Consider the following 113,627-nt stretch of genomic DNA (forward strand, 5'->3'; position numbering starts at 1 on the left):
ACGTGGCCCGCGCCCTGCCGCTGGACTTCTCGGGAACCGTGGCCACGTGCTCCCTCCTGGTCGCCGCCGAACTCTCCGAGCGGCCCGGTGTCGAGTCACGGGCCGATCCGCTGCGAGACCAGCCGGTGTCTACTCCGGCGCGCTCGCGTCGCAGCCCTGATATTGCCGTGACACACGCCGTTCGGTGGCGTCGATGTAGTCGTTGAGGGCCCGGCGGGAGTGGGTGAGCGTGTCGATGTGCTCGTCCAGCCCGTGCAGGCGTGCTCGCAGGGTGACCATAAGCTCCGGGCAGGGCTCGAAGTCGGGGGTCGTGCCGGTGGCGCAGGGCAGCATGAACCCGATTTCCTGGGTCGACAGTCCGGCTTCGAGCAGCCTCCTGATCTGCGTCACGGTCAGGAGGGCGTCGTCGGTGTACTCGCGGTAGCCGTTGGCGCCGCGGCCGGGCTCGAGCAAGCCCTGGGCCTCGTAGTAACGCAGCTGATGCGCATGAACTCCGGTCCGCCGGCTCAGCTCCCCGATCAGCACGCTCGCTCCCCCTTGACCTTCATATCGGTGTGAACGTTGAGGATTCTGCCATGACCAGCAACCCATCTCGAGGGAGCACATGATGCGGAATCACGATGCCGACCACACTCCCGTGACGGTCATCGGCCTGGGTCTGATGGGCCAGGCGCTGGCCGGGGCGTTCCTGCGTGACGGGTACCCCACGACCGTGTGGAACCGTACGGCGGCGAAGGCCGGACAACTCGTCGCCCAGGGCGCCAGGCTCGCCGACTCAGTCGGCGACGCCATCACGGCCAGCCCACTCGTGGTCGTCTGCGTCTCGGACTACGAGGCTGTGCACGAGTTCCTTGATCCGCTGGGCGAGGACCTCGACGGCCGAGTCCTGGTGAATCTGACCTCGGGCACGTCCCGGGCGGCCCGTGAGACCGCCGAGTGGGCGGCGCAGCGGGGCGGCACCTACCTCGACGGTGCGATCATGGCCACCCCTCCGGCCGTTGGAGCAGACGCCGTCATCCTCTACAGCGGTCCGCGGTCGGCCTTCGACCTGCACGAGCCGGCCCTGAGGAGCCTGGGCGCGGGAACGACGTATCTCGGCGACGACCACGGCCTGTCGTCGCTGTACGACGTGGCTTCGCTGAGCCTGATGTGGAACATCCTGAACGGTTTCCTCCAGGGCGCCGCCTTGCTCGGCGCGGCGGGTGTGGACGCCACAACGTTCGCCCCGATCGCGAGCAAGGGAATCGAAACCGTGAACGGCTGGCTGTCGGCCTACGCGCAACAGATCGACGACGGCACGTATCCGGCCTTCGACTCCACCATCGACACTCACCTGGCCGCGATGAGGCACCTCATCCACGAGAGCGAGTCCCTCGGTGTCAACGCCGAGCTTCCGAAGTTCTTCAAGGCCCTGACCGACCAGGCGGTGGCCGACGGGCACGGCGGCAACGGCTACGCGGCGATGATCGAGCAGTTCCGCAAGCCCTCTGGGGGACGACCGTGACCAGCCGTCGCCCCTGTATCGTCAGAACAGCCAGTATCCGGCCGCGAGGTGGTTCCTGATATGACCGCCACACCGTTCAACCCGCACACGCTGCTCGCGGAGAGCCGACTTGGTGTCCTCGCGACGATCAAGTCGGACGGCCGCCCCCAGCTTTCCCCCATCATGCCCTTCTACGACCGGGAGGCCGGGGTCATCTACGTTTCGATGACCGAGGGACGAGCCAAGACAGCGAATCTGCGTCGAGACCCACGGGCCACGCTGGAAGTCACCAGCCCCGACGGCTGGGCGTGGGCCACCGCCGAGGGCACCGCGACACTCACCGGGCCGGGAACCGACCCCCACGGCCTCGAGGTCGAGGCACTGGTGGACTACTACCGCCTCGCCGCCGGCGAGCACCCGGACTGGGACGAGTACCGGTCGGTGATGGTGTCCGACCGTAGGGTGCTCATGGTGATGACGGTCGACCACCTGTACGGCGCCAAGATCCGCTGACAGCACCCCGAAGAAGCACCGTATATCCAGGTTCGCGCCGACAACGGTGAGCAGGCCGTGCGGCAGACTTCTCCTCCACCGTGTCGCGACGATCTACGGCACCGGGTCGCGACGATCTCTCCCACCGTCTCTCCCACCGTGTCGCGACGATCTACGGCACCGGTACGGCGAGCGGTGAAGCGGGCGCGGCGGCACACCCCCCAGCACGCCGCCGCGCCGCCCCGTGCGGCCCGGATCCGGGGACGGGAGCCCGGACCGCACTCATGGCACCTCCGAAGAGGTCATCTGGTGACCGTGACGGCGTTGGCGATCCTGCGCAGTTCCAGCACGATCACGGTCTCGCCGAACTCAGTGCCTCCGGCGTCCCTGCTGAGCTTGGCAACGTATTCGGCGCTCAGCTGGACCCGGACCACCAGGCCGGAGCTCGGTGCGTAGAGGATGGTCGAGGCGCCGTCGGCATCGTTGGTTGCGACCGCGTATCGCGCTCCAGCGACGGCCTCGATCCGCTTGGCCGCCTCCCCCTGGTAGACCATCACCCAGACGCTGTAGCTGGAGGAGGGGAGGCCTTTCTCACGCCAGAAGGCGTTGACGGTCTCGCCGGGGACCACCTTGGTCATGGACTTCATCCAGATCAGGTTCTTCGGCAGGTAGCCGAACCTCACCCCGCCGAACTCGCGGCGATCCTCCGGCTCCTTGGACGTGGATCTGGTTCCCTTCTCCGTGGGGACCGAGCTCGGTGACGGGCCGAGCTCCGCGGCCAGGGTGAGCGAGACCGTGGTGCCCGTGGGAGCCGGTTGCCCGCCGTCGGGTACCTGCCCCGTCACCCGGCTGTAGCGCGAGCCCTCCGGCACGACGACCTTGAGCCCCGCCGCCTCCAGAACGGCCTTGGCCCTCTCCCCGGTCAGACTGATGACCGAGGGAACCTCCACCTTTCCGGACGTGTTCACCCACGCGGGGGCGGCAACCGGGCCGGCCTCGATGTCGACCGCCGGGCCGGACCTCATCGGCAGGCAGGCAGGTATCACCACCGCCACGGTGACGGTCGCCAGCACGACTCCCGCCGTACGGACGCGCATCTTACGGACGCGGTGGCGGTGGCGGACCATGGCTCCCATCGCGGAGGGGGCGCGCACTCCCTCGACCTGCGCCCGCATCGCCTCGGCCAGCTCCTCCTCGAGCCTCACCCCCCTACTCCTTCCAACGTGCCCATGCGCTCGCGAATCCTGGCCAGCCCCCGTGCGGCCTGGCTCTTCACGGTTCCGACCGAGCAGCCCATCAACATGGCGGTCTCGGCTTCCGACAGGTCCTCCCAGTAGCGCAGCACCAGCACCGCGCGCATCCGCACGGGCAACCTGCGCAGTTCCCCCAGGAGTGCGTCGCGCAACTCGAGGTTCGGGGAGTGGACCAAGGTGTCCGGCGGCCTGGCGAAGGTGATCTCCTGGATCACCCTGCGGCGCCGGTAGAGGTTGATCGCGAGGTTCACCACGACCTTGCGGGCATAGGCCTCCGGGTTGTCGTGCTGGATCCGTCCCCAGTGCCGGTAGATTCTCTCTAGCGCGTTCTGCACCAGATCCTCGGCATCGTGCCGGGAGGCGCCGCAGACCAATGCGGCAGTGCGCAGCAGCGCGGTGCTCCGCGCGGCCACGAACTCGTCGAAGGTTGCCTCATCCTCGTCGGTCACTTGTCTTCATCCGTCACTCGCGGGCCCCCTTTCACCTCTCCTAACAAACAGGCCCCTCATCAAGTTGAGAGAAATGTAAAATTTGCCGAAATGGCGAGGTGGGAGCGGCCGCGGCGAACATGATCATTGTCAAGTTCGGGTCTGACAAGCGGGAGTCAGGGGCAGGCGAGGCCCCGCCAGTGGAGGCGGCGGCGGGCGCGGCCCCTCAGGCGGGGGCGGGGGACGGGTCGGGCGCCACCCCCGGGCCGGGCAGCACGTCGACGTCGGCGGCACGCATCGGCCGGCCGCATCCCGCGCAGCTCAGCTCGACGTGGCTGATCTCGCCGCAGGAGTGGTGCCGGTAGAGCACCGGAGGGCCCGCCTCTCCCGCCGCCCAGCGGTCACCCCAGCCCACCATCACCAGCAGCAGGTCGCACAGCTCCATGCCCTTGGCGGTGAGCACGTACTCGTGGCGCGGCGGCCGGCTCGAATACTCCCGCCGCTCCAGAACGTCGTTCTCGGTCAGCCACTTGAGCCGCTCGGTGAGCACCTTGCGCGAGATGCCCAGATCTTGCTGGATCTGCTCGAAGCGGGTCATGCCGACGTAGATGTCACGCAGGATCAGCGGCGACCACGGTTCGCCGATGACGTCCAGCGTGCGGGCGATCGAGCAGGCCATGTCGCCGAACCGGGTGCGCTGCATGGGGACAGTCTAGGCGAGTGGGTTCTCTTAGGGAACGGTCTCTGCTACGGTCACCCCTATAAGTTCCCTAAGGGAACTGACAAGGGATCGCGGTCCGGTCATGAACCGCGAAGACAGCGAGGAGACCCGTGATGACCACAGCCGCACCCGTGGCCGAGCTTCTGTTCGGCGAGGCCGACGCGACGCCGATCAGCACGGACGAGGCGACGGTGAAGCCCTGGGACCAGGCGCGAGCGTGTCTGGAGTCCACGCCGAAGGGCTGGCTCTCGACGGTGCGGCCCGACGGCCGCGCGCACGCCATGCCGCTGATGCTGGTCTGGGCCGACGACGCGCCCTGCTTCACGAGCCGCCCGGGGTCCCGCAAGAGCAGGAACCTCGTCGGCAACCCCCATTGCGTCATCACCGTCGCGGGCGAGACCCTCGACCTCGTGGTCGAGGGCGAGGCCTCCCGAATCCAGGACGAGGCCGGGCTGCGAGGGGTGGCCGCCGCCTTCGAGGCGAAGTACGGCTGGGAGCTCGCGGTACGCGACGGCTCCGTTTACGAGGACAACCTTCCCGGCTCACCCGAGTACGGGTTCTACCGGGTCACTCCCACGCGCGCCTTCGGCTACGGCTCGGACGGCCTGACGGCGACGCGCTGGCGGTTCGAGTGAACGGACCGGCGCACCGTCGGCCCCGTGTCGGCGCGAGCACGGCCGTCGGCGGGGTGCGGGCCGTCCGGCATAGGTAGGGTGCTGGTGTGTCCGATGTCGTAACCGGCGAGGCCGTCGTCGTCGAAGTCCGGGTCGCCCAGCTTCCCAGCAGAGCCGTGGCGCTGCTGATCGACATGCTGGTCCAGATCGTGACGCTGTTCGGAGCGTCCCTGCTGATCGGCATCGTGGCGTGGGACCTCGACGGGGCACTGGCGACGATGATCTACATCTCCTTCACGGTGCTCGTGCTCGTCGGCTATCCCGTGATCTTCGAGACCCTCTCGCGAGGCCGTAGCCTGGGCAAGCTCGCCCTCGGGCTCCGGGTCGTCAGCGACGACGGCGGCCCCGAGCGGTTCCGGCAGGCCCTGTTCCGCGGGCTGGCCGGAATGCTGGAGTTCTGGATGCTCGGCGGCGCCCCCGCGCTGATCAGCTCGCTCATCTCGGAGAAGGGCAAACGGCTCGGCGACATCTTCGCGGGCACCATCGTGATCTCCGAACGCGGCCCCAGGCAGTACGGCCCGCCACTGGAGATGCCCCCGCAGCTCGCCGGGTGGGCCGCGACGCTGGAGTTGTCCCAGTTGCCGGACGGGGTCGCCGCGACCGCGAGGCAGTACCTCATGCGCTGGCACGACCTGGCGCCCGCCGTACAGCACGAGATGGGCGTGCGCATCGCCACCGAGATGTCGGCCTTCGTCTCGCCCGCGCCGCCGCCGGGGGTGCCGCCGTTCGCATACCTGACCGCCGTTCTGGCCGAGCGCCGCAGGCGTGACCAGGTACGGCTGGCCCAGCGGGCCGAGGCGCGGCGGTCGGCCCAGGAGTGGCCCGGCCAGGCGACCGGGGGGTGGCCCGGTCAGCAGTCCCCGTACGGCCCCCAGTCCTACCAACCTGCCCCGGCCCCGTACGGCCCGCCGACGCACCACTCGCAGGCGCCCGCGCCGCATCCCCAGCAGCAGCCCGCTTACCAGCCCCAGTGGCAGACGCCCGCCCAGCCGCCTCACCTCCGGACACCTGAGACGGTGGCGCCCGACGTCACTCCCGGTGGTTTCGTTCCTCCCGCCTGAACCCGCCGCCTGAGTCTGTCGCCCGAACCCACCCGCCGCACACCGGGCCGCGCGCCGTACCAGCGGAGCGGACAGGCCAGCCAGGGCGCCCGGCACGCAAGGGCGTGGAAGGCCGTGTCAGAACGTGAAGAAAGGGCGGCGGAACGGATCCGCCGCCCTTCCTCACCCGGTCTCACCGAACTTCGGCGGGCCTCACAGAGCTTCGGGACCTCACAGAACGCCCGCGACCCTGGTGGAGTTCAGTGGTCTCACGGGGTTTCCGCGGGCGTGGCAGAGGACGGAACGCCCTCCTCCTCCGCCAGGCCGTGCCGCCCTCCGTACGAGGCCTGGGTCTGCACGTTCAGCTGGTCGAGGTGAACCTTCCTGGCCGGGTCGGTACGACGGTCGCTGATCTTGACGATGTCGAATCCGAAGTTGAAGTCACTGCCGTAGATGTAGCCGTTGTAGTAGTACGCCGACCAGATGCCGCCGCTGCCGCCGCTGGGGTCGGGGCCGCGCTCGAAGAAGCCGATCTCCTTCGGGTTGGCCGAGTCGGTGAAGTCGACGACCGAGACACCGCCCTGGTACCAGGCCTGGACCAGGATGTCGCGACCCTTGACCGGCACCAGCGAGCCGTTGTGCGCGACGCAGTTCTCGGTCGGGCCCTGGTAGCGGGGGATCTTGTAGTAGCTCTTGAACACGAGCCTGCCGTGCCTGATGTCGTAGATGGCGTCGGCGCCGCGGTTCGGGCCCGTCGCCTCGTTGCAGGTGAACCCGACGCCGCCGCCGAGCTCGTCGGTGAAGATGACCTTGGTGCCCTCGTTGTTGAACGTCGCCGAGTGCCAGAAGGCGAAGTTCGGGTCGGTGACACGGGTCTTGACCACCGGGTTCTCCCGGTCGGAGATGTCGAACAGCACACCGTCACCCATGCAGGCCCCGGCCGCGAGGTCCTTCTCCGCGTAGACGGTGATGTCGTGGCAGCCGCTGGTGGGCAGCAGCAGACCGGGCTGGGTCTCGTTGCCGCCGTCGGGGAAGACGACCGGGGTGCTGACGACCGCCGCGTCCGTCGGGGTGCGCAGCGGCACCTTGATGATCGAGATCTTGTCGTGCGGCGGCTGGCAGTCCGGGAACGTCGCGTTCGGGTTGTAGGAGGAGACGTACAGGTAGACGTTCTTCCAGCGGTCCTTGCCCTTGCCGGGGACCTGGGTCAGGGTGTGGGAGCCGCAATTGGTCTCGACCGACTTGATGTACTTGGGGTTGGCCTTGTCGGTGATGTCGAAGATCCGGACGCCCTCCCACGACTCCTTGATCGACGCGCTCTGCGCGGTGCTGCTGCAGGAGTCGTTGTTACGTGAGGAGTCGACCGCGGTGAACAGCAGGTTGTCGTGGACCGTGACGTCCATCTGCGAACCGGGGCACACGACGCTGCTGACGACCTTGGTGTTCTTCGGGTCACTGATGTCGTAGATCGAAAAACCGCCATAGTTGCCGACATAGGCGTAATCACCCTGGAAGGCGATGTCGGTGTTAATCGTGTTCTCCAGCCCGGCCGGCTTGGGCACGTTGGCCACGTGCGCCACGTTGGGGCTGGTGACGACCTGACCGGGCGCCGGGATGTCGACGGCCTGGGCGGGCACGGCGGCCAGGGCCATCGCCGCCGCGGCTGCCGCCGTGATCAGGAACCGGCCACCAAGGCCTTTCCTGAGGGGGGATAACACTTGTGAGCCTCCTTGCCACATGTGCCGTAAAGGTCCCATAAATGACTAAATCGTTTATCTGAACGATCGGCTCTACAAGCCTTCACTGTGTCAGTAAGTTCTTCCGACTTGCGGCCTTTACTCGCCTCGCCGGTGAAGTTAGGGTCTTTGCTCGGGAGATCTTGAAGAAGGAGACCTGGTGCGCGTTGCGCTGGTGCTTGTGACCCTCGTCGTCCTGTCCCTCAGCGCGTGCAGTGCCGGCCAGAGGCCGCCCGTGGCGCTGTCGACCGCCCCCGTCATCGCGCCCGGCAGACCGGGCGAGGCCCCCAGAACACTCAGCGCGAGCGAGGCCGCGACCGCGGTGCCGACCCCCACGGCGAACGCCGCCGACGTGAGATACGTGCAGGACATGATCGCCCACCATCGGCAGGCCCTCGAGATGGCGACCCTGGCTCCGTCGCGCGCCGCAAGCGAGAGGGTTCGAAGCCTGGCCTCCCGCATCAAGGACTCCCAGTGGCCGGAGATCCAGGTCATGTCACTGTGGCTGACACAGCAGGGCCTGCAGCCTCCGGACCACCACGCGAACCACCACGCCGCCATGCCGGGCATGGCCACCCCCGAGCAGCTGAAGGCTCTGGCCGCGGCCTCGGGCCAGGACTTCGACCGGCTGTTCCTCCAGCTGATGATCGCCCACCACCGAGGCGCGATCACGATGTCCGAGCAGGTCCTGACCAACGGCTCGCATCTGAGGGTCGAGGAGATGGCCAACGAGATCGCCACGACCCAGGCCGGTGAGATCCGCAGAATGTTCCAGATCCAGACCACCTCTTGAAGCCGCGGCGCACCCGCCGCCCGGCCCTTCCCGCCAAGGAGCCCGTACGGCCACAGCGGCGCGGGCTCCCGGCACGGGGCTTCACGACCCCAGGCGCCAGGAGTGGAGGTAGCTCTCCTGGTCGGAGGTCAGGTGGTCGACCTCGATGCCCGCAGCCGCGAGCTTGAGCCGCGCCACCTCCACGTCGACCTCTCCCGGCACGTCGTAGACGCCCGGCTCCAGCCGTACGCGTTCACGGGCCAGCCAGGCGACCGCGAGGGCCTGCGCGGAGAAGGACATGTCCATGACCGCGGCCGGGTGCCCCTCGGCGGCCGTGAGGTTCACCAGGCGCCCCTCGGCGAGCAGCAGGAGCCTGCGCCCGTCCGCCAGGACGTACTCGTCGGTGTTGGGGCGCACCCCGGGATGCACGGCGTGTGCCAGTTCCTCAAGGGCCCTGACGTCGATCTCGACGTCGAAGTGGCCCGCGTTGGCCAGGATCGCGCCGTCCTTCATCACCGCCAGGTGCTCGCCCCTGATGACGTCGCGGTTGCCGGTGACGGTGACGAACACGTCCCCCGTGGTCGCGGCCCTGCCCATGGGCTGCACCTCGTAGCCCTGCAGCGAGGCGTCGAGCGCCTTGACGGGGTCGATCTCGGTGACGACCACCCGGGCGCCCAGGCCCCTGGCCCGCTCAGCCACGCCCCGGCCGCAGAAGCCGAACCCCGCGACCACCACGACCTTGCCCGCGAGCAGGGTGTTGGTGGCGCGCATGATGCCGTCCATGGTGGACTGGCCGGTGCCGTACCGGTTGTCGAACATCCGCTTGGTCCGGGTGTCGTTGACCGCGACGACGGGGAACCTGAGCGCCCGCTCCGCGGCCATCTGCCGGAGCCTGATGATCCCGGTCGTGGTCTCCTCGCAGCCCCCGGAGACCGTCTCCAGCAGCTCGGTCCGCTCGGTGTGCAGGATGTTGACCAGGTCACAGCCGTCGTCGAGGACCAGGTCGGGAATGATGTCGAGCGCCTGGTGGATGTGGTCGTAGTAGGTCTTCCTGTCCACCCCGGCCCTGGCGTGCACGCGGACGCCGTAGGCGCCGAGCGCCTCGGCGACGTCGTCCTGGGTGGACAGCGGGTTGGAGGCGGCCAGCGCGATCTCGGCCCCGCCCGCCCTCAGGGCACCCATGAGGACCGCGGTCTCCGCGGTCACGTGCAGGCAGGCGGCGACCCTCAGTCCTTCGAGGGGCTTCTCGGCCGCGAACCGCTCCCCGATCGCGGTGAGCACCGGCATCGCCCGCGCCGCCCACCCGATCCGCCGTTCCCCCGCGGCGGTCAGCGCGCTGTCCACGTTTCTCCCCAGATGGCCCGAAGGCCCCCGCGGAACTCGCGGGGGCCGGGTTGAACGATCGGATCGGTGTCCGACCGTGTTCGATCAGTACGCTAACCGATCAGTAGCGGTAGTGGTCGGCCTTGTAGGGGCCCTCGACGTCCACGCCGATGTACTCCGCCTGGGCCTTGGTGAGCTTGGTGAGCTTCACACCGAGGGCGTCGAGGTGGAGACGGGCGACCTTCTCGTCCAGGTGCTTGGGCAGCACGTAGACGCCGATCGGGTACTGCTCGGTCTTGGCGAACAGCTCGATCTGGGCGATCACCTGGTTGGTGAACGAGTTGGACATGACGAACGAGGGGTGGCCGGTGGCGCAGCCCAGGTTCATCAGGCGGCCCTCGGCAAGCACCAGGATCTGGTTGCCGTTGGGGAAGGTCCAGGTGTGGACCTGCGGCTTGATCTCGGTCTTGACGATGCCCGGGATCTTCGCCAGCCCGGCCATGTCGATCTCGTTGTCGAAGTGGCCGATGTTGGACACGATGGCGTTGTGCTTCATCTTCGACATGTGGTCGGCGGTGATGATGTCGAAGTTGCCGGTCGTGGTGACGAAGATGTCCGCGATGCCGACGACGTCCTCGAGCGTGGTGACCTGGAAGCCGTCCATGGCCGCCTGGAGGGCGCAGATCGGGTCGATCTCGGTGACGATGACGCGGGCGCCCTGGCCCCTGAGCGCGTCGGCGCAGCCCTTGCCGACGTCACCGTAGCCGGCGACGACCGCGACCTTGCCGCCGATGAGCACGTCGGTGGCGCGGTTGAGGCCGTCGATGACCGAGTGGCGGCAGCCGTACTTGTTGTCGAACTTCGACTTGGTGACCGAGTCGTTGACGTTGATCGCCGGGAAGAGCAGCGAGCCCGCCTTGAACATCTCGTAGAGGCGGTGGACGCCGGTGGTGGTCTCCTCGGTGACGCCCTTGATACGCGAGGCGATCTCGGTCCACTTCTTCTCCGGGCCGACCGTACGGCGGAGCAGATCGAGGATGATCTTCCACTCCTCCGCGTCGTCCTCACCGGCGCTGGGGACGGCACCGGCCTTCTCGTACTCGACGCCCTTGTGGACGAGCAGGGTGGCGTCGCCGCCGTCGTCGAGGATCATGTTGGGGCCGTCACCGCCGGGCCACACGAGCGCCTGCTCGGTGCACCACCAGTACTCCTCCAGGGTCTCGCCCTTCCAGGCGAAGACCGGGACGCCCTGCGGGTCGTCGACGGTGCCGTTGGGGCCGACGACGACGGCCGCCGCGGCGTGGTCCTGGGTGGAGAAGATGTTGCAGCTCACCCAGCGGACCTCGGCGCCGAGCGCGACCAGCGTCTCGATGAGCACGGCGGTCTGGATGGTCATGTGCAGCGAGCCCATGATCTTCGCCCCGGCCAGCGGCTGGGCGTCGGCGTACTCCTTGCGCACGGTCATCAGGCCCGGCATCTCGTGCTCGGCGAGCTGGATCTCCTTGCGCCCGAAGTCCGCAAGGGAAAGGTCGGCGACCTTGAAGTCCATGAATTAACCCCTCTGGTTGATGGTCTCGCGCGCCTCATGCCCTCGCCGGACCCGCTGGTCTCGCCGACGTGCTGTCTCGCGGTCCCGGGCACGGCTCGCCGCTCCACCGGAAAGTCGACGATGTGAGTTTAGGCGGCCGGTACGGCTCCGCGCACCTCGAGAGGCGCTAACCTTACACAAGAATGTAAGTTTTCCCGGAACGGACCCGGCAAAGGGGCGGAGAATGCGGATCACCGAGGCCGCAAGGCGGCTGGGCATGTCCCCCAGGATGCTCCGCTACCGGGAGGCCCTCGGGCTGCTCCCGCCCGTCAGGAACCAGGGGGCGCACCGGCGGTTCGGCCCCGAGGAGCTCGCGGCCGTCGCCCAGGGCGTCGAGCTGGAGAAGCGGTTCGACATCTCCCCCGCCGAGCTGTCGTTCGCGCTGCGGGTGCTGAGCGAGCCCGCGGTGGCGCAGGCCGTACGGGATCTGGGGCTGCGCATCGGTCGGGTCCAGGCCCCGCGCAGGGCGCTGGACTTCGAGAAGGAGAAGGCCCTGCGCCTACTCCAGGGCCGCCCGTAGGCACGCGCCTCCCCGTTCGCGGGATCTCGCCTCCGGGCCTCAAGGTCGCTCCCAGGAGTGACGACGCCGAACCCCCGAGTCAGAAGAATTCACCCCATGAATCACCCATCCACCATGCCGTCCTCCCTGAAGCAGGTCGTGGCGGCCCTGAGATCCCCCCTTTCCAGCCCACAGCTCCTCGGCGACATCCTGGTGGCCTCGACCCTGGCCCTCCTCGCGGTCATGGAGCTCTCCTCCATGGGCACCAGGCCGGTCGAGGTCGCCGCGGTCCTCCTGGCGACCGCGCCGCACGCGGTCCGCCGCATCGTGCCGTGGCAGGCGGTCACACTCACCGTCATCGGCGCCGCGGGCCTCGTCGCCAGCGGGTTCCTCGTCAGCCGGATGCCTCTCGCCGTCCTCGCCTCAGGAGTGCTGTCCTTCTACACGATCCTGCGCGGGGTGCGCCGGCGCGTCGCCTGGCTGCTGACCGGCTGCGTGATGGCCGGCATGGTGCTCGTCGTCATGCTGTTCTTCGCGCGGAGCGGCCTGGGCGGCCTGGGTGGCCTGCCGTCCCTGCTCCTGCACAACGCACGCGTTGGCCTCTGGATCGTCGGCGCGTTCGCCGCGGTCGTCGGGCCGGCCTTCCTCGCGGACGTACGGCGCAGCCGGGGCGAGATCAGGGAGGTGCGCGCGGACAACCTGGAGAACCTCAGGCAGCAGGCCGCGATGGCCGAGCGGGCCAGGATCGCCAGGGAGATGCACGACCTCGTGGCCCACTCGGTCTCGATGATCGCCGTGCAGGCCGAGACCGCGCCCTACACACTCGACAACCTGGACGACCGGGCGAAGCAGGAGTTCGCCGAGATCGCGACCTCGGCCCGGACCACGCTCACCGAGATGCGCCGCCTGCTCGGCGTGCTGCGCGCCGACATCACCACGACCATGGAGACCGCGCCACAACCGGGGCTGGCGCGGCTTCCCGAGCTGATCGAGCAGCATGATGGCGAGGTCGACCTCGACATCGTCGGAGAGCGGGTGCCGGTGCCGCAGGCCGTGGACGTCTCGGCCTACCGGATCGTCCAAGAGGCGCTGACCAACGCCCGCGTGCACGCGCCGGGCGCCCGCGTCTCGATCGAGCTCGCCTACCGTCCCGGCCTGCTGGCGCTGCGGATCGCCGACAACGGCCCCGGTCCCTCGGGGAAGACGGAGAGCGGCCACGGCCTGGTCGGCATGCGCGAGCGCGCCCTGGCCCTCGGCGGCTGGTTCGAAGCAGGTCCTGGGCCCACGGGGGGCTTCCTCATCCAGGCGGGCCTCCCGCTGGAATGACCTCCCCCGGCCACCCCATCCCCTCCTCAGAAGCGACCTCTCCGGACGGCCGGGGAACCCCACGTCCCGGCCTCCCAGCGGGCACCCCTGGAACGACACCTCCAGGAACGACCCCACCGGACACCCCCGGGACGACGCCGCAGGACGGCCGGATCCGGGTGATGGTCGCCGACGACCAGCCGGTCGTGCTCCGCGGGTTCGCCGCCGTGCTCGGCGCGCAGCCCGACCTCGTCGTCGTCGGCACCGCCTCGGACGGCGCGCGGGCCGTACGGCTGGCCGCGGAGACCCACCCCGACGTCGCGCTCCTCGACATCCGGATGCCGGAGATGAACGGCATCGAGGCCGCCCGCCGGATCCTGGAGAACGAGACGACCAGGATCATCATGATCACCACGTTCGACCTGGACGACTACGTGTACGACGCGCTCACCGCGGGGGCGAGCGGGTTCCTGCTCAAGGACGTCAGGGCGAACGACCTGGCCGAGGCGGTCAGGACGGTCGCGCGCGGCGACGCGCTGCTCGCCCCGAAGATCACCAGGCGTCTGATCGCCGAGTTCTCCCGGCAGCGGCGCCCGGCAAGGCCCGGCGGCCCGCTGACCCCACGCGAGGTCGAGGTGCTGCGGCTGATCGCCAGGGGTCTGTCGAACGCCGAGATCGCGGCCCACCTCGTGGTCACCGAGCACACCATCAAGACCCACGTGGCCCGACTGCTGGCCAAACTGGGCCTGCGCGACCGCACCCAGGCGGTCATCCACGCCTACGAGTCAGGCCTGGTCGTCCCGAACGCCTGACCCCGGGATCGGCTGGAGACAGCCCGGCGACACGGAGAGCCCCTGGGCGAGTACTCGCCCAGGGGCTCTCCGAGTTGCCTGGTCTTCCGTACCGGGCACGACCGGTCCGTGACCGGTTTACGCGCGTCAGGCCCTGCCGTTGGCCGAGTGCGTTCCGGGGGCGACCCCGCCGGCCCCACCGACCCCGCCGACCTTCGCCCTGTCGAGGTCGGGCTCCAGATAGATGACGCGGGCCATCGGGACGGCGTCGCGGATGCGCCGCTCCGCCTCGTCGATGCCCCTGGCCACCTGGGCGGCCGTGTCATCATGGTCCACCGCGATCTTCGCGGCGACCAGGATCTCCTCGGGGCCCAGGTGGAGCGTCCGCATGTGGATGACCCTGGCCACCTCGGGGGCGCTCTCCAGTGCGGTGATGATCTGCTTCTCGACCTCGGGGCCCGCGCTCTCGCCGATCAGCAGCGACTTCGTCTCGATCGCCAGGATGACGGCGATGACGGCGAGCAGGACACCGATCGCCATCGTGCCGACGCCGTCCCAGACGCCGTTGCCGGTGACCACCGCGAGCGTCACGCCCACCAGTGCGAGAACCAGTCCGACCAGGGCGCCCAGGTCCTCCAGCACGATGACCGGAAGCTCGGGCGACTTGGAGCGGCGGATGAACTGCAGCCAGGTCTGCTTGCCGCGGAGCGGATTCGACTCCTTGATCGCGGTGCGGAAGGAGAACCCCTCGGCGATGATCGCGAAGATCAGCACCCCGAAGGCCACGATCGGCGTCTCCACCGGATGCGGATCGCTGATCTTGTGCCAGCCCTCGTAGAGGGAGAAGAGCGCGCCGATCGTGAACAACACGACCGCGACCACGAAGGCGTAGAAGTAGCGTTCCCTGCCGTAGCCGAACGGATGCTCCGGGGTCCGCTTCCGTTCGGCCCGCTTCCCACCGACCAGCAGCAACACCTGGTTGCCCGAGTCGGCGAGCGAGTGGATCGACTCGGCAAGCATGGACGACGAGGTCGTGACCAGGAATGCGACGAACTTGGCCGCCGCGATCGCAACGTTCGCGCTCAATGCCGCGATGATCGCCTTTGTACCGCCGCCCGCGCTCACGACAGCCTCCACTCATTTATTCCGAAAAAGACGATAAGGATCCTATTGGGAAATTCTCGCCTTAAGCTCTGTGATGGCCGACACAGGGGTCGGGTCGATCCCGTACCCCAGAGCGAGGTATGTAGTCGCGTAGTCGCCCAGCTCGATCAGCGTCGCGAGCCGTTCCAGCGGGTGCAGGCCCTCCGCGACGATCTGGGTGACCGGGACGCCCCTGTCCTCCGCCATCCGCACCGACGCCTCGCGCCGCCGCGCCACCTGCGGATGCTCCTCGACGTCGCGCAGCATGAAGAGCCGCAGCGACCGGCCCGCCTCGTCGGAGAAGATGTCGCGCTGGGCCAGCGGGCCGTCGAAGGCGACCACCTGGTTGTGGTTGACCTCCGGGATCTCCCCCCAGACCGCTGGATACTTGCCGTTCTCGTTGAGCTGGCTGGCCCATCGGTAGGCGGCGACGGCGGCCGGCGGCGAGGTTCCCCAGATCATCGGCACCGTCTCCGCCAGCTCCATGGCCAGCGACTTGCCGGGGTTGATGAACGACTCACTGGTCGGGCGGCATTGGTGGGCGACGTCCTCGAGGCGTTTCGCGACGGTCTCGAAGACCTCGTCGTCCGCCTGGACCAGGCCGAGCTCGGCGGCGGCGACCACCAGCGGGATCGACAGCGCCCAGACGGCCGCGCGCGGCTGCCCCCCGGTGTTCACGGGCACGAACGGCGCGCCCGCCTGCCGGGCGACCGCGTGCAGCGGCGAGTCCGCCGCGGCCAGCACGAGCAGGCGGCACCCCCTGCGGACGGCCTCCATGGCCACCGCGAGCGTCTCCTCGGTCTTCCCCGAGCACGAGACCGCGACCACCAGGTCGGTCGCGCCAACCCAGCCCGGCAGTTGGTAGGACCGGACGGTCACGATCGGCAGCGGGACGCCGTGACCGCACACCGCGTTGAGGATGTCACCGGCGATGCCCGAACCGCCCATGCCCGCGACCACGATGGCCCGGGGCCTGCCGTCCCGGGTCACCTGGGCGAGATCCGCCTCACGGGCCCCCCGGTAGGAGGCGCGGACCTGCGCCGCCGAGGCGGCGACCGCACGCAACATTCCCGAGGGGTCGCCGTCGGTGAGCTTCCTCTGATCGTCGAGCCGATCTGGCTCCCAGCTCACGACTTCCGAGCCTCGTCGACCAGCAGGACCGGGATGTCGTCACGGACCGGATAGACCAGCCCGCACGAGGCGGAGGTGCACGAGAGCTCGTCCACCTCAGGCTCCGCGCGCAGCGGAGACTTGCAGTTGGGGCAGGCCAGGATCTCCAGCAACCATTCGTCGATCTTCACTCGCTCAGCTCCTCACGGCAGCGAGGACTTCGTCCCTGATCGCTGCCATCTGAATCTCGTCGGCCGCCTCGGCGTTCAGCCTGAGCAGCGGCTCGGTGTTGGACGGACGAAGATTGAACCACCATCCGGGGCCGGAGACGGTCATGCCGTCCAGCTCGTCGAAGGTGACGCCGTCACGACTCTCGAAGATCTCCCTGACCCGCGCCGTCGCGGCCCGCTGGTCGGCGACCGTACTGTTGATCTCTCCGGAGGCGGTGTAGCGGGTGTAGCTCGCGAGGATCTCCGACAGCGGCCTGTCCTGCTCGCCCAGCGCGGCCAGCACGTGCAGCGCGGCCAGCATGCCGGTGTCGGCGAACCAGAAGTCCTTGAAGTAGTAGTGCGCGGAGTGCTCTCCGCCGAACACGGCACCGGTCCTGGCCATCTCGGCCTTGATGAACGAGTGCCCGACGCGGGTCCTGACCGGAAGCCCGCCGTGCTCGGTGACGATCTCGGGAACGCCCTGCGAGGTGATCAGGTTGTGGATGATCGTGGCGCCCGGATGCTTGGCCAGCTCGCGGGCCGCGACCAGCGCGGTGATCGTGGAAGGGGAGACTGACTCGCCGCGCTCGTCGACGACCCAGCAGCGGTCGGCGTCGCCGTCGAAGGCCAGGCCGATGTCGGCGCCGACGTCGAGCACGGCCTTCTGCAGGTCGCGCAGATTCTCCGGCTCGATCGGGTTGGCCTCGTGGTTGGGGAAGGTGCCGTCCAGCTCGAAGTAGAGCGCGGTCAGGTCGAGGGGAAGCCCGTCGAAGACCACCGGCACCGTGTGCCCCGCCATCCCGTTGCCCGCGTCGACCACGACCCTCAGCGGCCGGACGCCGGACAGGTCGACCAGCGTGCGCAGGTGGTCGGCGTAGTCCCGCAGCAGGTCCCGCTCGGAAACCGTGCCGCCGCCCTCGCCGCCGATCCCCGAGGCGAGCAGTTCGGCGGCCCGGTCGCGGATCTCGGTGAGCCCGCTCTCGCCGCCGATCGGCACGGCGCCCGCCCTGCACATCTTCATGCCGTTGTAACGGGCCGGGTTGTGGCTGGCGGTGAACATCACACCGGCCATGCCGAGGCTGCCACTGGCGTAGTAGAGCATGTCCGTCGAACCGAGGCCGGTGTTGACCACGTCGGCCCCGCGCGAGGTCACCCCGCGGGCGAAAGCGGACGCCAGCGGCCCGGAAGAGGCACGCATGTCATGCGCGACCACCACGGCCGCGGCACCGGTCACCTCCGCGAAGGCCGCCCCGACCGCCTCCGCGGTCTCTTCGTCCAGCTCGTCCGGCACGACGCCGCGCACGTCGTACGCCTTGAAGATCCCGGCGAGGTCGCCCACTCCAGCTCCGCCCCTTTATCTCGTCTCTGCCGCCCCCAGCCTAGGGCGTGTTTATTCGCGATGCCTACGGCACCTATGACGACGCCTACGGCGCGCTCAAGCCACAACCGGTCCCCATTGCGACATTGGCTGCGACCTGATCCGGGAACACACCTCAGGCCCTGTGCCCGGATCCTTCGCCTACCCGGGAACAAGGACGAGCGGGGTCAGCGGTCGCGCTGAGGCTGGGCGGAGCGCAGCACCCTCAGGTGACCACGGCGCCCGACCTCGACTCCCTGCCCGACGGGCTCTGTGCCGTTCGTCGGAGCGGGCCTGGCCGCCTCGCGGACGGCGTTGGCGAGCGCTTCGAGATCGTCGGTACTCGGCGGCGCACCGTCGGTCGGGAGACGGACGACCTCCCAGCCACGGGGCGCGGTGAGCCGCTCCGCATGCTCGGCGCACAGGTCGTAACAGTGCGGCTCGGCGTACGTCGCCAAGGGCCCGAGAACGGCGGTCGAGTCGGCGTAGACGTACGTGAGCGTGAATACGGCAGGCTGACTGCACGCGGTGCGGGAACAGCGGCGGACGGGGCTCACGGTGGGACCGTATCCGGTAAGCGTCCAAGGCGCCACTATCTGAGCGCTCTTAACAAGCGTGTCGCCACAATTCGGACACGTGTCCCGGCTTTCACCCCCCTGTACAGCTTGCACACCCTCCAAACAACCCCTTCCCACCCTCGTACCAGGCCCGTCTAAGCTTGGCCCGTGAGCTCGGCACCCGGTAGACCTCGTCCTCCCCGAAGGCGCGACCGGCACGGTCGCGGTATGCGGGGCCCACTGGCGCCCTCCCACGTGCCGATCGCCAAGTCACGCAGCGAACGCTTCGACGATCTCGTCCTGGACGCTGTCGACCGCCTCAAGCCCCGCTGGAGCAGCCAGCTCGCGGCCGTCGAATTCGCGGTCGAGGAGGTGCCACCGATCACCGAGCTGGGCGACGGCCCCGGCCTGCTCTCCGGCGAGCCGATCCCGTTCGGCCGCTCCGAGCCCGCCGTGGGCAAGCGCCCCGCCGTCGTGGTCATCTACCGGCGCCCCCTTGAGGCGAGGGCCCGCGACCGCGACCAGCTCGGCGCGATGGTGCACGACACCGTGGTCGAGCAGGTCGCCGGCCTCCTGGGCCTGTCCCCCGAGTCAGTCGACCCGGGCTACGACGAGGACTGAGTCGACGGCGGCGCCGCCAGGCGCCGCAATCAACTCGGTTTGGGCGCGCCGGTGTCTGGACTGAGGAGAGAGGGAGCGAAGCGACCGAACGACGAGGGAAGACACCGGCGCTGGGGCGCCCAAACCCGCGGTGCCGCCAGGCGCCGCAATCAGCACAGTGGCGGACTCGGTGATCGGCGGGACCAGCGCCCACACGCGGGCCGCGGCCAGCGGCTGGACGGTCAGCGCCAGCCCCTTCTTGATCCGCTCGTCCATCACCCGCCCGCCGTACACCGGCCCGGACCCCTGCACCGGCAGCACCAGCACCCCGAAGGCGCCGTCGACCTTGGGCAGGCTGACCTGCTTGGTGCGCGCGGCGGGGATGTCCACCTCGAACGGCTCTGGCGCCTGTCCCTCACGCGGCAGCACCCGCACGCTCACCTTCCCCGCCGCCTCGGGCGCGCTCAGCACCAGCCTGGAGCTCTTCTCGCCGCCCGTGCGGTTGTCCGCGACCACGCTGCCCAGGTCGATCGGGGCCGCCCCCGCGGTGAAGGCCACATCGCTCTTCTTGCCCGTCCCAGTGACGACCAGCCCCGCCACGATGGGAGTCTCCGAGGTGAGCACGAGCGCGGACGGCTGTCCCGCGATGCCGCTCGACAGATCCAAGGTGGCGACGGATTCGGCGGGAACCTCGAGTAGTTCCCTGCCTTTCAGGGCATAGGTCCCGTCGGGGGTGAGCGCCTTGATCTCGACCAGGGTGTCGGTCTCAGCGATGGAGGCGACCAGCAGTTGGCGTCCGCCACCGCCGCCGGGGATACCGGGGATCACGACGCGGGTCGCGGGGGGCGCGGAGGCGGGCAGCCAGTCGACGCCCCGCCCGTCGTGCATGATCGCCCGAGCCGCCGCGGTGACCCTGCCCGAGCTGGTGCGTACCTCGACCGCCATGACCAGCGGCGAGGGCGCCACGTCCTTGAGATCGATCGCCCGGCTCTCGCCAGGCGCCAGGACGAACACGCCGCCGGAGTCGCCGATCACCGGCCCCTCTCCGGCGTAGATCATGATCTCCACGATGGCCTGGGCGAGGTCGGGGTTGGCGAGGTGGAGCACGACGTCGGCCGCCGCGGGGCCGGGGCCGACCAGCCAGGTGCTCGACGTGGGCTCGACGCACCGCACCCCGGCCAGTCCCCTGTGCCTGCCCGAGGTCTCCCTGCGGGTCTGCGACGCCTCAAGGCCCGCCGCCATGCTTCCCGTCGCGGCCACGACGAGCGGTCCCGACCCCGCCGGGATCTTCTCGTGCCAGAGGGTGCCGGGGGTTCGCAGGGTCTCGAGGGTCTTGCCGCCGGTGACGAGCGTCGTAGTGCCCGGCCCCTGGCCGCCCGGCGGGGTGACCACTCCGGCGTCGGTGTCTCCGGGGTCGGGGCAGACGGCCGTCACCGAGGCGACGGGGACTCTCCTGAGGCCCTGCGCGGGTTCGGCGAGGAGCCTCGGCTGGGTCGCGGAGGCGACTCCGTACAGGGCGAGCAGGGCCACCAGGACCAGGGCGAGGAGGCTGAACCTGTTCTCGATCAGGGACTTCATCGGCTGGACGGCTCCCTGCCTGGCTCGGACATGTCATGCGCGGCCTGGCCGTCCCCGGCCCGTGAGCCGGGCGCGGCCAGCATCAAGACGACCAGCACCATCACGGCCTGCGCCCAGAGCCAGCGGCCGTGCCAGGGATCGCCCTGCGGGGCGGGGGGCACCGCGACCGGCTGGGTCAGCCGCCACATGCCGAGCGTGCGCGACAGGCTCATCCTGGCCAGGGCGGGCTGGGAGTCGAGCGCGTGGCTGATCTCCTCGGTCACCGGCGGGCTGACCACGACGAACCGCACGCCGTAGGCGGCCAGCACCCCGGCGTCGTCGCCGCCCCTGCCGGAGACCAGCCCCGCCGCCGCGACGGCGACCTGTTCCCTCGGCCCCCGCGGCGTGGGGATGTCGGCCTCGCCGACCAGCGGGGTACGGCCCCGCAGCACGGTGAAGGTCAGGGCGCCCTCCCTCTCCCGCAGGAGCAGGGTCCGCTCGCCGCCGCCCGAGTTGAGCGCGGCCAGCGCGGGCAGCACATCGCGCACGTTCCCGTTGATCGGGCCACCGGCGCCCCTGGCGATCCACATGCCCGCCGCGAGGATCGGTGTCGAGAAGGCGACGACCACGACGGCGAGCGCGGCGACCCTGCGCGGCCCGCCCGCCGCCCAGAACTCGGCGATCCGGTCGGCGGTGAGCGCGGCGACCACGAGCATGCCGGTCGCGGCGAAGGCCAGCGGCACGGCAGGCCACGCGGGGGCCTGCGCGTCGGCGTTCAGCGAGGTGACCGGGGTCCTGCTGACCAGGATCGCGACCAGCACGCCGAAGAGCGCGACGCCCCACCCGATGGCGATGACCATCCGGTTGCGGCGCATCAGCAGCGCGGCCAGGCAGGCGGCGATAAGGCCGCCCGTCACCCACAGCGGCGGCATTCCCGGACCGCCGGGGCTGAGCAGCAGCAGCGAGGAGGCCGGCAGCGAGGGATCGACCAGGCCCGGCTGGTGCAGCCCGGCCTCCAACAGGAGCTGTCCCGGGTTCCCCACCACCTGGGCCAGCCAGGGGAACAACAGGGCCACCGGAACACCGAAGGCGATGACGACCGAGACGGTGATGCCCCTGCGGGGGAAGGCGAGGGCGGCCAGCGCGCCCAGGACCAGCATGAGCGGGTAGACGATCGGGGCGAAGGCCGTACCGACCGCGAGGAGGAGACCGAGCCCCCAGGCCGCGCGGCGCGCCCTGCGGCCGTCTCCGGCCAGCAACGTGGTTGCCAGCGCCGCGTAGACGGGCAACAGCACGAAGACCACGGCGGTGCCGAGCCTGCCGCCCGCGATGGCGCCGGTCGCGACGGGCAGGAGGGCGTAGGAGGAGCCAAGCCAGACGCGGGTCCAGCGCCCCGGGATCATCGACCTGGTCGCCGCGTACGCCGACAGTCCAGCCAGCGGGACGCAGCCGAGCAGCAGCACGGAGACCGCGAGCCAGGGCTTGCCGAGCAGCACCGTGGACAGCGCGGCGAGCACCGCGACGTACGGCGGCGCCCACGCGTCACTGCCGAGGCCCGCCTGATGGTAGCCCTCGACGTAGAGGTTCCACAGGTCGGAGGAGCCACCGATCACCGGGACGAGCGCGCCGCCGCCCAGCCTGTCGCCGCCGATCAGGCCGCGCTCGGCGACCAGCGTGACGGCGGCCAGGACCAGGAAGAGCGTCGTCCCCGGATTGCCGAAGAACCGCCGCGTCGCTCCCACGTCGTCGGTGAGCAGCTCCTCGCCGTCCTCCTGCGTGGGGGTCGCGGCGTGGTGGTGGCGTCCCGCGGACTCAACGAAGCCGGTCCCCGCCAGATAGCTCTGGAACCGGTCGGCGAGCCGCCGGTAGCCCGCGCCCGGCGGGGTGAGCAGCAGGGCGGTCGCGGCGCCGTTGCGCCTCCTGCCCGCAGCACGGGCGCGGCGGGCCCTGAGAATCCTGCCCGGGTGTCTCAGGATCGAGCCGAGCGCGAGCGCCTCGTCCAGCGCGTTCGCCGGTTGCTTGGCCAGCAGGAACAGCAGTGTGTGGAACAGCGAGCCCACTATGTTGCGGACCAGCGCCCACGGCAGCGACCGGGCGGGCAGGTTCGCCATCACCACGAACATGGCGTTGCGGCGGTCAAGGCGGCGCGGGTGGTCGCCGCTGACGGTGATGCGGCGGCGGCGCCTGCCCGCCGCCTCGGCGTGCCAGGCGACTGCCTGGGTGACGTTCCGTACGCGGTATCCGGCGTTCCTGACCCGCCAGCACAGGTCGAGGTCGTCGCGGAACAGCGGCAGGAAGGGGTCGAGCCCGCCCACCTCGTCCCAGACGTCCCTGCGGACCAGCATTCCCGCCGTGGAGACGGAGAGCACGTCCCTGATGCCGCCGAACTGCCCCTGGTCGAACTCGCGGGGCTCGATGCCGGTGTCTCTGCGTCCCCTCAGGTCGACGGTGACGCCGACCTCCAGCAGGAGCCGCCGGTCCAGCCAGTCGCGGAGCTTGGGGCCGAGCACCCCGGCCTCGGGGTCCTCGTCGGCGGCCAGCAGGAGAGCCTCGAGCGCGCCCTCGTCCGGCGCGCAGTCGTCGTGCAGCAGCCAGATCCACTCCTGTCCCTCCGCGGGACCGAGCCGTTCGAGGACCTCGGCGATGGCCTGCCCGAAGCTCGTCGAGCGAGGGAGGGTGAGCACCGCGTTCCGGCCGAGGGTGCCGGTCAGCAGCGCGGCGCTGCCGTCCCTGCTGCCGTTGTCGACCCCGACCGCCCTGTCAACCGGCCGGGTCTGCCGTAGCAGAGCGTCAAGGGTCTCCCCCAGCCAGCGAGCGCCGTCGTGAGCCACGACGATCGCGGTGACGGTGTGGTGGGGGCGGGGAGAGTCGGTGATGGACATGCGTCCCGTGTTCAGGAGGAGCTGATGATCGGCGCGACCACGATACGACACCCTATGTTGAGCTATGCCTGATGCACGAAAAAAGAGGCATGTGGCCCGTGGACCACATGCCTCTCCGATATATGATCAAGCGCTCCCGCAGGTACGCAAACCCCCGGTGAGCACGTGAACCTCTTCCTCAGACCGCTTCACGCTTGATTCTGCGGCGCTCCCGCTCGGAGAGACCCCCCCAGATCCCGAACCGCTCGTCGTGCTCAAGGGCGTACTCGAGGCATTCGGCACGCACCTCACATGAGCGGCAGACCTTCTTGGCCTCCCGAGTGGATCCCCCCTTCTCCGGGAAGAACGCCTCAGGGTCGGTCTGCGCGCACAGCGCGCGTTCCTGCCAACCAAGCTGCTCTTCAGCGATGCTGTCCTGTGCGATGACCAGGTCGGCCACTGCACACCTCCCTGCCGCCCGCCCGCAAATGGAGCCCCCCTATGAACGCCTCCCTCTTACCCACCAGCAGGAAGGCGTAACAACACGTGTGTAATTACACGCGCGTGGCCTGTGTGACGTCAAGCGGCATGCCGGTATCCGGAGAAAGACCTGCTCTCCCCGGTTCTGGGTCGTGTGCCTGTCTGGGCGGCGATCGCCCGGTCTCCCATGACGATCGCCTGGCCCGTTCAGTGCTCTCGGCGGTCGGAACCGTACCAGGACATGTTCTGCTCCTGACCGGGGCCCACCCTTTCTCTATCCGGGATTTCCTCTCCCGTGACCTGAGCCGAGCGCTCGGGCTTGTATATCGCGGTCGGGTCTATGGGCTGCGGATCCCAGGACCTCTGGGCGGCCGGACTCGGCCCGCTGAGCGGATCTCCCTGGTAGGCGGCGGGGTCGAACCTCAGCGTCGTCTCCGCCGGGGTCTCCCACTGCTGACCGCCGCCCTGCTGGTACGGCTGCGCCGGGGGCGTCTGCGGGGCGCCCTGCGATTGGCCGAACGGGTCGTCGTAGGAGCCACCCACCTGCGAGGTGTACTCGGGAATCCGCAGTTGCGGTTCCGTCCCCTGGGAAACGCCCGGCTGTGACATGCCCTGCGCCTGCTGCTGGTAGCTCTGCGCCTGCTGGTAGGCCTGCGCCATCTGCTGGGAGTGGGGGTCGACCGGGTCGGGCGCGGGCGCCGGGTAGTGCAGGTTCGGCTCGGTCTGACGGGCGTACTCCGCGCCGGAGAAGCCGGTGAACGGCTGACCGTAGTTGTCCGGCGGCTGCGGGAAGGACTGCTGTCCCTGGGTGTCGAAGGACAGCCTCGGCTGGCTGTCCGAGGAGCCGTACGGCGAGGCCACCTCGGGCTGCGTCCCGTAGAAGGAACCCTGCTGCTCGGGCTGCGGCACCTGATGGGGCTGCGGGGCGTAACCGGACGCCTGGGGCTCCGCGGGCGGGGCGTAGCCGGGGAGCTGGGGGTCGGTGTAGCCGGAGGAATGCGCGTCGCCGTAGACGGAGGCCTGCGGCTGCTCGACCGGCGCGGCGTAAACGGGCGGGTCGTAGGCCGTGGGCGGGGTGTCGTAGGCGGTGGGCGCCGGGTCGTAGGCGGTGCCCGGGGTCTCGTACGCCGCCGGGGAGTCGTACGACCTGGCCTGGGCCGAGGGCTGGACGTCCGCCGGGACGTACGGGCTCGGGGTGTAGGCGTCAGCGGGAGACTGGGACCCGGGCTGGCCGTACGAGGAGGACTGGGTGCCGTAGGACTGGCCGCCCCCCTGCTGCGCGTAGGGCTGCGGGGAGGCGTGGGAGGCGGCGGCCGGGGAGGACTGGGGGTAGGCGTCGCTCAGGGGTGTGACATAGCCGTGGGCCTGGCCGTACTCCTCCGAGGCTCCCGCCGGACCACTGGAGCTGCTCGGCGCGGGGGGAAGCGCGGGCGGGCTGTAGGGAAGCTGGACCACGGGAGCGGGCTGGGCCTGCTGGTAGGCGTGAGCGCCCTGGTCCTGATGCTGGAAGCCCTGCTGCGGCGCGTGGTCGTGCTGCGGGAAGCCATGCTGGGAGGGCTGCTCCTGGGAGTGGAATCCCTGCGGCTCCTGGTGCTGGAAGCCCTGCTGCGGCGCGGCCTGGTCGTGCTGCGGGAAGCCGTGCTGGGAGGACTGTTCCTGGGAGTGGAATCCCTGGGGCTCCTGGGTGTGGAAGCCCGGCTGCTCCTGCGGGTGGAACCCGTGCTGCGGGGCCTGCTCCTGCGGGTGGATCCCCTGGTGCGGAACCTGACCGCCCTGAGGACCCGCCGGGCCGCCCTGAGGAGCGGCGTACTGCTCCTGGAGACGCGGATCGGGGAAGATCACCCCGTGGGGCAGCCTGGCGCCGCCCTTCGCCCCGGAGGCACCCGCCGATCCTGCGGCCTTCGGCACGAGATAGGCCAGGGCGATCCCGGTCAGCGCGAGGGCGGGAAGGCTGAGGACGAGGAACTCGATCTTCTGCCAGAGGCCGGTCTCTCCGGCGAACAGGCCGCCGAACAGGCCGACCGTGCCGAACAGCGCCGCCAGCCCGAGGGTGCCGACGGCCACCTGGACCATCAGCTTCAGCCGCTCGATCGCCGGGCCCGCGTGACCGGCCAGCAGCACGGCGCCGACGAGCAGCGCGGCGGTCACCGGCGAGGTGAATCCGCCCACCTGATTGGCTGCGCGAAACGCGAAGGAGCCCCCGGACGATGTACCGAACAACAGCTGCTCGACGCCGACGAGAACGCCCGTGGACGCTACGGCGATCATGAGCCATGCGGCCGGCTCTCTGAGCCTGCCCGCCTCGACATTGATCACAACTACCCCCAAAGGGTCCTCAGGTAAACCCGGGCCAAGTTTTGCACACGGCTGACTTAGGTGTCGGGAGACCCACGAAGCCCATAAATCTCATAAGTACTTCATAACACCCTATTGCGACATATTCCGGACAGGCCCTGCGGCGACGCTGCCAGCGAAGACATTTCTCATAACGATCAAGACAAGCCGCTCTCCCCCCTTGACGACGGGCCCTTCGAACAGTGCGGCCGAGGCAGTGGAACACTGGACCGCATGCGCATTGTGTCCCTCGCCGGCGGAATTGGCGGCGCCCGTTTCCTACGCGGCCTCCTCACCGCCGCTCCCGGCTCCGAGATCACCGTCATCGGCAACACCGGCGACGACATCACCCTGTACGGCCTGCAGGTCTGCCCCGACCTGGACACCGTGATGTACACCCTGGGCGGCGGCATCGACGAGGAGCAGGGCTGGGGAAGACAGAAGGAGACACACGTCGTCAAGGAGGAACTGGCCGCCTACGGCGTCGAACCGCAGTGGTTCGGCCTGGGCGACCGCGACTTCGCCACGCACATCGTGCGCACCCAGATGCTCTCCGCCGGATACCCGCTGTCCGCGGTCACCGAGGCGCTGTGCGCGCGCTGGCAGCCCGGCGTGCGACTGATCCCGATGAGCGACGACAGGACCGAGACCCACGTGGTCATCTCCGACGACCGGGGCCGCAGGGCCGTGCACTTCCAGGAGTGGTGGGTACGGCTACGCGCCTCGGTCCCCGCCGAGCAGATCATCCTCGTCGGCGCCGACGAGGCCCGCCCCGCGCCCGGTGTGCTCCAGTCCATCGCCGACGCGGACGTGGTGATCCTCCCGCCGTCCAACCCGGTGGTCAGCATCGGCACGATCCTGCAGATCAGGGGCATCCGCGAGGCGTTGGAGGCCAAGACCGTCGTCGGTGTCTCCCCCATCGTCGGCGGCGCCCCCGTCCGCGGCATGGCCGACGCCTGCCTCACCGCGATCGGCGTCGAGACCACGGCACAGGCGGTCCTCGAACTCTACGGCTCACCGCTGGTGAACGGCTGGCTGGTCGCGGAGGAGGACGCCGGGGTCAGCCTCGACGGCGTGCGCGTCGAGGCCCGCCCCCTGATCATGCACGACGTCGAGGCGGCCGCGGCCATCGCGAGGGCGGCCCTCGACCTGGCCACGACCCTCGCCGGAACCGGAACCGGCTCTGCCTCCGGAACCGAGGGTGCGGGACGGCTGAACGGGGACGCCCGATGAGCAGGATCCGCCGCAGACAGGACAGCCCCTCCGACATCAGGCTGGAGATCTTCCCCGTTCCCGGGATCCCCGAGGTCCAGGAGGGCGACGACGTCGGGAAGCTGATCTCCGCCGCCATGCCCGACCTCCGCGACGGCGACATCCTCGTCGTCACCTCCAAGGTCTCCAGCAAGGCTGAGGGCCGGACCAGGCGAGGCCTCACCCGGGTCGAGGCCGTCGCCGCCGAGACCACCAGGGTGGTCGCCCGCAGGGGCGAGACCGTGATCGCGCAGACCGCGCACGGGTTCGTCATGGCCGCCGCCGGGGTCGACGCCTCCAACACCGAGCCCGGCACCGTCGTGCTGCTCCCCGTCGACCCCGACGCCTCCGCCGCCGCGGTGCGCACGAGCATCAAGGAACGCCTCGGCGTCTCGGTCGGCGTGGTCGTCTCCGACACCTTCGGCCGCCCGTGGCGCAACGGCCAGACCGACATGGCGATCGGCGTGGCCGGGGTGACCCCCATGCTCGACTACCGGGGTATGTCCGACGACCACGGAAACGCGCTCGAGGTCACCATGACCGCGGTCGCCGACGAGTTCGCCGCCGCGGGTGACCTGGTCAAGGGCAAGCTCGCGCAGACCCCGGTCGCGGTGATCAGGGGAATGGCCGAGTACACCACCGAGGAGGACGGCCCCGGCGTCCGCGAACTGGTCCGCCAGTCGGAGGACGACATGTTCCGGTACGGCTCCCGCGACGTGCTCTTCGCCCGCAGGACCGTGCGCGGGTTCTCCGCAGAGCCGGTCGACGGCGCCAAGGTCCGCAGGGCCGTCGAGGCCGCGATCGCCGCGCCCGCCCCGCACCACACGACTCCGTGGCGGTTCGTCCTGCTGGAGTCGCCCGAGATCCGCGTCAAGCTGCTCGATGCCATGCGCGAGGCGTGGATCGCCGACCTGCACGGCGACGGCTTCTCCGAGGAGGCGATCGCCCGGCGGGTCAAGCGGGGAGACGTGCTGCGCGCCGCGCCGTACCTGGTGGTGCCCTGCCTGGTCATGGACGGCTCGCACACCTACCGCGACGACCGGCGCAACACGGCCGAGCGGGAGATGTTCGTGGTCGCGGCGGGCGCGGGAGTGCAGAACCTCCTGGTCCAGCTCGCGGTCGAGGGCCTGGGCTCGGCCTGGGTCTCCTCGACCATGTTCTGCCGCGACGTGGTGCGCGAGGTGCTCGACCTGCCCCCGGGCTGGGACCCGATGGGCGCCGTCGCCGTCGGCCGCCCCGCCGCCCCGCCCCGCGACCGCGCCCCGAGACAGGCGGACGACTTCATCGTCACCCGCTGAGTCCTGCCCGCCGAGTCCCGCGCCGGAACCCGGCGCGGGAACCCGACGCGAGAATCCGGTGCGGGAACCCGGCGCGGAGAGGCTCGGCTGCGCCCGGGTGCACCGGCGATCGCGCGGAGACTCGGTCGCGCCGGGGTGTCAGCGATCGCCGCGCAGCGGCTTGGCCGTGCCGGAGGGCGCAGGCGAGGGAGGCGAGGAGGCCTCACCTTGGCGGATCACGTTGGTGAGCACCACGAACAGGACCATCGCCACCAGACCGGCCACGATCATGCCCCGGACCGCCACCCAGGCCGCCGCCTTCGCCCCCGGGATCTTCGCCGCCGCCTCCGCCGCGGTCTTGATCGCCTTACCCCACCCCGCCCAGGTGTCGACGGTGCGCTGGAAGCGCCGCCCGACGAAGAACATGACCGTCGCGATCACGACGATGACGAGGACCCGCGCGTTCGAGCCGTCCATGGGCGCACTCCTACCTGAGAGGGAAGCAGGATTTCGCCACTGAGCGTAGTGTAATGACTACGTAAAGGAAGGGAAAGACTCAAGATCCAGAACGCGGATGGTGACGCGGCCGGCACGACCGCGCCACCCGGTGCCCCTGTCACCGTCCCGGCGGGCACACCCCTCGGCGACCCACCTCCACACAGTGATCAGTTGCATCTCCCGTTGCAGGGATACATGTAGAGCGTGCCGCAGTTACAGCAGTAGGCACCGCACATGCGGACAACGAACGGCTGGTCGTAGTGGCAGCAATAGTCGGAGCACCAGTTGCTCTCGGTGGAGCAGTTGCAGCCGGGGACCGAGTTGCTCTCCCCGCCGTTCTCCTTGCCCGTGAGCCGGTCGGCGGGACCGAGCGTGGCGATCAGAAGGAAGGCCTCCTCCTCGCCGAAGGCCTGTATCACCGCCTCCTTGAGCACGGCGGCCTGGCTGCGGGCCGTGGCGACGCTCGCCTCGTCGTCGACGACCTTGCGCTGCGCGTCGGTCAGGTCCGGATGCGAGGCGCGATACCGGTCGAACTGTTCGGTCCACAGACGGCTGCGCACTTCGGGAGGCGAAACCCGCGACCCTCACCTCCTCCCCGCGCGTCACGATGAGCGTCGGAGCCCATGGCGCGTCGGCTCCCAGTTGCTGTTCACGCCATCGTTGAACGTCCCGGTGGACCAGGGGCGGCATTTCCAGCTTCCCCCCCGGCCGCGTCCGCGACCGTATCGGAGATCCGCCTGCACTTTCCGCACGCCGCGTCGAACGCGAGTATCCAGCGTGACCCGCTGTCGTTCATCGCCTCTCCTTGTTCGGGTGCGCGGCACGCCCATGTCCGTCCGCCTTCACGGTCGCTACAGGGGGTGTCCGCAGGGAACAGGCCCGGGCCCGCGCTCTCCCGCGCGGGCCAGAACGCGCGCTTCGGCGAATGAGGCGACGTCAGGGGAGACGGCCGCCACGGGCCGCGCCCTCCCGCCTCACTCCACGGCTCATCCGGCCGATCGTGCGGCCGTGACCACCGTCGACGCCGCGTTCACCGAATGCCTCGCCGATCACATCGGCATCTGATGATCTGTCGAAATCGGTACGAGAAAACCGATGCGGCTCCAAGCGTCACCATCCGATATCTCTGGCGCGGCCCCCATACCGTACGAAATCCCAAAAGCTCCTATAAGCATTAACACAGACAAAAAGGCGGCTTTTCCGCCAAAGGCTCAGCTGCATACGCATAAGGCGATCTTGGTGGTGCTCAGTGACAAGCCCATCGAAACCCGACAGAACACCGCATCGATGATCGGCCCGTCGCCGTAGCCCCATCGCCCTTCTCCGCCCTCATCGCCCAGGTGCCGCTGCGCTGGTTCCACCGCGAGCCGGCCGGAGGCCGGGGTCAGTGGTGGGTGATCCACCAGACGGCCAGAGTGATGGGGGCCGAGGCGGCCGCGGCGGCGGCGCCGCGGACGGCGGCGTACAGTGCGGCGCGGCCCAGGCGGCGCAGGAACGGACGGTCGATCATGACGGGTCTCCTCCCGGCGGGCCCCGGCTTTCCTGAACGCCGGGCGGTGACAGTGATTACGCCTCTCCGGACGGTTTTCCGGCTTTGCCTTTCACGGGCGGGGCGGGGTGAGCAGGGGAGGAGACCTCGGAGAATGACGGCAGGCACGGGTTTTCCGGCCGGTTCCGGTCCGGATCCGGCACGATGACGGTTACGTTCTGGACGTCCAGAGGACGAGCTGGTCACGGACATTGCGCGTCATGGGGGCGTCAGGGCCGAGAACGCGTTCCAAGATCGCGAGAAGGACCGTGTACTGGTCGGCCGCGCCGTGTGGATCGCCTGACTCCCCCGTCCAGCGGGCCAGGTTCTCACGGACGATAAGGGTGTCGAAGTGTTCGGGGCCGAAACGGCGGGAGCGAATGGGCAGGAGCGCCTCACACTGGTCGCGGGCTGTCACCGGGTCACCCGCCACACCCGTCCAATGGGAGAGGTTCACGCGGGTGACGAGGGTCAGGTGAGTCTCCGGACCGGAGATGCGTTCGCAGTCGGGGAGCAGGGCTGCGTACAGATCGCGCGCGGTCGCGGCGTCGCCCGCCTGGCCGGTGCGAAAGGCGAGGTTGACGCGGGCCCATAAGCTGTCGGGGTGATCGAGGCCCGAGGTCCGCTCATAAGCGGCGACAAGGGCCACGCACACATCACGGGCGGCCTCGGCGGAGCCGCTCTCGCTGAGGAACCGGGCGTACTGGTCGCGTGCGGCGAGAGTGTCCGGGTGGTCGGCACCCCAGACGCGTTCCATCCGGGGCAGGAACTCCTCGTAGTACAGCCGGGCAGCAGCGGGGTCACCCGCCTGACCGGTCCAGAAGCCGGCCTCTTGGGCGAGCCGAAGCGTGTCGGGGTGGTCTGGGCCGGAGACACGCTCACGGATCGGCAACAACTCCGCGACCCGGTCACGAGCAGCGCCAGGGTCGCCGCTCTGACCGATCCAGTCCGCCAGGGCCGCCGCCGCCCAGAGCGTGTCGGGGTGGTCTGGGCCGGAGACACGCTCACGGATCGGCAGCAGTTCGGTGAGAAGGTCGCGCGCGGTGAACTGGTCCCCCGCGTGACCGACCCACTTGGCGTGCAGCGCGGCGGCGGTGAGTGTGTCGGAATGTTCGGGACCCAGACGGCCGAGCGCATCAGTGTGAATCTCGGCCTGGACGGTCGCGGCCGTCTGGTAGTCGCCGCTGGCCCCCAGATACTCCACGACCTCCCGCATTCCGGACGCCGAAGGTTCAAGTGCCACATGGGCGTGCGGCACGAGCCGCGCGTACAGCGGCCAGTTCGCCACGAGGTCGGGATGACCGGGCAACGCGCCTTCGACCAGTGCGGCGGCGGCCGACCGCCACGCCGCGCGCGCCGAGGGGGTCATCCGGTCAGCGGTGATGGCCTGAACGAGCCGATGCACCGACAGCACACCCGGCTCCGGGCTGGCGACGAGCGAGAACCTCCGCAGCTCCCCCACTGCTTCGGCGACCCCGATCACGTTCCCGATGAGTCCGGTCAGTCCGAGCGAGGCCGGCAGGGATTCCGGCAGTCCGGATCGCCGCCCCGCCAGCAGCGTCCGAATCGGCACGTCGTCGGGGGCGAGCTGCGACAGCAACCGCAGCAGGGCGATCGCCTCAGGGGTGTCACGCTCCAACCGCTCGAATGCGAGAGTCCAGGTCGAGGCTACCGAGCCGTCGTAGTCGTAGGGTTCACCCCGGTCAAGCAACAAAGCAGGCTGCGCGCGCAATCCGTCCAGGTATTCGGCCAGGGACAATCCCGTGGCGCCGACGAACGCTCCGGCCTGCTCCAGTGCGAGCGGCAGCGCTCCCAGTTCGGTCGCGACGGTCGCCGCCGCGATCCCGTCGTCTTGCCCGGTGCGGTCCAGGAGGAACCTGGCCGCCGCCGAAACATCCAGCGGTGTCACCTCGACGCTGAGCGCCTGCGGCCAGTGCGCCGACCGAGAAGTGAGCAGCAGCTTGCCCTGCCCGGCCGTTGGCAGCCATCCGCGGATCGCGGCATGGTCGGCGACGTTGTCGAACACCAGCAGCCACGGCCGCTCGGCCTCGGCGAGCGCGGCGTGGACCTGCGCCACGGGGCTGCTGCCGTCGTCGGGCAGCCCGAGCCGGACGGCCAGTGCCGCGAAGCCCCCCGCCAGCGCGGTGTGGTCCTCGGCGGCGAACTGCCAGACGAGCCCGTGCCCGGTCCGGACGCGATACGCGAACTCCAGCGCCAGACTGGTCTTGCCGATCCCGCCGAGCCCGTGCAGGACGACTTGGACGGGCGTGTCCGACGGTACGGCGAAGGCGTGGTGCAGCCGGGTCAGCAGCGCCGTTCTCCCCGCCATCTGCAACGGCCGGGGCTTCGTCCCGAAGATGTCGGCTACGGGCCGCCGCTCTGCCTGCTGGACGCCGCCGGTTTCGGTTTCCGGCGACCGCCTCCCGGTCCGAGCGTCGCGGGCCTGCTGGAGCAGCCGCACCCACCTGACCTCGTCCAGCAGCTCACCGACCTGATGGCCTCTTACCACACGGCCGCGAGCGTGCTCGGTCAGGACCCGGACCAAGGTAAGAAACGCCGCTTCGCTTTCGGGCAGGTGATCACCGTTCTGCCAGGCGCTGATCTGCCGGAATGTCACCGTCCACGACGCCTCCCGTGGGCGGCGGCTCATCGTCCTGCCCGCGGCCCGCTCCAGCGTCAGGCCCGACATCTTCACCAACCCTGCCAGCCGTACCGCGAACTCCCCGCCACGCTGCCCGCCGCGCTGCCCGCCGCCCACCAGCAGCTCACCCGCCCTTCGGATGCTGGATCCGGACCGGACCGGACCGGAAACCCCAACTTAAGGTTCCTACCAGCGATAAGACCCCTCCGTATCCAAACCGGAATACGCCATGACACTCCGGCCGTGGCCTCCTGATCTCCCGCGCGGCAACCTGGCCCGCGTAAACCCGGCAGGAGAATCCACACATGACCATCTTTGGCCATACCGTCCTGTTCCCGCGCCGTCCGGCACGTCCCGCCCCGGCCGCTGTCTCAGGACGCGGCCGGATGTCGGCCATCGCCCTCGGCACGGTGCTGGCACTCATCACCGTGCTGGGAGGGACCGCCCACGCCCAGGCCTCGCCCAAGCGCTTCGTCTGGAGGAACGACATCCGCTCCGGGGATTGCACGATGTTCCACGGCGCCTCGTGGACCCTGTACTCGGACGGCACAGCGGAGTTCAACGGCCTGGTCACCAGCAGCGACGACAACGACGCGTGGCTGATGTGGGCGAACCTGGAGGACGCCAACAAGAACCGTCTGGGCAGGCTCGTCTCCCACTCCCACTGGGACGATCTCACTAAGTTCGTGAAGAACCTCCCGGATTCCTCCCGCCAGTACCCCTGGTCGGCGAGGGCGACCTACGACCCCAGCCTCTACCCAAGGATCAAAAGTATGAGCCTGAACTCCCACTGCTGAGCAGGCCAACCCCCTGTCACTCCTCGCCGCCCTCGCCCACCGAGCGCCCCCGGCCGGTCCGCCTGCCGGGGGCGCCTCGTCTTGCGAGGAATCTGACGCACGTGGAATCGGCGAGCGTGGAGTGCGACGACGTGACCTGACTACCGGGCCTTGGGGCGAAACCCGACCGTCACGAGGCGCCCCCTGCCTGGCGGGCCGCGAGGGCGACGGCCACGAGCAGGACCAGAACCGCTGCCAGGGCGGACACGGGACCGACGTTCAGATGCAGCGCGGCGCCCGTCAGCGCACCGGTGAACAGCGCGGTGCCCGAGACGGCCCGTCGCAGTCCCGCCCGCCCCGGTGGATCGGCGGCCAGACGGGTGAGGGTACTGGTGAGGACGGTGATGGTGACCAGGTCGGGCACCGCGAGCCGGTGCGCGGCGGCGTTCTGCAGGCCCATGCCGTACCCAAGCAGCCCGATGAGCGCCACCTGCGCGCCCGGCTCGCGATATCCCGCCGACCAGGCCACCGCGAGGGCGACGGCGACCAGGCCCGCGTGCGCGACCGTGAGGGAGGTGAACTCCCGCCGGGCGTCCCGCATCCGCCCGGCGAGGCGTCCCGCGCTCCACGCCCCGGCGGTGAAGACGGCGACGGCGAGGAGCGAGGCCCACACCGACAGCTGGGAATCCCCGGCCAGGGCGAAGCCGAGAAAGGCCACGTTGCCGGTCATGTTGGCGACGAAGACCCGGTTGAGGCCCAGGAAGCTGACGGCGTCCACGAGGCCGCTCGTGACGGTCAGCACGACCAGCAGGGCGGGCAGGACATCGTGCTCGTTCGCGCCACGGGGAAACAACGCGTCGGAGACCCACCTCAACCCGCCTCTCACGGGCGCTCCCGCGCGCGGGTTCCGTGCCGGTTTCGCGGACCGGCTCTCATGCGTTCTCCTCGGTGCCGGGGTGATGCCGGGCGCGGGCGGCCGTACCTCCACGGGCAGGCGCCTCCTGCTTGTGGGTTTGCCCAGTTCAGCGAGGATTTAGTGCAGGCGAAACACCCTTCGGGGGCGCCCTTGGAGGAGCCTGCGGCCGAGGGCCCGGCGGACGTCACGAGATGGCCGGCTGTGACCCACGACAGTGAACCGGCCGGAGACCCACGCCCGTTCCGGTCAGCTGGAGAAACGCCTGATCAGGATGGCCAGGCGCTGCCTGTGCCCCTCCGGACGGAGCCTGCCGTTGCGCATGAGCGTCAGGAGCCCGTGCAGCCCGCTCCAGATGGTCTCGGTGAGCATCTCAAGGTCGTCGTCCCCGGCGAATGGCCGTACGGCCTGGCGCAGTTCGTCGAAGCCCTGTTGCAGGGCCTCCGGCGCCTGGAGGGTGGCGAACGGCAGGTCGACGGCGAGGGTGAACATCACGTCGTACAGCGCGGGCCGTCGCTCGGCGAACGCGGCGTAGGCCTCGACGACGTCGGCGAGGGCCTGCCTCGGGCCGGTCGCGGAGGTGCGGGCCGCACGCAGCTCGGCGGCGAGGTCGGCGAAGCCCTCGACCGCGACCGCGGCCATGATGGCGTCCTTGCCCTTGAAGTGGCTGTAGAGGACCGGCTGGCTGTACTCGATCTCCTCGGCGAGCCGCCGCGTGGTCACCGCGTCCCAGCCCTCCGACTCGGCCAGCTCACGCGCGGCCGTGACGATCAACCGCTCCCGCTCCGCCCGCTCGCGCTCCCGGCGCGTCTGGATCGACATGCCTCCGATTCTAGCATCGCTAGCGTTCCTGTCCTGGCTATGTTAGCTTCACTCTCGTTTCTAGCACTGCTAGCAAAAGGAGAGGGTCATGCTCACCCCCATCGCCTACGGCCTGGCCGTACTGCTCAACCTCCTCATCGCCTTCATCGGCCTGCGCTTCTTCCTGACGCCCCACGCCGCGGCCGCCGGTTACGGCGTCCCCGCCAAGAAGGACGGCGACGCCGCCTACCTGACCATCAAGGGCCTGCGCGACCTCACCTACGGCATCCTCGGCCTGGCCCTGCTGGCCTTCGCGGGCGCCAGGGCGGAGGCCTGGTACATGCTCGTCGTCGCCCTCGTCCCCCTCGGCGACACCGTCATCGTGCTGCGCAACGGCGGCACCAAGGCAGTCGCCTTCGGCATCCACTTCGCCACCGCCGTGGCCGTGCTCATCAGCGCCGCCCTCCTGTTCGCCGCCTGAGAGCCCCGACGTCCCCGCCCGGGAACCGCCGACACCCGGCCGACTCCGGAGACGACCGCCTTCAACGCGACGGCGGCCCGCCCGTCGCGAATCGGCCTGCTCAGCGCGTCAGCAGGTCGTCCAGTTCGGCCGCGAAGAGCAGGGCGGGGTCGAATCCCATTCCGGTGAAGTGGCCGGCGAGTTCCAGGGACAGGACACCGTGGAGCCGTGTCCAGAAGCTCAGAGCCTGCTGGAGGACCGCAGGCGAGGCGGGGTGACCGCCCGCCCAGTCCCGGTGGCGTTCCAGGTGGATGTCGAACGGCGTGGCGGGGCGCTCCCGGGGTGCCGTCGAGCCCGCGTCGAGCAACATCGCCATGATCTCGGATGAGATGGCCGTGATGTCGTCGGGCGCGTGGTAGCCGGGGACAGGGGTGCCGTAGATGAGGAGGTACCGCTGGGGGTCCTCCAGGGCCCAGCCGCGCACGGCGTGGGCCAGTACGGCCAGGTCGGCACCTGCGGCGGAGGCCGAGCGGAGGGCGTCGGCGAGGCTTCGGTACGCGTCCCGGATGAGTTCGGTGATCAGCTCGTCGCGGTTGGCGTAGTAGCGGTAGAGCGCCGGTCCGCTCATGCCCATCTGCTTGGCGATCGCGTTGAGGGAAAGCGCGGACGTCCCCGTCGTGGCGATCTGCTCCCACGCGTGTTCCTTGATCTCCGCGCGCACCTGAGTCCGGTAGCGCTCGCGCGGGGTCTGCGTGCCCGTCTCCGCCACGACCTGCCACCTTCCGCACCCACGAAGCTACAGCCTCAAGATTCAGTTAGAGGCTATCACGAACCTTATTGACACCCATCCTCTCGGATAGTTATAACTTCTAACGAACACATGAGCTTCTAGCTCAACGTGGTCGCACGGTACGGGTCCACAGCCATGCACTCAGCCAGACGCAAGAACGCCATGACCACCACCCCCGTCCCGAGCATCCGATCCCGATCCCAGAACGAGAGGAACACCATGTTCAGCACCGGCCCCGCGAACTCGCCCGCTCAGCACTCCCACCCCCGGACCCGCGTACGCACCGCCGCGCTCGCGATCTCGCTCGCCGTCGCCGGTGTCCTCGCAGGCAACGTCCCGGCCGCTCAGGCCGCCCCTGCGCCGCCCCAGGCCGCCCCCCTCGAGGGCAAGCCCCAGTGCCGCGGGGAAGGCGTCGACACCACCGCCCGTATCCGCTACCAGTCGGACATCGTGATCAAGGCTCCGCTGAGCACCGTCTTCAAGCTGCAGACCGACGTGGAACGCTGGCCCACCTGGCAGGCCCCCGTCCTCACCATGAAGCGCCTCGACCCCGGCCCCCTCCGCAAAGGCTCGCGGTTCCGGTGGACCACCCCGGCGCCCCCCACCCCCACGACCCCCGCCACCACCCTGCACATCACCTCCACCATCCGGCAACTCCAGCACAACACCTGCATCCTGTGGAGCGGACCCGCGATCGGAGAAGGGGTGCGCATCGACGAGGGTGTGCACCTGTGGACCTTCACCAAGGTCAAGGACGGCGTGCGCGTCCACACCGAGGAAACCTGGACCGGCGCCCAGGTCGAAGCGGACGTCCCCACCGCCACCAAGCTCCTCGGCGCAGGCCTCGAAGCATGGCTGCGCGACCTGAAGACCACCGCCGAAGCCCGCGCCCACGGCAAGCCGTAGGCTCCCCGCTGCCGCAGGACCCCGGTCAGCGGAAACCACACCCGGATCGGGTGCGTCGGCGGCGCACTCGATCCGGCATGCCGTGTCGCAGCCGGTCGGATGTTCACCGACGTCGTCAACTCCGCTGACCGCGGCCTCCAGGGTCCTCCCGGGATTCGTTCGGTCCGAGCGGTCGAGGGTTCAGGGCCGAGAACCGCTCAGCGGCGGCGCCCCGCCGGGTCGCGACCTTCCTGCCGGCGGGCGAGCACTTCGGGGAGACGCGGGCGTGGCGGGCGAGCGAGGCGAACGGCGACGCCACCATCACGGGTGACACCCGAACAGCGATCAGCGACGTCGACAAACCGCTCCATTTTCGGCCACTTCCATCTCGGCTTTCCCGTTTACGCCACAAAACACAACAACATTCCAGCATGACCTTTTATGGCGATTTATTGCTATTTGATATCGCCGCGCTCGGCCTTTGGTATCCGCATCGAAGATGAGGCCATGACGAGTCCGTGGAGACCGTCGCGCAGGGGCCCACTGTTCGAGGCCTCGGTCGCGCCGCCCATTTCGCCGTCCATGTCGCCGCGGTCCATGTCGCCACCGTCCATGGCGGTGCCGTCCATGGCGGTGCCGTCCATGGCGGTGCCGTCCATGGCGGTGCGATCGACGGTGTGCTCCCCGGCCGTCGGCGGCACGGCGGTCGATCGATCATGAGCGCGTCGAAACCAACCGTCGACCTCCACAAACAGAAGCTGGCCGAATACGAGCGGACGCTGGGACCCGACCACCCCACCACCCTGGCCGCCCGTGACGACCTGGCCCGCGCCCACCGGACCATGGAACAGAGGGAACAGGCCATCCCCCTGCTCGAACGGATACTGACCCACCGGCAACGGAAACTGGGCCCCGACCACCCCGACACCCTGGCCGCCCGCGACACCCTCACTCGCGCCTACCAGACGACCGGCCGAACGAAGCAGGTCATTCCCCTGCTCAAAGAGACTCTGACCGACCGTCAACGGATACTGGGCCCCGACCACCCCGACATCCTGGCCGCTCACGACGACCTCGCCCGCGACTGCTGGAGCGTGGAACGGGAAGAACGCGCCGCCTCCTCGCCCGGGCGAGTACTGACCGGCTTCACGCGGATGCTGGGCATCGAACACCCGGCCGCGCGAGCGAGGCGGAACGAGCTCAGACACGCCCGCCTTTTCAAGCAGTCGACGAGTTCATGCGTGTCCGAGGTGATACTCGCTCATCAACCGGACCTGATCCGTTTGGCGCTTGCCTTGGTGGGAGCGCGGCGAACGGCCGAAGACGTCGTCCAGGACGCCTTCATCGCGCTCCACCGCCGGTGGGACCGGTTGACGGACTACGACCAGGTGCTTCCCTACCTCCGAACGGCCGTGCTGAGGAGGTGCCGTGCGGTCCATCGCAGGCAGACGATCACCCGCAGGTTCACCGGTGGCCAGGAAGCGCCGTTCTGGTCACCGTGGGCGACTCCCCCGCTGGATGAGACGCACCGTGAGGTGTTCCTCGCCGTATACGCCCTGCCCCGCCGCCGGCGTGAGGCCGTGGTGCTGCGCTACTACCTGGACCTGCCGGAGCCGGACATCGCCGAGGCGATGAGGATCAGCCGCGGAACGGTGGCGTCGGCCCTGTCCCGAGCCCTCAAGACGCTCGCCGCGAAACTGGAGGGAAACCGATGACCCGGGAGATCGAAGACCGGCTCCGCGACGCCTTCACCTCCGGCGCCGATCAACACATCCACGCCGAGCCCCTGCCTCCCGCCAGGAAAACCCTGCGCGCCATCGAGGAAACCCTGCCTCCTGCCGAGAAAACCCTGCACGCCATCAGAAAGATCCTGCGCGCCATAGGGAAAACACTGTCTCTTGCCGGGAAAACCCTGTGTGCCATCGGAAAGGCCCTTCGCGCCATATGGGAAAGCATTCTCTCCATCCCGACGACCGTGCACGATTGGTACCTCCGGCAGACCGAGAACGTCCAGGAGACCCTGCACATTGTAGTCACTTTATCCTTTTTTGTGCCAATTTCTGCATCGCTGGTAATATTCGTCATCCCCTGGGTGACCTCCCTGCTCGGATTTCATTCCGGCCCGTTCCTCATGCTGGTTGGCGATGGCAATGGAGTGACACTCCGCGCCACGAACACCAAAGCGATCATCAGAGGGGTCGAGTTACCCCCTCTCCCGCAAGACTCCGCCCGTGGCCCAGTCGACTACCTGCTCGCCGGGAACGGCAAAGGCAGAGCGTTCTACGTCGCCCGGAGGGCGACGTTCCCCCAAAGGGGGGTGAGCGTCACCTCGTTCCACCGGGTCGAGGTCTACGGCGATACGAACCAAACGCGCACCACCTCCGGCGAGATCCCCACGGTGACCGGCGCGGCCGTTGGCTCCTTCGCTCTCAGCGGTGACGGCTCCTTTCTGGCCTACAGCCTCAACGGCTCCCCTCCGGCCTACGGATTCGACGGCGAGGCGTGTGGCAGGAACGAGACACAGGGGTTCTGCCCCGTAGCGCGGCTCGTCGTCGTCGATCTGTCCACCAAGAGCACACGCTCCTGGGCGGTGGACGGAGCGGAGAGAATCGACAACCTGTCGTGGACGGCCGATCACCGCACCCTCGGTTTCACGGTGAAGTCCGAGGTCCGCGTGCTGGACACGGCCGCCCTGGGCGACACACCGGTGGTCGGCCGTACCGTGGCGCGGAAGGAGGGCGTCATAGCCGCGACGATCAGCCCCGACGGCCGACGCATGCTGGTCGGCCGGACCCGCGAGTCCGGCGGCGACAACCCGCACGCCCTCATCATCGACGAGTACTCCGTCGCGGACGGGGTGAGAACCCGCACACTGATCACCAGCATGAAGATCTACGGTGAGCCCGTTCCCCACTGGAACCTTCTCCGCATCGACTCCACCGGAGAACACCTGCTGATCATGAGCAACCGTTACCCGTTGAGCAGGCTGGACAACGACCTGCACGAAAACGAGATCACTCCCCTGGTCAGCCCGAACGCGTCGGATCCCAACTTTTCGAACTTCACGTCATCCCCGATGTCCGCGACCTGGTGACGCGGCCCGGACGGTGAGGGTTCACCATCGTGAACCCTCACCGGTGTCAGTGGACGCTCATCCTCCAGCCGGATCGTCGCCGCCCCGATCGACCCGGACGCACTGGCCAGGGTCAACCTGGACGCCGTTCCCGGGCCCACACGCGAGGTGACGAGAGCCGACGCCGTCTCAGCCGCGCCGTACCTCGAACTGGAAGCAACCGAACTCGATCGCGCGCACGTGCACCACCGCCGTCTCCGGGTCCTCGAACACCTCCCGCAGCGCCGCGTCCGGGTCCTCACCGGCGGCCAGATAATGTCCCTCCAAGATGTGCCCGTCGGCGGCGTAGGCCCTGAGCATCCGATGTGCCGTGTGCGCCTCGGGCCAGCCCGGCTTCGCACCGGCGCAGTCCCCGGCGTGCACGAAGATCGGCCCCTGCTCGTCGTAGGCCCCCGGATCCACTCCCCGCTCCGCCGCCCAGCGGCGCAGCGGCGCGTACGACAGCAGCGCGATCCGCTCTCCCGCCTCCGCCTTGGTCAGACAGCAGCGCAGCGGAGCACCGGCCTCCTCCGCGACGAACACCCGTGGCGCCCGGCCCGCGTCATCGCCGTCCAGCAGTTCCTTCACGACCACGGCGTCGATCGCCCGAATCTCATATCCCATGCGCCCATCGTCGCCCGGCCCGCTCCCCCGCACCGGCGGCCCTCGGACCTCGCACTTCCCGTTCAGTCCATCAAGCCGGTCAGGCGGCGCCGGTTCGCGCCGCGACGACCGCCACCGTGGCGTAGGACATCGTGAAACCACCCCCGATCGCATCGATGGCGGCCCCGACGCTTTCCAGCACCTCCGCCAGCGTGTCCGGCGGGAGGCGGGTGAGACCGCCGGTGGTGGGCAGCAGGTCCAGCCACTCGTCCCGGGTGTAGGACCGCTGCCAGTCGAACCGCCACCGCTCCGGGTCGCCGAACGCGCCCGCCTCCCGGATCCCGTCGGCGGCCTTGGTGAGCATCTCCTGGTAGATGTCCAGGGCCGGCCTCGTCAACTGGGCGCCGACGTTGAGCGGCGAGTCGGGAACCACCCGCCGGTAGACCTCGGCGAGGGCCTCCGCCACGGCGGGCGGGGGCTCGAACACGTGCCAGAACGCCGCCAGCCTGCCGCCGGGTCGCAGCACCTGCGCCGCCTTGGCCGCTCCCGCGACCGGGTCCACCCAGTGCCAGGCCTGCCCGGCGACGACCGCGTCGAACGACCGGCCTGCCGGGTCCCAGGCCTCGAACGTCGCCGCCTCGACCTCGAGTCCGCCGCGCCGCGCGAACTCGGCCATCCGCGTGTCGGGTTCGACGCCGAGCACCGTGCAGCCTGCCGCCTGGAACTGCCGGGCCTCTATGCCGGTGCCGCAGCCCACGTCGAGCACGTCGGGTCCGGGACTGGCGGCGACGACCCCCTCCACCAGGGCGCTGGGATAAGGGGGCCGGGCCCGGTCGTAACGTTCGGCGTCCACGCCGAACGACTCCGCTATGTGCCTGGCCCTGTGGGGCTCGTTCTCGGAAGGATGAGCTTGCCCGGGAGGTATAGTGACCATGCGCCCACTTTAGTGGGCAAGCGCCCACCGTCAATCGGATTTCGCTGGGCGAGGAAAGAGAGGATGCACGGTGCCGACAGGCGTACATCTCCGCGACCCACGCGAGCAACTGTTCTCCGCCGCCGAACGCGTCCTGCTCAGGGACGGGCCGGACGCGCTGACCAGCCGGGCGCTCACCGTCGAGGCAGGTGTCGCCAAGGGCGTGTTACACCGGCACTTCGACGACTTCGACGCCTTCCTCGCCGAGCTGGTGCTCGATCGCATCGCCCGGCTGGACACCCAGGCCGCCGCCCTGCGCGAGTCCGCAGGGACCGGCACCGTCGCCGACAACCTCACCGGCGCCCTGACCGAGCTGTTCTCCTCCGTCGCGGTGGCGATCGTCGCGCTCATCACCTTCCGGGACGGCCTGCGCGCCCGGCTACGTCAGGCCGGGCTGACCGGCGTCCCGCTCGCGAGGGAGGCCGCGGTCATGATCGCCTCCTATCTCGCCGTGGAGCGCGACCTGGGCCGCATCGCGGCCGACGCCGACGTCGACACGCTCGCCCCCACGCTGATCGGGGCCGGGCACCTGCTGTTCGCCGACCGGAAGAGCACCCCGCCGGACGCCGAAGCCGTTCGCAGGATGGTGACCACGGTCATCGCCGGTGTCGCACGAGAACCGCACCCCCGAACCAGCGACAGCGAGCGGCTGAGCACTCCCGGGTGACGTCGCCCATGTGCTCGCCCCGCTTGAGCGCGAACGTGTCCGTGTCAGTCGAGGCGCCCGTGCTTGATCGCGGTGGTGAAAGCGGCCCAGGCGTCGGCGGTGAGGACGAGCGCCGGGCCGGCGCGATCCTTCGTGTCACGAACGGCACGACGCCCACCGGAAAGGGCCGCGACCTCCACACAGTCGCCCCCGTCGTGGCCGGACAGGCTGGACTTGCGCCACCGGGCGGAGGAGAGGTCCCGGGTCAGGTCGTCCATCTGCGCATCGTCTCCTTGATCAGGTTGAGCGACTCGCGCCGGGGCAGGGCGTCCGCCCGGATCGAGTCGTGAATGAATGCCAGGTTCTTCAGGTCGCCGGACCTGTCGCTGACGGGGTCTTCGATCCGCTGCGACTCGATGTAGGCCACGGAGCGCTCCCCCTTCGACAGGTCGGCGATGGTGAAGCTCCCCAGCAAGCCAAACACGCTTTGCGCCCCGTAGGGAAGGATCTGCAGGGTTATGCGGGGGTTTTCCCCGGCCTGCAGAAGCCGCTCGAACTGGCCTTTCATCACCTCCGGTCCGGCGACGGGCCGGTGCAGCACGCTTTCGTCCAGGACGACCCAGAGCAGCGGGGAAACGGGCCGCTCCAGGATCTCCTGCCGCGTCATCCGGGCCGCGATGTACTCCTCGATCTGATCGGCGGTGGCGTCGGGATTGCGGCTCAGGAAAACCCGCGCGTAGTCCTCGGTCTGGAGCAGGCCGGGAACCATTGACAGTTGCCAGATGTGCAGTGACTCCGCCTCGCGTTCGAAGTCGAGCCATGGGCGGAACCAGCGGGGCAGCTGGTCGGCCGCGCGGTTCAGCCGGTCGAGCAGGTCGGTCAGCTCCCGGCCGCGGCCCAGGGCGGCGTCCACCTTGCGGGCGAAGTCCAGGCTGGGGGCGCGGCGGCCGTTCTCGATCATGCTGACCTGGCTGACCGACATGTGGACGAGGTTGCCCAGCTTCTGCTGGCTCAGCCCCGACAACAACCGGACCTTACGAAGCTCGGCGCCGAATCGAATGCGGGGGGACGCGTATGGGTCTGGTTCCGGTAATGCGGTCATCTCCGGCTCCTCTCGCCGTTTCCGATCGTGTTCTTGGACGATATCCCGGAGAACGATCGGGAAAAGAGGAATTTCACACACTGTGAACATGGCGCGAAGTCTGTAAGCACTATTCGGCGACAGGACCGATCACAGATCGAAAGGGGGCTCCGTAAACACCCCCTTCCCTACTGCCATTTACCGGATATAAGCCCTTTTACATCGGGCTCGTAATCACCCAAAACCAGGTTGCGAAACGAATGCGCCGGCCGGGCCCCGGAGTCCGGGCAGCCGTACCCGTCGTGGCGCCGATGGCAGACCGCCGATCAGGTCCCGGTCGCATGTCCCGCCGATCTGCGATCAGGACCCAGGCCCGATGACAGGACATCTCGATCGGCCGGTGCCTCCGTGACCGGCCGGTGCCGCCATGACCACGGACTCGAACCATGGCGGCGTCCCGCGGGGTACCAGTCAGCCCGCGGCCGGAACGTAGGCCAGGTTGAGCACGCCGGTCTGGAACGTCTCGGACTTGACCAGCTTCAGCGCGTGGGTCGGGGTGCCCTCGAACAGCCGCTGACCGTGACCGACGACGATCGGGTGGACGAGCAGCCGCAGCTCGTCGAGCAGCCCGTTGGCGAGAAGCCACCGCACGGTCGTCGCGGAGCCGGACATCTCGATGTCGCCGTCGGCCTGCTCCTTGATCTCGCGCAGCTTGGCCACGACGTCACCGGAGACGACGGTGGTGTTGTTCCAGTCGGCCTTCTCCAGGGTGTTCGACACGACGTACTTGCGGGTGTTGTTGATGAACTCGGCGAAGTCCTGATCCGCTTCCGCCGTCGGCCAGTACGCCGACCATTCGTCGTACAGCTTGCGGCCCATCAGGAACCCCGCCGCCTCCTGCATCCCCGCCCCGATCGCGGCGCCCATCTCGTCGTTGAAGTACGGGAAGTGCCACTGGTCGGGCGCCTCGGTCACGCCGTCCAGGGAGATGAAGAAGTTGGAGACGATCCTGCCCATTGCTCTGCTCCTTTGTCGTTGGGGTAACGAGAAGTGACACGTCAGCCGCGGCCCTGGCCGACCGGCTTTCTCGTGACGAGCTTCTCATCCGGCACCGACAATGTGGGAGGAGCGAGCCTGCCGGTGTGCTCCGTACGGCCTCCGGCCCCGGCGCCCGTCGCGCGTACGACGACCGAACGGCACCGTGTCCCGGACCCCGGGCGCCGACCGCGCGATCCCCCGCCATGACAATGACCGCGACGGGGGTCAGAAACGAACACCGCTCACACCTGGTCAGGGCCTCAGGCCTGTTTGGCGAAAATCCCCGAGACGAACAGAGAGTACACATGGCAGGAAAAAGGTGCTTTCTGGCAGTGAAACGTCTGGTAGGCGCAGCAGCGTCCAGCCGATAGTTGGATTCCTTCACAACGACCGGCAGGAGAACCATGCGTAAGATAATCGCATCAGCACTTTCCGCCTCCGCCATCGCGCTGGGCATGATCGGAATGACGGCGACCCCGGCGGCAGCGGCCCAGGCGATGGCCTGTGACAACACCTCCGGCTATCTGAAAATCCACAACGACATTTCATCGACTCACTGCTTCGCCTACGCGGGCCACCTCGACGTTTACATCACCGGGGTCCGGCATATCGAATCCGGCAACAACAAGGTGAAGATCGACTACAAAACGTGCGCCTGGTGCCCCGAGAACGTGATTCTGGAGAAATGGCAGAGCTGGACTCCCCCGACCCTGCAGAGAGTCACGGTCGAGGACATCACCATCTATTAGGGCCTGTACGGAGTTGAGATCAGAGGGAGCCGCGGGGATGGTCTTGGGAGGCGAGGACGAAGGCGTGGACACTCCCCATGCTGACGTCGTCTTGGCGCACAACGGGAAGTCGGGCTGAAAACTCTGCTCTGGAGAAAGCGCTCCACCATCAGGGTGATCTGGACAAGCGGAGCCACGGGGGTTTCTGGCTCTAAGATCACGTCAGGGTAGGTTCGTGCGCCTGTCCCGTTCCTGAGGACGCATCACCTTCAGCGGGCAGGCCGTCACGACCGACATTCGGGTTTCACGGGTTGAGCGGCAGTAAGGTCACCGGTCGCTGACGACGAACAGGGAGGCCAGGTCTCATGAGCCGCACGATTGTTCTGCGCTTACTCGCGAGCCTCCCATTGTTGGCCGGCGGCGCTGGGACGGTATGGGGAGCCGCGTTCACGGTGAGCGGCATCGTTCAGGGCCGCCACGTCGTCGCCGTGTACGTCGACCCGATACCGCACAAGCTCCCCTTGAGCGTGTCGACGGCTACGGACATGTCCACCGGACCGATGTTCAAGCCGCCGAACATCCTGATGGCGACGCACCCCACTCTTGCCGAGACCGTACTTTCGCACGGCGGCGCATTGTTGGATGGTCTGTGCGCGGGGCTTGCCGGTCTGCTGCTGCACAGGTTGTTCCGATCGGTTCTCCATGGGCGCCCTGCTCATCGCCGCAACGCCGCACGGCTCGCCTGGCTGGCGGTGCTCTCTTTGGTCGTCGGCGTGGCCGGGCCGATCATCCCGTTTCTCGCCTCCTCCATGGTCCTTGACAGGGTCAAGCTCGCGGACGCCTGCACTCCGGCCGCCTTGTATTCCAGACTTTCTATGATCTTTGTTCTCGGGGCGATTCTCCTTTTCGTGTTGGCGGAGATCTGCCGGAGCCGTGCGGAGTCAGACGAGTCGCGTCCCCTCGGGCACGCGACGTGACCGAGCGCCGGATTCGATGAGGGAGCCGCCCTTTCGTGCTCACGGCTTTCAGGCCGACGGCCAGTTCTTGAGGAGGGCGTCGAGGGCGTCGAGGATTCTGTACCACGAGGTCTCCACCGAGCCCGAGTAACGGAACCCGCCCGCCACCTCCAGGCTCACGTATCCGTGGAAGGTGCTGTGCAGCAGCCGTACCGCGTCCGTCTGCGCGGGCTCCGGCAGGTCGTAGCCGCGCAGGATCGCCCGCGTCATCTCCGAGTGCCTGGCCGCCGCACTGGTGGCCGCCGTCTCCGGGTCGAGTTCGAGCCGCATCGCGGCGTATCTCCCCGGATACTCCTTCGCGTAGCCGCGATAGGCGTTCGCGAAGGCCACCAGCGCGTCCTTGCCCGCGCGGCCGACCAGCGCGGCCGCGGCCCTGTCGGCGAGCTCGGCCAGGGCCAGCATCGCCACCCTCACCCGCAGGTCCTGCGCGTTCTTGATGTGGAAGTACAGGCTCGCGTCCGTGACGCCGAACCTGCGCGCGAGCGCCGAGACGGTCACCTTCTCGAAGCCGACCTCGTCGGCCAGGTCCGCCGCCGCCAGGGTCAGGCGTTCGGCGGTCACCCCCGCGCGTGCCATGTGCCACCCTTCTCACGTACTTAGAGGCTTTAAGTGTTTGCTTAATAGTCCTAGGGAAGCTAACTTCCCCATCTATGAGACCAGTTACCGAGCGCGACATCCGCGCGTCGTTCGTCAATTGCACCAAAGGGGAGGCGAAGCGGCTGGCCGTACCCAGGGATCTGGCCACCCGGCCCTGGGACGACCTGGACTTCCTCGGGTGGCGGGACCCCGCCTCACCGGAACGGGGCTACCTGGTCGCCGAGTCCGGCGACGGGTTCGTCGGGGTCGCGCTGCGGCAGGCCGTACCGCACGCCGGGCACGTGCGACGCAGCATGTGCTCGTTCTGCCTGACCATGCACACCGGAGACGGCGTCTCGCTGCTGACCGCGCGCAGGGCGGGCCGGGACGGCCAGCAGGGCAACTCGGTGGGCGCCTACATCTGCACCGACCTGGCCTGCTCGCTCTACCTGCGCGGGAAGAAGGAGGTCGGGCCCGGCGGACGGCTGCACGAGTCGCTCACCCTGGAGGAGCAGATCGAGCGGACCGCGGCCAACCTGTCCGGCTTCCTGGACAAGGTGATCGGTTGACCACGCACACATTACGGGCCACACCAAACACGAGAGAGAGGCATTGGTAATCCCCCCCTCACCCACCTCAATCTCGCCACCGCCCACCAGGCGGCCGGACGGGTGGAACAGGCCATCCCGCTGTTCGAACAGACGGTGGCCGACCGTAAACGGGTACAGGGCTCCCACCACCCCTATGCCCTGGCCAATCGCCTCGACCTCGCCCTCGCCTACTGGTCGACCCGAGACGCGGACCGGGCCATCCCTCTGTTGAAGCAGGTGCTGGCGGACTCCAGGCTGATGCTGGGCGTCAAGCATCCGGTCACGCGGGCGGCGATAAAGGCGTTCAAGCGTGTCCGCGCCGCCGGTCGGCCAGGGAGTTCGTGACGTCGCCTGATCGGCCGGTGAGAACGTCTTCGCCTTCCGAGACAAGACCGCCGAACCCGTACGGCCGCCACCCGGTCGCCGACTAATCCCCCGCACAGCGTGGTTCTCCCCGGCCGTCGGCCCCGCCCGGCGATCCCGGCCGGGGAAGTCCGCTCACGTCGCCGTCAGCCGAGACGGCCGTCCTTGATCGCCGTGGTGAGGGCGGTCCAGGCGTCGGCGGTGAGGACGAGGGCCGGGCCGGAACGGTCCTTGGTGTCACGAACGGCACGACGCCCACCGGAAAGGACCGCGACCTCGACGCAGTTGCTTCCGTCGCCGCCGGACAGGCTGGACTTACGCCACCGGGCGGCGGAAAACTCGCGGGTCAGATCGTCCATCTGCGCATCGTCTCCTTGATGAGGCCGAGCGACTCGCGTCATGGCAGGGCGTCGGCCCTGATCACGCCATGTCTGCATATTAAGCTTTTCACCTCCTCCGACCTATCCCTCACTTCCCTCATCGATCCTCACCGGTGGCGGCGAACGCTTCACGACACCACCGTCAGACGACGTCGACGGACCATCTCATGGGCGACCTCCGATCAACGAGCGATGACGCCGACAAGCAAACGCATTTCCGGCCCCCTCCATCTCACCCTTCGCATTTATGCCACAAATCGCTACAGCATTACGCCGTGTCCCTTTATAGTGATTTATTGCTATTTAGCATCACCACTCCCGCCGGCCGGTATTCGCATCGAAGATGAAACCATGACGGATCCGCGAAAATCATCGCGTAGGGGTCGGCTTTCCGCGGCCTCGATCATGTCGCCAGAGACAGTGCGTACAGCGACGTTCCCCTGGGCCGACGGCAACGCGGCGGGGAGGCGATCATGAGCACATCGAAATCGATCATCGCCCTGCACCAACGGGCGCTGGCCGAACACGAGCGAACACTGGGCCCTGACCACCCCTCTACCCTGGCCGCCCGCCACAACCTCGCACTCGCCCACCTGCAGGCGGGGCAGCCGGGACAGGCCATTCCTCTGCTCGAGCGAGCGGTGGCCGACTGCGAGCGGGTGCTGGGGGCCGACCATCCCGACACCCTGTCCAGCCGCTACAACCTCGCCGGCGCCTACGCCGCGGCCCAGCAGCTGGACAAAGCCATCCCGCTGTTCGAGCGGGTGGTCGCCGACGGCAAGCGGGTACTGGGCGCCGACCACACCGTCGTCCTGAACAGCCAGAACAACCTCGCCAGCGCCTACGAGGAGGCGGGACAGATAGAGCAGGCCATCTCGCTGTTCAAGCGGGTGGTCACCGACAGCAAGCGAGCACTGGGCGCCGACCACCCCGACACCCTGGTCAGACGAAACAACCTCGCGAACGCCTATATATCGGCGAAACGGACGAAGCGGGCCATCCCATTGCTCGAGCAGGTGGTCACCGACAGCGAACGGGTGAAGGGTGCCCGCCATCCCGACACCCTGGGCGGCCGCAGCAACCTCGCCAGCGCCTACGAGGAGGCGGGACAGATGGAGCAGGCCATCTCGCTGTTCGAGCGGGTGGTCGCCGACTGCAAGCGAGCACTGGGCGTCACCCCTCTCTTCACCGCGGCCAACCGCCACAGCCTCGCGAAGGCCTACCAGGCGACCGGGCAGACGGACAAGGCCATCCCCCTGCTCGAGCAGTCGATGGCGTTTCTCAGACGAGAGTTCGACGCCGACCATCCCACCGCCCTGGACGCGTGCCGCAGCCTGGCGGACGCCTACCGGGCGACCGGGAGAGCGAGGCAGGCCATCCCCTTCATCGAGCAGGTGCTGGCCAGCCAGCAACGAACGCTGGACGCCGACCACCCCGACATCCTGGCCGCCCGCAACAGACTCGCCATCACCTACCAGGAGGCAGGGCAGCGGGCGCAGGCCATCCCCCTCTTCGAGCAGTCGGTGGCCGACTGCGAGCGGGTAAAGGGCGCCGACCACCCCGACACCCTGGTCATCCGCGGCAACCTCGCGGACGCCTACCAGGTGATCGGGCAGACGGACAAGGCCATCCCCCTGCTCGAGCGGACGATGGCCGACTGCGAGCGAACACTGGGCGCCGACCATCCCGACACCCTGGGCAGCCGCCACGACCTGGCCTTCGCCTACCGGACAGCGGGGCGGGTGGAGCAGGCCCTCCCCCTGTTCGAGCAGGTGCTGGCCGGTCGGCAGCGGATGCTTGGCACCGACCATCCCGATACCCTGATCGGCCGCAACAACCTCGCCCTCGCCTACCAGGCGACTGGGCAGACGGACAAGGCCATTTCCCTGTTCGAGAAGACGACGGCCGACTGCGAACGGGTGCAGGGAGCTGATCACCCCGACACCCTGGTCACCCGCAACAACCTCGCCCTCGCCTACTGGGCAGCGGGACGGGAAGAGGAGGCCATTACCTTGTACGAGCGGATACTGCCGGACGTCAGGCGAGTGCTGGGTAGCACCCATCCGACCACGCGGATGGTACGAGAGAACCTCAGGCTCGCCCGCGCCACCGGACGGCCAAGAAGTTCGTGGTGGCGTCACCTGATCGGCCGGTGAGGGCGCCTTCCTCCCAGCCGTGGTCAGCCAAGACACCCGGTTTTGATGGCGACAGTGAGGGCGGACCAGGCGTCGGCGGTGAGGACGAGGGCCGGGCCGGAACGGTCCTTGGTGTCACGGACGGCACGACGTCCCCCGGAAAGGACCGCGACCTCGACGCAGTTGCTTCCGTCGCCGCCGGACAGGCTGGACTTACGCCACCGGGCAACGGAAAGCTCGCGGGTCAGATCGTCCATCTGCGCATCGTCTCCTTGATGAGGCCGAGTGACTCGCGTCGTGGCAGGGCGTCGGCCCTGATCACGCCATGTCTGCATATTAAGCTTTTCACCTCCTCCGGCCTATCGCTCACCCGATCCTCGGTGCTCTGGGAATCGATGTAGGCAATGGGCGGAGCCTCGCGCGGCATCTCCGCGACGACGAACAGGAGATTACTCCGGAGAGTCATCGAAAATAGCGGGAGTTCACACACTGTGAACATACTGTGGAGCCATCGACGCTCTTCGACGAAAGAAGGCCTCCGCAGCCCGGGAAACCGCGTACGCCGCCGCCTTATCCGGAAGTCAGCATCGAATATCCGAATTTCCGTGACATAAAACTTTATGGCAAAGACGTGGACCAGCACCCGCAGCCTTCTCGCCCCGGGGTTGTCGCGTGTTCGGTCCGCCGGCCACCAAACCCGTGCTGCTGCGCCGACAACCCCGGAGACATCGAGTTCTTCGAGGTTCACCAGCCCGCCGACGGCGTCGGGCAGGGGGATCGGCTTTCGGGACGGATCCACCGAGAAGTCGTACGTCATTTTCCCGGCGACGTTCAGGACACGCGGCCTCGTCAGGCCGCGGCCGGGGCGGGCAAGGCGGCCAGGCCGCACTCGCGGACGGACAGGTGCTCCAGCTCCGTCAGCGTGCCGATTCCGTCGGGCGGCGGCCCGATGTCCTTGCCGTCGAGGATGAGCACGCACAGCCACGGAAGGCCATGGAAGGTTGAGAATCTCCGCGGGAACGCCTTAAGCCTGCCCTCTGTCAGGTGGAGCCCGGTCGCGCGGGCATCACGGGTGCGGGAGACCTTGTCGAGGCTTGCCGTGAAGGCTCCGGGCGCCGGGGAGCAGGACAGGGAGTCCGGCCCGCAGCCGGTCGAGGAACTTGTGGACGATGATCGAGTCGTACTCGGAGTCGACGACCTCGGCGACGAACGACGCGGCGATGTTCTCTCTAGAGAAGTCCGCGTCGTCGACGTAATCCATGTTGTCCACCCGGTAGGCGCCGGGGGCGTTCACCCGCAGGTCGTGGTCTGAGTTGATCACCCATGGAGTCTCGATCTCACCGGTCTCCAAAGTGCCGTCGTTGTAGTAGCCGTAGACGAGATGAGTGAAGGCGCCGTCTTTGACGTAGATCTCGCAGTCGCCGCCTTCCAGGGTCTCGGCGCGGGTGAAACCGCCCACGTAGAGTCCCGGGGTGTACTCGTACAGGGCGATCTGCCCGGTCACCGTGAGGTCTCCGGCGACCGCGATGATGTCGGCCTCCTGCCCGTCCGCCGCGACGACGGACTCCAGGAAGTCCCCGTCGAGCACGTCGAGCACAAGGTCGCCGTCGAAGAGCAGGACGTTCTCGTAGCTGCCCTGGAAGCAGAACGAGAGAGCACCGCCGAGGCGCGCGTCGGCGTCGGCGTCGGCGAAGGGCAGTAACTCGGAGACGGAATCAATGCTCATGCGGGAAACCGTAGCCGCACCGGACGACACTCTTGGGTGCAGGGAGCCGGGCGCCCGATGGACCGTGTGATGCGGGTGGATGCTCCGTACGGCATGACCGAACCACAAGGGATCAAAGGGCAGGAATCAAAGGCGCATACCCATACAGAACGTCCTCGCAGAAGGCCGCAGGTCCACCCCGGGACGCGGAGATTCTGCCTTTTGTCCCGGGATCGTCCCACGCGTGCCGGACAGTTCGCTGCCACGCCGAGAACCTTTGGCGGTGACCAGCCGCCGGGCCGGTGTCTCGAAGTCCAGCCAGGGACGAAACCACCGGGGCATCTGGTCGGCCTCCCGGGTCAGCCGGTCGAGCACGATGCTCCGCGCTCACAGAGTCCAGAACCTTGGCCGATGTCCCGGCCGGACCGGCATCATGGTCACCGTGGACATCATTCCGATCAGCGAAGCCAAGGACCGGCTGGCAGAGCTCGCTGACCGGGCGCCCCCGCGAGCACGACCGTTTCATCCTCACCCGGAATGGACGACCGCACGCTGGGATCGTGTCCGTGGCCGAGCGTGAGTCTCTTCAGGAGATGCTGAAGACCCTCGCCGCCCCGGAGATGCGTGCCGACCTGGTCGAGGCCACCTCCGCCGAGGCACGAGGCGAGCTGACCACCGAAGAGGAGATGACCGCCATCATGGTGGCTCGCCTTGCCCAGCCCGGCGTGTGAGTGATCGCTACACGGTCCTTCCGCCCCCGCCTCAGGAAGGAACCAGTGCGCTCAGCACTCATCCAGTACGGCGGGCAGACGTCCACGGATACGTCCCGCAAAGCGGGACACCCCGGCTCTGTCCAGCGCGTCGACGACAGTCAGAACGGTCATGGGCGGGCGCCTCTTTCCAGCCGCCACCCGGGCCAGAACGTCCATCACTTCGCGAGGACTCTGACTCAGCAACGAGCACAGGTACGTGTCGGGGTCGGTGACGGTCACCCCGTACCGACTCAAGAAGGTGGCGGGAAAGTCCGCGAGGTTCCAGGTGACCAGGGTCCGGGCATGGCCCGCGATGGCTGCGGCCATGTGGTGACAGTCGTCCGGATCCGGGCCCTCCATGTGGTGGAGCAGATACTTGTAATCATCCTCTGGAACATGGGAGTCGGCGAAGAACTCACGGATCACTCCGCCGATACGTGCCGCCGCGGGGGCGGAGCGCCGCCCCTCACGCACGATGACCCGTTCCCACTCCTCCAGTCCTCCAGCAGGTGATCACTCCAGACCACGGTGTGGACGGCGTCCTCGGTCAGGGCGAGCATCAGATCCATCAACGAGAAAGGGAACAGCACGTTGGTGTCGACGAAAACTCTCGCCATCGGCTGAGCACTCCCGCAGGTCAGTAAGGCAGATCCGCCTCTTCGGCAGCCTCAATGATCCTGCGACGGCCCTCGGCGCGCCGCTCGCGGCGAGCCTGGAACTCCAGGACATCCGTAAGGCGGACCAGGCGATGACGGCTGTCGGGCAGATGCTGGGAGGGAATCTCCCCCTCGTCGAGCAGACGGGCGACGAAGGGCCGCGACAAGCCGAGCATTTGGGCGACCTCGTTGGGGGTCAGTCGCGTCTCCACGGGAAGGGCGAGAACGGCGTTGCCCTTCGCGAGGTCATGGGCGGCGGCCAGCACGAGGCCGAGAAGCGGCCGGGGCAGCACGATGTCACACCCGTCGGACGAACGCAGTATCAACTGCGCCTGCTCGGCTACGTTCTCAAGATGGGCCAGCAGCTTACGGTCATCACTGTCAGCCTCGACGCGAGCGGCATGAGCGAGTACCCCGGTACGTGCCACGACCCCTCCCAGGCAGATAACTGTAATAAGTGTAACCATTGCGTGGTCGGAGCACACCTCCCACCTCAAGAACGCGGAGTACGGACGTGGGCCGCGCGAAGCGCGAAAGGTTCGCGCGGCCCACGCTGCTGAGGCGCTACCGTCAGACCTGTTCGAGGGGGAGCAGGCCGCGGACGCTGCGGCAGACGCCGTCGCTGGCGGCCGAGGCTTCCAATCGCTCGGCGTCGGGCGTGCCGTACCCGGTGGTGCGCTGGCGGATGCGCCGACCGGTGGGGGCGACCATCTCGCCGAGCTCGGTGATGGTCTTGAACGAGCCGTTCTCCGAGCCCGCCATCCGGCTGATCGTCTCCTCCATCAGCGTGCCGCCCAGGTCGTTGACCCCGCCCTGGAGCACCTGGCGGCACAGGTCGTCCTGGAGCTTGACCCACGAGCACTGGATGTTGTCGATCGCGCCGTGCAGCAGGATCCGCGCCAGCGCGTGCACCGCGCGGTTCTCCCTGGCCGTCGGTCCCGGCCTGGCGATCCCGGCCAGGTAAATGGGCGCGCTGTGGTGCACGAACGGCAGCAGCACGAACTCGGAGAAACCGCCGGTCTCCTCCTGCATGCGGCGGATCAGCTGAATGTGCCGCACCCAGTGGGCGTGGGTGTCCACGTGGCCGTACATCATCGTCGAGGTCGTCGGGATGCCGACCCGGTGCGCGGTCGAGATGACCTCGATCCATTCGCTGGCCGGCAGCTTGCCCTTGGTCAGCACCCAGCGCACGTCGTCGTCGAGGATCTCGGCGGCGGTGCCGGGCAGCGAGTCGACCCCCGCCTCCCTGGCCGCGACCAGCCAGTCCTCGATGGACAGGTTCGTACGGCTGGCGCCGTTGATGACCTCCATCGGGGAGAAGGCGTGCACGTGCATCTCCGGCACCCTGGCCTTGACCGCCCTGGCGATGTCGAAGTAGGCGTCACCCGGCAGGTCGGGGTGGATGCCGCCCTGCATGCACACCTCGGTCGCCCCGGCCTGCCAGCCCTCCCAGGCCCGGTCGGCGACCTGCTCCAGGCTCAGGGTGTAGGCGTCGGCATCGGTACGGCGCTGCGCGAACGCGCAGAAGCGGCACCCGGTGTAACAGACGTTGGTGAAGTTGATGTTGCGGTTCACCACGAAGGTCACGTCGTCGCCGACGGCCTGCCTGCGCAGGTCGTCGGCGATCCGGCACAGCTCCTCCAGCGCCGCGTCGTCGGCGCCCACGCCGTTCTGGTCGCCCGCCACGTCGATCAGGGCGAGCGCCTGAGCCTCGGTGAGCCTCGCCGGGTCGGCGGCGGCCTGCCGCAGCGCCTCCCCGACCTCCCCGACCAGTGCGGCGGGGGCGGTCGCCGCGGGCAGCCGCTCCTTGAGGGCCTCCCAGTCTCCGTAGACGTTGTCGAAGTCGTCACGGCGGTCGGCGGTGCGGCCCTCGGTGTCGACGGCGGTGTGCAGGTCGACGCGGCCCGCCGAGACGAAACCACCGTCGGGCTCCTGCCAGGGGCGTCCGGTCAGGACGGCGTCCTCGCGCGCCAGGCCCGTCTCGGGATCGGCGAGGGCGGCGACATGGGCGTGCAGGCGGGGGTCGAGCCAGGGCTCGCCCGCCAGCACGAACTCGGGGTAGATGGTCAGCCGCTCGCGCAGGGTGAACCCCGAGGCGGCCGTGCGGGCGGCCAGTTCCTCGATCTGCGGCCACGGCCGCTCGGGGTTGACGTGGTCGGGCGTCAGGGGTGAGACACCGCCCCAGTCGTCGATCCCGGCCCTGATCATCAGGTCGTACTCGGAGTCGACCAGGTTCGGCGGGGCCTGCACCCTCATCTTGGGGCCCAGAACCAGCCGGGTCACCGCGATCGTGGCGGCCAGTTCCTGCAGGTCGGCGTCCGGCATGCCGCGCATCGCGGTGTCGGGCTTGGCGCGGAAGTTCTGGACGATGATCTCCTGGAGCCCGCCGTACTCACGCGCCACCTTGCGCAGCGCGAACAGCGACTCGGCCCGGTCCTCGACGGTCTCGCCGATGCCGATGAGGATGCCGCTGGTGAAGGGCACGTTGCTGCGGCCCGCGTCCTCCAGCACGCGCAGCCGTACGGCGGGGTCCTTGTCGGGCGAGCCGTAGTGCGGCATGCCCTTGACCTCGAACAGGCGCCGCGAGGTCGTCTCCAGCATCATGCCCATCGACGGCGCGACCGGCTTGAGGCGCTGGAGGTCGCGCCAGGTCATGACGCCCGGGTTCAGGTGCGGCAGCAGCCCGGTCTCCTCAAGCACCCGGATCGCCATCGCCCTGACGTAGGACAGCGTGTCGTCGTAGCCGTGCGCGTCCAGCCACTCGCGAGCCTGGGACCAGCGGTCCTCTGGGCGGTCGCCCAGGGTGAACAGCGCTTCCTTGCACCCCATGGCCGCGCCCTGCCTGGCGATCTCCAGCACCTCGTCGGGGCTCAGGAACATGCTTTCCAGCTTGTGCGGAGCGGTCGCAAACGTGCAGTACCCACATCGGTCGCGGCAGAGGCGGGTCAGCGGGATGAAGACCTTACGGCTGTAGGTGATGGTTCCCTGCCGTCCGACGGCCTCAAGTCCCGCGTCCCTGACCCGTCCCGCGTGCTGGAGCAGGGTGTCGAGGTGTTCGTCTCTGGCGTGCAGGAGAACGGTTGCTTCGGTGAGATCAAGAGCTTTGCCGTCACGGGCGCGGGCCAGGGCCCTGCGCATCGCGCTGTCGGTGGGGTTGACGCTCATGACGGCACATTACGACCCGGCTCGGAGTGAGCGGGTCAGGGGGGTACCGGATCGCCGCTCCGGATCATCGCCGGAAGCTTCAGCTCTGCTTAACCGTGCACTCAAGGAAATCTCGATAGACGTAAATTAATGCACCTACATATACTTGAGTCATCCCCCGAACACCCTCCGCAGAGACTCCAGGAGTCAAAAATGATCTGGTTCCTCCTCGCCCTGCTCGCCGTCTCCGCGCTGGCCCCGCTGATCGGAGCCGACACGCGCGACGGCCGCGACTGGCGCCCCACGAAGGACCGCGGTTTCCGGGAAAGACAGGAAGGCCTCGAAAGCCGCGCAAGAGTGCGGGTCAGAACGAACGGTAGTCCCGCACGCTCATCCGCGGCCCGCGGGCCGGCGGCCTCGCACCGCCCAACTTCAGCAGCCTGCTGACCCGATGGCGGTGCCCCCGGTAGGGGGCGAGCAGCCGCAGCATGCCCGCATCGTCGGCCCGCTGGCCGGTCAGCGCCCAGCCGACCAGCGAGGGCAGGTGGTAGTCGCCGACGGAGAGCGCGTCCGCGTCACCGTGCGAGCGCTGGCGGATCTCCGCCGACGTCCACACCCCGATCCCCGGCAGCGCCCGCAGCAGCAGGTCCGCGGCGGCACTGCCCTCGGCCGCCTCAAGCTTCGCGGCGTGCCGGGCGGCGTTCACGATCGTCCTGGCCCGTACGGCCTCTGCCCCCGCCCTGTGCCAGTCCCACGACGGGATCGACCGCCAGACCTCGGGCTCGGGGAAGACGCGCATCCCCTCGGGGACGGGTCCCGGGGCGGGCTCACCGTACCGGTGCAGCAGCCACCGCCAGGCCCGCCATCCCTCCTCGCTCACGACCTTCTGCTCGAGCACGGCGGGCACCAGTGCCTCGAACACCCGGAAGGTCCGTCCGATCCTGAGTCCTTCGTAGCGTTTCGCCGCGTGCCGTACCACGTCGTGCTCCGGCACGAACCCCGAGACGTCGTCGTCCGCCCCGAGCAGCGCGGGCAGCGTCTCCAGCAGCCACTCGGCCCCCTGCCCCCACGCCGCGCCGGTGACGTGCCCGTCGGCGGCGAGGGCGACCCGTATCGTGCCCGGCCCGTCCGGGGTCCTGCAGGTGCGCCAGACCGCGCCATCCGGGGTGCGCCGCCAGGCGGGGTCCGTCCCGCCATGCCGTAGCGGCTGGAGGGTCAGCCTGAGGTCGAGCGGCCTGTCCGGCCGCCAGGCCCGTTCTTTCACAAAACAACCCACAAACTCGTGAAACGTGACTTCCGCGTGGTGGGGCGGTCAGGTGTCGCTGGAGAAGCGGACGGCGCACTCGGGAAGCACAACCCCGGGCCAGACACGGCTGCCCGCCAGGAGCTCGTTGCGTGGCCCGACCACCGCGCCGTCGCCGATGACCACGTCACGCAGAACCGCGCCCGAGGCGATCTCGGCGCCGATGCCGACGACCGAGTCGACCACGGACGCCCCCGCGCGGATAACGCAGTCGTCGCCGAGCACGCTGCCGGAGACCTGCGCGCCCGACTCGACGACCGCGCGGGCGCCGACGACGGAGCCGCCGTCGACCTTCGCCTCCACGGAGACGACGGCTCCGGGCAGAGTGAGGAAGTCGCCGGTGGGGCCGGGCAGGGCGGGCGAGGCCAGGCGGCCGAGGACCAGGTCCCGGGAGCCCTGGACGAACGCGGCGGGCGTGCCGACGTCGAGCCAGTAGGAGGCGTCGGCGTAGCCGAGGACCAGGGCGCCGTCCTCGATCAGGCCGGGGAAGGTCTCCCGTTCGACGGAGACGACCTCGCCCGCCGGGATCGCGTCGATGACCGAGCGGGTGAAGACGTAGCAGCCCGCGTTGATCCGGTTGGTGACCGGGTTCGGCGTCTTCTCCAGGAACGCGGTCACCCTGCCGTTCTCATCGGTCGGCACGCAGCCGAACCGCGAGGGGTCCTCCACCTCGGTCAGGTGCAGGGTGACGGCGGCCCGCCTGGCGACGTGCGTCGCGACCTGGTCGGCGATGTCGTGGCCCGACAGAATGTCGCCGTTGAGCACCAACACCGGGGCGTCGGGGCCGCAGGTCAGCGCGTCCGCGGCGTTCCTGATGGCGCCGCCGGTGCCGAGCGGGGTCTCCTCGGTCATGTATTCGAGCGAGAGCCCGAACGCCGAGCCGTCCCCGAATGCCTCGGAGAACATCTCGGCCCGGTAGGAGGTGGCGAACACGATGCGCCGCACGCCGAACGAGCGGGCTCTCGCGAGCTGGTGGGCGAGGAAGGGAACCCCAGCCGTGGGCAGCAACGGCTTCGGCGTGCCCAGGGTCAGCGGACGCAGTCGCGTTCCTTGTCCTCCGACAAGAAGAATCGCCTCAAGTGCCGGCAAAGGGGTCTCCATCATCCCGCGAGATTAGCTCACTGTTCAGCGGCGTGCTGATTAGGTCATTAATTGGAAGCAGATTGATTGTCCGTTAATCAAGGGCCCGCTGATACGACAGCAGATGCGCCTCCGCTGAGGCCTCCCAGGTGAACTCCTTCGCCCTGGCCTGTCCCGCCTCCGACAGGATGTCACGGCGCTCCTGCGAGGTCAGCAGAGCGCGCAGCGCCTCGGCGATGCTGGTGTCGTCCGGCTCGGTGTAGGCGACCGCGTCGCCGCCGACCTCGGGCAGCGAGGTGCGGTGCGTGGTGAGCACCGGCGCGCCGCAGGCCATGGCCTCGAGCACGGGAAGCCCGAAGCCCTCACCTCGCGAGGGGAAGGCCGCGACGAGCGCGCCGCCGAGAAAGCCCGACAGGTCTGTGAAGGCCAGGTAACCGGGGCGGACGACCCGGACGCCCGAGGGCACCTCCTCGATCGCGGCGTCGACGTCGACCTCGTGGACGCCCCCGGCCAGCACCAGGGCGGGAGGGAAGGGCAGGTCGTGCACGGCCCGCGCGAAGCCCCTGATCAGGTTCGGCAGGTTCTTACGAGGCTCCATCGGGCCGAGGAAGGCAACATATGGCGTGCCGTGCAGGCCGAGCCTGTCGGCGGCGTGCCCGATCTCCCTCGCGGAGGGGCGGTGGAACAGCCGCGGGTCGACCCCGTGGTAGGCGACGTCGATCCTGGTCGGGTCCGCGGCCAGCACCCTGACCAGCTCGTCCCTGGTCGCCTTCGAGGGGACGACCACCCTCGCGGCGTGCCGGACGGCGGTGCGGGTCGCCGAACGGAAGAAGGAGGCCTTGACCGCGCCGTGCTGGAAGGCCTCGGTGAACCAGGTGACGTCGTGCACGGTGACCACGGTCGGCAGCCCGGAGCGCAGCGGCATCGAGTAGTAGGGCGCGTGAATCACCTGGGCGCCCGCCTGCTGGGCGAGGACGGGGAGCCCTGTCTGCTCCCAGGCGAGCCTGGCGGCCCGGTTGGTGATGCCGAGCGGGCCCGGCATGATCCTGGCGGAGGGGGCGAGCGCCGCGTAGCGCTCGGCGTCGGCGCGCTGGCACACGATCGCCAGGTCGGCGCCCGCCCTGTCCAACGCGGAGAGAAGTCCGTCGACATATCTGATCAAGGCACCGCGATCAGCCGGAACCGCGGCCGCGTCGACGAGCACTCGGGGCGTCAAGAACGATCACTCCCCCTCAGGGTCCACGCGGGATTGTTGTCCCATTTCCCCCTCACTCTATTGCGGGGACCTCCGAAAACGTGGGGCAAATCACACGGGTTTTCCCGTTGTTTGATCGCGCGTGGGATCGACGTCATGACGAGCGGCGAACCCCGCCGCACCGGCGCACACGAGATCACCAACAATGATCACAATTCTGGAGCAGAGCGCGACCGCGATCGCCTGTCCCTGGCTCAGCACGGGCGCCAGCACGGCCACCATCGCCACCTCGCGCACCCCGGCCCCCGCGGGGACCACGAACGTCATGATGCCCAGGCACCAGGACAGCGCGAACGCCCCGACGGAGAACACGGCCACCGAGACACCGGAGAGTCCGAAATCGTGGATGATCGCCGCCAGGTGCAGGCCGTACGCGGTCCAGCCGAGCAGCGCCCAGCCCAGCGCGGTGAGCATGCCCGTGCGGGTGAGCGGGCGTTCGAGCGGCTCACGCTTCAGCTTCCGCAGGCCGAACCCGAGGATCCCGTTGATCACCCGCGGCTCGAAGATCACCGCGAGCACCGGGATCAGCAGGAACACCCAGGCGTACGGCGCCGCGGACCCGGGCATGGCGGCCAGCAGCGTCACCCCCGAGATCACCAGCCCGCTGCCGAGCTGTACCGGCAGCGTCAGGAAGAACGCGGCGGCGCTGCGTGACCTGGGCACGCCCAGCTCCCTGCCCATCTCCATCTGGGCGAGGACCGGCCAGAGCGAGCCGGGGATGTACTTGCCGAGCTGGCCGACGAAGAAGACCTTCGCCGCGGAACGGAACGGCAGCGGCGAGCCGAGGTCGGCCAGCAGCGCCCGCCACGTCATCATGCCGCCGCAGAGCGCGGCGACCACGGCGAGCAGCGACAGGGCGAGCGCCTGCCAGGACAGCAGGGCGAACCCGGCGCGGACGGCGTCCCACTGTCTGGCGACCGCCCACGCGCCGAAGCCGAGCGCGACGAGCAGGAAGCCGACACGGACCAGCCGTTTCACGAGACCCGCCGTTTCCCGGCCGAGCGCTCCCCGGCCGCCTGCCCCGGGGCCGGTCGTTTCCCGGCCGCCCGCGTCAAAGACGGTCGTTTCCCGGCAGGCCGCCGCACGATCGGCCGCCTCATCGGGGAAGCACCGGTTCCGGCGGCTGCGGCAGCGACGCGCCCGCCGGGCGCCGGGTGCTCTTGGTCGCCACCCACAGGTAGGTCGGCACGACCGGAAGCAGCGCCTGCAGGACGGCCCTGGGCAGCCGGGACAGCACGCCCTCCGCCGCCCTGCCGACCGCGCCGGGGAACAGCTCGGATCCGGCGAACGCCGCCGGGGTCGCGAGCACGGGGAAGGTGTAGTCCCACACCCGCAGACCCCGCACCATCCTGCGCAGCCCCCTGCGGGTCCGGTAGCGCTCGTAGTAGCTGTCGGCCCGCCCGAAGAGGCGGACGTAACGGTCGGCGAGCGCGGGCGGCAGGTAGGACAGGAACGGCAGCTTGTAGTGCGGCTCCATCACCCCGAGCCGGTTGCCCAGGCCGAGGTAGAGCACGCCGTCGTCGGCCAGCACCCGGCGCATCTCCGCCATGATCGCGTCGGGGTCGACCACGTGCTCGTAGATGTGGTTGAAGACCAGCACGTCGACGGAGCCGTCGGGGAAGGGCAGCGCGGTGCCGTCGGCGCAGACGAAGTCGACCCGCTCGCCGAACCGCGCCGCCGCCTTGCGCAGGCCCGGCACGTCGATGTCGACGCCGAACGTCCTGCTCGCGCCCGCCGCGGCCAGTTCGTCGGCGATGAACCCGGCCGAGCATCCGATGTCGGCGACCGTCAGGCCCTCCAGGACCCTCTCGTCCCTGCCGAGGAAGTGGCCGAGCACCGCCACGATCTTCGCGGCCTTGCGACGGCGCTTCTCCTCGTCCAGCATGGCCGCCTGGAACTCGGAGTACTCCAGCTGCGCAACCCGCCTGCCGTCGCCCATCGCCCGCTCACCACTCCTCGTCGAGATCGCCGGGCCGCGCCGGGTCGTATGGATTCATGCTGGTTCACACTGGTCAGCGAACGTTCGTCACCGGCCTTGGCGGCGCATCCGGCCATGCCCGCGATGTTCCGCGCTGTTCCATGCTGGTCCACGCTGGTCCACGATGTTCCGTGAAGCCCTGTGATGTTCCGCCTTGACGCCCAAGGGTACCGGCGAGCACGGACCCTACCGCCGGGTAAGGTCAGTCCCGCACCAGCGCCTTGAGGTAGGACGCCCAGTAGGGGGCGGGGTCGACGGCCTTGACCCCCGCGCGGAGCCGCTCCGGCTCGCCGGGCCGGTAGAACGCGCTCAGCGCGGCCCGCAGACCCTCGGCGGAGCCCGGTTCGACCAGCAGGCCGTCGACGCCGTCGGTGACGTGGTCGCCGAGCGTCCCGACCCGGCTGGCGATCACCGGAACGCCCTGCTCGTGGCCGAGCCACACCTGCTGGCTGGCCGTCCCGCTCCGGTACGGCAGGACCAGCGCGTCCACGTCCGCGAACAGCTCCGGCACCTCGCCGTCGGCCACGTAACCGGGGCGCAACTCGACCCTGCCGGTCAGGCCCAGCTCGGCGACCAGTGCCTTCGTCTCCTCAAGCCCGCCCCAGAACTCTCCGGCGACCCGCAGCGAAACGCCCTCGGGCAGCGCGCGGATCAGCAGGTCGAGGCCCTTGTAGGGACGGACGAGGCCGAAGAACAGCAGCCGGTTCGCCACCGCGGCGCCGTCCCCGCTTGTCGCGCCGCCCTCGCTTGATGTGCCGTCCTCGTTTGACGCACCGTCCTCGCTGGATGTGCCGTTCCCACCTGACGCGCCGTTCCCGGCCGCTCTGACGGCCTCGCCGCGCCCGCGGAGGGCCGCGGGCAGGTGCGGCGCCATCTCGGCGACCGTCACCGGGGCCGGACCGAGACCGCGGGCCAGCGCGGCCTGCGGCTCCGAGTGGGCGAGCACCCCGTCGACCCTGCGCAGCAGCGCCCTCATCAGCGGCGCGTCGTACGGCTTGCGCTCATGGGGCAGCACGTTGTGGCACAGGGCGACGACCCGGGTCCTGCGGCGCAGGCCGTACAGGATGCCCAGGTAGGGCGGCACCTGAACGGGGCTCAGCACGACGAGGATCACCAGGTCGGCACTGGCGAGGCGGCGCCCGGCGCGCACCCAGCCGTCCGGGCGGCGCCAGTCGAGGTCGCGCAGGACGTTGGGGAACGGGGCGCCGTCCGGGGTGTCCACGGTCTGCTGCCCCGGATAGAGGAAGGACGGGTACTGCGCCCGCCACGACTCGATCAGCACGTCGTGCCCCGCGTCGCGCAGGCGGTGGGCCAGCTCGGTCGTGTGCGCGACCCCGCCGCCCTTGTAGGGATGGGCGGGCCCGACGATCGCGATGCGCATCTACTCGCTCCTGGAACGCACGATGAGGTCGGCGAGCAGCGCGAGTGAGCCGATGAGCAGGCCGGACAGGAAGATCACGATGGTGTTGCTGGTCAGGTAGAACCCGTAGCGGACGATGTCGACGACGCCCTTGACCAGGCCGATGCCGACCAGCCAGAGCGCGGGCGGCATGAGGACCTTGAGCGGGTTGAAGTACATGACCATCCGCAGCACCTGCAGGATGTAGCGGTAGGCGTCGGAGATGAAGCTGAACTTGGACTTGCCCGCCCGCTTGCTGTACTCGATCGGCAGGTAGTAGACGTCGTGCTGGTTGGACAGGAACGACAGCGTGATCGTGGTGACGCAGGAGAACCCGGGGGGCAGCAGCCGCAGGTACGGCCTGGCGACCGACTTGCGGAACGCCCGCAACCCGCTGTTGAGGTCGGGGATCTTCTGACCGGCGAGGCGCTCGGCGACCTTGCGGATGAACCACTTGGCCGGGACCCGCAGGAACTTGTGTGTTCCCTCCTCGGTGGTCCGCGCGCCGACGACCTGGTCGATCGTGTGGTCCTTCTCCAGGATCTCGACCAGCTCGGGGATGCGCTCGTTCGGGTAGGTCATGTCCGCGTCGGTCCACACGACGATCTCGCCGTTGGCCTCCTGGGTACCGATCCTGCGCACCGTGCCCGAGCCGCCGTTGCGGTGGAAGGCCCGGATGCGCATGTTCGGGAAGCGCGGCGCGGCCTCCTGCAGCCTGGCCAGGGTCCGGTCGGTCGAGAAGTCGTCGACGGCCACGAGCTCATAGGTGTAACCGCTGCGGTCCATGGCCTCGCAGATGCGCTCGATCTCGTCGATGACATGGTCCTGCTCGTTGTAACAGGGCAGGACGATGGTGACGTACGGCGTTGCGTCCACAGCGGTTCCACTCTTCGGCGTCTCGGGCGTGCTCACGTCGGGCGAGGATACTCTGCCCAGCAGGAGGCCGAATCCACTTCACTTATTCACGGGGTCCACAGGCGGCTCAGTCCGCGTCCATGACATCGGCGGTCCATCCGACACCCGGCAGCCGCTTCATCGTTTCCGTGAACAGACGGGCGTCTTCCGGGTCGACGAGTTTGACGTAGTACGTCGGCGCGGACATTTCCAGGTGGAGGCCGGTCTTCGCCCACCGGAACGACTCAACCCGCCGGTGGTGCGCGGCGTTCTCGACGTAGACCCGCTCGACCTCCGGCATGTTCGCCAGCTTGGCCTCGACCGCCTTCCTTTCCTGCGGCGTGGCGGGCCCGCGCCCCTCACAGCTCTTCTCCTCGCACAGCGCGACGGAGACGTCAGCCTTCCCCACCCAGAAGTTGTGGCCGTAGCCGTAGGCGTAGGCGACGCCCGGCATCTGGACGAGGGCGGGACCGAACCGGTTGATGTCGGCCCGGCTGCGGAGCGTGCCCTGGAACGACTCGGGCAGATCCTTGGCCTGCATGACGGAGAGCATGATCTCGTCGTCGGCGAACCGCTCCCTGAACTCCTCAAGCGCCTCCTGGCGGGACCGGAACCTCACATCCGCCACCTGGGGCATCGCCCGCAGCCTCGCCTCGATCGCGCGCCGCTGCTCGGCGGTGACGGCCCGCTTGTGGCACTCCTCCCAGAAGGCATTGTCCCAGCACAGGGCGACGGTGAACCCTCCGCCGCCGGGCCACGGGCCCGCAGGTGGCGGGGAGAACTTCTGGCCGCCCGCCCAGGGGCCGTCCGGGGACGAGGACTGCGCGGTGTGCGGCCGTGCCGAAGGGGATGGGGAGGCCTGGGCGGTTCCCACGGCTCCCAGCAGTGCGGCGGCGACCGCCACACCGCACAGCAGGGCGCGACGGGCTCCCGCCCGCGTCCGCCCATCGCCCGAACCGTTCACCCGATCCATCGCGTCCAATGCGTCACCCACAGTGATAACCAGATATTTCCACCAACAGCCAGGAATGGATATCACGGATTCGATCACCGTTCGGCGGGTGGGCCCGCGAAGCGGAACCCGGGACGAAACCGTTATCCACAGCCGCCTTCGTCTCCTTCACGGCGCGGCTTCGCGGCGGAAAGGGGCGAGCTCAGGACAGTGGAGACTCGTCCGGGACGGTCATCCAGGCGTCGACGGCCATGGACCAGGTGCCGTTGGGCGGGTCGACGAGGGAGCGCTCGTCCTGGCGGGCTCGGAGCTTCATCACCTGGACCGGCTCGCCGTACGGGGCGAGCTGGTCGCCTCTGACCGCGAGCAGCACCGGGACGCGGCCCGTCGAGCGGACGCGGTCGATCAGGCGGGTGACGTCGGCCGGGTCGGGGATGTCCGCGCCCTGGCGGAAGACCACCCTGGCGGTCGGCACGCCGCAGGTCCCTCTGACGACCTGGGTGAGCCGGTCACCGGTGACCCGTTCGACGATCAGCGCCGAGGCACGGGGCGGGATGGCCGCGCACAGCGCCTCGACCGCCGCCCGCTCGCCGCGCTCGACGGGGGTGAAGGCGGTGCCCGCCGAGGTGATCACGGGAGGGATGAGCAGCAGCAGCGCGCCGGCGGCGACCAGGCCGTTCTGCACCGCCTGGCCGTACCCCATCCTGCGTGCCTTCTCCCTGACCCAGCGCAGGCCCCAGACCGCGAGCAGGATCAGGCCGGGGATGACGATGGGGACGAGCCGTCTGGAGGCCCACGGATGGTCGGGGGTGATGGAGGGCAGCAGGAGCGTGGCGACCGTGGTCCAGCCGACGACGGCCAGCGGCAGCAGCCAGCCGAACCCGCGCCGCCTGACCAGCCTGCGCGTCAGCAGGGCCGCGGCCAGCGTGGCGAGCACCACGACCGGTATCCCGACGTACCAGATCACCCAGTAGAGCGACTCCTCGTAGTAGAGCCTGCTGCCGTCGGTCGCCAGCCCGTTCGACTCCTGGGTCCGCTCGATGAACCCGGCGTTCAGCACGTCGTCGGGGGTCATGGGGAGCCGGGTCACGGTCTGCAGCCACGGCCTGACCGCGAAGGCCACCATGACCAGCACCACCAGGCCCGCGGCGATCTCCGGCAGCCACCGGACCCGCACGACCCGTCGCAGCGCGGGCGCCAGCACCGGAGTCAGGGCCGCGGCGATCAGGGTGAGCACCAGGACCGCCCCGCAGATGGCCAGCAGCGGCCTGATCGAGCCCGACAGGTAGGTCAGGTACGGCCTGGCCAGGAAGTAGGCGGCGGCGAGTCCGAGCCCGGTTCCCACGGCGAGCCCGCAGAGCAGCGGGACACCGAGTCGCCCCTCCTCACGGCCGTCGGCCCTGCGCATGGCGATCAGCAGCCCGGCGTAGACGAGCACGGGAAGGATGTCGCGCAGGCCGTCGATCCTGATCAGGATGGCCAGCCCGAACACCAGACCGGCGAGGTCGGCGCCCGCGACGGCGCCGTAGGACTGGGCGGCGCGGATCAGGCCAGGCTGCTCCCCCGAGGGAACGGGCGGCAGATAACCGAGCCCGGTGACGCCGGAGCGGAGCCTGACTCGGGCGTCGTACAGCAGGACGAGGCCGCCGAAGAGCATGATCAGGGACGGTAGCTCGCTGAAGGTGGTGCGCGAGGTGTAGAGGATCGGCATGCTGACCGCGAACACCAGCGCGGCCAGCGGGGCCCAGCGGGCGCCAACGAGCCTGGCGACGAGTCCCGACAGGACGAGCACCGCCAGGGCGCCGAGCACCGCGGGAACCAGCAGCAGCCCGGTCAGGCCGCCCAGCCAGTGGCCGAGCGCCTGGATCATCGGCGGGCCCGGCATGAACTGCGGCACGACCGCGCCGCCGTAGTCGTAGAAGCCCATGCTGTCGAAGCGCAGCGCCGGGTCGGCGCCGCCGAAGGCCGCCTCCTGGTAGGGGATGGGAAGCGAGCCGTGCCCGGCCAGCCAGACGGCGTACTGCGCGTAGGTGGCGGGATCGCGGCGGACGATCAGCTGCTCGCTGCCGAACAGGCCGTTGAAGACCGCCGAGCCCAGGGCGATGGCGACCACGGCGCCCGTCTGCCTGGCCGTCGCCTCGACCGTCTCCGGCAGGCGGCGCAGGCCGTACCGGCACAGGAGCACGGCGGCGAGCAGGCCGAGCGGCAGCGCCGCGACCGGCCTGAACACGCCGAGCAGCAGCAGCGGCAGCCCGGCGAGCAGCCAGCCGGCCAGCACGAGCGCGGGCACGGCGGACAGCACGGCGAGCATCCTGCCCGCCGAGGGCCTGCGTGTGCGATCCGACCAGCCGATCCTCATAGCTGCCCTGAGCGTAGTGGCAGCACCCGTCGGCGGCGAAGGGGCGCGCGACGGCCCAGGTGGAGCCGGTAGCGTACGCGCAGCGCGCGAAGGGGGCGGAAAGTGATCGGGTGGGCGCGACGACATCGATGGTTCCCCGGGGGGCCGGGAGGGCGGGAGCGGCGGCGACGCCGGTCCTCCGAGGGGCCGGGAGGGCAGGGACGGCGGCGCCGTCCCCCCGCGGTGCTGGACGGGACAGTGCGGCGGCACCGGTGGTTCCTGGGGGTGCTGGGCCTCGGGATCGTCCTGCGGGTGGTCACCATGCTCGGCTACCGGCCCGTGCTCTGGTTCCCCGACTCCTACACCTACATCGTCACCGCGTTGCGGCCCAGGCCTGACCTGGTCCGCCCCGCCGGATACTCGATGTTCCTGCGGCTGCTCGAACCGTTCCACAGCTTCGCCCTCGTCGCGGTGGTCCAGCACCTGCTGGGGCTCCTGGTGGGCGTGCTGGTCTACCTCACCGCCCGACGGCTGCGCGCGCCCGGCTGGGCCGCGGTGCTCGCCTGTGTGCCCTCCCTACTGGACGCTTACCAGATAGAGCTGGAGCACCTGCTGGTCTCCGACACTCTGTTCGCGGCGCTGGTGCTGTCCGCGGTCTGCCTCGCGGTCTCCGGCCCCGCCGTACCGGGACCCGTCACCTCGGGATCTGGCGCTTCGGGACCCGGCAGGGCGTGGGTGGTGCGGGCGTGTGGGATCGGCCTGCTGCTGGCAGCGGCGACGCTGACCAGGACCGTCGGGCTACCGCTTGTCGCACTCTTCGGAGCCTGGCTGCTCTATCGGGCGCGGGGCCGGGTGGCGGCGGCCTCGGTGATGCTGGCCGCGGCGACGCTGCCGATCCTGGGGTACGGCGCCTGGTTCTACGCGACCTACCACCGGATCGGCCTGGTGGGCGCGAACGGCGCCTTCCTCTACGCGAAGACGATGACCTTCGCCGACTGCGCGGTCATGAAGCCGCGTCCCGGCCTGGCCGTGCTCTGCGACCCCCGGCCGCCCGCCCTGCGGCCCCCCTCCCAGGAGTACATCTGGAGTCAGGACTCCCCGCTGGTCAAACTGCCGGGCATCACCTTCACCCGGGAGAACGACGCGCTGGCCGCGGAGTTCGCCTCGCTGGCCATCCGGAGCCAGCCGCTCGGCTACCTGGGCTCGGTCCTGTCCGAGCTCGGCCGTTCCTTCACCCTGGACCGCCCTGTCTACCCGGACCAGGAGATCTACGACTACTACCAGTTCCCCTCGACTCCTCCGGCGCCGCCGGGGCGCTACCCGGCCTTGGTGGGTGCCGGATTCGCCCAGCGTTACGAGCAGGGGCCGATCGGCACCAGGATCGTCGAGCCGTACGCGGGCTGGATGCGGGCGTACCAGCGCGTCGTGAGCCTGCCCGGTGCGGCGGTTCTGGTGATCCTGCTCGTCCCACCGGTGGTCGCGGGGGTCCGGCGGCTGCGTCCGCTGCCGGTCAGGCGGGTGCGTCCGGCCTCGGCGGAGTGGCTGCTCCCCTGGACGACGGCGGTGGTGCTGCTCGTCATACCCGCGGCGGTCGCGGAGTTCGACTACCGGTACGTACTGCCCGCCGTACCGGCTGCCTGTCTAGCCGCCGCTCTCGCAGCAAGTAAACCTTCTTTCAGTAACATTCCAAGAAATGTCCGTATTTGAGTATGCTGGGCCGCCGGATCATCACGGAGGCTGCGGGGGGCGGTCATGACCAAGTTCGCATCATCACGGCTCCCGGTACGGACCTCGTGACCTACTCTTTGGGCGCAATGAGCGAGCTGGGACAGCGGGCGTTGCCGCCGAGCAAGGAGATCGCATGAGCGACCACCGGCACGTCGCCGTGAGCGATCGCACCGCCGAACCGACCGTTCCGGGCCGCAGGGCGTCCCGGCGAGCGGGCCGGGACGGCGGGGCGCCGGAGGAGGTCTCCCCTCTCTACGAGGAGCCTCCCCGGGGACCCGGCGGCTCGAGGCGGTCCCGGGGCTCCGGCTCCTCCGACGGCAAGGCCAAGCGGCTCGGTGTCGGCGCCTGGGTCAGCATCGCGCTGACGGGCGTTATGGTGGTCGGCACCCTCACCGGATACAAGTTCTACCGGGACATCGAGGGCAACATCGCCCGCGAGGACGTCGAGGACAAGCTCGGCGCGAACCGCCCGCCGGAGACCGGCGCGCTCAACGTCCTCGTCGTCGGCTCCGACAGCCGCGACGGCGCGGGCAACAAGAAGTACGGCCAGCACCTGCAGGGGACAGGCGAGCGGACCGACACGATCATCCTTCTGCACATCTCCCCGAACCGCGACAAGGCGACCCTGATCAGCTTTCCCCGCGACTCGATGGTCCAGGCGCCCCAGTGCCAGAACCCCAAAACCAAGGCACTCATCCCGGCGGGCCTGCGGCAGATCAACGCGACCTTCAACGACGGCGGCATCGCCTGCACGTGGAAGACCATCGAGACGCTGACCAACATCCACATCAACCACTTCGTCAAGGTCGACTTCTCCGGGTTCAAGGGCATCATCGACGCCCTCGGCGGCATCGAGATCTGCCTGCCGAAGGACGTGATGGACAAGAAGGCCAAGCTCAACCTGACCAAGGGCAAGCACGTCGTGAAGGGCGAGACCGCCCTGGCCTACGTCCGCGCCCGCTACACGCTCGGCGACGGCAGCGACATCAGCCGGATCAAGCGTCAGCAGGTCTTCCTCACCCAGGTGATGAAGAAGGCCACCAGCTCCGACCTGCTGACCAGCCTCCCCAAGCTGACCGCCTTCCTCAACGCCGCGACCTCCTCGGTGACGATGGACCGCAACCTCACCACGGGGCGCCTGCTGGAGATCGCGCAGAGCGCGGCGTCGCTGAACGCCAAGGGCCTGAAGTCCGTCACCGTGCCGTGGAAGCCCTACGCGCCCGACCCCGGCCGGGTCGAGTGGGCCCAGCCGAAGGCCGACCAACTGTTCGCCGCGATCCGCAGCGACATCGAGGTACAGCCGACCGCGACGCCGAAACCCTCGGCGAGCGGCAATCAGACCGCCGCCCCGGCCAAACCCGCGATCAAGCCCTCCCAGATCAGGATCCAGGTGCTCAACGGCACCAACACCTCGGGCAGGGCCCAGGAGGTCGCGGACGCGCTGACCGCGCAGGGCTTCACGGTGACCGAGGTGGGCGACGCCCGGCTGTCCAACGGCGCCGACCAGCCGAAGACGAAGGTGCTGTACGCCAAGAACGCCCAGGAGGGCGCCGACTACGCCGCTCCCGTGGCCGCCAAGCTGCTCAACGACGAGAAGGTCAAGCCGGAGGGGGGCAAGGTCAAGCCCGGCAGCACCAAGCCGTACGCGCCCTCCACCACCCCGACGCCCGGCACGACGACCGCCGCCGACACCAGCGGCACCACCGGCACGACCACGACCGGGGCGACGGGAACGGACGGCCAGGGCCCGGTGATCCAGTTGATCATCGGCGCCGACTGGAAGGGCGTCGCGTCCCCCATCAAGATCCCGGACAGCATCAAGGGCGACGTGATCGACGCCAACACCAACCCCTGCCTCTGAGCATCGTGACAGGCTCTCCCCCGGTACGGCGCGCTCAGGTACGGCATGGCCGGGGGAACGGGCGCGGAACCGCGAGGACGGCGGGACGGCCACCGTCCCTCCGTCCTGACCGCCCCGGGGGTCACGATCCGTCCGAGGACCCCATTCCACCTGCTCCGCACCATCTGACGATCACGATTCGCCGGGAACCCCGTGAAACGCGGTGCGCTCATGCGACATCGACTCCAAGAGCGTTTATGGTGGTCCGATCGGTGCGGCGATCCCCGCCATCCCGGCCGCGCCCCCGGCGGGCGACCCCGCCGGTGTGCCCGACCTTCCCCGTCTCCGACAGATAGCTGAGCGTTTTCCCCGTGAGTGACACCCGATTCCCTTCCCAGGTACCGACCCCCGGGGACGACGGCGCCTCCGGCGCCGGAACCGGCAGGTCAGCCGACGGACAGGGGCGGAGACCCACTCCGTGGCCGACGCCGGAGCACGCACGGCCGTCCACGCCTCCTCAGGGCCCGCCGCCGGAGCACGCGTGGCCGTCCCAGGGGCCGACGGAGCCGGCGCCCGAGCCGACCGGCCAGGAGCCCGCGACCGGCTGGGGCACCCGCGCGGGCGGCTGGGACAACGGGAACGGCTGGAACGGCGGGAATGCCGGCGATCCCGTCCCCGGCGGCGGGAAGGGGAAGGACTCCGACGAGGAGGCCGGTGAGATCACCGCGTGGGGCTATCCCGCCTACCGGGATCCCGAGCCCGCCCAGAAGCCCGGCAGGCCGTACCCGGACGCGCGTGCTCCCCACCCGGCCCCATGGAACCAGGACCCCGGCCTGCCGTACCCGGACGCGCGTGCTCCCCAGCCGGACCCGTGGAGTCAGGAGTCCGGCGCCGCGCGGGCTCAGGCGTGGGCCTCGGGCGCTCCGCCGGAGGCCCCCCGCCCGCAGGAGATCCCGGCGACCACAGAACGCCCCTTCTCCTACTGGGAGAACTCCAACCGGGAGCACTGGGACACCTCGGGCCAGGACCGGGACACCGTGACCGCCTCCCCTGCGGACCACGGCCCGCCGTCCGCCCCCGCCTCCCCATGGCACCGCGAGCAGCAGTCGGCTCCCCTGCGCCTGGACGACTACACCCGGCCGCAGGGCCATCCGGACGGCCACGCCCGCGGCCCCGGCCTCCCCGGCCTGCACCGGTTCCAGGAGCCGGAGCAGGAGCCGCGCGCCCAGGAGGAGGCCGCTGCTCCGCCCGCGAGGAAGAAGCGCGAGCCGTACCTCGACAACGTGAAGTTCGTCCTGATCGCCCTGGTCGTCACCGGCCACTCGCTGGTGCCGACCCTGGCTGCGCACTCGGCCAAGTCGGCGTACCTGTTCATCTACACGTTCCACATGCCGGCGTTCGTGTTGATCAGCGGCTACCTGGGCCGTAACTTCTGGAACTCGAACGCGAAGATCAACAAGCTGGTCGACACCATGCTGGTCCCCTACGCGTTCGTCGAGATCGGCTACGCCCTGCTGCGCTACGCGCTGGGCCAGAAGTGGACCCTGACGATCATCGACCCGGCCTGGCTGAACTGGTATCTGGTCGCCCTGGTGCTCTGGCGGATCTCCACGCCCATCTGGACCCGGATGCGGCAACCGCTGCTGGTGGCGGTGACCGTGTACATGGCGGCGGGCTTCTCCGAGATCTCCGGTGACTTCAGCCTCGACCGTTTCTTCGGCCTGCTCCCGTTCTACGTGTGCGGCCTGCTGCTCAAGCCGGAGCACCTCGACCTGCTCAAGCCGCTCTGGGTGAGGATCACAGCCGGAGTCGTGGTCGTCGCCGCCATCGCCGTGGCCGTCTACATCGCCCCCCGCATCGGCCTCGACCCCGTCTACTACCGCTACAGCTTCAAGTACATGCACATCAGCTGGTGGATGGGCATGATCGTGCGCGCGGGCATGCTGGTCGCGGGACTGGTGCTCTCGGTCGCGCTGCTCGCGCTCGTGCCCAGGCGCGAGACGTGGTTCTCCGACCTCGGCACCCGCACGCTCTACGCCTACCTGCTGCACGGCGTCATCGTGCTCATCGCCAAGGACCAGGGCTGGCTGAGCCTCCCCTGGCTGTACGGCCCGCTCGGTGTGCTGGCGATCGCGTCGAGCGCGCTCGTGCTGGCGATCATCCTGTGCCTGCCGCAGACCCGTACGCTCTTCAAATGGCTGCTCGAGCCGCGCCTGGTCTGGCTGTACCGCAGACCCTCCGACAGGGAGAGTTCAGCCGCAGTTCCCCGGTAATTAACTCAACACATCCGGTGAGGACGGAACCGGCACCCAGCATCGGCATATGCGGGTATGTGTCGGGACGATTGTCCATCACCCCGAAGACGCCCGGATCATGCATCGGCAGATCCGGTCGCTTCTCGATGCCGGGCACGATATCACCTATGTCGCGCCCTTCACCGACTGCAACGTCACCCCGGATCCCCGGATCCGGGCGATCGACGTTCCCCGCGCGGTCGGGCGCCGTCGCAGACGCGCGCTGAAGGCGGCCCGGCAGGCCCTCAAGCGCGGGGTCGAGGGCGCCGACCTGCTGATCGTCCATGACATCGAGCTGCTGTTCCGGCTGCCGAGGCGCCGCCCGGCCACCGTGTGGGACGTGCACGAGGACACGGCCGCCGCGCTGGAGGCCAAGGAGTACCTCCCCGAGGTGCTGCGCCGTACGCTGCCGTCGCTGGTGCGCCGGATCGAGGCGCGCGCCGAGCGCCGCCTGCACCTGATCCTGGCCGAGGAGGCCTACCAGGAGCGGTTCGCCAAGTCCCACCCCGTGGTGCTCAACACCACCTACGTGCCGCAGCGCCCGCCCGCACCGTCCGGCGGGAACCGGGTGGTCTACGTCGGCCACCTCTCCAAGGCCAGGGGCGCCGTCGAGCTGATCGAGCTGGCCAGGCGGCTGCTGCCACACGGGATCAGGACCGACCTGGTCGGCGCCGCCGACCAGGAGATCCGGCCGCTGCTGCGGGAGGCGCAACGGGAGGGCGTGCTCGACTGGTACGGCTACGTGCCCAACCAGCATGCGCTGCGGATGGCGGAGGGGGCGATCGCGGGCCTTTCCCTCCTGCACGACGTGCCCAACTACCGGCAGTCGATGCCGACCAAGGTCGTCGAGTACATGGCCAGGGGGCTTCCCGTGGTCACCACGCCGCTGCCCGCGGCGGCCTCCATGATCGACCGGGTCGGCTGCGGCGTCGTCGTGCCGTTCGGGGACGTGGACGCGGCGCTGGCGGCCGTACTCGGGCTGCGGGACGACCCCGGCGGGGCCTCCGCGATGGGCAAGCGCGGCTACGAGGAGGCGCTGTGCCACTATCACTGGCCCGACCACGCGGGTGAGTTCGTCGGCCGCCTTGAGGAATGGGCCGGCAAACCGGTGACGTCCAGCAGGGAGATTGGTGTACTGGAAGCATGGCACGCCATCTGATCCAGGGACGTGAGATCTCCACACCGGTGCGCATCCGCGACGCCACGGCATGCAGCGCCTCGTACCTGGTTCGGGCGGACGCGGCGCGGGCCGTGATCGCCTACTCGGGACTGGACGTCGCCGAGGTGCTGCCGGGGAGGGCCCTGTGCACGCTGGCGTTCACCGACTACGCCGACGGCGACCTGGACGCCTACCGGGAGTTCGTCGTCGCCTTCCTGACCAGACCGCCTGACGCGGGACCACCGCCCAGGGCGCGGAGCCTGCGCGCCAACCTGTCCGAGCTGTACAGGACCGGGGCGGGAGCGTTCGTCCACTGGCTCCCCGTCGACCGGAGCTTCACCATGGAGGCGGGGCGCGCGATCTGGGGCTTCCCCAAGGAGATCGCCGACATCGACCTGCGCCTGTCGACCCCGTACAAGCGGTGCGTCGTCCGCATGAACGGCCGCCTCGTGCTGGACCTGCTCGTCAGACCCGGTATGCCGGTGCCCCCGGCGGGCGCCCTCGTGCCCGCGGAGGCCTACAGCCATCTGGACGGCGTCGCCCGCCGCATCCCTTGGTCGACGACCCCTCGCGGCCTCCGCGTCCGTCCCGGCGGAGCGCTGATCCGCCTCGGCAATCATCCGATCGCCAAGGAGCTGAGCGAGCTGGGCCTGCCGAAACACGCCCTGCTGAGCAGCACGGTCTCCCGCCTCGCCATGACCTTTGGTGAACCCAAGCAGCTGTAGTCCGTCTCCCGGACGACCACGGCCGGGAGCGGTCGTTCGAGCCCGGGACGCCGCGCCTCCTTCTTGAGGGCTTGGGACACCGCGTCTCCTCCTTGAGGAGGACGCCCCGCGACGGGAAACGGGCGTCTCCCGAAGGCGCTGCAGGAGGAGCGGCCGTATTCCTTTGGCCGATGAGCCGGAACCCCTCGCTCGGCGACGATCAGGAGCCATGAGAACAGCACTGATGACAGCCGCCGCCGTACTCGGACTGGCCGTTCTGCCGGCCTCCTTCGCCCAGGCCTCGACCGGGAGCACGGCCGGGAGCACGGCCGGGAGCACAGCCGGGAGCACAGCCGGGAAGACCGGCGGGACCGGCGCCGCGAGATGCGACACGGCGAAGCTGCGGCAGGCGATGGACAAACTGGTCAAAGCAGGTGACGTTCCGGGGATCGCGATCACGGTCTCCTCGCCGGACTGCGGGCGCACGACGCTGGGCAGCGGCCTCGCCGACAAAAAGACCGGAAGGAAAATGCGCGGCGAGGAGCGGTTCAGGGTCGGCAGCACCACCAAGACCTTCACCGCCGTCGTCGTGCTCCAGCTCGTCGGTGAGGGGAAGATCGACCTGGACGGCACGGTCGACTCCTACCTGCCGGGCGTGCTCCCCGACACCACGACCACCGTCAGGCAGCTCCTGCAGCACACCAGCGGGCTTGCCGACTACACCACCTCCAAGGAGTTCGCGGACGGGGAGAAGAACAGGTTCAAGCACTTCGAGGCCGCCGACCTGGTGGCCGCCGCGCTGCGGATGCCCAAGCCGTCCGGGCCGTGGCACTACTCGACCACCAACTACGCCCTCGCCGGAATGATCGTCGAGAAGGTCACCGGTCACGACATCGGTCACGAGATCACCCGGCGGATCATCAAGCCCCTCGGGCTGCGCGGCACGATCTGGCCCGGCGACAACGCGAAGATCCCCGGCAGGCACGCCAGGGGATACTTCTCCTCAGAGGGCGAGCTCTACGACGTCACCGAGTGGAACATGTCGTTCACCGGCGCGGGCGGCGCGCTGGTCTCGACACCCGCCGACCTCACCCGCTTCTACGCCGCCCTGCTCGGCGGCAAGCTCGTCGGCAAGGCCGAGCTGGCCCAGATGCGCACGACCGTGGCCGCCGACCCCGCCCGCATGTGGCCGGGGGCGCAGTCGGGCCTCGGGCTCTACGGCACCCGGCTGAAGCACTGCCGGGGGACGTGGTGGGGCCACGGCGGCGGCTTCCTCGGCTACCGTACGCTCTCCGCGGCCACCGACGACGGGCGCCAGGTGTCACTGGCCGTCAACAGGCACCCGAACGAGGTCACCCCGCAGTTGCTCGACCTGGTCGACTCGACACTGTGCGAGCTCCACTGAGCTGTGTTGATGGCGACGCCCGCGGCGTCGATGGGCTTGGGCGCTTTCGAGTCGGGGTCTTTCCTCGTCGTTCGGTCGCTTCGCTCCCTCTTCTCAGTCCGGACACCGGCGCGCCCAAGCCACAATCGGTCCCGACGGCATGGGGAGGCGAACCGGTCGACGATCATCGTCTGATCCGGGAAGCACTTCTCAGCCGTCGAGGTCGAGCAGCGGTAGCTCGGCCCTTGTGGGCAGGCCCTGCCAGTCGCTGGGGCTTGAGGCGGCGAAGGCCGCGAGCAGGGCGCCCCTGCGCAACCGGTCGGCCGGGTGCAGCCGCTCCAGCAGGGCGCTGAGATAACCCGCGACGAAGGCGTCTTGCGAGCCGCCGGGATCCACGACGGGCGTGGCGAGACCGGGGGCGTCATGACGGACGCCGTCGACCCGGACGCTCGCGCCCCTGACTCCCCTGAGCACGACGACCTGTCTGCCGCCGCCGAGCGCGGGCTTGACCAGGTCCAGCTCGCTCTGCCGTACGAACAGCAGGTCGGCCGAGCAGGCCAGCGTGCTGAGGATCTCCTCGGCCTCCCGCAGGTCAGGCCAGAGCTGGTCGCGGTAGTCGACGGCCACGGAGACGACGACCCCCGCGTTCTGCGCGGCCCGCACGGCGGCGTGCATGGCGTCGCGCGCGTTCAGGGCGGCGGTGATCCCGCTGATGTGCAGGATGCGGGCGGTCGCGATCCGGTCGACGGGAACGTTCCCCTGCGCGAGCCTGGCGCCGTTGCGGTAGTAGGTGACCCGCGCCGCCTGGCCCAGTCTGGTCTCCCGCAGCACCATCCCGGTCGCGGTCCCGTCCTCGACCCGGGAGTCCGTGACGTCGACGCCCTCACCGCGCAGCGCGGTGAGGATCCGCGCGCCGAGTTCGTCGCCGCCGACCTTGCCCAGCCAGGCCACCCGGTGCCCGAGCCTGGCCAGCCCGACCGCGACGGTGAACTCGGCCCCCGCGACGTCCAGCCTGGCCTCGTGCTCGTGGCGAATCCGGCCGCTGGTGACAACGGCGAAGGCCTCGCCGAGGGTGTAGACGTCCACGCCGGAACCTTTCGCGGCGCCGTACGACGCCGATGGAGCCATGTTCGGATCCGGCCCCGAGACCCGTTCGGATAAGGGCCGGAACCCGAACTCTAGCGACATGTCCCCGGCCGCTTCCGCCGAGGAGCGGAAAGAGATCGGCCGGTGACATCGGCGAAACGGACGACGACGCGGGCGATCCGGTCCGGCGACGGGTCACGACAAGTCCTCAGAGGTCTGAGGACCTGCTATCGTCCCTGGTGTCGAAGGTGTCGTTCCGCGATGCCCGGAAGCGATGGTGGGGTGAGAGATGGCCGAGCCGTCCGGACTGCGGCACGGGCCTGTCGTGCCGCAGCTGGAGAACCTCCTGCGTGAGCTGCTCAGGGACAGGCGCTGGAAGGCCGGTGAACGGCTGCCGAGCGAGGTACGGCTCGCCGAGGAGCTGGGCGTCGGCCGGTCCTCGGTGCGGGAGGCCATCCGCCTGCTGGCCCGCGACGGCCTGGTGGACGTACGGCACGGCTCCGGCACCTTCGTCACCGACCTGCCCCCCGACGACGAGGAGGCGCCCGACGTGCGCAGGCTCCTGCGCCGGGCCCGGCTGCTTGAGGCGTACGAGGTGCGCAGGGCGCTCGAGGTCGAGGCCGCCAGGCTGGCCGCGCAGCGCATCCGTCCCGAGGACGTCGAGCGGCTGCGGGCGAGGCTGCACGATCGTCAGGAGCGGATCGACGGCGAGCCGTCCGCCTTCGTCGACGCCGACCTCGAGTTCCACCGCGCGATCGTCGAGCTGTCCGGCAACGCCGTCCTGGTCGGGCTGTTCACCGTGGTGCGCCCCGTGCTGCGCGAGGCGCTGATCGAGATGGTCGCGCACGAGCCCGACCTGCCCGATGTCTCGTGCGCCCATGCCGACGTGCTGGAGGCGCTGGCCCGCGGCGACGTCGAGGGCGCGATCACCGCCACGGTCGACAACCTGGAGAACACCATGGCGTTCATCCGGGCCAAGACGGCGAGCCAGGAGCGGTCGGAGGCGGCGGAGCGATGATCCTCTCTCGCCCCTCGGACACCGGTCCCGTGCTGCGGGCCGACGACGTCGACGTCGTCCGTGACGGCGTCCACCTGTTGCGATCGATCTCCCTGACGGTGCACATGGGTGAGCACTGGGCGCTGCTCGGCGCGAACGGCGCGGGGAAGACCACCCTGCTCAACCTGCTGGGCGCGCTCACCCATCCGACGCGCGGCGTCGTCGAGGTGCTCGGGCGCAGGCTGGGCCGGGTCGACATGCGGGAGCTGCGTTCCTACCTGGGCCACGTCGACCCGCGTCACTCCCCCGATGCGCCGTTGCGGGTCAGAGAGGTCGTCCTGACCGGCCTGACGAACACGATCGCGCTCGTGCCGCGCTGGGCGCCGACGGCGGAGGAGGCCGAGCGCGCCGACCACCTGATCGAGGTGCTCGGCATGGGCGCCAGGAGCGACGCGCGCTGGCCCACCCTGTCGCAGGGCGAACGCGGCCGGGCCCTGATCGCCAGGGCGCTCATGCCCCGGCCCCGGCTGCTGCTGTTCGACGAGCCGGCGACGGGCCTGGACCTGGCCGCCCGCGAGCAGCTTCTCAGCAGCATCGACATTCTCAGACATGAGCATCCCTCGCTGGCCACGGTCCTGGTCACCCACCACCTGGAGGAGCTTCCCGCGAGCACCACGCACGCGATGCTGCTGCGCCGGGGACGATGCCTGGCCTCGGGCCCGGTCGCCGACGTCCTGACCACCGGCCGGATCAGCGCGTGCTTCGACCACCCCGTCCGGATCACCCGGAGCGACGGGCGCTGGAGCGCCAAGGCGGACGCCGTCCTGGCCCTCGGCACCCCCTGAGACCCCGCCCGCCCACTGTCCGCCATCGTCCGGCCCCCGCTCGGCCACCGACGCCCCACCCCGTCCGCCCTGGTCAGGAGTGTCGCGGTGCACACCGCCTCACCTGTTAAACGGCACGAACCCGGGTACCGGCATGCTTGGAGCTCAACACACCAGACATCAGGGGGAAATCGAATGACCTCGGTACCCACCATCAGGTTGAACAACGGTGTCGAAATCCCGCAGCTGGGCTTCGGGACCTTCCAGATCAAGCCGGACGACACGAAGGAGGCGGTCCTCACCGCGTTCGAGGTCGGTTTCCGGCACATCGACACCGCCGAGATGTACGGCAACGAGAAACAGGTCGGCGAGGCGGTCAGGGCGTCCGGCCTCGACCGGGGCGACGTGTTCGTCACGAGCAAGCTGAACAACGGCTTCCACGCCCCCGACGACGCGCTGAAGGCGTTCAACCAGTCACTGGAGGACCTGGAGTTCGACTACCTGGACCTCTTCCTCATCCACTGGCCGCTGCCCGACGTCGGCGACTTCGTGGAGACCTGGAAGGCGATGGAGGAGATCTACCGCTCGGGACGCGCCAAGGCGGTCGGCGTCTCCAACTTCCATCCGCACCACCTGCGGCGGCTGCTCGAGGAGACCGACACCGTGCCCGCCGTCAACCAGATCGAGGCACACCCGTACCTGACCCAGGACGAGCTCAGAGCCTTCGACGCCGAGCACGGCATCGCCACCGAGGCATGGTCGCCGATCGCGCAGGGCAAGGTGCTCGACGACCCGACGATCACGCGGATCGCCGGACGGCACGGCAGGACGCCCGCCCAGGTGACGCTGCGCTGGCACCTCCAGCGCGGTGACATCGTCTTCCCGAAGTCGGTCAGGCGCAGCCGCATGGAGGAGAACTTCGACCTGTTCGGTTTCGAGCTCACCGAGGAGGAGATCGACGAGATCACGCGGCTCAACCGCGACGAGCGGGTCGGCCCCGACCCGGACACGTTCAACCGGATCCTGTAGGCGGACAGCCGGATCTCGCGAACAGAACAACACAGAACAACGCGACGGCGGCGGCCATCCGGGCGGATGGCCGCCGCCGTCGCGCGTTCGGGCGCGGAACCTCCGCGGGTTGCGAAACGGAGCCATGCTCCGTATCGTGACACACGTCAAGCGGAGCCATGCTCCGTATCGTGACACATGCCAAGCGGAGCCATGTTCCGTATAGCGGATGCTCCATACAGCAGGAGGTGTGCGGCCATGAGCGTGGAAGAGATCCGGCGGCGGCTGGGACGGTTCGGCGTGTGGATAGCCCCCGCGACCCTGCTGGCGACCCCCGTCAACGTGCAGCGCGAGCAGTTCGGCCGCATCGAGCGGCTGGGATACGGCTCGCTGTGGAGCGGTGAGGTCCCGGCGAACTCCCCGGCCTCCGGCCGCGAGGCGTTCACGCAACACGGCGTGATGCTGGCCTCGACCGACCGGATCGTCGTCGGCACGGGGATCGTCAACATCCAGATGCGCGACCCGGTGGCCATGCACGGCGGTGCCGCCACCCTCGCGGAGGCCTATCCCGGGCGGTTCGTTCTCGGGCTCGGCGGGCACACCGGCGACCGCCCGCTGAACCGGCTCCGGGAGTATCTGGACGCGATGGACGCCGCCGCGGCGCGCTGGCCGTTCGAGATCCGTTACCCCCGCGTCCTCGCCGCCCTCGGCCCCAGGGCGCACCGGCTGGCAGGCGACCGCACCGACGGCGTGCACCCCTTCCTCCAGCCGGTCGAGCACACGGAGAGCGCGCGGGCGGCGCTGGGCCCGGACAAGCTGCTGATCCCGCACCAGATGGTCGCGCTCGAAACCGACGCGGCGCGCGCCAGAGGCCAGGCCCGCGCCATCCTGCCCCCCGTCTACCGCAACGTCGAGACGCCGTACACCAGGAACTACCGGCGCCTCGGTTACGGGGACGACGACCTCGCCGACGAGCGCAGCGACCGGCTCATCGACGCCACCCTGGCCTGGGGGGACGAGAAGGCCGTCGCCGCGCGGATCCGCGCCCACCTGGACGCGGGCGCCGACCACGTGCTCGTGCACCCCCTGGCGGCCGATCTGCCCTCCGCGGTCGACCATCTGGAACGACTCGCGCCCCTGTTGACGGCGTGAGCGTGCTCCTCGCGCCCTCCACCGGCACATCGTCCACGGGCCGGGCTCCAGCTCGTGGACGACGGCCCTGGGCGGCAGGGGTCAGGCCTTCCCCACCGAGTCCAGGACCTCCAGGTAGTGCCGGTTGTACATGACGCCCAGGATGTTCCCGAACGGGTCGGTCACGGCGGCGGTGACGAACCCCTCGCCCCGTTCCTGGGGAGCCTCGTACTCCTTCGCCCCCAGGGCCAGCAGCCTGTCGAAGGCCGCCGTCACGTCGTCGACGTGCCAGTACACGATGGCGCCGCCCTGCCTGTCCTCAGGACCGCCGGGCGCGTAGCGGCTGTCGATCAGGCCAAGCTCGTGCTGGTAGTCACCGAGCCGGAACTCGGCGTACACCGTCCGCCCGTCGGGCCCCGGCCGGTTGAAGTACGCCTCGGTCCCCAGCAACTCGGCATACCACTGCTTCGCCGCCTCAACGTCGTCCGCCCAGAAGCTGACGGTGGTGAGTCCTCGCAACATCCGCGTTCCCTTCGTCATCGCGAACGCCCGCCATCACCGCGAACGCCCGCCGTCACCGCGAGCGCTCTCCGCACCCGCACCTCATGCCGTACACGGTAGGAGCCCTTGTGGAATGTACGGTTCCTCAATGCGTGGCAGACTGAGAAGATGCTGGAGACCTCGGTTCGGCTGCTCCGCCTGCTGTCGTTGCTGCAGGCACGGCCCGGCTGGTCGGGCGCCGAGCTGGCCGACCGGCTCTCGGTGACCACCAGAACCGTCCGCAACGACATCGAACGGCTTCGCCTCCTCGGCTACCAGGTCCACTCGACCACCGGGACCGCGGGCGGCTACCGGCTCGGCGCGGGCGGAGCCCTGCCGCCGCTGCTCCTCGACGACGAGGAGGCCGTCGCGGTCGCCGTCATCGATCCCCCCGAGCTCCGCGCCCTCCTGCGCACCCTCGCCGACCGCTACGCGGCCGCGGCCCGCTGACGAGTCACGAGGCGACGAAGAATGCCCTGGAGCGGCGTCCGGCGGCGGCCTCCGGACCGCCCAGGAAGCCGGGTCCCGCGCTCAAACCCTTCGCGGGCCCGTCCGCGGAACCCTCGCCCGGCCCTGTAGCGGGTGTCAGACGATCGGCGGGCGGCCGAGGCGGAGCATCCGCCAGGCGGTCTTCCAGCCCATCGGGCGGCGCTCTCCCGCAGGCTCCCGCAGGCCCTCGGTGAAGCCCGTGAACCAGGCGCGCAGCGCGGGCCGGGAGCGCTCTCGCAACAGGGTGAGAGCGATCCAGTTGAGGAGGTAGAGCGTGGCCAGGGGCCACGGGAGGTTGCGCCGAGCCAGCCAGACGCGGTTGCGGGCGTTGAGGCGGTAGAAGTCCGCGTGACGGGTCGGCGGGACCTGCGGGTGGTACATGACCGTCTGCGCGTCGTACTCGATGCGGTACCCCTCACCGAGCAGCCGCCAGGCCAGGTCGGTCTCCTCGTGGGCGTAGAAGAAACGCTCGGGGAGACCGCCGACCTGGAGGAAGGCGGAGCGGCGGATGGCGCAGGCACCGCCGAGGAAGGTGGTGACCGGTGAGGACCGCTCAGGGTCGCCCGCGCGCAGGCGTGGGACGTGGCGGCGCTGGCCGACACCGCCCTCCGGGTCCATCACCCGGAACGAGACGACCGCGAGGTCGTGCTCGGTCGAGAAGCGCTCACGCAGGTGGGAGACGAGGTTCGTCGCGCCGTACCAGCCGTCGTCGTCCAGGAAGAGGACCACGTCGCCGGAGCACTCCTCGACACCGCGGTTGCGGCCCGCCGGGATGCCGGTGTTGTGGCTTAGCCTGACGGTCTTGATCGAGGCGGCCGAGCCCGCGGGGACGCTGATGGGCAGCTCGGGGACGTCCGCGCCGTTGCCGACGATGACGACCTCGACGTCGCCCTCGGTCTGGTTGAGGGCGGACTCGACGGCCCGGGCCAGCTCGGGAACCCGGTTTCCCATGGTGAGGATGACGCACGAGATCTTCAACGGGTCATCGCCTTGACGCGTCGAGAGCACGTGCGGAGCATACTTTCATGATCACCGAGTCTGCTGGGTAGGGCAATTCTGGCTTCAGTACAACTTTCTGATTTACCGGGAAATAAGCGTATCGGAACCGCAGGCAAACACCCACCAAACAGTGCGGTGTTCGCATCTACGACGCATCCGAACGCCATCCGGTTCCTCACGAAAGCCGCCTGGAGGCCAGGATGCTCACCAGGTGCAGGGCCGTCTGCAGCACCGCGACCACGACACAGGCGACCATGAGCACCCTCGTCGCGGCCAGACCTCCGCTGAGGGCGTCCCACAGCGCAGCGAGCACCACGATGAGGGACAGCTCGACGGCCTGGACGAGCCGGTGGAACTTCAGCGCCGCCGCGGCCTTGCGGGCCAGGCCCAGACCTCGCGACTGGAACTGCTCCGCCGAGCTCTCGGTCGCCGCGACCAGGCCCGACCTGGCGCGGGCCACGTCGACCAGGTCGGTCTCCGCCTTGATCAGGATGGCGCCGAGCGCGGCGGCGAAGCCGAGCACGGTGTACCAGTCGGGCAGGACCTCCGACGCCCTGAAGCCCAGCCCGATGAGCAGGGCGGCCTCGGCGAAGTAGTGGCCGACCCGGTCGAGGTAGACGCCGGTGATCGAGGTGCGCCCGGTCCACCGGGCCAGCTCGCCGTCCGAGCAGTCGAGCAGCAGGTAGAGCTGGATCAGCAGGGCGGCGCCGACGGCCGCGGCGAGCCCGGGCAGCGTGAGGACCACGCCCGCCAGCAGCCCGGACAGGATCATCAGCCAGGTGGTCTGGTTGGGCGTGATCGGCGTCTTGGCGAGGAACCAGGTGACGTAGATCGACAGCTTGCGCATGTACAGCGAGCCCGCCCAGTGCTCACCGCTGTTACGGCCCATGGTCGACTGCGGCTGGGCGACCGCGCGGAACTCAGCGACCGACGGCCCGGACATAATCCCCCACCCGATGACGAATCTCCGGCTCAGACAGGCGCAGGTGCTCCAGGATCGTGTAACGCCCCGGACGGGTCGAGGGCGCCAGCACGACCGCCTCGGTGAACTGCTCCTCGGTCAGCCCCGCGTCCGCCGGGGTGACCGGCAGCTCGTGCCCGCGCAGGCAGTCGACGACCTGGGCCAGCCTCCGCGAGTCCTCGCGGAGGAAAAAACAGAACGCGGCACCGATCCCGGCGAGCTCGCCGTGATTGGAGGTGCCGGGAAAAAGCTGATCCACGGCATGCAGGATCTCATGATCTCCGCCGCTGGAAGGACGGGAAGACCCGGCGATGACCATCGACATCCCGGAGAGGATGAGCGCCTCGGCCAGCACGGTCAGGAAGGCGTCCGACTCGATCGAGTCGGTCCTGCCGATCACCGCTTCCGCCGCGGTGCGGGCCATCGCACAGGCCAGGCCGTCGATCGGCTCGCCCCGCTCGGCGTTGCCGAGCTGCCAGTCCTCGATCGCCGACAGGTTGCTCACCACGTCGCCGACCCCGGAGCGAACCAGCGAGGCGGGCGCGTCGTGGACGAAGTCGAGGTCGACCACAATGGCCAGCGGCATGGGCACGCCGAAAGAGCCCTTGCCCCCGTCGTGCGTCAGCGACGCGACCGGCGAGCAGATGCCGTCGTGCGACAGGTTGGTGGCCACCGCGACCATCGGGATCCCGGCGAGCGACGCGGCGTACTTGGTCGCGTCGATGGTCTTGCCCCCGCCGATGCCGACGAGCGCCTCGTAGGCGCCCTTGCGCAGGTCGGCGCCGAGCGAGACCGCCGCGTCGACCGAGCCGTCCGAGACGCGGAAGACCTGCGCCTCGTCGAGCGAGGGGGCGATCACCGAGGCGATCCTGTCGCCCTGCCCCGCGCCCACCGCCACCGCGACCCGGCCCGAGGTCGCCACCCTGCTGTCGGCGAGCAGCGTGCCGAGCTGGGCGACCGCGCCCCGCCGTACCTCCATGGTCAGCGGGGCGGGCAGCATCCTGGCTAGTATCGGCACGCGATCTCCCGCGCCTTCGCGAGGTCGTCGTGGTTGTCGACCTCGACCCACGAGACCTCACCGATGGGGGCGACCGCGATCTTCTCGCCGCGGGCGACCAGCTCCTGGTAACCGTCCTCGTAGTAGAGCTGCGGGTCGCGCTCGAAGGTGGCCTGGAGGGCGTCGGCGAGGCGTTCGCCGATGCCGGGGCGGATCAGCGTCGCGCCGATGTACTCGCCGGCGGCGTCGGCCGGGTCCATCAGCTTGGTGATCAGCTTCAGGTGGTTCTCGCCGTCGAGGGTGACCTTCATCTCCTCGTCGGCGAGCTTCTTGACGTCGTCGACCGCGAGCAGGATGTCGCTGGTCACGGGGGCGGACAGCAGCGTGTGCTCCACGGAGACCGGGTGCACGGTGTCACCGTTGACCAGGAGCACGCCCTGGTCGAAGTAGTCGCGCGCGCACCACAGGGAGTAGGCGTTGTTCCACTCCTCGGCCTTGTCGTTGTGCACGAGGGTGAGCTTCACACCGTGCCGCCGCTCCAGCTCGGCCTTCCGCTCGTGTACGGCCTGCGCCTGGTAACCGACGATGACCACGACGTCACGGAGGTCGGCCGCCGCGAGGTTCCGCAGTGAGATGTCCATGATCGTGGTGTCACCGTCAACCGGCACGAGCGCCTTGGGCAGCGTGTCCGTGTACGGCCGCAGGCGTCGTCCGGCCCCGGCGGCCAGCACCATTCCCAGCAACGTGCACTCCTCATCCGAGTGAGCCCCTCGACGGGCACTCCTGGCCCCAAAGGTTAGTTGCCTTCAGGCCCTGATCGTGTAATCGGAGGTTTGCCAGGCGTTCTTAATCGTGTGCCTCCAGATCCACCGCGTCCACCCCCGAACGCGGCACGGCCAGCCAGCAGGTAACGCTTTCCCACCCAAAAAGCCCCCACAGATACAGCGAGAGCAGGGCAAAGACCAACGTGACCTGCCCGGCGAGACCGCCCAGCGCGATCAGCAGCATCCGGCCGTCCCAGCCGAGCCCGAAAGTCGACAGCCACGGCGGCGGGTAGACGCGCTGGCGCAGACGGTAGACGAGGTCGTAGTGGTGGAAGGCCATGGCGCCGAGCAGGGTGATGATCAGCCAGGGCGGCACGTCGTGGGCGAACCCGACGGAGGCCACGAACCCGTACTCGGTCAGGCGCAGGATCGGCGGCACCAGCCAGTCGAGCCTGCCGTCGTGCGGATGGGAGCTGCCGGGACCGGCGAGCAGCAGCGCGACCGCGGGGGCGAAGACCGCGAGGCCATCCGTGCCCGCGACCCCGACCATCAGCAGCACGCCGGTCACGAACGTCCCGACCAGCACGGGCGGCAGCGGCGGGAGTTGTCCCACGACCAGCGCGCCCATCGCGCGAGACAGCACCCCGTCGTCCCGGTAGGCGATCACGTTGCCGCGCGGCACCGGTGTCATGTGGACGGTGACCATGGTCGCGCCCCTCTCCTCACTCGTCACTCGCCTTGCGGAGCACCCGCTCCGCGCCGTCCGTCGTGGTCATCGGCCGATCGATCTGGCGATCCTGCCGGAGAGCGTGTAAAGGGCGGCGACGCAGCCCCAGGTCAGCAACGCGACGAAGGTCACCCGCGCGTTGAAGAGCGCCGCGGTCACCGCGATCAGCGCCATCCGCTCCCCGATGGGAAGCACGATGATCTTCTTGAGCCAGCGGGTGAAGGAGTCCTGCTCCAGGCGGCGCGACAGCCGGATGACCCAGTTGCCCTTCCCCGCCCGCGCGCCCGCCCCGGCAGCGGTCTCCTGCGGGCCGTACGGCACGCCAGGGCCGCCGTCGTCCCCCTCCGGCACCGCGGGGTCCGCCGAGACGGCCGGGGGGCCGTACGGATCACGTCCACGCCTCCTGTCCCCCTCCGCGGGTACGGCCCGCCGCGCGGGACGCGTGGCCACGTCGCCCCGCGCGGTCAGCGAGCCCGCGACCCCGGCCCAGGCCTGACCGGCCCGCTCCGCGTCCGCGCGAGCCCCCGCGTACGAGAAGTCGATCATGTGGCGGAGCACCTGCAGGATCATCGCGGCGACGGCGAGCGCCCAGATGCCGTCCGGTCCGCCGCCCGATTCGTCGAGGCCCGCCGCATAGCCGAAGGCGAGCCCCACGTAGACGATGTACTCCTTGACCCGGTCGAAGGTGGCGTCCAGCCACGCGCCGAGCGGGGAGAACGCACGGGTGTAGCGGGCCAGCTGGCCGTCGACGCAGTCGAGCACGAACGACAGGTACAGCAGGACGGCCCCGGCGATCTGCGCGGGACGGGTGCCCGCGGAGAACCAGAGGGCGGCGAGCGCGGCCAGGCCGACGGAGATCCCGGTGACCGCGTTCGGCGTCAGACCGAGCGCGGCTGCCAGCCTGACCACGTACTTGGACCAGGAGCTCACGAAGTAGGTGGCGAAGAAGCCGTCGTCGGTCTTGACCGTCGCGTCCAGCCGGGCACGGGCCTCGTCGACCTCGCCGAGGCCCAGCACGGCCGCGTCCGCGTCCGCCTGCGTCGCCACCCGGTCGCAGCGCAGCCGCCCGAGCTTGACCGCCCGCACCGTGACTCCGGAGCGGAGCAGCCCCGCGACAAGCAGCTCACCCGCCTCCGCGCCGTCCATTGAGCCGAACCTTCCGACCTCCGCCAGGTCCGCCAGCGTCTCCGCGGTCGCCGCCAGGGTCAGCAGGTCGTCGACGCCCACCTGGAGGCCGCCCCTGAAGGTGCCGTTCGGCTCCGCGACGTCGTGGAAGGAGGTCCCCGCCGCGACCAGCAGACCCCTGTCGATCCTGACCGGCGGGCGCAGCGGCCCCGGATCCGCACCTCCCTTGACCACCAGGGCGCCCGTCCCGCGGTCCGAGCGCTCCAGCAGGAGTGCCAGGGCCTCGGTGTGGGCCACCAGGTCGCCCGCGACCACGGCCACGGGGCCGGTGGCCGTGCGAGCGACCCCGGCGACCCTGCGCAGGTCGTCCGCGAGGTCTCCCGACCCCTCGGAACCGATCATGTAGGCGCCGCCGGGTGCGTGGATGACGTCGCTGGAGCGGGCGATCACGTGCACGTCACCGACCGAGAGGGTGGCGAGCTGGCCGGTCAGGCGGTCGAGCAGTGTGCCGTCCGCGTGGCGCAGACCCGCCGTCTCCGTGGTGGCGAGCACGACGGCGACCGTCCGCGAGACGGCGGACGGCACGGGGGCGCCGAATGACACGGGGTCACCGGGCGGCACAGAGGCATCAGAGGGGATGGAGGCATCGGAATCCTGCAATTCGGGCTCCTTCGTATCCGACGGCGTCACCGTACGAATCGGGGAGTGCGCACTTAGCGTAGCGAGATCTTGACTGCATAGCACGGGACCGCGACCCGGGATCGGGTACTCAACCATTACGCTCGCCGTATCCAGACCGTTGAAGGAAGCTGACCTTGGCCGCTCTTGAACCACGTCTCCGCACCGTCGGGGTCGTCCTCGCCGGTGGGGTCGGCCAGCGGGTCGGCCTCAACACCCCCAAGCAGCTCATCAAGATCGCCGGTAGGACGATCCTGGAGCACACGCTGGCCGTGTTCGACAACGCGCCCGAGATCGACGAGATCGTGGTGTTGATGACGCCGGGCTTCACCGAGGACGTGGAGCAGGTCGTCGCCCGCAACGGCTTCAGGAAGGTCGGCAAGATCCTGGAGGGCGGCGCCAGCCGTACCGAGACCACCTGGCGGGCGCTGAAGGCCCTGGGCCCGCAGGAGTGCGACGTGCTCCTGCACGACGCTGTACGGCCGCTGGTCGAGCCGCGGATCATCGCCGAGTGCGTCGAGGCCCTGAAGGTCTACTCGGCCGTCGACGTGGCGATCCCGAGCTCCGACACGATCGTGGTCGCCGCCCCCGGGCCGCGCGGGGAGATCATCCGCGACATCCCCGAGCGGTCGAGGCTGCGGCGCGGCCAGACCCCGCAGTGCTTCCGCCTTTCGGTGATCCGCGAGGCTTACGAGCGGGCGTTCGCCGACCCCGACTTCGACCGGCAGCCGCCGACCGACGACTGCGGCGTGGTGCTGCGCTACCTGCCCGACGTGCCGATCTACATCGTGCCCGGCAGCGAGCACAACATGAAGGTCACCCACCCGGTCGACGTGTTCATCGCCGACAAGCTCTTCCAGCTCGCCGCGGGCACCGCCCCCGAGCACCCCCCGTTCGCCTACCGGCAGGCGCTCCAGGGCAGGACCGTGGTGGTCTTCGGCGGCAGCTACGGCATCGGCGCCGACGTGGTCGACCTGGCGGAGCGCCACGGCGCCGAGGTGTTCTCCTTCTCCAGGTCGCTGAACGGAGTGCGCGTCGAGGACCCCCAGGCCGTCGAGGACGCCCTCGCCCACGCCGCCAAGGAGACCGGCAGGATCGACTACGTGGTCAACACGGCCGGGGTGCTGCACATGGGCAAGCTCGGCGAGGTCGACGACGCGACGGTCACCGAGACCGTGGGCGTGAACTACCTCGGCCCGGTCAACGTCGCCAGAGCCGCCATCCGTCACCTCCGCGAGACCCGGGGCCATCTGCTGCTCTACACCTCCTCCTCCTACACCAGGGGACGTGCCGACTACAGCCTCTACTCCTCGACGAAGGCCGCCGTGGTCAACCTGACCCAGGCGCTCGCCGACGAGTGGGCCGAGTACGGCGTGCGGGTCAACTGCGTCAACCCCGAGCGGACCAGCACCCCGATGCGCTCCCGCGCCTTCGGGGAGGAACCCGCGCACACCCTCCTGTCGCCGCGTGCCGTCGCCCAGACCTCACTGGACGTGCTCATCTCCGATCTGACCGGACAGGTGGTCGACGTTCGCATCGACGGATCCTGACACCCCGACCTGACCGCCTCAACGGGGCTCGGCATGTCGAACCGGACATCTGTCATAGCGCGCCTACCAGGGGAAACACCCGTACACAGGTTAGCGTCAGAGGATGAAGCATGATCTTCGCCTCCTTATGGTGTGCGCTGCCGTGCTCGGCCCGTACCCGCCGCTGATCATCACCGCCCTCTGGCCAAGGCCGTGGCCGTTCCTGGCGTTCTGCGCCGTCTCCTCCGTGACGGAGATCACCGCCAGGCGCCGCGCCCGCCCGCTGATCGACCTGCTGGGCAGGGTCCACCTGGGCGTCACAATGCGGTTCGCGGTGCGCGAGACGGCCGCGATCCTCCTGGTCGCCCGCACCGAGGGCACGGGCTCCCCCTGGTTCGCCGCCCTGGTCCTGGGGCTGTTCGCGGGGCACGGGGTGCGGGCCGTACAGACCGGGATGGCGCTTGGCTACAACCGGACCGTCAGCCAGATCCCGGTGCTGACCCGCAACCTCGGCGCGGTCGAGCCGCCCGCGCCGCCGCCCGGTCTGCTGGTCGACTATCGCAAGCTGCGCCTGCTCCACCTCGACGTGCTGCCGGTCGGCGGCGCCGCGCTGGACGCGGCCCTCGGCATCGGCTGGCTGGGCGCTGCGGGGGCGGGGGCCGCGCTGCTCGCCGGGGCGGCGGGCGTGGCCGGCATGCTGCCCCACCTGTCCCGGGTCCGGCCGCTGAGGGACCGGGACGGCGTGCTGCGGACGGCCGGGGAGCGCCTGACGGAGTACGGCCCCGAGGTGGCCCTCTACTTCTCCGGGCCGAACGACTCCGCCTACCAGGCCGCCATGTGGCTGCGCCCGCTGGAGCGGGTCGATCGGCGGGCCGTCGTGGTGCTGCGGGAGCGGGACATGCTCGGCGTGCTGCCGGAGACCTCGCTTCCCGTGGTCTGCATCCCGTCGTCGGCCGACCTGATGAGCTTCGGGGCACTCGGCGCCGCTCGATTGTGCCTGTATCCCTCGAACGTCGGCAAGAACATCCACATGCTCCGCATCCGGGGGATGCGCAGCGTCTTCGTCGGCCACGGGGACAGCGACAAGGAGGCGTCGTTCAACCCGTTCACCAAGGTCTACGACGAGGTCTGGGTCGCCGGGCAGGCGGGGCGCGACCGCTATCTGCGCGCCCGGGTCGGCGTACGCGACAGGGACGTGTACGAGATCGGCCGCCCGCAGCTCTCCGGGATCCACACCCGAGGGCCGGACCTGCCGTACCGCACGGTGCTCTACGCGCCGACCTGGGAGGGGTGGACCGACGACCTGTTCCACACCTCGATCATCACCATGGGGCCCGGCGTCGTCTCGGCCCTGCTCGCCTGGTCGCCCCCGGTGCGGATCATCTACAAGCCACATCCGCTGACCGGCTACCGCAACCCCGCGGCCCGCCACGCACACCGGCGGATCAGCGCGATGCTGGAGGCCGCGGAGCTTTCGGGGTCGATCGCCCGCCACCCCGCGGGCTCCGGCGGTCCGGGACCGGTCAGACACCTGGTCGTCACGGGGCGCGAGCCGACCCTCTACGGCTGCTTCAACCAGGCCGACCTGCTGGTCACCGACATCTCCAGTGTGGTCGCCGACTTCATCGCCAGCGGCAAGCCGTACATGGTGACGAATGTGGCGGGGATGCCGGAGGAGGCCTTCTTCCAGCGGTATCCGAGCGCGGAGGCCGGCTATCCGCTCACCGAGGACCTGGACGCGCTCCCCGTCGTGCTGCGAGCCCTCGAACAGGGCGAGGAGGACGCCCTCTCGGCCGCGAGGCGCAAGCTCAGGACCTACCTGCTGGGACCGGAGCACCCGGACGCCATGACCCGCTTCAACGACGCGGTGAACGGCGCGTGCGAGCGCGCCGCCCGCGCGGACGGGTGAGGGCGGCGCGGAACGACGCCCTGTCACCTCGTCACCTCGCGCCCGGGAGGCTCGGGGCCGGGAAAGCGGGGTCAGCCGGATGTCTTGCCGGGTTTGCCGAGGCTCCGCGGGCTCGTCAGGAAGCCCCATCCCCATGACATGTGCATGGTCATGTAGACCAGCGGCAGCCGCAGAAGGGCCGTGCCGGACAGACCGCTTCCGGTGACCGCCGAACCCGCGAGGATCGCCGCCAGGTAGCCGCCGGGGAGCAGCAGAGCGGGCCAGAAGAACGGCGAGACGACCAGGCCCGCGATGATGGCCACAACCGCCGTCGGAGGCGCCAGGTAGCGCAGGTTGATCGTGCCCTCGTGGGTGCGGGCGACCACCCGCCGCCAGCGGCCGTAGTGGAAGTACTGCTTGGCGAGGGCCTTGATGCTCGGTCTCGGCCGGTAGGAGACGCGCATGCGGGGCTGGAACCACACCAGGCCGCCCGTCTCGCGGATGCGGTGGTTCATCTCCCAGTCCTGCGCCCGCTGGAAGTGCTCGTCGTAGCCGCCGACGCGCTCCAGCGCCTCACGGCGGAACACCCCGAGGTAGACCGTGTCGGCCGGTCCCGCGGTGCCGCCGGTGTGGAACCTGGCCCCGCCGACCCCGATCTTCGAGGTCATGGCACGGGCGACCGCCTGCTCGAACGGCGTGACGCCCTCGGCGGCCATGATGCCGCCGACATTGTCCGCCCCGGTCTCCTCGAGGGTCTCGACCGCGACCCTGAGATAGTCCTCCGGCAGCATGGCGTGGCCGTCGACACGGGCGATGATGCCGTTGCGCGACGCGGCGATGGCGGCGTTGAGCGCGTTCGGCGTGCGTCCCGTCGGGTTGGGGACCACGACCACCCGCGGGTCCTCCGCGGCGATCGCGTCCGCGACCTCCTGGGTTCGGTCCTTCGACGGGCCGATCGCGAGCACGACCTCGATCGGTCCCGCGTAACGCTGCGACAGGACCTGACGTACCGCCTCCCGAAGATGGCGCTCCTCGTTCAGCACCGGGATGACGATGGAGATGGGCGGCCAGACACGTGTCTCGGGAGACGACGCCGGCGCGGGCGAGTCGGGCAACTGCTTCATGGCGTCGCTCACGCTACTGTACGGACGGGTACCTCATCGACCCAGCAGCCTAGGGGGGCCGTGGATGCGCGAGTCGGAAGACGAGGACTCGGGTGTGCAGGTGGGCGGCGACGCCTACGGCAAGGTCCGGGTGGCTCCCCGGCGTGAGCGCAGGTCCGCCAGAGGCGCCCGTTCCCGTCGGCGCGGCCTCGTCCTCGCGGGCGCGCTCTCCTGTCTGGTGCTCGGCGGTTCCGGGACGACGTGGGCGTTCACGAACTACGTGGGGACCAGGATCAAGTCGGTCGACGCGGGCGTGCCCGGCTCACAGTCGACCGGCGCCATGAACATCCTGCTCGTCGGCGTGGACAAGCGCGACAACCTCACCCGCCAGCAGCAGAACCAGCTCAAGCTGGGCCGTGAGAGCGGCCAGCGCACCGACACCATGATGGTGCTCCACCTGTCCGAGGACCACACCCGGGTCACCGTGGTCAGCCTCCCCCGCGACACCTGGACGACGATCCCCGGCCAGGGCATGCACAAGATCAACGCGGCCTACCAGCTCGGCGGCCCGAAGCTCGCCGTACGAACCGTGCAGAACGCGACCGGGTTGACCATCAACCACTACGTCGAGGTCAACGTGCTCGGCTTCATCGAGGTGGTCGACTCCCTCGGCGGCGTCGACGTCTGCACCCCCGTCGCCATCGACGACCCGAAGACCGGGCTCAAGCTCCAGCCGGGCAACTACTCGCTCGACGGCACCAAAGCCCTGTCCTACGCCCGCACCCGGGCGACCGCCCGCTCGGACCTGGACCGCATCGACCGCCAGCAGCAGGTCATCTCGGCCCTGCTGCACCAGGCGCTGAGCGGCGGCACGCTGACCAACCCCGTCAGGTTCTCCGCGTTCGTCAACAGCACCCTCGGCACGCTCAGCGTCGACGACGCGCTCCGCAGGGACCTGATCGGCCTGGCCGACCAGGTCAAGAACGTCTCGACCGACGATGTCGCCTTCGCGACGGTCCCGCTCGCCGACGTCGACTACAAGACGCCGACCGGCGAGTCGGCCGTGCTCTGGGACAAGGCGGCGGCGGCCGACCTGTTCCGCAGGATCGCCGCCGACGACTCCCTCACCAGGCCCGCGAAACCCACGGCGAGCCCGACGGTCACACCGTCCACGACCCCCACCGCGACACCCTCCCCCTCGACCACCCCGCTGACCGTGCCGCCGTCGCGGATCGCCGTCAAGGTGCTCAACGGCACCCTGATCAGGGGCCTCGGCGCGCGGACGAGGGCCGACCTGCTGAAGGCCGGGTTCCTGGTCCCCGAGCCCGCGGGCGACACCAGGGAGAGGGACCACGACAAGACGCTCATCCGGTACGGCCCCGGCCGCGAGGACTCCGCGCGCACCCTGGCGGCCGCGCTGCCGGGAGCCGACGTGCGCCAGGTCGACAACCTCGGCGACCGGATCGAGGTGGTCGTCGGCCAGAAGTATCCGGGGGCCAAGAAGGTCACCGTCAAGGAGACCCCTGAGGAGACCCCTGAGGCGACCCCGACCGCCACTCCGAGCGCCGTGCCGACGGCCAGGACCGCGACCGAGAACATCTGCAAAAAATAAACGGCGCACAACCGCCGCACCTGACGTCCCCGGAGCCGGGAACACGCCTCGGAACCGGGAACACGACCCGGAATCGTTAACGCGCCCTGGGGACGCGGTAACGATCAGGGCACGCGGTAACCCGGCCGAGGGTCCAGGCACGTCGGCTAGTCGTGGAATTGCTACGACTCGACGTCAAGGCCGCCACCGAACGGCGCATGGCCAGAATGATCATTTATGCCAGAGCGGGCACCACGGCCTTCCTGCTGGTCCCGCTGGTGGCCTGGGACCGGCTCGCGACGCCGTGGGCGGCGGTGACCGTGGCGGCCCTGGCGGCCGTCGAGGCCGCGTGGTTCGCCCGCCGGGCCTGGCGGACCGGCACCCTTCACGATCCGCTCCTGGTCTGGGCCGACGTGCTGGTGAGCCTCGTCGTGATGGTCGCGGGCTCGCGCGCCGCCTTTCCCCACGAACGCAACGTCGTCATGACGGCCCTGCTGCCCTTCTCCCTGGCCACCTCCGCGGTTCTCGGCTTCGGCCTCGGCTGGAACCGCAGGGCGGTGGCGGCGGTGGCCGTACTCGCCGCGGCCTGGACCGCTTCGATCTACCCCAACCTCACCCAGAAACTGGTGTCCGACCTGCTGGGCTTCACGCTGTGGTTCCTGATCGCGATGCTGATCGGCAGGGAGCTGCGCGACCTGGCGGGCCAGACGCTGCTGGCACAGCGGCTGGCCGAGGAACGCCAGAAACTGCTGGCCGAGTACAGGAGCCGCCAGGAGTCGATGCGTCAGCGTGAGTCGGCCCACCGGGCGATCCACGACGACCTGCTGCCGATCGTGGAACGGGTCGCGGGTAGCCCGCTGCTCGACCCGCCGACCGCGCGCGCCGCCCGCCGGGCCGCCCAGCGGGCCAGGCGGTTCATCACGGACGAGCGCACGACGGCGTTCGCCGACCTGATGGCCGAGGTGGTCGAGAGCGCCGTCGACCTGGGCCTGGAGCTCACCCATGTGCTGCGCGTCCACCACGACCCGCCTCCCGAGGTCGGCGAGGTGCTCGCCTCCGCGGCCCGCGAGGCGCTGAACAACGTGGCCAGGCACGCGGGCAACCCACTGGGCGTGCACCTCTACGCCGCGGCGGCCGACGACGGCGTGACCATCGTCGTGCGCGATCGGGGACGCGGTTTCTCCCCCGGCCTGGCCCGGCAGGGCGGCGGGATGTCGCGCAGCTTCGCCGCCGTCGAACGGCACGGCGGGAGCTGCACGATCGAACAGCCGCAGGGCGGCGGCACCAAGGTCGTCCTCCGCTGGCCGGAGGAGCGGGAATGAGCGGGACGGCCCGGCCCGGCGGGGGCGCGAAGGACGGCACCGTCGGGATCGTCGACGACCATCCGATCGTCTCCTACCCGCTGGCCGAGGCGCTGCGCCGTGCCGGGCACCGGGTTCTGGAACCGGTGACCGCCGTCGAGGCGCTGCCCGTGGGAGGTCCCGGGAGCGTCGTGGTCTGCGACTACTCGCTGCCTGAGGGCCGCGCGGGCGCGGAGGCGGTCGCCCATCTCACCGCCCGCGGCTGGCGGGTGCTGGCCACCTCGGGGGTCGCGGGCCGCGAGCAGGTGCTCGGCGTGATCGCGGCCGGGGCGTGGGGGTACGTGGAGAAGCGCTACACCACCCACGGCGAGTACGTCCACGCGGTCGGCGTGGTCAGCTCGGGCCGCCATCATGTCTCCTCTCTGCTGGCCGCTCTCCTCCTCGACGACGCGGCGGCCCGTCCCCTGGGAGACGCCGACCTGTCCACCCGCCAGCGGGCGGCGCTGCGCGCACTGGCCGAGGGCGACAGCGAGGAGGAGGTCCTCGCCGCCGCGGGAACGGACACGGCCGGGCTCGAGGCCGCGCTGTCCGGGGCGTTCGCCCTGACCGCCCGCCGCCGCAGGGTGAACCGCCTCTCTCCGCGTGAGCTCGACGTGGTCGCCGTGGTCGGCTGCCGTGGCCTCGGCCTCAAAGAGACCGCAAGGGAGCTGGGGATCAGACCAGGTACCGTCGCCGACCACCTCGAGGCGATCAAACGTAAGTACCTGGCCTCCCACCCGGAGGAGAAGGATCTCTCCCCACGCGCCGCGGCACTGCGCTGGGCGATGGAGCTGCGCCTGTGCTGATCCTGCCGCCCCCGCCACCCCACGGCCATCCCCAAGATTGGGGATGGCCGCGCCTTCCGGACCGTTCCATACTCAGCCTGGGGCCCGCCCTATCCGTCAGGAGCAGAACATGCGCACACGCATAATTTCGTCCGCCCTCGTCGGCACGGCGCTGGTCGCCGCGGCGCTCCCGGCCCCCGCCCAGGCGGGTACGGCCAGCGACGCTGGCGCGGCGGCCCGCGGTTCCGTCAGCTACAGCGTCACCATCTCGGGCAACGTCAGCGGCAGGAGCTTCCAGCGCTCCGGCACCGTCGTCCTGCGCAGCACCGTCACCCGGGTCACCACCAACGGGGTCAACCCCGTGGACATCTGCCTGAAGTCGGGCTTCCCCGGCGGCATCCCGGACGTCGGCGCCATCTGGTACGGCAGCAACTCGGCCTGCTTCGGGAGCACCGCCGCCCTCGACATGGCCTACGTCAGGGTCAACGGCAACAGCGCGACGGTCTCACCGGACAGCCGGATCAGCGCCACCGGCTCCAACGGTTTCACCCCCAGCAACAGCGTCACGAGCTGCATCTACCACCCGACGGAGGGCGGCGCCACCTACACCTTCCGCGACAACGGCACCGTCTCGGGCCGGATCTCGGTGCGCGGCTTCGGCGGCTACCCCTGCGGCTCCTCCACCTACAACGCGAACATCTCGGGCCGCCGCAACTGACGGTTCCCGCGCACACCGTGCCGTTCGGCCGTGTCCGCCCCGTCGCTTCCGGGGCGGACGCTGCCCGCGCTCCGTCACGCGCCACACATCGCCGGGGCGGCTCAACACGGTCTTCCCTCTCCTCGGAAGCCCCCTCATCCGCGGAAACGATCACCACGTCTGCTCATACGCCCGGCATCGGCTGGCTACTTCTTCATTAACTCCATGTCATTGACCGTAGTCATGTTGGAATCGTAGGTCGTCTCTCCAAGCATGAGGAGACCCATGATCCGACGACTCGGCTTCTTCATCACGACCATGGCGGCGGTTCTGACGGCGGTCACCCCCGTCGCGGCCGCCGTACCGCCCGCGACCGTCACCGACGTCGCCCACCGCGGGGCGTCGGCCTACGCGCCGGAGAACACGATCGCGGCCTTCGAGCTGGCACGCGAGCAACGCGCCGATGTCTTCGAGCTCGACGTCCAGGAGACCAAAGATCACGAGCTGGTCGTGGTGCACGACACGACACTGACCCGCACCACCGACGCGGAAAGGGTCTTCCCCGACCGGGCACCGTGGCGGGTCGGCGACCTCACGCTCGCGGAGATCCGCAGGCTGGACGCCGGCTCGTGGTTCGCCTCGAAGTACCGGGGCGAACCGGTGCCCACGCTCGGGGAGACGTTGCGCGCGATGAGCGGAAGCGGCCTCGGCCTGCTGCTGGAGATCAAGGCGCCCCAGCTCTACCGGGGCGTCGAGGCCCGCGTCGCCGACGAGCTGCGACACAACCCCTCATGGCTGGAGCCGGGGCGGCTCGTCGTGCAGTCGTTCAGCTGGGAGTCGATGCGGACGTTCCACCGGATCATGCCCCGGGTCCCGATCGGCCTGCTCGGCACACCGTCGACCGCGCAACTCCCCGGGCTGGCGGCGTTCGCCAGCCAGATCAACCCACCGTACGGCGGCCTCACCCCCGAGTACGTCAGGCGCGTCCACAGCCTGCACATGGAGGTCTTCACCTGGACCGTGGACGACCGGGAGACCATGCGCCGCCTGATCTCCTACGGGGTCGACGGCATCATCACCAACAAACCGGACGTGCTGCGCACACTCCCCCAGACCTTGACGCACCAGACCTCGAAACGGCGCGCTGCCTGAGGCGAGGGCAGCCCCTTCCACGAGGCGGTCTCCGCGCCGCAGGCCGTCGTTCCCGGCCCGTGGTCACGGGCCGGGAGTCCCTCCGCCCACACTTGGATACGGCAGGAGCCCAGGCGGGACGGGGCTCAGGCGGGTTTGGGCCGTGCCCGGAGTGTGGTGATCAGGACGAGCAGCGTGATGACGGAGGTGACGAAGATCGACAGTGTCATGGACAGCGCGTTCGCCCCCGCGAGGGAGACCAGTGGGGGCACTGTCGCGCCGATGAGGAACTGCAGCACGCCCAGCATCGCCGACGCGGTCCCGGCCCGCTCACCGTGCGGGGTCATGGCCAGCGCGTTGGTGTTCGGCATGACCAGGCCGATGCTGGAGACGGCGACGAAGAGCCCGGGGAGCAGTCCGAACAGCCCCCAGCCGACCAGCACGCCGACGAGCGCGGCCAGCGCGCCGACCAGCCCGACCACGAGTCCGATCCTCAGCATGCGGCGGGCGCCGTAGCGGCCGACGAGGACACCGTTGACGTTGCCCGCGAGCACGATGCCGATGGAGTTGACCGCGAAAATCGCCGAGAAGACCTGGGCGGTCACCCCGTAGCCGTCCTGCAGCACGAACGGGCTCAGCGTGATGTAGAGGAACAGGGAGCAGCCCGCGAGCGCGGCGACCAGCGCGTAGCCGATGAAGCCCCGATCCCGGACGAGCACGGCGAACTGCCGTCCCGTCTCGCGCAGCCCGCCGGTGTGCCGGGCCTCCCGTGCGAGCGTCTCCGGCAGGCCCAGCGCCGCCAGGAACAGCAGGACGCCGATGACGGCGAGCGCGACGAACATGCCCCGCCAGTCGGTGAAGCGGGCGAGCTGTCCCCCGGCGAGCGGCGCGACCACCGGCGCCAGGCCGCCGACCAGGATGAGAAGCGAGAACACCTTGGCCGCCGCGTCGCCATCGAACAGGTCACGGACCATCGCCCTGGCGATGACCAGACCGGCGGCTCCGGCGAGCCCCTGCACGAGACGGAAGCCGATCAGCGACCAGATGTCGGGGGCGATCGCGCACAGCACCGACGCCACCGCGTACGTCGCCACTCCCAGGAGGAGCGGGCGGCGGCGGCCGATCCGGTCGCTGACCGGGCCCGCCAGGAGCTGGCCGAGCGCCAGTCCGACCATGCACATCGACATGGTGAGCTGGGCGAGGGCGTCGGTGGTCCGCAGGGCCCGGCCGAGTTCCGGCAGGACCGGCAGGTAGAGGTCCATCGACAGGGGACCGAAGGCCGACAGGGCTCCGAGCGTGCCCAGGACGCGCAGCCGCCGGAAGCCGGAAAGGACGATGGGTTGTGTGACGAGGGTCATCGCGGGCCGTACACCCGCGCGTCCCGCTCGTCCTCACCGTGCCGCCGCCCGTACCGGATGTCCCGGCCGGGGACATCGGCGGCGTCGGCGGACATGGCGCCATCGCCGGGACCGGCGTCCATGGATCTCCTTCCGTGGGGGTTCTCCGGCTCCCGCGCCACCCCTGGCCGGGGTCTCACGAAGTCGCCGGTGGTTGGGGACTCTGGCCGTGCGGACCGCCGGAACGCTCGAAACGGGCCTTGACACGCCGGGACGACGGCCACGACCAGTATCACGACGCCCGTCCGGCAGGCGGCCACCGGGGCCCGCCCAACCAGGGACGGACCACCGTGAAAACACCCCGAGGAGGCGGCCTCACCCCGTTGTCCGACCTGTGTTCCGTGGAACGGCACGCGCCCGCCGGGCGAAAGACCGGGCAGGCCACCATATGAGGCACCGTATGCGGCGCCGTGCCGGACCCGTGGACGTCCATGGCGTTCGGGCACCCGCGGGTACCATTGGGCGCCGCATGCGTCTACGGCACGTCATGTGAGCCGCTGTCCGGTGTGGACGGCGGCACAGCGAAGGAGACGCATCTGTGGCACGGGAACTGACACTCGCCCTGGCACGCGTGGCGGTAGAGGCCGCACTGACTCGCGCGACCCAGGACGGCCTCCGGGTCAGCGTCGCGGTGGTCGACGCCCTCGGCCGAGACGTCCTCGTCGTCCGCAGCGACGGCGCCACCTGGTTCACCCCCGAGGTGGCACGCTCCAAGGCCCGTACAGCCGCCGCCTTCCGGCGCGACAGCGCCTCCCTCGCCGGACTCAAGGAGTCCTACCCCGAGGTGTTCACACTCGCGGGCGACCAGGTGCCGTTCCGCCCGACCACCCTGCCGGGCGGGATTCTCCTCGAACTCGACGGCGAGATCGTCGGCGCCATAGGCGTCAGCGGCGCGACCCCGGCCCAGGACGTGCTGTGCGCCGAGGCGGGCAGCGACGCCTGCGCCGACTCCGGGCCCCGCACCGGCTGACCCCCTCAGAAGCACACCGGCCGAACCCGTCGAAAGCACATCCGCCGAACCCCCGAAAGCGCACCGACCGAATCCGCCGGAAGCGCACCGGCTGAATCCATCAGAAGCCGGCACGCCCCGGTCCGGGTGGTCGCCCACCCCCGCGGGCGACCACCCGGACCCGCGCCCTAGTGGTCGTGGCCGCAGGAGAGGCGGGCTTTCTCCAGCTCGGCGGGGTCGTTCCACCAGAAGGCCGTGGTGCTCGGGTGGACGGGGACACGGGCCCTGACACCGACCGCCCTGACGCTGACCGCCCTGGCGGCGGGCGCGGGCTGGTCGGTGGTCGTGGCGGACGGGTACGGCGCGAGCAACTGCTCGACCGTGTGGTGCTCCCCGCCGACGACGACGGCGACGACGTTCGCGGCGTCCTCGATCCGGGACAGCGGATCGCCGTCGACGACGGCCAGGTCGGCGTACGCGCCCTTGCCGATCCTGCCCAGCGGCAGGCCGAGGTAGGTCCCGGACGTACTGGTGGCGCTGGTCAGCGCCTCCAGCGGGGTCAGGCCGTACCTGACCATGGCCCGCAGGTTCATGTGCAGGCTGACCGCGAGATGGTCGATCGGCGCGTCGGTGCCGGTGGTGACGACGCCCCCGCCGCGGATCATCGCCGTCAGCTGCGCCACCTGGTTGGCCAGGTTCGCCCGCGCCACCGTCTGGTCGGTGGTCTGCGCGGAGGTGACGGACGCCTGCAGCTTCGCCATTCGCCAGTTCGGGTAGAGCCTGCGGACCCGCTCGTCGGTGACCAGCGAGGTGTCCTCCCGGTACAGGGTGCCGGAGCCGAACAGGGTCGGGGTCCGGGCCATCTTCGACGCGTTGAACATGGAGATGACGTCCGAGTAGCCGGAGCCGACATTGGTGACGGTGCGCGAGTAGCCGAACCTGTTGGTCGCGCCGACGTGCTCGGTGCCGTCTCCGCCCATCGCGATCGCCGGGTAGTGGTAGTGGGACGTCACCGGTTTGCCGTTCCGGTGGGCCCAGGCGATGACCTCCCGGTGCCAGACGACGGGCAGCCGCACGTAACACTTCATCAGGTCGTAGTCGAGGCGGGCGGCCCGTTCGAGCTCGAGCAGCAACTGCCGGTGGGAGAACGTCGGGCGCATGAAGTTGTAGTAGATGCGCGGCCCGTCGATGGCCTCGCCGGTGCCCAGGTAACGCGGTGCGAGCCGGGCACCCGACTGAACCGACTCCCGCTCCTCGACCATGTGGTACGCGGGCGAGCCGGGTGAGCGGGTCGTCGTGACACCGAGCGCGAGCCACAGCGGCCCCTGCCGGGACCCGTAGGCGTAGCCCTGCATCTCGCGATGGTGATGGATATCGATCAGGCCCGGCATGACGAACCTGTCACCGGCGTCGACGACGGTACCGGGCCGCCGGTCCCGGTGCGGCTCGATCGCGACGATGCGCTGGCCGCGCACGATGATGTCGACGTCGCGGGCCACGGTCGCGGAGACGCCGTCCCACATGCGGCCGGCATGGATGACGACCTGGTCGGGGCCTGGGCGGTTGCGCCAGGACAGCTGGAGGGGAACAGCCCGGACAGCTCCGCCGTCGACGCGTACGGTCTTCAGCCGCCCGCCGTTGAGGTAGAGCAGGGTGGCGGAGTCGCCGGCCCAGGCCGGGGCGTCGGACAGCTCTCGGGTGACCTGACGGGCGGGGCCCGTGGGCCGTCCGGTCCTGTCGACCGGCAGGACCCACAGAAGCGACTCCATGGCGAAGGCGAGCATGGTGCCGTCCGGCGACCACACGGGGCCGTCGTCGCCACGGGTCTGCAGGGATCGGTGTGGAGCCGGGTCGACGTACGTACCGGCACCTGTCGCCCGATCGACGAGAAGGATCTTGGACAGGCCTTCACGGTACCGTCGCGAGTACGGCACGACCGCCGCAAGCGCGATCGTCTTCCCGTCCGGCGACCAGGTCGGCCTGCCCGGTTCGAAGGTCGCGTCGAAGACCTTCTGGACGTCGCCGGTGGCGACGTCCAGAACCCACAGCGCGCCGTCCTGGTCCAGGTAGGCGATCTCCTTCCCGTTCGGCGACCACCGGACCGACAGGGCGGCGGAGTCCGACAGATGAGTCAGCTGCCGATCGGTGCCGGTGGCGAGGTCGCGGACCCAGATGTTGAGGGTGCCGGTACGGTCGGTGACGAACGCCAGCCGCCGCCCGTCCGGGGAGAAGTCCGGGTCGGCCTTCCACCACCGGTCGCGAAACAGCGGGATCGGCTTGTGCCCGATTCGCATGAGGTAGATGTCGTTGAGGGCGCGGAAGGCGATGGTCGAGCCGTCCGGGGACACGACCGGGCTTCCGATGCCGGTTACCGGGAACGAACCGGACGCGTCGAACACGCGGACGCTCTTCGTGTACTTCGGGGTTCTCGTATCGAGTGCGGCGGTGAAGCCGACCGTACCGGAGGACGTGGAGCCGAGGCGGCGGGTCCGAACGGCGCCCGCGGAGGTGTAGAAGTAACGCCCGTCCGGGGCGAACCCGGCCCTGAACGGGAAGACCTCCTCGCCGGTGACGAGCGTGCCCGCGGTGCCGGCCAGGTCGTTGGCGCCGTCGTGGAAGAGGTGGTAGGCGATGTCGGTCCCGTTCGGCAGCCAGGACGGCTGGTGGATGACCTGACCGGCGGGGACGGTGACCACCGTGCTGCGGGCGCCGGTGGCCACGTCCACGACGTCCACCCTGGTGTCGGCGACGACGAACGCGATCTTGCTCCCGTCGGGTGACCAGGCCGGTTCGTACTCCTCGGCGGAGGTGTCGGCCAGTACACGCGTCGCACCGGTGGCGACGTCGAGCAGGTGGATGCCGTAGCTGCCACCGGCGTCGGACGAGTAGGCGATGGTGCGCCCGTCCGGGCTGTACCGGGGCTCTCGATGGTCGAACGGCCCCGTGGTCAACTGCTTGATCGCGGACCCGTCGGGCCGGATCGTCCACAGGTTGAAGACACCGTCACGGTAGGACTGGAACACGATGGTGGACCCGTCCGGGGACCAGTCGGGCTGGGCGATGTCGTACAGGTCGCTGGTGAGCCTGCGGGCGGTGCCGCCGGAGGCGGAGCAGATCCACAGGACGCCGAGCATGTCGAGCGCGAGCATGCGGCCGTCGGGTGAGAGCGCGACGGCGAAGTCGGTACCGGACCCGACGGAGATGTCGCCGCCGTCGCCTGCGTCGTCGGCCTGGGCCCGCACGGCGGCGGTGGGCACAAGGGTGGCGGCCAGAGCCGCTCCGGCACCGGCCAGGACCGCCCGGCGGGACGGGCGGAACGGCGACCCGGAGGTGGGAAGGGGTGCGTTGGGGGAGGCGGGGGTGGGACTCGTCACGAGTTTCCTCCTGCGCTGCACGTCTCGGGCAGAACGCGATGATCCCTTGAATCATGACCTTGAAACCGGCGTATCGCAGGACCCGGCGGCACTCCGTGCGGTGAGCGGACGCCGGTCGCCGCCCAGTGGCACAGAGAGCACGCCGAACGGTTGCCGCACAAGCCTGCGGGCCGGCGGCACCTTGGCTCGCCGAGCACCACACAGCGGTCCCTCGGACGCGACCTCACCGCCTGCGGCAGCCACACGCTCCGGTGGAGGGCTTATGTGAAGGTCCCATACTCCCGAGCAAGGAGCAAAGGATCCGCAGGTAACTCGTGTGCCCTCCGGCCGATACCCTCCCTGTGGAAAGCGGAAGTCGGCACGCCTTCCAGCGCGCCGCCCACAAAGACCGCTATATCCAGATGTGGCCTATTCGTTACCGATCATCTCCCCGGCACGAGGGCTGGAGAATTCCGCAACCCACTGGTGTGCCGTTTGCCCGGGTCACCGGATGCGTGCAACACCGTGCTCACCAGCGCGGGCGGTTTCGGAGCCGCCGTGGCCTTGATGCTGGCGATCGAGTCCATCGCACCGGAGCAGGTCGAACACCATCGGACCGTCCACCAGTTGGTGTCCAACCTGCTGACCATGCAGGACCCGCTCTAAAACAGGGTTTCCCTACCCGACGGCCTACTTCAGCAACTGACGAGCCATGACCAGTCGCTGGATCTGGTGCCCTCGTAGATCTGGGTGATCTCCAGCCCAGGATCCGACCATCTGCGGAAATCACTCGATCATGCGTCTGAGCAGGGGTTACGCTTGCGGACGTCTCGCGTCACCTGTCACTGGTTTCGGCTCTCTCACGGAACAGCGACGGAACAACAGCAGGAGGCCCGTCTTCATGGCGATCCCCAAGAAGGGCTCACGGCTCATCACGGTCGACGGCGTCACCTACCGCTGGCGCATCCGCCGCAAACCCACGTACTGCCAGGCGAACAGCTGGGGACCGCTGACCTTCGCGGTGGAGTCGGCCGACGGGCCGGGACGCGTTCTCCTGGTGGCGCTTCCCTGTTCCCGGCCGGACGCGTGGCTCGGAGAACGAGCGATGGCCGTACGACCGGCGCTCGTGGCGGGGAGCATGCGGATGGCCCTGGAGCGTGGCTGGGATCCACGACAAGCAGGCAGTGCCTTCACTCTCAACCTGACCGAGGGGGACCTGACTGACGCGATGAACGGCCGACAGCCTTCCTACATGGTCCCCTTCATGAGGAGATGACCGACTCAAAGACACCCTCTTGGTCTCCAATCTCTCCTGTCTCCCCTGAAGGAGATGTCGGATAGTTAAGGCATTCGATGCGGCGGGCCGGGGTGATCGTGCGGAAGTAAGAAGTAACAGGTCATTGCCGTGGTTGGGGTCTGGGCGGCCTTGGGTGGGTTTGGACGTGGATGACGTGGGCCGCCAGTTCTTGGGCGGTGGCGGCGGTGAGGGTGGTTTAGCGGCCGTGGAGGGCGAACCAGCGGTCGGCGAAGGGGTCGTAGAGGAACGCCCAGGTGGGGAAGCGTTCACGGAGGGCCTGTAAGTACAGGTGAGCCTGGGTCATGGGGCGGGTGGGGACAGTTCGGCCCAGACGGTACGGCCGGTGGCGTCGCCCTTGACTCCCCAGGCGGTGGTGAGGGCTTCGACAAGGTGGAGTCCTCGTCCGCCTTCGTGGTCGGAGGTGGGCAGGCCGAATAGGGCGGGGCCGCCCTGGTCTTTGATCGCGAGGTAGGCGGTGCCGTCGGGGCGGGGGTGGATGAGGGCGGTGAAGGTTCCGCCTGGTTCTCCAATGCGGGTGTGCTCGACGGCGTTGATGGCGAGTTCGCTGGCGATGAGTTCGGCGTCGGGGTGGCAGGGAAGGTGCGCCCTGACGAAATGGCGGGCCTGGCGCACCTGTTCCCTTGTGCCGGGGAAGGTCCGATGCCATCCGTCTGCGATGTCCCAGCGGGTTTGGGGCGGGATCATGTCGGCTCACCTCGTGATCATGCAGGTCAGGGAAGTTGATGTCTGCGAGCGGTACTAAAAGTACGTGTGCAGTACTCTTGATACAAGCGACTTGAGGTACTTGCCCCGCACAATGAGTACTGATCTCTTAGAGCCTGCGACCGAGGAGGGGGCCCATGTTCGGACTAATGGTGCGATTCACCTGTAAAGACCAGGCCAGCGCCGAAGCGTTCGACCAACTGACCGGCCAGACCATCGAGAAGATCCGAGAGAACGAGCCGGGAACGCTGGTGTACGCCGCGCACCACGTCGAGGGGCAGCCGCTCCAGCGGATCTTCTATGAGCTGTACCGAGACCGGGCAGCCTTCGACGCGCACGAGGAACAGGAACACACCCGGCGTTTCCTCGGCGCTCGTGATGATCTGCTGGCCTCGATCGAGGTCGACTTCCTCCACCTGCAGGCCGGTAAGGGAACAACAGGGTGAGCACCGAGTATCAACGGGCGCTGGGGCGACGCATCGCGCAGGAACGCAAGCGACGCGGCCTGTCACAGCCCGAGCTGGCACGGCTGATCGACCGATCGGTGGCCTGGGTCTCCCAGGTGGAACGCGGAGTGCGCAAGGTCGACCGCATGTCGGTCCTGGAGAAGGTCGCCGAAACCCTGGACGTGCCGCTGTCGGAGCTGGCCGCCGAGGCACCGGTGGTCGCCGCCGTCACCGAAGAGACTCCGGGCACAGCCGATCTCCGGCTCCTGCTGTCGAGTGTTCACTCCCTGCGAGCCATGCTGCATCCCGTACCCGCCGCGCCTGCCGAAGAGCTCAGAGCGCAGGTCGAGCAGGCCTGGGAGCTGGTTCACGAGAGCCGGTACGCGGAGCTGACCGGGCTGCTTCAGGGGCTGGTACCCGCGTTGGAGACCGCGGTGCGCTCAGCTCCCGAGGAGCGTCGGGCCGAGCTGTTCGAGCTGCTCGCCGCGGCCTATCAGGCGTGCTCGGCCGCCCTCGCCAAGCTGGGTGAGCCGGAAGCCGCGTGGATCGCCGCCGACCGGGCGATCATCGCGGCGGAACGGGCAGGGGATCCGCTCCTGGTGGCGGCCGGCGCCTTCCGGCTCGGGTTTGTCTTCCTGGGAGCGCGTCACTTCGACCAGGTGGAGGAGACGGCCCGGACCGCCTCGGACGCGCTGTGGTTCCTGGCCGAAGCGGGCAAGCCCGAGGCCATGTCACTGTGGGGCGCTCTCACCCTGCAGCGCGCGGTGGCCGCCTCCCTGCTCAACGACGCCGACACCGCCTACCGGCACCTCGCCAAGGCCCGTGAGATCGCCGGACGGCTCGGCGACGGGCGCAACGACTACAACACCGAGTTCGGCCCGGCCAACGTCGCCCTGCACGAGGTCGCCGTGGCGGTCGAACTGGGCGACGCCGGTCACGCCCTGCGGGCTGGGACGACGGTGGATGTCTCGACGCTCTCCGGTGAGCGCCGCGCCCGGCTCCACATTCACCTGGCCCGCGCGCACGCCCAGCGCCGTCAGATCGACGAGGCCGTGTCGGCGGTGCTGGAGGCGGAGGCCGTCACCCCGGAGCAGGTACGCAACCATCGCGCCGTCCGCCGGCTGGTGTCCGATCTGCTGACCATGCAGGACCCGCCCTCGCCTGAGCTGCGGGAACTCGCCGACCGGGTGGGGGCGTAAGAGGATGCCGGTCAGCAGTTGGACGTGGTAGCCGTATCCGAGGGCGAGGCTTTCGAGCATGGTCGGCGAGCCGTACTCACCACTCAGCGAATCCTCGGTGATCATCATGTAGATGGTCCTGTTGGGCTGACAGTACAGGCTGGCCGTTTCCACCACGTCGTACTCACCGCAGGCGGTCTTGACCCGCGAGGTGTGCGAGAAGACGATCTTCGGCCTGCCGAACCTGAACCCGGCCTTCTTCAGCTGCGCTCCCCACGCCTTGTCGAGGCAGCCGGACTGGGCTGGGACCGGGCCGACAAGGTCGCCTCCCTGCTCTCTGCACTGGCCGGGGTGGCCTCCGTGGGAGTGGCGGTGTGGGCCGCCTGACCGCCCACGCCGCACTCCCCTACCCCCGAAACGCCTTGTCCACTGGAGGATGTCAAACGCCGACGGGATCCACCTTGATGGGCGGTATCTGCTTCAGGCAAGCAGTCGGCCCTGGGGTTCCCTTCGCGATGAAACCGGCGATGAGGCCGGAGACGCAGCCGCTGGGGTCCAGGTCGGGGACATGGCCCATGTTCGGTACGGAGATGAGCCTTGATCGCTCGAACCTGCGGGCCACCTTGGCGGCGTCGGAGTCCGGGGTGATCGCGTCCAGGTCGCCGGTGAGCACCAGAGCCGGAACGTCGGGGAAGTCATCGCTGACGGGGTAGGGCCGGGTCGCGGTCTGTCGCGGCCACCCCAGGCAGATTCTGGCCAACTTCCTCAATGTCCTGACAAGGGTTGCGTTCACGGCCAGGCTTCATACCGGCCATTTCGACCTGCTGATCGTCATGGTTTGTGTGTCTGGCGGACGACGACTTGATGGGGTGACCGTGAGCCCCCGTCAACAGCCCTTGCTATTCGTCAGGCAGCAGGTAGCGCCAGGAGAGCACGAAGAGTGCCCCCGAACCGGTCTTGAAAAGTGATCGGCCGTACTCCTGCCCGGCAGGCACCGCCTTGGTGATCGCACTCACCGCCGCCCCCTCGATGTCCTTATGCCAAACCGGGTCCACCGTGCCCGAAGGCTCCGGGACCCCTGCGGGCCACGGCGCCGGCTTGCCCTCCGCCGAGGCGGCCCCTTCGGCGACCATGCGGACACGGGTGGCGACGTAGTCGGTGCCCGCGGCGGTGCCCCGGGTCGCCAAGCCGTCCATCACCTTCTTCGCCTCCGAGAGCTCCTTCGGGTAGAAGCCCGCGAGCTGGTCCAGAGCCGGGGCCCGGACCTCCAGCATCTTTCCGTCCTTCCCCCGTACCCCGAGGATGGTGGTCGGCACGTCCGTCACCGCCGGCGCACCCGGCTTGGGCTCCGCGGTCGGCGGTTGCCCGGTCAGGTACGTCTCCATCGACGCAACCGTCTCGCCCGTCTCGGCAACGGTGAGCTTCAGCTGCTTGCTCGCGTCAACGATCACCAGGCCGTCGCTGTACAGCACCACTCTCGGCGGACGCAGCACGTTCATGGTCGCGGTCACGAACCCGCCTTCGGCACCCCACAATGCAACCGGCTTCGGCGGCCCGTCGTCAGCCAAGGTCGCCGACGTATCCGATTCCACTCCTCCGCAGGCCGCAGTCAGGGACAACAACGCCACGAGCAGGGTCATTCGCACTCTCATGCCCCACAAACGTCCGTTTCCTTCAGATGGTTCAGCCGGTGTCGTTCGCGGTCAGGCGGATCCACCGGCAAGGCATTCGTCTTCCTGGGAGCGCGTCACTTCGACCAGGTCGAGGAGACGGCCTGTACGGCCGCCGAAGCACTGTGGTCCCTGGCCGAGGAAGGCAAGCCCGAGGCCATGTCGCTGTGGGGCGCCCTCGAGAAGCCGAGGCAATCGCACCGGAGCAGGTTCGCAACCATCGAATCCGTCCGCCAACCGGTGTCCGATCTTTTGACCATGCAGGACCCGCCCTCGCCTGAGCCGCGGGAACTCGCCGACCGGGTCGGGGCGTAAGGGAGTCGGACAGTGACCAGGGAGTGTGCGGGGTCGGCAGACCTCTCGCCCGGGGTTCGGGGCGCAAGCCCCGAGAAGACGCAGCCCGAGTTCGGAACGCGCGGAGCACGAGAGGCGAGGCCCGAATGCGGGCTGGGCGGAGAGGCCCGATTGCGGGCCGTGCGGAAGGTGGGCTCGGGGCCGCCCCGCGTCTCACGGAACGCGGGGCGGAACAGAGGTGCTCGAAAGATCACCCCTGCCCCGAGAGCGCGGGACGATCTTTCCGGAAACAGAGTCTCCTCTGCTCGGCGGCCTACTTGAGGAGCTGGCGGGCCATGACGAGGCGCTGGATCTGGTTGGTGCCCTCGTAGATCTGGGTGATCTTGGCGTCGCGCATCATGCGCTCGACCGGGTAGTCGCTGGTGTAGCCGTACCCGCCGAGGAGCTGGACCGCGTCGGTGGTGATCTCCATCGCGGCGTCGGAGGCGGCGCACTTGGCGGCGCTGGAGAGGAAGGTGAGGTCCTTCTGCGGCTCGCCGTGCATCGCCAGCTCGGACTTGGCGGCGGCGGCGTAGGTGAGCTGCCTGGCGGCCTCCAGCTTCATCGCCATGTCGGCGATCATGAACTGGACGCCCTGGAAGTCGGCGACGGCCTTGCCGAACTGCTTGCGCTCCTTGACGTAGCCGATCGCGTAGTCCAGCGCCCCCTGGGCGATGCCCAGGGCCTGGGCGGCGATCGTGACGCGGGTGTGGTCCAGGGTGGCCAGGGCGGTCTTGAAGCCGGTGCCCGGGGCGCCGATCATGCGGGAGGCCGGGATGCGGACGTCCTCGAAGATGACCTGGCGGGTCGGGGAGCCCTTGATGCCGAGCTTGCGCTCCTTGGCCCCGAAACTGACGCCCTCGTCACTCTTCTCGACGACGAACGCGGAGATGCCCCTGGCGCCCGCACCGGGCTCGGTCACGGCCATCACCGTGTAGTACTCGGAGACCCCGGCGTTGGTGATCCACATCTTGGCGCCGTTGAGCACGTAGTGGTCGCCGTCTGCCACGGCCCGGGTCTTCATCGCCGCAGCGTCGCTGCCGGCCTCCGCCTCGGACAGGGCGTAGGAGAACATCGCGTCGCCCCGCGCGACCGGCGCGAGGTAGCGCTGCTTGAGCTCCTCGGAGGCAGACAGCAGCAGCGGGACGGTGCCCAGCTTGTTGACCGCGGGGATCAACGAGGACGAGGCGCACGCACGCGCCACCTCCTCGATGACGATGACGACCGCGAGCGCGTCGGCTCCGGCGCCGCCGTACTCCTCAGGAACGTGTACGGCGTGCAGGTCGGCCGCGACCAGCGCTTTGTAGACGTCCCAGGGGAACTCCCCCGTCTCGTCGGCCTCGGCGGCACGAGGGGCGATCTTCTCGTCGGCAAGGGCGCGGACAGTCTCCCGGAGCATCTGGTGCTCTTCGGGCAGCGCGTAGAGAGGGAAGCTCATAAGGAAATACTAGGACGTCCAACAAAATATGGACCGCTCCAGCCCGGGTGATCTGCGCAGCCAGATGTTTGTGCAGGTGGCGACAGAGTGTGGAACGGGGGATGCCGATACTCTGACGACACAGAATTGGGCAGAACCGAAAGGAATACCAGTGGCCTACCGCCTGACGATGGTGGGAACCGGATACCTGGGTGCGACGACGTCGGCATGCATGGCGGAGCTGGGCTTCGAAGTCCTCGGCGTCGACGTGGATGCGGAGAAGATCGCCCGCCTGCAGGCCGGCGACCTGCCCATCTACGAACCGGGCCTGGAGGAGATTCTCCGGCGCAACCTCGCCAACGGGCGGCTGCGCTTCACCACCTCGTACGAGGAGGCCGCCGCGTTCGGCGATGTGCACTTCCTGTGTCTGGGCACCCCGCAGAAACCCGGCGAATACGGCGCGGACATCTCCTACCTGGACTCCGCGATCGAGTCACTGGCCCCCCACCTGAAACGCGAGTGCCTGGTCCTCGGC

General features: G+C 69.5%; 110 protein-coding genes and 1 pseudogene (1 of these 111 running past the window's edge). 48 read left to right on the plus strand and 63 right to left on the minus strand.

The features are described from left to right. Positions 1-129 precede the first annotated feature (129 nt). Positions 130-525 (minus strand): MerR family transcriptional regulator, encoded by a 396-nt coding sequence (locus AB0395_RS18655; RefSeq protein ID WP_366282066.1) that lies wholly within the window; start codon positions 523-525, stop codon positions 130-132. 82 nt (positions 526-607) lie between these two features. Here AB0395_RS18655 and AB0395_RS18660 point away from each other — a divergent pair, with 82 nt between their 5' ends. After that, entirely contained in the window at positions 608-1,504 is an 897-nt protein-coding gene (locus AB0395_RS18660) for an NAD(P)-dependent oxidoreductase (RefSeq protein WP_366282067.1), read from the plus strand. A gap of 60 nt (positions 1,505-1,564) precedes the next feature. Next, complete coding sequence (locus tag AB0395_RS18665; protein WP_366282069.1) at positions 1,565-1,996, plus strand: PPOX class F420-dependent oxidoreductase; 432 nt, start codon at positions 1,565-1,567, stop codon at positions 1,994-1,996. Between the two features lie 281 nt (positions 1,997-2,277). Here the strand turns inward: AB0395_RS18665 and AB0395_RS18670 are convergent, their stop codons facing one another. The 3 genes from AB0395_RS18670 to AB0395_RS18680 all read right to left on the minus strand — a co-directional run bounded on the left by AB0395_RS18670 (position 2,278) and on the right by AB0395_RS18680 (position 4,359). Beyond that, positions 2,278-3,180, minus strand: a complete 903-nt coding sequence (locus AB0395_RS18670; RefSeq protein WP_366282071.1) for a PASTA domain-containing protein — start codon at positions 3,178-3,180, stop codon at positions 2,278-2,280. After that, on the minus strand, positions 3,177-3,677 hold the full coding sequence (locus AB0395_RS18675; protein WP_366282073.1) for a SigE family RNA polymerase sigma factor: 501 nt from the start codon (positions 3,675-3,677) through the stop codon (positions 3,177-3,179). Before AB0395_RS18675 ends, AB0395_RS18670 begins: the two co-directional genes overlap by 4 nt. Before the next feature lie 205 nt (positions 3,678-3,882). Beyond that, the gene (locus AB0395_RS18680) at positions 3,883-4,359 is read right to left on the minus strand and encodes a helix-turn-helix domain-containing protein (RefSeq protein WP_366282074.1); all 477 of its coding nucleotides are present in this window, start codon (positions 4,357-4,359) and stop codon (positions 3,883-3,885) included. A gap of 131 nt (positions 4,360-4,490) precedes the next feature. Here AB0395_RS18680 and AB0395_RS18685 point away from each other — a divergent pair, with 131 nt between their 5' ends. Together AB0395_RS18685 and AB0395_RS18690 are read left to right on the plus strand one after the other, a co-directional pair. Then, the gene (locus AB0395_RS18685; RefSeq protein WP_366282076.1) at positions 4,491-5,012 is read left to right on the plus strand and encodes a pyridoxamine 5'-phosphate oxidase family protein; all 522 of its coding nucleotides are present in this window, start codon (positions 4,491-4,493) and stop codon (positions 5,010-5,012) included. Between the two features lie 86 nt (positions 5,013-5,098). Continuing rightward, positions 5,099-6,112: an RDD family protein gene (locus tag AB0395_RS18690; protein WP_366282078.1), complete on the plus strand. Its 1,014-nt coding sequence runs from the start codon at positions 5,099-5,101 to the stop codon at positions 6,110-6,112. Between the two features lie 248 nt (positions 6,113-6,360). Here the strand turns inward: AB0395_RS18690 and AB0395_RS18695 are convergent, their stop codons facing one another. Beyond that, on the minus strand, positions 6,361-7,809 hold the full coding sequence (locus tag AB0395_RS18695) for a hypothetical protein (protein ID WP_366282081.1): 1,449 nt from the start codon (positions 7,807-7,809) through the stop codon (positions 6,361-6,363). Between the two features lie 178 nt (positions 7,810-7,987). On the opposite strand from AB0395_RS18695, the gene AB0395_RS18700 reads away from it, so the two are divergent. After that, a complete protein-coding gene (locus AB0395_RS18700) occupies positions 7,988-8,620 on the plus strand; it encodes a DUF305 domain-containing protein (RefSeq protein WP_366282083.1) in 633 nt (210 codons plus the stop codon). Between the two features lie 81 nt (positions 8,621-8,701). Here the strand turns inward: AB0395_RS18700 and AB0395_RS18705 are convergent, their stop codons facing one another. Both AB0395_RS18705 and ahcY read right to left on the minus strand, forming a co-directional pair. Then, positions 8,702-9,943: an adenosylhomocysteinase gene (locus tag AB0395_RS18705; RefSeq protein ID WP_366282085.1), complete on the minus strand. Its 1,242-nt coding sequence runs from the start codon at positions 9,941-9,943 to the stop codon at positions 8,702-8,704. A gap of 100 nt (positions 9,944-10,043) precedes the next feature. Continuing rightward, positions 10,044-11,471 carry an adenosylhomocysteinase gene (gene ahcY, locus AB0395_RS18710; protein ID WP_366282086.1) on the minus strand — a complete coding sequence of 476 codons (1,428 nt, stop codon included), beginning with the start codon at positions 11,469-11,471 and terminating at the stop codon, positions 10,044-10,046. 223 nt (positions 11,472-11,694) lie between these two features. Between ahcY and AB0395_RS18715 the strand changes: the two genes are divergently transcribed. From AB0395_RS18715 to AB0395_RS18725, 3 genes are all read left to right on the plus strand, one after another. After that, positions 11,695-12,030 carry a MerR family DNA-binding transcriptional regulator gene (locus AB0395_RS18715; protein ID WP_366282087.1) on the plus strand — a complete coding sequence of 112 codons (336 nt, stop codon included), beginning with the start codon at positions 11,695-11,697 and terminating at the stop codon, positions 12,028-12,030. Between the two features lie 96 nt (positions 12,031-12,126). Then, a complete protein-coding gene (locus AB0395_RS18720) occupies positions 12,127-13,335 on the plus strand; it encodes a sensor histidine kinase (RefSeq protein WP_366282089.1) in 1,209 nt (402 codons plus the stop codon). 161 nt (positions 13,336-13,496) lie between these two features. Next, a complete protein-coding gene (locus tag AB0395_RS18725; protein ID WP_366282091.1) occupies positions 13,497-14,126 on the plus strand; it encodes a response regulator transcription factor in 630 nt (209 codons plus the stop codon). A 126-nt stretch (positions 14,127-14,252) separates the two neighbouring features. On the opposite strand, the gene AB0395_RS18730 is transcribed toward AB0395_RS18725, so the two are convergent. From AB0395_RS18730 to AB0395_RS18750, 5 genes are all read right to left on the minus strand, one after another. Continuing rightward, positions 14,253-15,230, minus strand: coding sequence for a cation diffusion facilitator family transporter (locus tag AB0395_RS18730; protein ID WP_366282093.1), 978 nt, complete (start codon positions 15,228-15,230; stop codon positions 14,253-14,255). Between the two features lie 42 nt (positions 15,231-15,272). Beyond that, positions 15,273-16,379, minus strand: a complete 1,107-nt coding sequence (locus AB0395_RS18735) for a bifunctional phosphoglucose/phosphomannose isomerase (protein WP_366282095.1) — start codon at positions 16,377-16,379, stop codon at positions 15,273-15,275. Next, positions 16,376-16,549: a Trm112 family protein gene (locus AB0395_RS18740; protein WP_184712993.1), complete on the minus strand. Its 174-nt coding sequence runs from the start codon at positions 16,547-16,549 to the stop codon at positions 16,376-16,378. Before AB0395_RS18740 ends, AB0395_RS18735 begins: the two co-directional genes overlap by 4 nt. A gap of 4 nt (positions 16,550-16,553) precedes the next feature. Continuing rightward, positions 16,554-17,906 carry a phosphomannomutase/phosphoglucomutase gene (locus tag AB0395_RS18745; protein ID WP_366282097.1) on the minus strand — a complete coding sequence of 451 codons (1,353 nt, stop codon included), beginning with the start codon at positions 17,904-17,906 and terminating at the stop codon, positions 16,554-16,556. A 206-nt stretch (positions 17,907-18,112) separates the two neighbouring features. Next, positions 18,113-18,481 (minus strand): DUF3499 domain-containing protein, encoded by a 369-nt coding sequence (locus AB0395_RS18750; protein WP_271216885.1) that lies wholly within the window; start codon positions 18,479-18,481, stop codon positions 18,113-18,115. Positions 18,482-18,709: 228 nt separating this feature from the next. Between AB0395_RS18750 and AB0395_RS18755 the strand changes: the two genes are divergently transcribed. Continuing rightward, positions 18,710-19,102, plus strand: a complete 393-nt coding sequence (locus AB0395_RS18755; RefSeq protein ID WP_366282100.1) for a metallopeptidase family protein — start codon at positions 18,710-18,712, stop codon at positions 19,100-19,102. Here the strand turns inward: AB0395_RS18755 and AB0395_RS18760 are convergent. The 4 genes from AB0395_RS18760 to AB0395_RS18775 form a co-directional block, all read right to left on the minus strand. Next, the gene (locus AB0395_RS18760) at positions 19,073-20,659 is read right to left on the minus strand and encodes a DUF5719 family protein (RefSeq protein WP_366282102.1); all 1,587 of its coding nucleotides are present in this window, start codon (positions 20,657-20,659) and stop codon (positions 19,073-19,075) included. The genes AB0395_RS18755 and AB0395_RS18760 overlap by 30 nt on opposite strands. Then, positions 20,656-23,520 carry a glycosyltransferase family 2 protein gene (locus tag AB0395_RS18765; RefSeq protein ID WP_366282104.1) on the minus strand — a complete coding sequence of 955 codons (2,865 nt, stop codon included), beginning with the start codon at positions 23,518-23,520 and terminating at the stop codon, positions 20,656-20,658. The genes AB0395_RS18760 and AB0395_RS18765 overlap by 4 nt, the downstream gene beginning before the upstream one ends. 178 nt (positions 23,521-23,698) lie before the next feature. Next, positions 23,699-23,959, minus strand: coding sequence for a WhiB family transcriptional regulator (locus tag AB0395_RS18770; RefSeq protein ID WP_012888122.1), 261 nt, complete (start codon positions 23,957-23,959; stop codon positions 23,699-23,701). Between the two features lie 227 nt (positions 23,960-24,186). After that, positions 24,187-26,295: a hypothetical protein gene (locus AB0395_RS18775; RefSeq protein WP_366282106.1), complete on the minus strand. Its 2,109-nt coding sequence runs from the start codon at positions 26,293-26,295 to the stop codon at positions 24,187-24,189. A gap of 252 nt (positions 26,296-26,547) precedes the next feature. Here AB0395_RS18775 and cofD point away from each other — a divergent pair, with 252 nt between their 5' ends. Further along, positions 26,548-27,546 (plus strand): 2-phospho-L-lactate transferase, encoded by a 999-nt coding sequence (gene cofD, locus AB0395_RS18780; RefSeq protein ID WP_366282108.1) that lies wholly within the window; start codon positions 26,548-26,550, stop codon positions 27,544-27,546. Next, positions 27,543-28,862 carry a coenzyme F420-0:L-glutamate ligase gene (locus AB0395_RS18785; RefSeq protein ID WP_366282110.1) on the plus strand — a complete coding sequence of 440 codons (1,320 nt, stop codon included), beginning with the start codon at positions 27,543-27,545 and terminating at the stop codon, positions 28,860-28,862. Before cofD ends, AB0395_RS18785 begins: the two co-directional genes overlap by 4 nt. Before the next feature lie 138 nt (positions 28,863-29,000). On the opposite strand, the gene AB0395_RS18790 is transcribed toward AB0395_RS18785, so the two are convergent. From AB0395_RS18790 to AB0395_RS18805, 4 genes are all read right to left on the minus strand, one after another. Continuing rightward, positions 29,001-29,318: a hypothetical protein gene (locus tag AB0395_RS18790; protein WP_366282112.1), complete on the minus strand. Its 318-nt coding sequence runs from the start codon at positions 29,316-29,318 to the stop codon at positions 29,001-29,003. A gap of 188 nt (positions 29,319-29,506) precedes the next feature. Then, on the minus strand, positions 29,507-29,899 hold the full coding sequence (locus tag AB0395_RS18795) for a bacteriocin fulvocin C-related protein (protein WP_366282114.1): 393 nt from the start codon (positions 29,897-29,899) through the stop codon (positions 29,507-29,509). An 824-nt stretch (positions 29,900-30,723) separates the two neighbouring features. Beyond that, a complete protein-coding gene (locus AB0395_RS18800) occupies positions 30,724-30,849 on the minus strand; it encodes a hypothetical protein (RefSeq protein WP_366282116.1) in 126 nt (41 codons plus the stop codon). A gap of 190 nt (positions 30,850-31,039) precedes the next feature. Continuing rightward, positions 31,040-33,625 carry a tetratricopeptide repeat protein gene (locus AB0395_RS18805; protein WP_366282118.1) on the minus strand — a complete coding sequence of 862 codons (2,586 nt, stop codon included), beginning with the start codon at positions 33,623-33,625 and terminating at the stop codon, positions 31,040-31,042. A 188-nt stretch (positions 33,626-33,813) separates the two neighbouring features. On the opposite strand from AB0395_RS18805, the gene AB0395_RS18810 reads away from it, so the two are divergent. Beyond that, positions 33,814-34,305: a DUF6294 family protein gene (locus tag AB0395_RS18810; RefSeq protein WP_366282119.1), complete on the plus strand. Its 492-nt coding sequence runs from the start codon at positions 33,814-33,816 to the stop codon at positions 34,303-34,305. Positions 34,306-34,474: 169 nt separating this feature from the next. Here the strand turns inward: AB0395_RS18810 and AB0395_RS18815 are convergent, their stop codons facing one another. Next, positions 34,475-35,170 (minus strand): YoaK family protein, encoded by a 696-nt coding sequence (locus AB0395_RS18815; RefSeq protein WP_366282121.1) that lies wholly within the window; start codon positions 35,168-35,170, stop codon positions 34,475-34,477. Between the two features lie 276 nt (positions 35,171-35,446). Beyond that, on the minus strand, positions 35,447-36,019 hold the full coding sequence (locus AB0395_RS18820; protein WP_366282123.1) for a TetR/AcrR family transcriptional regulator: 573 nt from the start codon (positions 36,017-36,019) through the stop codon (positions 35,447-35,449). 88 nt (positions 36,020-36,107) lie between these two features. On the opposite strand from AB0395_RS18820, the gene AB0395_RS18825 reads away from it, so the two are divergent. Next, the gene (locus tag AB0395_RS18825) at positions 36,108-36,479 is read left to right on the plus strand and encodes a DUF4267 domain-containing protein (protein ID WP_366282124.1); all 372 of its coding nucleotides are present in this window, start codon (positions 36,108-36,110) and stop codon (positions 36,477-36,479) included. 100 nt (positions 36,480-36,579) lie between these two features. Here the strand turns inward: AB0395_RS18825 and AB0395_RS18830 are convergent, their stop codons facing one another. Then, positions 36,580-37,227 (minus strand): TetR/AcrR family transcriptional regulator, encoded by a 648-nt coding sequence (locus AB0395_RS18830; RefSeq protein WP_366282126.1) that lies wholly within the window; start codon positions 37,225-37,227, stop codon positions 36,580-36,582. Positions 37,228-37,467: 240 nt separating this feature from the next. Between AB0395_RS18830 and AB0395_RS18835 the strand changes: the two genes are divergently transcribed. Further along, entirely contained in the window at positions 37,468-38,154 is a 687-nt protein-coding gene (locus tag AB0395_RS18835) for an SRPBCC family protein (RefSeq protein ID WP_366282128.1), read from the plus strand. Between the two features lie 434 nt (positions 38,155-38,588). On the opposite strand, the gene AB0395_RS18840 is transcribed toward AB0395_RS18835, so the two are convergent. Continuing rightward, positions 38,589-38,792, minus strand: a complete 204-nt coding sequence (locus tag AB0395_RS18840) for a hypothetical protein (protein ID WP_366282130.1) — start codon at positions 38,790-38,792, stop codon at positions 38,589-38,591. A gap of 57 nt (positions 38,793-38,849) precedes the next feature. On the opposite strand from AB0395_RS18840, the gene AB0395_RS18845 reads away from it, so the two are divergent. After that, positions 38,850-39,848: a sigma-70 family RNA polymerase sigma factor gene (locus AB0395_RS18845; RefSeq protein ID WP_366282131.1), complete on the plus strand. Its 999-nt coding sequence runs from the start codon at positions 38,850-38,852 to the stop codon at positions 39,846-39,848. Continuing rightward, positions 39,845-41,227, plus strand: coding sequence for a hypothetical protein (locus AB0395_RS18850; RefSeq protein ID WP_366282132.1), 1,383 nt, complete (start codon positions 39,845-39,847; stop codon positions 41,225-41,227). The genes AB0395_RS18845 and AB0395_RS18850 overlap by 4 nt, the downstream gene beginning before the upstream one ends. A 168-nt stretch (positions 41,228-41,395) precedes the next feature. Here the strand turns inward: AB0395_RS18850 and AB0395_RS18855 are convergent, their stop codons facing one another. Then, positions 41,396-41,869 (minus strand): DUF1203 domain-containing protein, encoded by a 474-nt coding sequence (locus AB0395_RS18855; RefSeq protein WP_366282134.1) that lies wholly within the window; start codon positions 41,867-41,869, stop codon positions 41,396-41,398. A gap of 79 nt (positions 41,870-41,948) precedes the next feature. After that, positions 41,949-42,782, minus strand: coding sequence for a class I SAM-dependent methyltransferase (locus AB0395_RS18860; RefSeq protein WP_366282136.1), 834 nt, complete (start codon positions 42,780-42,782; stop codon positions 41,949-41,951). Positions 42,783-42,852: 70 nt separating this feature from the next. Here AB0395_RS18860 and AB0395_RS18865 point away from each other — a divergent pair, with 70 nt between their 5' ends. Continuing rightward, positions 42,853-43,488, plus strand: coding sequence for a TetR/AcrR family transcriptional regulator (locus tag AB0395_RS18865; RefSeq protein ID WP_366282137.1), 636 nt, complete (start codon positions 42,853-42,855; stop codon positions 43,486-43,488). A gap of 44 nt (positions 43,489-43,532) precedes the next feature. Here the strand turns inward: AB0395_RS18865 and AB0395_RS18870 are convergent, their stop codons facing one another. From AB0395_RS18870 to AB0395_RS18880, 3 genes are all read right to left on the minus strand, one after another. Further along, on the minus strand, positions 43,533-43,745 hold the full coding sequence (locus AB0395_RS18870; RefSeq protein WP_366282139.1) for a DUF397 domain-containing protein: 213 nt from the start codon (positions 43,743-43,745) through the stop codon (positions 43,533-43,535). Continuing rightward, entirely contained in the window at positions 43,733-44,569 is an 837-nt protein-coding gene (locus tag AB0395_RS18875) for a helix-turn-helix transcriptional regulator (RefSeq protein WP_366282141.1), read from the minus strand. Before AB0395_RS18875 ends, AB0395_RS18870 begins: the two co-directional genes overlap by 13 nt. Positions 44,570-45,019: 450 nt before the next feature. Further along, complete coding sequence (locus AB0395_RS18880; RefSeq protein ID WP_366282142.1) at positions 45,020-45,565, minus strand: dihydrofolate reductase family protein; 546 nt, start codon at positions 45,563-45,565, stop codon at positions 45,020-45,022. Positions 45,566-45,990: 425 nt separating this feature from the next. Between AB0395_RS18880 and AB0395_RS18885 the strand changes: the two genes are divergently transcribed. Both AB0395_RS18885 and AB0395_RS18890 read left to right on the plus strand, forming a co-directional pair. Next, positions 45,991-46,335, plus strand: coding sequence for a beta/gamma crystallin domain-containing protein (locus AB0395_RS18885; RefSeq protein ID WP_366282144.1), 345 nt, complete (start codon positions 45,991-45,993; stop codon positions 46,333-46,335). A 344-nt stretch (positions 46,336-46,679) separates the two neighbouring features. After that, complete coding sequence (locus tag AB0395_RS18890) at positions 46,680-47,291, plus strand: hypothetical protein (protein ID WP_366282146.1); 612 nt, start codon at positions 46,680-46,682, stop codon at positions 47,289-47,291. Between the two features lie 48 nt (positions 47,292-47,339). On the opposite strand, the gene AB0395_RS18895 is transcribed toward AB0395_RS18890, so the two are convergent. Beyond that, positions 47,340-47,906: a TetR/AcrR family transcriptional regulator gene (locus AB0395_RS18895; protein WP_366282148.1), complete on the minus strand. Its 567-nt coding sequence runs from the start codon at positions 47,904-47,906 to the stop codon at positions 47,340-47,342. A gap of 74 nt (positions 47,907-47,980) precedes the next feature. Here AB0395_RS18895 and AB0395_RS18900 point away from each other — a divergent pair, with 74 nt between their 5' ends. Both AB0395_RS18900 and AB0395_RS18905 read left to right on the plus strand, forming a co-directional pair. After that, a complete protein-coding gene (locus AB0395_RS18900) occupies positions 47,981-48,475 on the plus strand; it encodes an FBP domain-containing protein (RefSeq protein ID WP_366282150.1) in 495 nt (164 codons plus the stop codon). A gap of 42 nt (positions 48,476-48,517) precedes the next feature. Beyond that, on the plus strand, positions 48,518-48,841 hold the full coding sequence (locus tag AB0395_RS18905; RefSeq protein ID WP_366282256.1) for a tetratricopeptide repeat protein: 324 nt from the start codon (positions 48,518-48,520) through the stop codon (positions 48,839-48,841). 164 nt (positions 48,842-49,005) lie between these two features. Here the strand turns inward: AB0395_RS18905 and AB0395_RS18910 are convergent, their stop codons facing one another. Beyond that, a complete protein-coding gene (locus tag AB0395_RS18910) occupies positions 49,006-49,218 on the minus strand; it encodes a DUF397 domain-containing protein (RefSeq protein ID WP_366282152.1) in 213 nt (70 codons plus the stop codon). Between the two features lie 494 nt (positions 49,219-49,712). Here AB0395_RS18910 and AB0395_RS18915 point away from each other — a divergent pair, with 494 nt between their 5' ends. Continuing rightward, a complete protein-coding gene (locus AB0395_RS18915; protein ID WP_366282154.1) occupies positions 49,713-51,395 on the plus strand; it encodes a tetratricopeptide repeat protein in 1,683 nt (560 codons plus the stop codon). A 23-nt stretch (positions 51,396-51,418) separates the two neighbouring features. Here AB0395_RS18915 and AB0395_RS18920 read toward each other — a convergent pair whose 3' ends face one another. The 4 genes from AB0395_RS18920 to AB0395_RS18935 all read right to left on the minus strand — a co-directional run bounded on the left by AB0395_RS18920 (position 51,419) and on the right by AB0395_RS18935 (position 53,100). Then, positions 51,419-51,631: a DUF397 domain-containing protein gene (locus AB0395_RS18920; RefSeq protein ID WP_366282156.1), complete on the minus strand. Its 213-nt coding sequence runs from the start codon at positions 51,629-51,631 to the stop codon at positions 51,419-51,421. Further along, complete coding sequence (locus AB0395_RS18925) at positions 51,619-52,191, minus strand: hypothetical protein (RefSeq protein ID WP_366282158.1); 573 nt, start codon at positions 52,189-52,191, stop codon at positions 51,619-51,621. The genes AB0395_RS18920 and AB0395_RS18925 overlap by 13 nt, the downstream gene beginning before the upstream one ends. A gap of 32 nt (positions 52,192-52,223) precedes the next feature. Then, entirely contained in the window at positions 52,224-52,349 is a 126-nt protein-coding gene (locus tag AB0395_RS18930) for a hypothetical protein (protein WP_366282160.1), read from the minus strand. 91 nt (positions 52,350-52,440) lie between these two features. Further along, positions 52,441-53,100, minus strand: a complete 660-nt coding sequence (locus tag AB0395_RS18935) for a hypothetical protein (protein ID WP_366282162.1) — start codon at positions 53,098-53,100, stop codon at positions 52,441-52,443. A gap of 281 nt (positions 53,101-53,381) precedes the next feature. On the opposite strand from AB0395_RS18935, the gene AB0395_RS18940 reads away from it, so the two are divergent. Further along, a complete protein-coding gene (locus AB0395_RS18940; protein ID WP_366282164.1) occupies positions 53,382-53,810 on the plus strand; it encodes a type II toxin-antitoxin system prevent-host-death family antitoxin in 429 nt (142 codons plus the stop codon). Between the two features lie 51 nt (positions 53,811-53,861). On the opposite strand, the gene AB0395_RS18945 is transcribed toward AB0395_RS18940, so the two are convergent. The 12 genes from AB0395_RS18945 to AB0395_RS19000 all read right to left on the minus strand — a co-directional run bounded on the left by AB0395_RS18945 (position 53,862) and on the right by AB0395_RS19000 (position 68,851). After that, positions 53,862-54,305, minus strand: coding sequence for a PIN domain-containing protein (locus AB0395_RS18945; RefSeq protein WP_366282166.1), 444 nt, complete (start codon positions 54,303-54,305; stop codon positions 53,862-53,864). A gap of 163 nt (positions 54,306-54,468) precedes the next feature. Further along, positions 54,469-54,915 (minus strand): helix-turn-helix domain-containing protein, encoded by a 447-nt coding sequence (locus AB0395_RS18950; RefSeq protein ID WP_366282167.1) that lies wholly within the window; start codon positions 54,913-54,915, stop codon positions 54,469-54,471. Positions 54,916-55,057: 142 nt separating this feature from the next. Then, the gene (locus tag AB0395_RS18955) at positions 55,058-57,652 is read right to left on the minus strand and encodes a bifunctional FO biosynthesis protein CofGH (protein WP_366282169.1); all 2,595 of its coding nucleotides are present in this window, start codon (positions 57,650-57,652) and stop codon (positions 55,058-55,060) included. A 343-nt stretch (positions 57,653-57,995) separates the two neighbouring features. Further along, on the minus strand, positions 57,996-58,895 hold the full coding sequence (locus AB0395_RS18960; RefSeq protein ID WP_366282170.1) for a DNA-3-methyladenine glycosylase 2 family protein: 900 nt from the start codon (positions 58,893-58,895) through the stop codon (positions 57,996-57,998). A 48-nt stretch (positions 58,896-58,943) separates the two neighbouring features. Then, a complete protein-coding gene (locus AB0395_RS18965; RefSeq protein WP_366282172.1) occupies positions 58,944-60,038 on the minus strand; it encodes an NDP-sugar synthase in 1,095 nt (364 codons plus the stop codon). A 70-nt stretch (positions 60,039-60,108) separates the two neighbouring features. Beyond that, the gene (locus AB0395_RS18970; protein ID WP_366282174.1) at positions 60,109-61,176 is read right to left on the minus strand and encodes a glycosyltransferase family 1 protein; all 1,068 of its coding nucleotides are present in this window, start codon (positions 61,174-61,176) and stop codon (positions 60,109-60,111) included. A 144-nt stretch (positions 61,177-61,320) separates the two neighbouring features. Beyond that, complete coding sequence (locus tag AB0395_RS18975; RefSeq protein WP_366282176.1) at positions 61,321-62,247, minus strand: lysylphosphatidylglycerol synthase transmembrane domain-containing protein; 927 nt, start codon at positions 62,245-62,247, stop codon at positions 61,321-61,323. A gap of 118 nt (positions 62,248-62,365) precedes the next feature. Next, entirely contained in the window at positions 62,366-63,208 is an 843-nt protein-coding gene (locus AB0395_RS18980) for a class I SAM-dependent methyltransferase (protein WP_366282178.1), read from the minus strand. Between the two features lie 241 nt (positions 63,209-63,449). Continuing rightward, positions 63,450-64,628, minus strand: coding sequence for a glycosyltransferase family 4 protein (locus AB0395_RS18985; RefSeq protein WP_366282180.1), 1,179 nt, complete (start codon positions 64,626-64,628; stop codon positions 63,450-63,452). After that, positions 64,629-65,558, minus strand: a complete 930-nt coding sequence (locus tag AB0395_RS18990; protein ID WP_366282182.1) for a glycosyltransferase family 2 protein — start codon at positions 65,556-65,558, stop codon at positions 64,629-64,631. A 70-nt stretch (positions 65,559-65,628) separates the two neighbouring features. Next, positions 65,629-66,534: a permease-like cell division protein FtsX gene (locus tag AB0395_RS18995; RefSeq protein ID WP_366282184.1), complete on the minus strand. Its 906-nt coding sequence runs from the start codon at positions 66,532-66,534 to the stop codon at positions 65,629-65,631. A gap of 160 nt (positions 66,535-66,694) precedes the next feature. Further along, positions 66,695-68,851 (minus strand): hypothetical protein, encoded by a 2,157-nt coding sequence (locus AB0395_RS19000; RefSeq protein WP_366282186.1) that lies wholly within the window; start codon positions 68,849-68,851, stop codon positions 66,695-66,697. A 222-nt stretch (positions 68,852-69,073) separates the two neighbouring features. On the opposite strand from AB0395_RS19000, the gene AB0395_RS19005 reads away from it, so the two are divergent. The 6 genes from AB0395_RS19005 to AB0395_RS19030 all read left to right on the plus strand — a co-directional run bounded on the left by AB0395_RS19005 (position 69,074) and on the right by AB0395_RS19030 (position 77,960). Beyond that, the gene (locus tag AB0395_RS19005) at positions 69,074-70,537 is read left to right on the plus strand and encodes a hypothetical protein (RefSeq protein ID WP_366282187.1); all 1,464 of its coding nucleotides are present in this window, start codon (positions 69,074-69,076) and stop codon (positions 70,535-70,537) included. Positions 70,538-70,691: 154 nt separating this feature from the next. Continuing rightward, positions 70,692-72,419, plus strand: a complete 1,728-nt coding sequence (locus AB0395_RS19010) for an LCP family protein (protein WP_366282188.1) — start codon at positions 70,692-70,694, stop codon at positions 72,417-72,419. A 350-nt stretch (positions 72,420-72,769) separates the two neighbouring features. Beyond that, positions 72,770-74,671, plus strand: coding sequence for an acyltransferase family protein (locus AB0395_RS19015; protein ID WP_366282190.1), 1,902 nt, complete (start codon positions 72,770-72,772; stop codon positions 74,669-74,671). 49 nt (positions 74,672-74,720) lie between these two features. Next, positions 74,721-75,851, plus strand: coding sequence for a glycosyltransferase family 4 protein (locus tag AB0395_RS19020; protein ID WP_366282191.1), 1,131 nt, complete (start codon positions 74,721-74,723; stop codon positions 75,849-75,851). After that, positions 75,836-76,576, plus strand: coding sequence for an acetoacetate decarboxylase family protein (locus tag AB0395_RS19025; RefSeq protein ID WP_366282193.1), 741 nt, complete (start codon positions 75,836-75,838; stop codon positions 76,574-76,576). The genes AB0395_RS19020 and AB0395_RS19025 overlap by 16 nt, the downstream gene beginning before the upstream one ends. Before the next feature lie 208 nt (positions 76,577-76,784). Beyond that, positions 76,785-77,960, plus strand: coding sequence for a serine hydrolase domain-containing protein (locus AB0395_RS19030; protein ID WP_366282195.1), 1,176 nt, complete (start codon positions 76,785-76,787; stop codon positions 77,958-77,960). A gap of 189 nt (positions 77,961-78,149) precedes the next feature. On the opposite strand, the gene AB0395_RS19035 is transcribed toward AB0395_RS19030, so the two are convergent. Then, positions 78,150-79,025 (minus strand): sugar kinase, encoded by an 876-nt coding sequence (locus AB0395_RS19035; RefSeq protein ID WP_366282196.1) that lies wholly within the window; start codon positions 79,023-79,025, stop codon positions 78,150-78,152. 289 nt (positions 79,026-79,314) lie between these two features. Here AB0395_RS19035 and AB0395_RS19040 point away from each other — a divergent pair, with 289 nt between their 5' ends. The 4 genes from AB0395_RS19040 to AB0395_RS19055 all read left to right on the plus strand — a co-directional run bounded on the left by AB0395_RS19040 (position 79,315) and on the right by AB0395_RS19055 (position 83,006). After that, positions 79,315-80,043, plus strand: coding sequence for a FadR/GntR family transcriptional regulator (locus AB0395_RS19040; RefSeq protein ID WP_366282198.1), 729 nt, complete (start codon positions 79,315-79,317; stop codon positions 80,041-80,043). Further along, the gene (locus AB0395_RS19045; protein ID WP_366282199.1) at positions 80,040-80,867 is read left to right on the plus strand and encodes an ATP-binding cassette domain-containing protein; all 828 of its coding nucleotides are present in this window, start codon (positions 80,040-80,042) and stop codon (positions 80,865-80,867) included. Before AB0395_RS19040 ends, AB0395_RS19045 begins: the two co-directional genes overlap by 4 nt. A gap of 174 nt (positions 80,868-81,041) precedes the next feature. Beyond that, positions 81,042-81,875 (plus strand): aldo/keto reductase, encoded by an 834-nt coding sequence (locus AB0395_RS19050; protein ID WP_366282201.1) that lies wholly within the window; start codon positions 81,042-81,044, stop codon positions 81,873-81,875. 237 nt (positions 81,876-82,112) lie between these two features. Beyond that, positions 82,113-83,006, plus strand: a complete 894-nt coding sequence (locus AB0395_RS19055) for a TIGR03620 family F420-dependent LLM class oxidoreductase (protein WP_366282202.1) — start codon at positions 82,113-82,115, stop codon at positions 83,004-83,006. Between the two features lie 81 nt (positions 83,007-83,087). Here AB0395_RS19055 and AB0395_RS19060 read toward each other — a convergent pair whose 3' ends face one another. Next, positions 83,088-83,507 (minus strand): VOC family protein, encoded by a 420-nt coding sequence (locus tag AB0395_RS19060; RefSeq protein ID WP_366282204.1) that lies wholly within the window; start codon positions 83,505-83,507, stop codon positions 83,088-83,090. Between the two features lie 147 nt (positions 83,508-83,654). Between AB0395_RS19060 and AB0395_RS19065 the strand changes: the two are divergent. Beyond that, positions 83,655-83,906, plus strand: a pseudogene (locus tag AB0395_RS19065) (HTH domain-containing protein); the annotation flags it as partial. Between the two features lie 204 nt (positions 83,907-84,110). Here the strand turns inward: AB0395_RS19065 and AB0395_RS19070 are convergent. The 6 genes from AB0395_RS19070 to AB0395_RS19095 all read right to left on the minus strand — a co-directional run bounded on the left by AB0395_RS19070 (position 84,111) and on the right by AB0395_RS19095 (position 90,247). Further along, a complete protein-coding gene (locus AB0395_RS19070) occupies positions 84,111-84,992 on the minus strand; it encodes a glycosyltransferase family 2 protein (RefSeq protein ID WP_366282258.1) in 882 nt (293 codons plus the stop codon). 196 nt (positions 84,993-85,188) lie between these two features. Then, complete coding sequence (locus AB0395_RS19075; protein ID WP_366282206.1) at positions 85,189-85,956, minus strand: CDP-alcohol phosphatidyltransferase family protein; 768 nt, start codon at positions 85,954-85,956, stop codon at positions 85,189-85,191. Further along, positions 85,934-86,974 (minus strand): iron-containing alcohol dehydrogenase family protein, encoded by a 1,041-nt coding sequence (locus AB0395_RS19080; protein ID WP_366282260.1) that lies wholly within the window; start codon positions 86,972-86,974, stop codon positions 85,934-85,936. Before AB0395_RS19080 ends, AB0395_RS19075 begins: the two co-directional genes overlap by 23 nt. Positions 86,975-86,979: 5 nt before the next feature. Continuing rightward, on the minus strand, positions 86,980-87,714 hold the full coding sequence (locus AB0395_RS19085) for a phosphocholine cytidylyltransferase family protein (protein WP_366282208.1): 735 nt from the start codon (positions 87,712-87,714) through the stop codon (positions 86,980-86,982). Between the two features lie 103 nt (positions 87,715-87,817). After that, complete coding sequence (locus tag AB0395_RS19090) at positions 87,818-88,468, minus strand: DUF5941 domain-containing protein (RefSeq protein ID WP_366282210.1); 651 nt, start codon at positions 88,466-88,468, stop codon at positions 87,818-87,820. 39 nt (positions 88,469-88,507) lie between these two features. Beyond that, complete coding sequence (locus tag AB0395_RS19095; RefSeq protein WP_366282212.1) at positions 88,508-90,247, minus strand: CDP-alcohol phosphatidyltransferase family protein; 1,740 nt, start codon at positions 90,245-90,247, stop codon at positions 88,508-88,510. A 155-nt stretch (positions 90,248-90,402) separates the two neighbouring features. On the opposite strand from AB0395_RS19095, the gene AB0395_RS19100 reads away from it, so the two are divergent. Further along, positions 90,403-91,815, plus strand: a complete 1,413-nt coding sequence (locus AB0395_RS19100; protein ID WP_366282214.1) for a bifunctional cytidylyltransferase/SDR family oxidoreductase — start codon at positions 90,403-90,405, stop codon at positions 91,813-91,815. Positions 91,816-91,918: 103 nt separating this feature from the next. Beyond that, positions 91,919-93,703, plus strand: coding sequence for a hypothetical protein (locus tag AB0395_RS19105; RefSeq protein ID WP_366282216.1), 1,785 nt, complete (start codon positions 91,919-91,921; stop codon positions 93,701-93,703). 71 nt (positions 93,704-93,774) lie between these two features. Here AB0395_RS19105 and AB0395_RS19110 read toward each other — a convergent pair whose 3' ends face one another. Then, positions 93,775-94,806, minus strand: a complete 1,032-nt coding sequence (locus tag AB0395_RS19110) for an ExoA family glycosyltransferase (protein WP_366282261.1) — start codon at positions 94,804-94,806, stop codon at positions 93,775-93,777. Positions 94,807-94,870: 64 nt separating this feature from the next. Here AB0395_RS19110 and AB0395_RS19115 point away from each other — a divergent pair, with 64 nt between their 5' ends. From AB0395_RS19115 to AB0395_RS19135, 5 genes are all read left to right on the plus strand, one after another. Then, positions 94,871-96,397 carry an LCP family protein gene (locus AB0395_RS19115; protein WP_366282218.1) on the plus strand — a complete coding sequence of 509 codons (1,527 nt, stop codon included), beginning with the start codon at positions 94,871-94,873 and terminating at the stop codon, positions 96,395-96,397. Positions 96,398-96,549: 152 nt separating this feature from the next. Further along, positions 96,550-97,698, plus strand: a complete 1,149-nt coding sequence (locus tag AB0395_RS19120) for an ATP-binding protein (RefSeq protein ID WP_366282220.1) — start codon at positions 96,550-96,552, stop codon at positions 97,696-97,698. Beyond that, positions 97,695-98,522 (plus strand): response regulator, encoded by an 828-nt coding sequence (locus AB0395_RS19125; RefSeq protein WP_366282222.1) that lies wholly within the window; start codon positions 97,695-97,697, stop codon positions 98,520-98,522. The genes AB0395_RS19120 and AB0395_RS19125 overlap by 4 nt, the downstream gene beginning before the upstream one ends. Positions 98,523-98,631: 109 nt before the next feature. Beyond that, the gene (locus AB0395_RS19130; RefSeq protein WP_366282224.1) at positions 98,632-99,219 is read left to right on the plus strand and encodes a hypothetical protein; all 588 of its coding nucleotides are present in this window, start codon (positions 98,632-98,634) and stop codon (positions 99,217-99,219) included. 264 nt (positions 99,220-99,483) lie between these two features. After that, positions 99,484-100,350: a glycerophosphodiester phosphodiesterase family protein gene (locus AB0395_RS19135; RefSeq protein WP_366282226.1), complete on the plus strand. Its 867-nt coding sequence runs from the start codon at positions 99,484-99,486 to the stop codon at positions 100,348-100,350. 125 nt (positions 100,351-100,475) lie between these two features. On the opposite strand, the gene AB0395_RS19140 is transcribed toward AB0395_RS19135, so the two are convergent. Then, entirely contained in the window at positions 100,476-101,687 is a 1,212-nt protein-coding gene (locus tag AB0395_RS19140; protein WP_366282227.1) for a multidrug effflux MFS transporter, read from the minus strand. Beyond that, positions 101,684-101,809: a hypothetical protein gene (locus AB0395_RS19145; protein ID WP_366282229.1), complete on the minus strand. Its 126-nt coding sequence runs from the start codon at positions 101,807-101,809 to the stop codon at positions 101,684-101,686. Before AB0395_RS19145 ends, AB0395_RS19140 begins: the two co-directional genes overlap by 4 nt. A 455-nt stretch (positions 101,810-102,264) precedes the next feature. On the opposite strand from AB0395_RS19145, the gene AB0395_RS19150 reads away from it, so the two are divergent. Next, positions 102,265-102,696 (plus strand): heme-binding protein, encoded by a 432-nt coding sequence (locus AB0395_RS19150; protein WP_366282230.1) that lies wholly within the window; start codon positions 102,265-102,267, stop codon positions 102,694-102,696. A 167-nt stretch (positions 102,697-102,863) separates the two neighbouring features. Here the strand turns inward: AB0395_RS19150 and AB0395_RS19155 are convergent, their stop codons facing one another. Next, positions 102,864-106,049, minus strand: a complete 3,186-nt coding sequence (locus tag AB0395_RS19155; protein ID WP_366282232.1) for an amidohydrolase family protein — start codon at positions 106,047-106,049, stop codon at positions 102,864-102,866. Between the two features lie 474 nt (positions 106,050-106,523). Between AB0395_RS19155 and AB0395_RS19160 the strand changes: the two genes are divergently transcribed. Then, positions 106,524-106,694: a hypothetical protein gene (locus AB0395_RS19160; protein ID WP_366282234.1), complete on the plus strand. Its 171-nt coding sequence runs from the start codon at positions 106,524-106,526 to the stop codon at positions 106,692-106,694. Positions 106,695-106,929: 235 nt separating this feature from the next. After that, complete coding sequence (locus AB0395_RS19165) at positions 106,930-107,304, plus strand: hypothetical protein (protein WP_366282236.1); 375 nt, start codon at positions 106,930-106,932, stop codon at positions 107,302-107,304. A gap of 321 nt (positions 107,305-107,625) precedes the next feature. On the opposite strand, the gene AB0395_RS19170 is transcribed toward AB0395_RS19165, so the two are convergent. Next, the gene (locus AB0395_RS19170; RefSeq protein WP_366282238.1) at positions 107,626-108,030 is read right to left on the minus strand and encodes an ATP-binding protein; all 405 of its coding nucleotides are present in this window, start codon (positions 108,028-108,030) and stop codon (positions 107,626-107,628) included. 155 nt (positions 108,031-108,185) lie between these two features. Between AB0395_RS19170 and AB0395_RS19175 the strand changes: the two genes are divergently transcribed. From AB0395_RS19175 to AB0395_RS19185, 3 genes are all read left to right on the plus strand, one after another. Then, on the plus strand, positions 108,186-108,494 hold the full coding sequence (locus tag AB0395_RS19175; protein ID WP_366282240.1) for an antibiotic biosynthesis monooxygenase: 309 nt from the start codon (positions 108,186-108,188) through the stop codon (positions 108,492-108,494). Further along, complete coding sequence (locus tag AB0395_RS19180) at positions 108,491-109,693, plus strand: helix-turn-helix transcriptional regulator (protein ID WP_366282242.1); 1,203 nt, start codon at positions 108,491-108,493, stop codon at positions 109,691-109,693. The genes AB0395_RS19175 and AB0395_RS19180 overlap by 4 nt, the downstream gene beginning before the upstream one ends. Positions 109,694-109,885: 192 nt before the next feature. Next, positions 109,886-110,059, plus strand: a complete 174-nt coding sequence (locus AB0395_RS19185; protein ID WP_366282243.1) for a hypothetical protein — start codon at positions 109,886-109,888, stop codon at positions 110,057-110,059. Positions 110,060-110,111: 52 nt separating this feature from the next. On the opposite strand, the gene AB0395_RS19190 is transcribed toward AB0395_RS19185, so the two are convergent. The 3 genes from AB0395_RS19190 to AB0395_RS19200 all read right to left on the minus strand — a co-directional run bounded on the left by AB0395_RS19190 (position 110,112) and on the right by AB0395_RS19200 (position 113,113). Further along, a complete protein-coding gene (locus AB0395_RS19190; protein WP_366282244.1) occupies positions 110,112-110,465 on the minus strand; it encodes an alpha/beta hydrolase in 354 nt (117 codons plus the stop codon). 106 nt (positions 110,466-110,571) lie between these two features. Beyond that, on the minus strand, positions 110,572-111,183 hold the full coding sequence (locus AB0395_RS19195; RefSeq protein WP_366282246.1) for a hypothetical protein: 612 nt from the start codon (positions 111,181-111,183) through the stop codon (positions 110,572-110,574). 766 nt (positions 111,184-111,949) lie between these two features. Next, the gene (locus tag AB0395_RS19200) at positions 111,950-113,113 is read right to left on the minus strand and encodes an acyl-CoA dehydrogenase family protein (protein WP_366282247.1); all 1,164 of its coding nucleotides are present in this window, start codon (positions 113,111-113,113) and stop codon (positions 111,950-111,952) included. A 151-nt stretch (positions 113,114-113,264) separates the two neighbouring features. Here AB0395_RS19200 and AB0395_RS19205 point away from each other — a divergent pair, with 151 nt between their 5' ends. Next, on the plus strand, positions 113,265-113,627 hold the beginning of the coding sequence (locus AB0395_RS19205; protein ID WP_366282249.1) for a UDP-glucose/GDP-mannose dehydrogenase family protein. The gene runs 957 nt beyond the window's last position; the window shows 363 of its 1,320 coding nt (coding positions 1-363); the start codon lies at positions 113,265-113,267; its stop codon lies off the right edge, out of view.

The sequence above is a fragment of the Streptosporangium sp. NPDC051023 genome, assembly GCF_040689595.1.
Lineage (GTDB): Bacteria > Actinomycetota > Actinomycetes > Streptosporangiales > Streptosporangiaceae > Streptosporangium.

Excerpts from the sequence above, each read along its gene's own strand:
- AB0395_RS19080 (WP_366282260.1), bottom strand. The coding sequence starts at position 86,974 with ATGCTGCCCGCCCCGCTGACCATGGAGGTACGGCGGGGCGCGGTCGCC.
- AB0395_RS19075 (WP_366282206.1), bottom strand. The coding sequence starts at position 85,956 with ATGTCCGGGCCGTCGGTCGCTGAGTTCCGCGCGGTCGCCCAGCCGCAG.
- AB0395_RS18785 (WP_366282110.1), top strand. The coding sequence starts at position 27,543 with ATGAGCAGGATCCGCCGCAGACAGGACAGCCCCTCCGACATCAGGCTG.
- AB0395_RS18660 (WP_366282067.1), top strand. The coding sequence starts at position 608 with ATGCGGAATCACGATGCCGACCACACTCCCGTGACGGTCATCGGCCTG.
- AB0395_RS18855 (WP_366282134.1), bottom strand. The coding sequence starts at position 41,869 with ATGGGATATGAGATTCGGGCGATCGACGCCGTGGTCGTGAAGGAACTG.
- AB0395_RS18680 (WP_366282074.1), bottom strand. The coding sequence starts at position 4,359 with ATGCAGCGCACCCGGTTCGGCGACATGGCCTGCTCGATCGCCCGCACG.
- AB0395_RS18985 (WP_366282180.1), bottom strand. The coding sequence starts at position 64,628 with ATGCGCATCGCGATCGTCGGGCCCGCCCATCCCTACAAGGGCGGCGGG.
- AB0395_RS18965 (WP_366282172.1), bottom strand. The coding sequence starts at position 60,038 with ATGATGGAGACCCCTTTGCCGGCACTTGAGGCGATTCTTCTTGTCGGA.
- AB0395_RS18955 (WP_366282169.1), bottom strand. The coding sequence starts at position 57,652 with ATGAGCGTCAACCCCACCGACAGCGCGATGCGCAGGGCCCTGGCCCGC.
- AB0395_RS19115 (WP_366282218.1), top strand. The coding sequence starts at position 94,871 with ATGCGCGAGTCGGAAGACGAGGACTCGGGTGTGCAGGTGGGCGGCGAC.
- AB0395_RS18840 (WP_366282130.1), bottom strand. The coding sequence starts at position 38,792 with ATGGACGGCACCGCCATGGACGGCACCGCCATGGACGGCACCGCCATG.
- AB0395_RS18880 (WP_366282142.1), bottom strand. The coding sequence starts at position 45,565 with ATGGGCAGGATCGTCTCCAACTTCTTCATCTCCCTGGACGGCGTGACC.
- AB0395_RS18725 (WP_366282091.1), top strand. The coding sequence starts at position 13,497 with ATGGTCGCCGACGACCAGCCGGTCGTGCTCCGCGGGTTCGCCGCCGTG.
- AB0395_RS18915 (WP_366282154.1), top strand. The coding sequence starts at position 49,713 with ATGAGCACATCGAAATCGATCATCGCCCTGCACCAACGGGCGCTGGCC.
- ahcY (WP_366282086.1), bottom strand. The coding sequence starts at position 11,471 with ATGGACTTCAAGGTCGCCGACCTTTCCCTTGCGGACTTCGGGCGCAAG.
- AB0395_RS18825 (WP_366282124.1), top strand. The coding sequence starts at position 36,108 with ATGCTCACCCCCATCGCCTACGGCCTGGCCGTACTGCTCAACCTCCTC.
- AB0395_RS19045 (WP_366282199.1), top strand. The coding sequence starts at position 80,040 with ATGATCCTCTCTCGCCCCTCGGACACCGGTCCCGTGCTGCGGGCCGAC.
- AB0395_RS18980 (WP_366282178.1), bottom strand. The coding sequence starts at position 63,208 with ATGGGCGACGGCAGGCGGGTTGCGCAGCTGGAGTACTCCGAGTTCCAG.
- AB0395_RS18665 (WP_366282069.1), top strand. The coding sequence starts at position 1,565 with ATGACCGCCACACCGTTCAACCCGCACACGCTGCTCGCGGAGAGCCGA.
- AB0395_RS18845 (WP_366282131.1), top strand. The coding sequence starts at position 38,850 with ATGAGCGCGTCGAAACCAACCGTCGACCTCCACAAACAGAAGCTGGCC.
- AB0395_RS18810 (WP_366282119.1), top strand. The coding sequence starts at position 33,814 with ATGACCATCTTTGGCCATACCGTCCTGTTCCCGCGCCGTCCGGCACGT.
- AB0395_RS19025 (WP_366282193.1), top strand. The coding sequence starts at position 75,836 with ATGGCACGCCATCTGATCCAGGGACGTGAGATCTCCACACCGGTGCGC.
- AB0395_RS19110 (WP_366282261.1), bottom strand. The coding sequence starts at position 94,806 with ATGAAGCAGTTGCCCGACTCGCCCGCGCCGGCGTCGTCTCCCGAGACA.
- AB0395_RS18870 (WP_366282139.1), bottom strand. The coding sequence starts at position 43,745 with ATGGACGACCTGACCCGGGACCTCTCCTCCGCCCGGTGGCGCAAGTCC.
- AB0395_RS19140 (WP_366282227.1), bottom strand. The coding sequence starts at position 101,687 with ATGACCCTCGTCACACAACCCATCGTCCTTTCCGGCTTCCGGCGGCTG.
- AB0395_RS18925 (WP_366282158.1), bottom strand. The coding sequence starts at position 52,191 with ATGACGTACGACTTCTCGGTGGATCCGTCCCGAAAGCCGATCCCCCTG.
- AB0395_RS19030 (WP_366282195.1), top strand. The coding sequence starts at position 76,785 with ATGAGAACAGCACTGATGACAGCCGCCGCCGTACTCGGACTGGCCGTT.
- AB0395_RS18800 (WP_366282116.1), bottom strand. The coding sequence starts at position 30,849 with ATGATCGACCGTCCGTTCCTGCGCCGCCTGGGCCGCGCCGCACTGTAC.
- AB0395_RS19010 (WP_366282188.1), top strand. The coding sequence starts at position 70,692 with ATGAGCGACCACCGGCACGTCGCCGTGAGCGATCGCACCGCCGAACCG.
- AB0395_RS18885 (WP_366282144.1), top strand. The coding sequence starts at position 45,991 with ATGCGTAAGATAATCGCATCAGCACTTTCCGCCTCCGCCATCGCGCTG.
- AB0395_RS18920 (WP_366282156.1), bottom strand. The coding sequence starts at position 51,631 with ATGGACGATCTGACCCGCGAGCTTTCCGTTGCCCGGTGGCGTAAGTCC.
- AB0395_RS18910 (WP_366282152.1), bottom strand. The coding sequence starts at position 49,218 with ATGGACGATCTGACCCGCGAGTTTTCCGCCGCCCGGTGGCGTAAGTCC.
- AB0395_RS19055 (WP_366282202.1), top strand. The coding sequence starts at position 82,113 with ATGAGCGTGGAAGAGATCCGGCGGCGGCTGGGACGGTTCGGCGTGTGG.
- cofD (WP_366282108.1), top strand. The coding sequence starts at position 26,548 with ATGCGCATTGTGTCCCTCGCCGGCGGAATTGGCGGCGCCCGTTTCCTA.
- AB0395_RS18850 (WP_366282132.1), top strand. The coding sequence starts at position 39,845 with ATGACCCGGGAGATCGAAGACCGGCTCCGCGACGCCTTCACCTCCGGC.
- AB0395_RS19040 (WP_366282198.1), top strand. The coding sequence starts at position 79,315 with ATGGCCGAGCCGTCCGGACTGCGGCACGGGCCTGTCGTGCCGCAGCTG.
- AB0395_RS19060 (WP_366282204.1), bottom strand. The coding sequence starts at position 83,507 with ATGTTGCGAGGACTCACCACCGTCAGCTTCTGGGCGGACGACGTTGAG.
- AB0395_RS18685 (WP_366282076.1), top strand. The coding sequence starts at position 4,491 with ATGACCACAGCCGCACCCGTGGCCGAGCTTCTGTTCGGCGAGGCCGAC.
- AB0395_RS19135 (WP_366282226.1), top strand. The coding sequence starts at position 99,484 with ATGATCCGACGACTCGGCTTCTTCATCACGACCATGGCGGCGGTTCTG.
- AB0395_RS19170 (WP_366282238.1), bottom strand. The coding sequence starts at position 108,030 with ATGATCCCGCCCCAAACCCGCTGGGACATCGCAGACGGATGGCATCGG.
- AB0395_RS18875 (WP_366282141.1), bottom strand. The coding sequence starts at position 44,569 with ATGACCGCATTACCGGAACCAGACCCATACGCGTCCCCCCGCATTCGA.
- AB0395_RS18935 (WP_366282162.1), bottom strand. The coding sequence starts at position 53,100 with ATGAGCATTGATTCCGTCTCCGAGTTACTGCCCTTCGCCGACGCCGAC.
- AB0395_RS19125 (WP_366282222.1), top strand. The coding sequence starts at position 97,695 with ATGAGCGGGACGGCCCGGCCCGGCGGGGGCGCGAAGGACGGCACCGTC.
- AB0395_RS18760 (WP_366282102.1), bottom strand. The coding sequence starts at position 20,659 with ATGAAGTCCCTGATCGAGAACAGGTTCAGCCTCCTCGCCCTGGTCCTG.
- AB0395_RS19165 (WP_366282236.1), top strand. The coding sequence starts at position 106,930 with ATGGCGATCCCCAAGAAGGGCTCACGGCTCATCACGGTCGACGGCGTC.
- AB0395_RS18790 (WP_366282112.1), bottom strand. The coding sequence starts at position 29,318 with ATGGACGGCTCGAACGCGCGGGTCCTCGTCATCGTCGTGATCGCGACG.
- AB0395_RS18860 (WP_366282136.1), bottom strand. The coding sequence starts at position 42,782 with ATGGTCACTATACCTCCCGGGCAAGCTCATCCTTCCGAGAACGAGCCC.
- AB0395_RS19050 (WP_366282201.1), top strand. The coding sequence starts at position 81,042 with ATGACCTCGGTACCCACCATCAGGTTGAACAACGGTGTCGAAATCCCG.
- AB0395_RS18715 (WP_366282087.1), top strand. The coding sequence starts at position 11,695 with ATGCGGATCACCGAGGCCGCAAGGCGGCTGGGCATGTCCCCCAGGATG.
- AB0395_RS19200 (WP_366282247.1), bottom strand. The coding sequence starts at position 113,113 with ATGAGCTTCCCTCTCTACGCGCTGCCCGAAGAGCACCAGATGCTCCGG.
- AB0395_RS19175 (WP_366282240.1), top strand. The coding sequence starts at position 108,186 with ATGTTCGGACTAATGGTGCGATTCACCTGTAAAGACCAGGCCAGCGCC.
- AB0395_RS18835 (WP_366282128.1), top strand. The coding sequence starts at position 37,468 with ATGTTCAGCACCGGCCCCGCGAACTCGCCCGCTCAGCACTCCCACCCC.
- AB0395_RS18895 (WP_366282148.1), bottom strand. The coding sequence starts at position 47,906 with ATGGCACGCGCGGGGGTGACCGCCGAACGCCTGACCCTGGCGGCGGCG.
- AB0395_RS19145 (WP_366282229.1), bottom strand. The coding sequence starts at position 101,809 with ATGGACGCCGGTCCCGGCGATGGCGCCATGTCCGCCGACGCCGCCGAT.
- AB0395_RS18765 (WP_366282104.1), bottom strand. The coding sequence starts at position 23,520 with ATGTCCATCACCGACTCTCCCCGCCCCCACCACACCGTCACCGCGATC.
- AB0395_RS19130 (WP_366282224.1), top strand. The coding sequence starts at position 98,632 with ATGCGCACACGCATAATTTCGTCCGCCCTCGTCGGCACGGCGCTGGTC.
- AB0395_RS19020 (WP_366282191.1), top strand. The coding sequence starts at position 74,721 with ATGCGGGTATGTGTCGGGACGATTGTCCATCACCCCGAAGACGCCCGG.
- AB0395_RS18820 (WP_366282123.1), bottom strand. The coding sequence starts at position 36,019 with ATGTCGATCCAGACGCGCCGGGAGCGCGAGCGGGCGGAGCGGGAGCGG.
- AB0395_RS19105 (WP_366282216.1), top strand. The coding sequence starts at position 91,919 with ATGAAGCATGATCTTCGCCTCCTTATGGTGTGCGCTGCCGTGCTCGGC.
- AB0395_RS18720 (WP_366282089.1), top strand. The coding sequence starts at position 12,127 with ATGAATCACCCATCCACCATGCCGTCCTCCCTGAAGCAGGTCGTGGCG.
- AB0395_RS18755 (WP_366282100.1), top strand. The coding sequence starts at position 18,710 with ATGCGGGGCCCACTGGCGCCCTCCCACGTGCCGATCGCCAAGTCACGC.
- AB0395_RS18890 (WP_366282146.1), top strand. The coding sequence starts at position 46,680 with ATGAGCCGCACGATTGTTCTGCGCTTACTCGCGAGCCTCCCATTGTTG.
- AB0395_RS19000 (WP_366282186.1), bottom strand. The coding sequence starts at position 68,851 with ATGAGGATCGGCTGGTCGGATCGCACACGCAGGCCCTCGGCGGGCAGG.
- AB0395_RS18900 (WP_366282150.1), top strand. The coding sequence starts at position 47,981 with ATGAGACCAGTTACCGAGCGCGACATCCGCGCGTCGTTCGTCAATTGC.